Raw genomic sequence first — 115,343 nt, 5'->3', positions numbered from 1 at the left:
CCATGCTGATCCCGCTGGCGCTCGTGGTCGCCGAGGGCGTCAACAGGACGCCGCACCCGGTGGTGCCCGCGCCACCGGCGGGCTTCGGCCAGTTGCGCGGACCGATGCTGATCCTGCCGGACGACGGGATCGCTGACGAGCTGTACATGCTGTGGAGCACGTCGGGTTTCCCGACGATGGTCAACGGGGTCAGTGGGTACGCTCCACCGCGCCAGGCCGAGCTGCGCGCCGCGGGGGACCGGTTCCCGGACGCCGACAGCGTGGAGCAGCTCCGTGCCGCCGGCGTGCGCACCGTGGTGGTCCTCCGCACCCAGTCCGGCGCCCCGGCCCGGCTGGCCGCCGACACGGACGCGCTCGGTATCACCCGGGAGGACCGCGGCGACATGATCGTCTACACGCTCACCCCGTAGTCGCCGGTGCGCCCGGGAGCGTGCGCACGCTCCCGGGCGCGGCGTAGCCACTCGGCGTCCGGGGCACCGTCGAACGCCCCGCCGTCCGGGTCGTCGGGGTACGTGCGGCGCACGACGTCCTCCTGCGGTCGCAGGATGTCACGCACCACGAAGCCGATCAGCACGCCGACGGTGACCAGGCGCAGGGTGGAGGCCAGCACGAAGACCCACTCCGGGAAGACCCCGCGACCGGAGGCGTTCATCAGTTCACCGTAGAAGGCGACGAAGTACCCGACCTCGGCGATCTGCCAGGCGAGGAAGGCACCCCAGCGGGGGCGGGCGAGGATCGCCAGCGGCAGCAGCCACAGCACGTACTGCTGCGACCACACCTTGCCGGTGACGAGGAACGCGGCCACGATCAGGAACCCCAACTGGGCCAGGCGGGGCCGGCGCGGAGCGGCCAACGCGAGGGCGAGGATGCCGCCGCAGGCGAGCGCGAACAGCAGCAGGTACAGCATGTTCAGCGCGCCGTGGCCGACCTCGTGGTCGAGCGACTGGAACGGGGCCAGCCCGTACCGGCCGCCGCCGAGCGGGAAGTGCTCGCCGATGTACCAGAGGGTGCCCCAGTCGACGCCCCGGGTGCTGTTGAGCCGGAAGAACTCCCGCCACGAATCGGGGTAGAGCAACGCCACGGGCGCGTTCACCGCGACCCAGGTGACCATCGCCGTGCTGAGGGTGGTGAGGAACTCCCGCACCCGGCCGGTGCGGATGGCGAGCGCCAGCAGCGCGCCGGCCAGCAGCAGCGGGTAGAACTTCGCCGCGGTCGCGAGGCCGAGCATGAGCCCGGCCAGCGCCGGTCGCCGGCGGGCCCAGAAGTACAGGAAGAAGGCGGCCAGCGCGACGGCGAGCAGATCCCAGTTGACCGTGGCGGAGACGAACAGCGCCGGTGACAGGGCGAACATCGCCGCGTCCCAGGGCCGACGCCGGCGCAGCGCCAGGATCATGGCGACGGTGGCGATCCCGAGCGCGCCGAGTACGAGCGCGTTGAGGTCGTAGAAGCGCTGGGCCTGGTTGATCCCCGGGTTGTCGGCGGAGAGCGCGTGCACCGGCAGGCCGAGCACCCCCATGAAGGCGCCGGTGAGTACGGGGTACTCGACAGCATGGCCGGCGTAGGGGACCTTGCCGTCGGCCAGGCCCTCGGCGTAGTACAGCGCGAGCACGTCGGTGTAGCAGAAGTGCTTGTACTGCGGCAGGTCCGTGCCCCACGCCCCGTCCCGGCAGGGGGACTTCTGCACCCAGTGCAGCGACAGCATGAGGCAGGTGAGGGCCAGGACGATACGGACCGGCGTCCAGAAGCGGCTGCCGGTGGCCGACCGGGGTGGCCGGACGGCGTGCTCACCGAGCGGCCCGCCGATCGCCTCGGACAGTCCCCGGACGAGCGGGTCGGACCGGGCCGGCTCGTCGAAGGCCCGTTCCTCCCGCCCGCTGCCGTCGGGTCCGGTCCGGTCCTCGGCCGGGCGGGGGTCCGGCTGCGCCACCGTGTTCGCGCTCATGCTTGGCATCCTGCCCGATCCGGGCGCTCTTGTGGCAGGCCGCCACCGTACCCAACTGGCTGCCGGGCGGCAGAAGGGCCGAAAACAGCGCCGAAGAGGAGGCCGGACTCAGGCCGTGGGCGGCGGGCGGCCCGGAAAGAGCCCGGAAAGAGCACGGCCCCCGAACGGCGGATGCCGTCGGGGGCCGTGTCGTCTCGTGGGTCAGGGCCGCCTGGTGGGCAGGACCGCGGGCGAGTCCGCGACGGGAGACCCGCCGCCCTGGCCACCGTTGCCGTTGCCGTTTCCGTTGCCGCCGTTGCGACCACCCGCCTGGCCACCGGGCTGGGTCGGCTGCCCCGGCTGGTTGTTCTGGTTGTTCTGGTTGTTCTGGCCGCCGCCCGGGCAGAAGATCGGGATCGGGCAGTTCTGGTTGCCGGGCTGGCCGGCGTTGGGGTCGTTGTTCGCGGGCGCCGTCGGCGGCTGCGCGTTACCGAGGCTGTCGTCGCCGACGTCCTTGGCCGACGGGAAGGTGGTCTTCGGCATGCCGGCCGTCGCGGCGTCCATGTACGGCTTCCAGATCTTGCCGGGGCCGGTCGACCCGAACATCGGCGACTTGCCCTTGTTGAGCGTCACCGGACTGCTGTCGCCCTTGGTGGCGCCCATCCAGACCGCGGTCGCCAGTCCGTAGAACTTCTTGGAAAGGTCCGGGGCGATGTACCCCACCATCCACGCGTTCGAGTTCTGATCGCTCTTGGCCTGACCGGGAACCTCCGCCTGCCAGGTACCGGTCTTGGCGGCGGCCTGCCGGTTACCGGCGAGGGCGTTCCCCTTACCGGTACCGGTCTGGAGCACCTTGACCAGCGCGGACGTCGCCGCGTCGGCCATTTCCTTGGTGAAGCCCGGGATCTGGGTCGGCTTGAACGACTCCGAGTAGATGAGGTCGCCGGCCTTCTCGACCTTCGCCACGAAGTGCACCTGGGCGCGGGCGCCCCGGGCCGCCAGGGTGGCGACACCGTTGGCATGGTCGAGCACCGTGACGGGGTACTGGCCGATGCCGACCTCGGGGCTCAGGGACGGCTTCTTGACCGCCAGTTCGAAGCGCTGCTTGTCCGCCGGAAGCTCGGTGTTCCACATGTACCGGATCCCGGCGGCCTGCGCGAAGTCGACGACCTTCTCGGGCTTGATCTGGCTGGCCAGCGCGTAGAAGGGGACGTTGAGCGACTCGACGGTGGCCTCGGCCAGGGTGCAGTGCTTGTCGCCGCCGGCACACGCCGTGTTGCCCTCGGCGTTCACGACCGGCTTCTCACGGCCGGGGAACTTCGTGCCCGAGGTGCCGTCCCAGTACGTGTTGAGGGAGTAACCCTCCTTCAGCGCCGCCCCCAGCGTGTAGATCTTGAACGACGAGGCCGGCACGTGTCGGCCGAAGCCCTGGAGCCGGTCGCGGTCGCAGTTCGGCTCGTCCTTGGGGCAGGGCGGGGTGAGGACCGAGTCGCGCCAGACGCCGGCGAGGTCGGGCTGGCCCCCGCTCGGGCCGCCGTAGTAGGCCTTGACCCGCCCGCTGAACGGCTCCACCGAGACGATCGCCGCGCCGACCTTGTTCTCCTGGCCGTCGACGGGGGGTGCCTTCGCGGTGGCGAGCGGCGAGTCCTTGGCCTCGCCGCTACCGTACTGTTCGGCCGCCTTCTGCATGTTCGGGTCGATCGTCGTGACGATGCGGTAGCCACCGGTCCTGAGGTCGGAGAACAGGTTGTTCCCCTTCACGTCCTTGAGGTGGGTCAGCTCGTCGACGACGTTGTGCAGGACGTTGCCCGTCGGCTTGTCCAGCCCCCATTCCGGCGCGAGCGCCGGGTCGGTGGGGTCGTACGGCTTGATCTCCGGGTACTTCAGCGTCGCCGCCTGGTCCGCCGGCAGGAACTTCATCTTGACCATGTTCAGCTTGACGTAGTTGTTGAACCGGTCGTTCGCCGGACCGGGGCTGACCGACCCGTCGTAGAGGCTGAGCTGGCCGGGACCACCCGCCGGGTCCTTGATCATCGCGGCGAGGGCCATCCCCTCGGCGACGGTCAGTTCCTTGGCGTGCTTGCCGAAGTAGGACTGGGCCGCCGCCTCGATGCCGTACGTGTTGCGCCCGAACGGGACGGTGTTGAGGTAGGCGACGAGGATCTGGTCCTTGGAGTACTTCTTGTTGAGCTTCATGGCCAGCACGGCCTCCCGCAACTTCCGGGAGTACGTGATGCCCTTGAGGTCGGCGATCTGCCGGGCGTACTGCTGGGTGATCGTCGAGGCGCCCTGGCGCTGGCCACCGGTGAAGTTGTTCCAGGCGGCGCGCAGGATGCCGGTGTACGAGATGCCCTCGTCGGTGTAGAAGTCCTTGTTCTCCGTGGCGACCACGGCGTGCTTGACGTGATCGGGGATCTGTTCGCTCGTGACGATCGTGCGGTTCTCGTCGCCGAACTTGGCCATCTGGGTCTTGTTGTCGGCGTAGTAGACCGTCGTCGCCTGGGCCCGCTGCGGGAGGTCGCTCGGCAGGTCGACGTTGTCGTAGAAGTACGTACCCGCGACGACCGTGCCACCCGAGATCATGATCAGCAGAGCGAACGAGCCGAGGATCCAGTTGCGGCGGCGGGCCCGTTTCGCCCGCGCCGCGGCGGCGGAGGACGGGCCCTTGGGCGGCCGGCCACTGGAGCCACGATTCTCGATCACGTCGCCGCCCAACTGCCGGGCGGCGTCGTCGGGCGACGCGACGCCCATGCCGGCACGGCCGACGCTGGCCCGTCCGGCCGCACCTGTCTGGACGGGCACCCGGGCCCGCCCGGCGCCACCGTCGGCGCCCGGTGCGCCGGCACGGCCGACCGAGGCGCGACCGACCTTGGCGCTGCCGACCGAGGCGCTGCCGCTGGCGCCGCCGACCGACGCGCCGCCGACCGACGCGCTGCCGACCGAGGCGCTGCCGCTGGCGCCGCCGACCGACGCGCGCCCGCCGACCCGGGCGCGGCCGGCGGGCGTGCCGGTACCGCCCGTCGCGGGTGCGTCACCAGAGGAGATCCCGCCAGCGGAGGCACCGAAGTTTCCGGACGAGCCCGGAACTTGGGCCCGTCCCCGCTGGGGGCGACTCGGGTCACCGTCGTTCATGCGTCCCACCTTGCCGGTTGTGATGCTGAGACCACTGCCATCATCAGAATGCCGTGAGCTGCGACACCCATCGGTGAAGCGACACGCGCCCGTACGTACGGCGTTGCGCGCACGTATCGGGATCGGTCATCGCCGAAAGGGCCAAAAATAGATAAGGTGCGATTTATCGGACCTACGGTGCGGGCTTCGCCCCGACGCGGCCCATTGGGCCGACGATCGGCGTGGCGAGCTCGGATCACTCGCCGCTCCCCGGTCGGAGCCGGGTCCGCGGACCGGCGCCCGTACGCGCCGGTGGTCGCGCGGAGCCGGCCCCGCCGGCCGGCGCGTTGGCGCCCACCGCGTCGGCCGCCCCGGTCGATGCCTCGATCCCGTCCCTACCGAGCAGGTACTGCTCGACGAGGTGGTTCCACCCACAGCCGCGGCACACCTCCACCACGTACACCTGGAACTCACGGAACGTCATCGCCAGGACGGGAAGTTCCGCTTTGCGGCGGGCCTGCCCGGCGGACTGCTTGAGCTCGTCACCGTAGATGTAGTGGACGTGGGTGAGATTCTCGCGACGGCAGACGGGACAGCGGTCCTCGGTCGGCTCGCCATGGAACTTAGCTGCGCTTTTGAGGTAGGGAGAGGCGTCGCACACCTCGTTCGCACCGACCCGCCCGGAGTACACCTCACGCAGCAGGGACCGTCGCCGGAGCGAGTAGTCGACGACCTGGCGCTGCGTACGCATGCGCCCGAGGGTACGCGGTCACGCAAAGAACGGCGACCACGGTCACCGATAGTCACCAGTGAGCGACGCGACATTCAAGATCCCGCTCTCCGGGTTGCGATCGATGGGCACGGCGCCTAACGTGCGATGTATCGGCCCGATACATCGAGACGATGTCGGCACGGGGGACAGGTCGTGAGGGGAGGCGACGGTGCTCGAGTTCGCGATCCTCGGTCTCCTGCACGAGTCGCCCATGCACGGATACGAGCTGCGCAAGCAGCTCACCACCAAGCTCGGAACGTTCCGGGCGGCGATCAGCTACGGCTCGCTGTACCCGACCCTGCGTCGGTTACAGGCCGCCGGCTGGATCACCGAGGAGTCGGCGGCACCCGCCGCGGACGCACCGCTACTGACCAACCGGCGTAGCCGGGTGGTCTACAAGATCACAGCAGAGGGCAAGGAGCGCTTCCAGGAGCTGCTCGGCAACTCGGGTCCGGAGACCTTCGACGACCCAGGGTTCGGCGTGCACTTCGCGTTCTTCGCCCGCACCGACCAGGCGACCCGGCTACGGATCCTCGAAGGACGCCGCCGCCGGGTCGAGGAACGCCGCGAAGGTCTGCGAGATGTCCTCTCGCGTGCGGCGGAGCGCCTCGACGCGTACACCCTGGAGCTGCAACGGCACGGCCTCGACGCCTGCGAGCGTGAGGTCCGCTGGCTGGAGGAGCTCATCGCGCACGAACGGTCTGGTCGACCACCCCAGGTAACTATCCCTTCGAACCCGCCTCCGGACCTCCCGGAGCGATAGCCAGAAGTGAGGAGGCACTCGCGATGGGCTCCGTCCGCGTTGCCATCGTCGGTGTCGGTAACTGCGCCTCGTCCCTGGTCCAGGGCGTGGAGTACTACCGCCATGCCGACCCCGGAGATCGTGTCCCGGGTCTTATGCACGTCACGTTCGGCGACTACCACGTCTCCGACATCGAGTTCGTGGCCGCGTTCGACGTGGACGCGAAGAAGGTCGGGCGCGACCTGGCCGAGGCGATCGTCGCCAGCGAGAACAACACCATCAAGCTCTGCGACGTACCGCCCACGGGCGTGACGGTCCTGCGCGGACCGACCTACGACGGTATGGGGCAGTACTACCGGGAAATGATCGAGGAGTCCGACGAGTCGCCGGTCGACGTGGTCGCCGCGCTGCGCGAGGCCCGGGTCGACGTCGTCGTCAGCTACCTGCCGGTCGGCTCGGAAGAGGCGGACAAGTTCTACGCCCAGGCCGCGATCGACGCGGGCTGCGCGTTCGTCAACGCGCTGCCGGTGTTCATCGCCTCGGACCCGGTGTGGGCCAAGAAGTTCTCCGACGCCGGTCTGCCGATCGTCGGTGACGACATCAAGAGCCAGGTCGGCGCGACGATCGTGCACCGGGCCCTGGCCAAGCTGTTCGAGGACCGCGGGGTCGAGCTGCTGCGCACGTACCAGCTCAACTTCGGCGGCAACATGGACTTCATGAACATGCTCGAGCGCAACCGCCTGGTCTCGAAGAAGATCTCGAAGACCCAGTCGGTCACCTCGCAGATCCCGCACGAGATGGAGAAGGCCTCCGTCCACATCGGTCCGTCCGACCACGTGCCGTGGCTCGACGACCGCAAGTGGGCCTACATCCGCCTGGAGGGCAAGGCCTTCGGTGACGTGCCGCTGAACGCCGAGCTCAAGCTCGAGGTGTGGGACTCGCCCAACTCGGCCGGTGTCATCATCGACGCGGTGCGCGCCGCGAAGATCGCCAAGGACCGGGGTATCGGCGGTCCGGTGCTGTCGGCGTCGAGCTACTTCATGAAGTCGCCGCCGGTGCAGTACAGCGACCACGACGCGCACGAGTCCGTGGAGAAGTTCATCCGCGGCGAGGTCGAGCGCTGACCTTGGATTCACGTGAAACGGCGGCGGGTCGACCCGCCGCCGTTTCGCTGTTCCCGGGCGGTCAGGACAGGCAGAAGTCGCGCTCCACCCGTACCCGCGCCTCCAGCTCCAGCAGGATCCGCTTGCGGGACACACCCCCACCGAAGCCGACCAGCTTGCCGCCGGCACCCACCACCCGGTGACACGGGAGCAGGACCGGCAGGCGGTTGCGGTTGCAGGCGACCCCCACCGCACGCGCCGCCGCCGGGTCACCGACCGTGGCGGCGATCTGGCCGTAAGTACGCATCTCGCCGTACGGGATCTCGGCCAGCGCGGCCCACACCGCCCGCTCGAACTCGGAGCCGCCGACATCGGCCAGTGGCAGGTCGAACGCCGTCCGCCGGCCGGCGAAGTACTCCTCCAGCTGCGCCGCGGCCGTCACGAGCAGGGGGTCGTCGGTGGTCGGGCCGTCGTACCGCCCGAACCGCACCGCACAGACGGCCGCGCCGTCCGAGGCGACCGACAGATCACCCACCGGCGTCGACAGCACTCTCCAGCGCACCCGTTCAGTGTGCACGCGTGTACCGCCGGGCGGCACCCCGGTACCCGGTGGGCTGCCGGCCGCACGGTGTCCACCGACCGGGTACCTCGTCCACCACCCGGACACCTGTGGCGTCGGCGCAGTCCCCGCGGGACCGCCGCCACGTACGCTCGAATGGTGCCAGTCACCGCCAGCCGCGCGCTCGACACCGCGTCGAGCGCGCGGAACCTGCGTGCCGTCCTCTCTTCCCGCGGCTTCCGCCGGCTGCTGGGGGTACGGCTGATCAGTCAGGTCTCCGACGGCTGGTTCCAGGCCGGCCTGGCCGGCAGCGTGCTGTTCAACCCGGAGAAGCGCACCAGCCCGCTGGAGATCGCGATCGGGTTCGCGGTGCTGCTGCTGCCGTACTCGCTCATCGGCCCGTACGTCGGGGTCTTCCTCGACCGGTGGAGCCGGCGCTCGATCATCGTGGTCGCCAACCTTATCCGGGCGCTCCTGGTGGTGCCCTCGGTGGCGTTCATCTGGTACGGGACCGAGAACGCGGCGTTCGTCGGGCTCGCGCTGCTCATCATAGGGTTGAACCGGTTCTTCCTGGCCGGCCTGTCGGCGGCGGTTCCCCATGTCGTCGAGGACCGCCGCCTGGTCACCGCGAACGCACTGAGCGGCACGCTCGGCTCGATCTGCTTCTCGCTCGGCCTGGGCAGCTCGGTCGTCCTGGTGAAGACTGCCCTGTCGGCTACGCTGCACGGGTACGCGCTGCTGGCCGCACTGGCACCGCTCGGGTACGCAGCGTCGGCGCTGCTGGCCCGCTGGTCGTTCCGCTGCGACGAGCTGGGGCCGGACGCGCGGGCGCGCCGCCACGACACGCTCGGCGCCGCCGCGGTGTCCGTCGCCCGCGGCATGGTCGCCGGGCTACGCCACCTTGCCGGCCGACGGGGCGCCGCGTACGCGCTCCTCGCGCAGTCGGCGTTCCGGGCGCTGTACGGGGTGCTGGCGCTGGCGGTCCTGCTGCTGTACCGGGAGTACTTCCACCAGTCACGCGACCTGAGCGGGTCCATCACCGGACTGGGGTTGGTGTTCGTCGCCGGTGGGCTGGGCGTCCTGATCGCCGCCTTCCTGACGCCGCCGGTCACCCGGCGGATCGGTGGGTGGCGCTGGATCGCCTGGCTGCTCGCGGGCACCGCGGTGACGGTCGTGGCGTTCGGCCTGCCGTTCAACCCGAACCTTCTGGTCGCGGCGGTCCTGTTCACCAACATCGCGGCCCAGGGCATCAAGATCGTGGTTGACACCGCACTGCAGCACGAGTGCGACGACACCTACCGGGGCCGGGTCTTCAGCGTCAACGACACGGCGTTCAACCTCTGCTTCGTCGTCGGTCTGTTCGTCGCCGCGCTCACGCTCCCGCCGGACGGGCACTCCACCGCCGCCCTCGTGAGCGTCGGCGTGGGGTACGCGCTGGTCTCCGCCTGGTACGTGGTGGCCGGCGGGCGCTGGGCCCGCCGGGCCGGTGACGACATCGCCGACACGCGGGCGGTAACCGCCGGGAGCGGTGCCTGAACTCGGCCGTGCTCCGACCACCGGTACGCCATCGCCGATTCTTAAGACCGATAAGTCGGATTTGAGTACCCTTTGCTCCATGCAGCGCTCGTCACGGAACCGCCGTAGCTCGTCGCCCCGCACGTCCCGCTGGGTCGTCGCCTTCTTCGTCGCCGTCGTCGTCGGAGTCGGCGGGGCCGGCGCGGCCGTACTGGTCCGCCACCGGAGCCTCACCGCCCAGGCGGCCACACCCGACCAGGCGGCGAAGCCGAGCGCCCGCGCGACCACCGCCCCGGCATCCGGCGGCGACGGCACCAAGCCCGCCGCGAAGAGCAGCGCCACGGCGAGCCACCGCCCCTCCGCGACGCCCAGCCCGACCGGGCCCGCCCGGTGCCAGTACCTGGCGACCTCCGACGGGCCGGGTGGCCAGCGGCGCCCCGGCACCCCGGACCCCCGCCCGACCCTGTCCGGTCATCCCCACGTCACGCTGACCACCAACCAGGGCGCGATCGGGATCGACCTCGCCGCCGACGCCGCCCTCTGCACGGTCAACTCGTTCCTGTCGCTGGCCCGCGGCGGGTTCTTCGCCGGCACCGACTGCCACCGGCTGACCACCGACTCCCTGTACGTGCTCCAGTGCGGTGACCCGAGCGGCACCGGCCAGGGCGGCCCGGGCTACCGGTTCGGCGACGAGAACCTGCCCACCGGGAGCCGGCCGGCCTACCCGCGCGGCACGCTCGCCATGGCCAACGCTGGTCCGGCCACCAACGGCAGCCAGTTCTTCCTGGTGTACAAGGACAGCGAGATCGACCCGAACTACAGCGTCTTCGGTCGGGTCACGTCCGGGCTGGACGTCCTGGACCGGATCGCGGCGGCCGGTACCGACAACGCCAACGGGCCCGGCGACGGCCGCCCCCGCATGGAGGTGACGATCAGCCGGGTCGGCTGACGCCCTACCGGGCCGGCGGGGTGACGCTCCGCTCCGCCGCCCAGCGCAGCAACTCGGCCACGGCCTCGTCGTGGTCGAGCGGGCCCCGCTCCAGCCTCAACTCCTTGAGGTGGCGCCACGCCTGGCCGACCAGCGGACCGGGTGGAAGGCCGAGCAGTTCCATGATCGCGTTTCCGTCCAGGTCCGGGCGTACCTTCGCCAGGTCCTCCTCGGCCCGCAGCCGCTCGATGCGCTCCTCCAGCGCGTCGTAGTCGGCGGCCAGCGCCGCCGCCTTGCGCCGGTTGCGGGTCGTGCAGTCGCTGCGGGTCAGCTTGTGCAGCCGGGGCAGCAGGTCACCGGCGTCCGTGACGTAGCGGCGCACCGCCGAGTCGGTCCACTCGCCGCGCCCGTACCCGTAGAAGCGCAGGTGCAGCGCGATCAGTTCGGTGACGGCGGCCGTCACGTCCTTGGGGTAGCGCAGCGCCTTCATCCGCTGCCTGGTCAGCCGGGCGCCGACCACCTCGTGGTGGTGGAAGCTCACCCGCCCGTCCAGCCCCACCGACTTGGTGGCCGGCTTGCCCACGTCGTGCATGAGGGCGGCCATCCGCAGGACGAAGTCCGGGCCGCCCTCCTCCAGGCTCATGGCGTTGCTGACGACGGTCAGGGTGTGCTCGTACACGTCCTTGTGCTGGGCGTGTTCGTCGATCTCCAGCCGCAGCCCGGACAGCTCCGGCAGGAACTGGTCGGCGAGACCGGTCTCGACCAGCAGCCGCAGCCCGGTGATCGGGTCGGCGCCGCACAGCAGCTTGGTGAACTCGTCCCGGATCCGCTCGGCGGTGATCCGGGCGAGGTCCGGCGCCATCGTCGTCATCGCGGCCAACACGTCGGGCGCGACGGTGAACCGCAGCTGCGACGCGAACCGGGCGGCCCGCAGCATGCGCAACGGGTCGTCGGCGAAGGACTCCTGCGGGGTGCCGGGAGTGCGTAGCGTCTTCGCCGCGAGGTCGGCCAGCCCACCGTACGGGTCGGTGAACCGGTGGTCCGGCACCGACACCGCCATCGCGTTGACCGCGAAGTCCCGCCGCTTCAGATCGTCGAGCAGATCCGTGCCGTACCGCACGATCGGGTTGCGGCTGACCCGGTCGTACGCCTCGGCCCGGAACGTGGTGATCTCCAGCCGGAGTCCCCGCCGGGCCGCGCCGACCGTGCCGAACTCGATCCCGGTCGTCCAGACCGCCTCCGCCCAGCCCTGAAGCAGCCGCTGGGTCTCCTCGGGGTGGGCACTGGTGGCGAAGTCGAGGTCGTCACCGAGGCGGCCGAGCAGCGCGTCCCGTACCGAACCGCCGACGAGGTGCAGTTCGTGACCGGCGTCGGCGAAGCGCCGGCCCAGCTCGTCGGCGACGGGCGAGACGCGCATCAGCTCGGCGACGGCCCGGCGCTGGGCCTCGGTCAGTTCGCGGGTCGGCGAAGGGCCGCGATCGGCACCGGTCGTGGCGCCCGTACGGGCGGAGGACGTGTTCGACATGGGATGGCAAGCCTATCGGGCAGCGCGCCAACCGTATCGCGATATCCCAGGCCCACCGCGCCCCCACGGCGTCGTGGAGCCGCACCGACGGGCTGGCAGATCATGAGCCAGGGTGAGTTTCCGGTGGCCGGGCACTAGTCTTCTGAGGCATGACCGGCCGGGCCGACTATGGCAACGCACGATCGTTCGACTCCGACGCGACCGTGGCGCTGCCGGTCGTCGCCCCGGGCACGCAGCCGGATGGCTCCTACCCGGCCGGCTTCGAGTCGCAGCCGACCATGGTCCTGCCGCCGGTCGCCACGCCGGGCGCCCCCCGCCCCGGCGGCGTTCCGGAAGCCCGGGTGGCCACCGGCGCGCCCGAGGCCGCGGGGAACGGCGCCGGCTCGGTCGCCCGTAACAGCGCTGTGATGGCCGCGCTGAGCGTCGTCAGCCGGGTCACCGGATACCTGCGCACCGCCGTACTCGGCGCGGCGATCGGCTCCGCGGCGCTGGGTGATGACTACAACCTCGCCAACAACCTGCCCAACATGGTGTACGAACTGCTGCTCGGCGGGGTGCTGGCGAGCGTGGTCGTGCCGCTGCTGGTCCGGGCCCGCACCACCGACCCCGACCGGGGCGAGGCGTACACGCAGCGGCTGCTCACCCTCGCGACGGTGTTCCTGGCAATCGCCACGGTCGCGGCAGTCGTCGCCGCGCCCGCCCTCACCGCGTTGATGGCGAACGCGGAGACCCCCGGCGCCGATCGCGAACTGATCACCACGCTCGGCTATCTGCTGCTGCCGGAGATCTTCTTCTACGGCCTGGCAGCGCTGCTCGCAGCGGTCCTCAACACGCGCGGGCACTTCGCCGCCCCGATGTGGACGCCGATCCTCAACAACGTCGTGGTCATCGCCACGGCCGTGGTGTTCATGCTGCTCCCGTCGGCCGGGCTGGACACAGCGCAGATCTCCACGACACAGATCCTGGTCCTCGGCGTCGGGACCACCCTCGGCATCGTCGTCCAGGCCAGCGGGCTCATCCCGGCACTGCGCCGGGTGGGCTTCCGCTGGCGTTGGCGCTGGGACTTCCGCGAGCTGCACCTGGGCGAGCTGGCCCGGGTCGGCGGCTGGATGCTCGGGTACGTCCTGGCCAGCCAGGTCGGCGTGGTGGCGGCACTCAAGATCGCGAAGATCGCCGCCGACCGGGCCGGCGCACCGGGGCCGGCGATCTACCTCAACTCATACCTAATCTTCATGATGGCCCACGGCATCGTCGCCGTGTCGGTCCTGACCGCCCTGATGCCCCGCATGTCGGCGGCCGCCGCCGAGGGCCGGTACGCCGATCTGGCCGACCAGCTCTCGCTCGGTACCCGACTCTCCTCGGTGATCCTCGTGCCGGCGACCGCGGCCTACCTCGTGCTCGGCCGCCCGCTGGGCGTCACGCTGTTCGACCACGGCAGCTACGGCCACGAGAACGCCGTCAAGACCGGCTGGGTGATCGCGGTCGCCGGCCTGAGCCTGGTGCCGTTCGCCATCAGCCAACTTCAGCTCGGCGCGTTCTACGCGATGCCCGACACCCGGACGCCGGCGCTGATCAACCTGCCGGTGGTGGCGATGCGGATCGGGGCGCAGTGGCTTGGGCTGATCCTGCTGCCAGTGGCCGGGGTGGCGGCCGGACTGATGGGTGGCAACGCGATCTCGTTCGTCTTCGCCACGATCCTGGGGTACTGGCTGCTGCGCCGGCGCATCGGGCGGCTGGGGCTGCGGGCGGTCGGCGGAACGCTGGTCCGGCTCGTCGTGGCCGCCGCGCTCGCGGCGGTGCCGGCCGCGCTCGTCGTCTACGGGCTGCGCGCCGTCCTCGACGACGACTGGCTGGGCAACGTCGTCCAGTTGGTCGTCGGCGGCCTCGTGTTGATGGCCGGGTATGTGGCGGTCGCCGTGATGTTGCGGGTGCGCGAAGTCACCGAGTTGGGCGGAATGTTGCGCGCCCGGCTCGGCCGATGAATCCCACAAAAGTCACTCTTCGTACCTCTGGTGCCGGCGTTCGGATACCCAGCGCAACGGCCGGCATCACTGAGTGACAGAGCCGTTACAAGCCGCACGCGGACCGGCGACCGCACCCGTAACGGAACGACGACGGGATATCCGGAAGGTCGCAGGCGCCAGGTAAGGTCGGTCCCGACGGTCGCCGGTAACGCCTAGGCTTATGTGCGTACCGCCGGCGCGCCGCGCGTCGCGGGTCCGACCAGAGGGAGGACGGGTGACCCAGAACGGCGAAGGTCAGGAGGCACCCGGTGGAGCCCCTCAGGTGCTGACCTTCGGCGCCCCCAGCGTGGGAGAGGTGCTCGCCGAGCGGTACCAGCTCGAGGAGCACATCAACAACGATTCACTCGGCCGGCAGATGTGGCGCGGGGTGGACGTGATCCTGCGCCGCCCGGTCGCCGTCGTCCTGCGCTACCCCGGTGGCGACTCCGCCAGCGAGATGCTGTCCGCGGCGGTCGCCGCCAGCCGCATCGTCCACCCGCACCTGGTCGGCGTGTACGACGCGATCGACGAGGGTGACCGGGCGTACGTGGTCCGGGAGTGGGTCGACGGAGCATCCCTGCGCGAACTGGTCGCCGACGGCCCGCTCGACCCCGATCGCGCCGCCACCATCGCCTGCGCGGTCGCCGACGCGATCGCGGCGATCCACGGCACCGGCATGGCGCACGGCAACATCCACCCCGGCACCGTTCTCATCGCCGGTGACGGGCGGGTCGTGCTGACCGACGCCCGCGCCGACGAGGCGACGACGCCCGAGGCCGACGTACGGGCCATCGGTGCCGTGCTGTACTGCGCGCTGACCGGTCACTGGCCACACACCGAGGCCGGCGCCACCTCCGTACCGGACGCCATCCGCGACAGCGACGGCACCCTCACCGCGCCCCGGCAGGTACGTGGCGGGGTGCCGTCCTATCTGGACGAGCTGACCACGGACCTGCTCAACCCGGCGTTGACTCCACCGACGGCTGACGTTCTCGTGGGCGAGCTGAGCCGCTTCGAGCAGGAGGGCAACCACCCGCTCTTCGCGGCCGAGGAGTCCGGCTTCCACAGCTTCGACTCCGCCTCCGCGGCCCCCGCGCCGCCCCGGCCGACCAGCCGCAAGATCGTGGTGGGGATCGCCGGGTTGATCGTGATCGCGCTCGCCGGCGTGCTGGGCGCCGCCCGGGTGCTCTCCAACCACAACCAGCCCCCGCAGCCGGGCCCGGGACGGACCTCCTCGTCGGCCCCGGGCAACACCCGTACCGGTCCCACCACGGTGTTGAAGATCGGCCCCGACCAGGTACGCATCGTCGACGACGCCAAGGGCAGCCGGAACGAGAACGACACCAACGTCAGGAAGACCGTCGACGGCGACCCGACCACGGTCTGGCGCACCGACCAGTACGACGGCTCCGCGGACTTCGGCAAGATCAAGTCCGGCATGGGCGTTCTGCTCGACCTCGGTGCCGACAAGCACGTGGTCTCGGTGGAGGTCCAGCTGGCCACCGGAGGCGCGACGCTGGAACTGCGGGCCGGCTCGACCGCCCCGACCGCCAGCGGGATGTTCGCGGTGGCCAACACCGAGGGCGGTGCGTTCAAGGTCAACGGCGCCGACTTCGCCCTGATCGGTGAGGTGAAGCGGGACGCCGGCACCACGGTCGTCCTGCCTGGCCCGCCGGACTCCACGGTCCGGTACCTCGTTGTGTGGATCACCAAACTGCCGCAGCTCAGCTCCGGGAAATACCAGGTGGGTATCCAGGAGATCAAGGTTTCCGTGCAGTGACCCCGGGGCTGGTCTCCGATCGGTATGGTTCAGTCCGTGGTGGGCGGCGAGGGCGACGCACGCGACCCGCGCGATGACGCGGAGCTGCTGCGCGCCCACACCGGCGGAGACCGGCAGGCCTTCGCCGAGCTGATCCGCCGACACCGTGACCGGCTCTGGGCGGTCGCCCTGCGGACCGTCGGGGACCGTGAGGAGGCGGCGGACGCCCTACAGGACGCGCTGCTGTCGGCGTACCGGGCCGCCGACCGGTTCCGGGGCGACGCCGCCGTGACGACCTGGCTTCACCGCATCGTGGTCAACTCGTGCCTGGACCGGCTGCGCCGGCGGCAGGCCAGGCCGACCGTGCCCTTGCCTGAGGTGGACCGGACGGTCGCGCCGACAACCGACCGGGAGACGGCGCTGGTCGTGCACGACGCGCTCGCCCAACTGTCCCCTGACCAGCGGGCCGCGCTGGTCCTGGTGGACCTCCAGGGCTACCCGGTGGCGGACGCGGCCCGCGTCCTCGGGGTGGCCGAGGGCACCGTGAAGAGCCGGTGCGCCCGCGGCCGGGCCCGCCTGGCGGTCCTGCTGGGCCATCTGCGCGACCCGGATGCGTCCGCGGAACGGAACCGGGCGCTCCCCGCCGACGTCCCATCACGGACCGGCAACGGGTCCGGGATCACCCGCGTGGGGAAGGAGGGTGGCACGTGACCGGCGACGTCGACCTCGACCGTCTCGCCGACTACCTCGGTGGAGCGCTGGAGGGCACACCGGACGAAACCGCCGTCGCACACCTTGTCGCCACCGACCCGGCGTGGACCCGGGCGCACGCCGCTCTCGTGGCCGCTGATGCGGCCGTACGCGCGGATCTGGCCCGGCTGGCCGCGGAGTCCGAGCCGGTTCCCACGGACGTCCTGGCGCGCCTGGACGCCGCCCTGGCCACCGAGCCCATCCCGACGTGGCCGGCCCCCGCCGGCGATGGCGCCGGCTCCCGCCACCTGTCGGTACTGGCGGGGGGGCGGTCCGGTGCCCGACAGCCGTCCCGACACCGGCGGTGGCGGACCGCCGTCGGTGTCGCCGCCGGTATCGTCGCGGTCGGCCTGGCCGGCACGGCGCTCGTCCCTCAGCTGGGCCGCCACGACCCGCGTACGTCCGGGATCGCGGGGTCCGACGCGGCGGGGTCGGCGTCGACGCCGCTGGAACAGCCCCCGGACCCGGCCTCCGGTGAGACCGCCGTTAGCGTCACCGCGTCCGGTACGGACTACACCCCGCAGACGCTCGCCACCCTCGGTGGCCCCGTCACCGCCTCGCACGACGGTGACCCGCCGAAGAGCCAGGCCGGACCGAACGTGCTCCAGGCACCGTCCGAGTCCACGCCGCACCAGCCCCCGCAGGAGGTGCCCGCGGCGTTGCGGCCACTCACCGATCCGGAGATCAGGGCCGCCTGTCTCAAGGCCCTCGCCGCACAGTACGGCGGCACCGCGACCTCCCTCGACTACGCGCGCTACCAGGGCACCCCGGCGCTGGTCGTGCTGCTCGACGGGACGCGGGGATTGGTCGACCACCGGCGGGTCGTCGTGGTGGGGCCGAACTGCGGAACGGGCGGTCTGCTCGTCGACGAGCGGTACAGCGTCCCGGTCGGGTGACACGGGACACGTACGGCGCCGGGAATCTTCGGTTCGTACGATGACGTTCTGGCCAGCACAGGCTGGTGCAGCCTTCCATCCGCTAGGGAGTCCACGTGGACGACGTCCGCAATCTGATCGTCATCGGCTCGGGGCCGGCCGGATACACCGCCGCGGTCTACGCCGCACGTGCCAACCTCAAGCCGCTGGTGATCGAGGGCGCGACCTCCGGTGGCGCTCTGATGACCACGACCGAAGTGGAGAACTTCCCCGGCTTCCCGGACGGGGTTCTCGGGCCCGAGCTCATGGACAACATGCGCAAGCAGGCCGAACGGTTCGGCGCCGAGTTCATCACCGACGACGTCACCTCGGTTGAGCTGGGCGGCGACCTCAAGGTTGTCCGGATCGGCGACAGCGAGTACCGCGCCAAGGCCGTGATCCTGTCCACCGGCTCGGCCTGGCGCCCGCTCGGCGTGCCGGGGGAGCAGGAACTGCTGGGCCACGGCGTCTCGTCCTGCGCGACGTGTGACGGCTTCTTCTTCCGGGGCCAGCACATCGTCGTCGTGGGCGGTGGCGACTCGGCGATGGAGGAGGCGAACTTCCTCACCCGGTTCGCCGAGACCGTCACCATCATCCACCGACGGGACCAGTTCCGGGCCAGCAAGATCATGGCTGAACGCGCGCTTTCCAACCCGAAGATCCGGGTCCTGTGGGACAGCGCGGTGACGCGGATCCTCGACGGCGGCGGCAAGGTCGGCGGTATCGAAGTCCGCAACATCAAGACCGACGAGGTGAGCACGCTGGACGTGACCGGAGTGTTCGTCGCGATCGGGCACGACCCGCGCAGCGAGCTGTTCCGTGACCAGGTCGAGCTCGACGACTCCGGTTACGTGAAGGTGGCCGCGCCCAGCACTCGTACCAACGTCACCGGCGTGTTCGCCGCGGGTGACGTCGTCGACCACACGTACCGTCAGGCAATCACCGCATCCGGCACGGGTTGTGCGGCGGCGCTCGACGCCGAGCGGTACATCGCTTCATTGGAATCGTGAGCAACAACGAGTAGGGAGAACCGAGATGGGAGCCACCAAGTCGGTGACCGACGCCACCTTTGCCAGTGACGTCCTTCAGTCGGACAAGCCGGTACTGGTCGATTTCTGGGCCGAGTGGTGCGGGCCGTGCCGCAAGGTGGCGCCGGTACTCGAGGAGATCGCCACCGAGCTGGGGGAGAAGATCGAGGTCGTGAAGCTCGACATCGACGCCAACCCCTCGACCACCTCCACGTACCAGGTGATGTCGGTACCGACGCTGACGATTTTCAAGGGCGGTCAGCCGGTGCAGTCGATCGTCGGCGCCCACCCGAAGAGCGCGCTGCTGCGGATGATCGAAGCGGCGATCTGATCCGCCCGGTACCGCGCCGGAAAGCCGTACGCTGACAGCGTCCCGTGCCTGCGAAAGGCACGGGACGCTGTCTTTGTTTAGGTTTGTGCTCGTCCCATTGGTTTTGTTCCGGCCGGGATCCGCGATAGGTTCCCGGGGGCGTCTTGCGCCGCCCGGTCCACCCCACACCCGTCGGTAGCACGGGGTTACCGCCACGGGGTTACTGCCACGGGGTTACCGCCACGGGGCTACTGCCAAAAGGGCGCGATCGGACCCGGGACGGTACGCTCCGGTGGATTCGCCCGTAACGGCGGCGCCCCATACAGAGTACCGGCACGACAAGCGTTCCCCGTCACATTTCGGGAAGGCAGAGGGAGGTCGTCGATGCGTCCGATCCGACGCGGTGACCATGGTCCGGCAGTGGTGGAGATCAGGACGATCCTCAGCACTCTGGGGCTGTTGGGGGACGCCGACGGCGGCGGCGCTGAGTACGACGCCGAGACGGAGATGGCGGTCCGCGCTTTCCAGCAGAGCCGTGGGCTGTCCGTCGACGGCATGGTCGGCGACGAGACCTGGCGGGCGCTCGACGCCGCCCGCTGGCGACTGGGCCAGCGCGGGCTCTACCACGCGGTCAGCGAACCGCTCGTCGGCGACGACGTACGGCAGTTGCAGGAGCGACTGCTGGAGATGGGGTACAACCTGGGCCGAGCCGACGGGGTCTACGGGGCGGACACCGCCCACGCGGTGGCACAGTTCCAGCGCGAGGTGGGGCTGGCGTCCGACGGTTCCTGCGGGCCCGCCACCGTGAACGCGCTGCGCCGGCTGGGCCGCAAGGTCGTAGGTGGCCGCCCGCAGCTGCTGCGCGAGACGGCCGCCTTCCACGCCTCGGGTCCGGCGCTCGTGGGGAAGCAGATCGTGATCGACCCCGGCCACGGCGGCCCGGACGACCCCGGCGTGGTCGTCCCCGAGGGTCCGCTGCGCTGGACCGAATCGGACCTGGCCTTCGACATCGCCCTCCGGCTGGAGGGACGGCTGGCGGCCGCCGGAATGCGGGTACATCTCACCCGCGGCCCCAGCCCCGCCCGGCCGATGACCAACCAGGAACGGGCGAAGCTCGCCAACGACCTCGGCGCCGACCTTCTCATCTCGATCCACCTCGACGGGCACCGCAACCCGGCGGCCGAGGGCGTCGCGACCTACCACTACGGCACGACCAACGGCGTCACCTCCACCGTGGGCGAGCGGCTCGCCGGCCTGGTCCAGCGGGAGATCGTCGCACGGACCGGCATGCGCAACTGCCAGACCCACTCGAAGACGTGGGACCTGCTGCGGCTCACACGCATGCCCGCCGTCCGGGTGGAGGCGGGTTACCTGACCTCCCCGGTCGACCGCAGCCGCCTGGTCGACCCGCTGTTTCGTGACCGGATGGTCGAGGCGATCATGGCGGCTGTGCAGCGGATGTACTACCCGGTCGAGATCGACGTGCCGACCGGCTCCATCGACGTCAGCAAGCTGCGGGCGTCCGCGGCGGCCCAGGAAGCCCGGGCGGCGGCGCACTAGAGCGCGGCAGGTGGCACCGCCGGTCCGATCGCGGCAGGCGGCACCGCCGGAGACCCCGACTGGAGGCACAGCCTCCGGCGGCACGAGCGGCGCCGACACGGTACGCAGGGATCAGGGAGCACAGGGCCAGCTCACTTTATCGCGATGCCACTGCGCCAGCGGCGCCTGTACGGTCGCCGAGCAGGGCGCCACGGCGACCTCCCCAGGGCGCACACCGTGTCGGCCGACCGGCCGTCCATCAGGGTCGTACGGGATACCGAAAGCCGCATCCGCCAGATCCGGCCGCTCGCCGAGCGTGGTTGCCCGCACCCGGTGATGATCGCTCCGGAAGGTCCCTGTGGTCCCGTGGTCCGTGGTCCGTGGTCCGGGCCGCCCGCCGTTGTGCCCCTGCCGTCCCGTGATCCCGAGGACGTCATGCTGCCAGACGCCGCAATGCCGTCGGGATCGCCGGGTGCCGGATCTAAAACATGGAGCGGGTCGCCGGACGTACCGGTCGGAGCAGCGCTTCCGGGCTCATCGAGCCGAGCAGTTTCTCCAGGGCGTACTCGACATCCGACTTCCATGACAACGCCGTACGCAGTTCCAGACGCAACCGCGGGTAGCGCGGGTGCGGACGTACCGTCTTGAAGCCCACCGAGAGGAAGTAGTCCGCCGGAGCCAGGCAGCCTGCCGGCTGGTCGTCGCCGGCCTCGTCGCCGAACTTGGCGTCACCGAACGCCTCGATCGCCTTGATCCCGCGCTTGGTCAGGTCACGGGCGACTCCCTGGACGAGCATCCGGCCCAGGCCACCTCCGGCGAACGCGCCGACGACCCGTGCCGTGGTCAGCAGAACGGCGTCGGGCGAGACCGGTGAGGTCGGGAACGCCATGGACCGGGGCACGTACGCCGGTGGCGCGAACATGACGAACCCCGCTGGCATGCCGTCGACGTAGACGAGCTTGCCGCAGGAGCCCCACTCAAGCAGGGTCTGCGAGACCCAGGCCTCCTTCTCCAGTTCCGGGTCGCCGGAGGCGCATGCCCGCTCGGCCGACACCGGGTCAAGCTCCCAGAACACACACCTACGGCAGGAGCGTGGCAGATCCTCGAGCGTGTCGAGGGTCAGATTGACAAGGCGGCGTGACATCTGCCGTTCCTCACAGAACTGATGTGCAGTCCGGTACGTCGTCCAGTCACCCGCCCGCCTCCTAGCCCCGTGAAGGATCGTACGCGGCATTTGGTAGCTAGGGGAGGGTAACGGCGGGGAGAGGCGGCATCGGCCGTTCAGAGCCACCCAACGGGGGGCTCAGGACCAGCGAAGCCGGCCAGCCGGTGGGTCCGGCCCGGCGGGGCCCCGACCAACAGGCGACGACTGCGGCCCGGCGGGGCCCGAGTCAGAAGATACCGGTCCGGGAGGACCCGCAGGTCCGGGACCGCGGACGGCGGTTCCGCCTGGCACCGCCGGGTCAGTGGCCGCGTTCTCGCCCCGGGACCGACCGGCCCCACGGTCGGTGGGTCCGGTCAACTCCGTCGACAGCGGAAACGTAGGTCAGGTCTGTGTCCGGCTCGCGGATTCCTGGCTGTCGGCCGAGGAGTCCCGCTGGCCAGGTATGGGACCGGCGGGCTCCCGGCTGGTCCGACGGACCGTCCCGTCACCGATCGGCGGAAAGCCGGCCGGCCCAGGAATCACGAGTATCTCGTCGGCATCAACGGCCCGACCGGAGAGCGTAAGAGGGGTAACCGCCGTCGTGCCACCCGATCCGCCACTGTCGGTGGCGTCATCCGACGCGCCGGTCCTGGACTCGCTCACGCCGGCCCCGGTCACACCGGACGAATCAGCCGCCAACGTGCCGATGGCCGCCAGCGAGGCGGTACCGGCCGCCTTGTCTCCGTCACCACCGTCGGCGCGCGACGCCGCAGCGTCCCCGGTCGTGTTCGGGCCACCGTCGGTGTCGCTGTCCATGTCGAGCACGTCAGAACCGGCCATCAGCGCCCCCTCGGCGGGGGAGCCCGCCCCGTCGTCCCCGTCCGGCACCGGCAAGGAGTCGGAGGCCAGGGTCGCCGGTGCCTTCCAGTCGATGCGCGGCGGCTCCGCCAGGGGACGGCCACCGAACTCTGCGAGCCACGCGGCGACGAGCGCGAGGTTCTCCCGCCACTGGTGCTCCGGTATCGGCGGCAGGATCTCATCCCACAGCGACAGGAACGTCCCACGCAGCTGGAGATGCCCGTACGGCCTTGCCAGGAACCACAGGTGAAGATGGGCCGCGCCGTCGCCCCAGCGGTTGACGTGGACCCGCGCCACACCGTCCAGAGAACGCACCGCCCGTTCCAGGCGCACCGTCATCACTCCCAGCTCGGCAGCGAGCATGTTGGGGAGGTCCCCGAGGTCGAGATGCGATCGCGATTCGAGGATGAGGACCATGGGGAGGCCGGTGGGTCGGTCGAGGCTGCGCACCCGCCACCGCTCACTAACCCAGATGTACGCCTCGTCCGGAGCCTGGCAGGCACGGCACTCTGAGGGATCGTCGCCATGCCGGGCCGGCTCCACGGCGACCGGCTCGTCCAGTTGCTTGACCTGGATGTCACCCTCGAAGGGAAAGGTGGGCCAGGCGGCGAAGCCTGGTAGGGAGCGCGGTACCTCGGACACGAGCCGACCCTAGCAACCAGGCATTCTGATGTCTTCCCCCTGCTGGTTGCCGGTCTGCGAGGGTGGTTCCCTGTGCGCCGCGCGGTCACCGGGAGGGAGTTCACCGGTTGGACCGTGACACGGGCGGCCTTCCGGGTCGATTCGATCCGTCGCTCGAGCGCCGTAGGGCGGTCGCCCCAACGCCGTTTGACCGTCACTCAGCCCCCGCTCAGGCCGTCGCCTCACCTGCGATTCGGGCCGTCGGTTCAGATCCCACTGTGGGGCGTCAGCTCAGGCACTTCCGGGCGGGCCTCCTACCTTCACGTCCGAAGGACGGTCGCGTCACTCTCGGCCGCCACCGCGGCGCTGAGCACTCGCCGGGCGCCACCGCGGCACTGAGCACTCGCCGGGCACTCGCACCGGCACTGAGCACTCGCACGGCACTCACCGCGGCGTTCGCTCCCGATCATCCGTCGCCGCTCGATGCTGCCCAATGTGGCAGACAGTAACTGATCCACCGCACAGCGGCTGACTCCGCCCGTAGTTATCCACAGGCCCACACCCATGTCTGCGTGTGGTTTCACGTGAAACCGGCGCCGATTGTGGAAAAGGCTGTGGAAAACTCTTGGCCACCGAGGGTGGGTGGAAAGATCGAAGGGGCGGCCGGAAGCCCGACCACCCCTTCGACAGCTGAACCGTGCTCAGTCCTCAGCGGCCTGTCCGTCAATGCCGATGATGCCGACAATGCGCTCCAGGTCGTCCACGGTGGCGAACTCGATCGTGATCTTCCCCTTACGGCGTCCGATGTCGACCTTCACGCTGGTGTCGAATCGGTTGGAGAGCCGGTCCGCGAGGTCGGACAACGCCGGCGCGTGGGCCTTTGGCCGCCGCTGCGGTGCGGCCTTGCGCGGAGCACCCTCTGCCGCGGCGAGTGCCACGAGTTCCTCCGTCGCGCGGACGGACAGTCCCTCCGCGACAATCCGGTGCGCCAGCTTCTCCTGTTCCTCTTCGTTGTCGAGACTCAGCAGCGCCCGCGCGTGGCCGGCCGACAGCACACCCGCAGCCACCCGACGCTGAACGTTCGTCGGGAGGTTAAGCAGTCGGATCGTGTTGGAGATCTGCGGGCGGCTCCGGCCGATCCGCTTCGCGAGTTCGTCGTGGGTGGCGCCGAACTCCTCCAGGAGCTGCTGGTAGGCAGCCGCCTCTTCCAGAGGGTTCAGGTTGGCCCGGTGGATGTTCTCCAGGAGCGCGTCCCGCAGCATGTCGTCGTCGCGCGTGTCCCGGATAATCGCCGGAATGACATCACGGCCCAGCGCCTGTGCCGCCCGCCACCGGCGCTCACCCATGACCAGCTCGTAGCGCTCCGGCTCCAACTCCCGGACGACGATCGGCTGGAGGAAGCCTACTTGCTCGATCGAGACCTTGAGCTCGTCAAGCGCTTCTTCGTCGAAGACCTGTCGGGGCTGCTTGGGGTTGGGCACGATCGAGTCGACCGCGATCTCCGCGAAGCGCGCTCCCGGCACCGGAGCCAGTTGGGATTGCGAAGCCGCCGCCGATACGAAGGACTGCGCGGAATCCCCGGCGGGGGTAGTCCCGGTCGAGGCCGGTTGGGAAGACGCGGGGGAGTGGACGGGAGCCGGCCCCAACGTGGTCGCAGCACCCGGAGCGTCCACCGGGGCCGTGGGGATCAGGGCGCCGAGGCCCCGCCCCAGACCGCCGCGACGGGCGTTCTTCATTCCTGCTCTCCTGCGTCTTCTTCCGCTCCGCGCAGTGCGATCTCACGGGCGGCCTCGAAGTAGGCCACCGCACCACGCGAGCCGGGGTCGTACGTCATGACCGACTGGCTGTAGCTGGGAGCCTCGGAGACCCGGACGTTGCGGGGGATGACCACGTCCAGCACCTTCGGGCCGAAGTGGTTACGCACGTCCTGCTCGACAAGGTCGGCCAGGCGGGTACGCCGGTCGTACATCGTCAGGACGACGGTACTCACATCCAGGTTCGGATTGAGGTGTGACCGCACCAGGTCGATATTGCTCGTGAGCGCCTGAACACCTTCCAGTGCGTAGTACTCGCACTGGATCGGAATGAGTACCTCCTCGGACGCCACGAGAGCGTTGACCGTAAGCAGGCCCAGGGAGGGCGGGCAGTCGATCAGAATGTAGTCGTACTCCGAACGTGACGCGGCGATCGCTCGGCTGAGGCGTGACTCCCGGGCCACCACGGAGACCAGCTCGATCTCGGCGCCCGCGAGGTCGATCGTCGCGGGTACCGCCCAGAGGTTCGGGATACCTTCAACGGCCTGCGTGACGGCGTCGAGCGGCGCACCGTCGATCAGGCAGTCGTAGATGTCGGGCACACCGGCGTGGTGCGGCACGTTGAGGCCGGTGGAGGCGTTGCCCTGGGGGTCAAGGTCGATCACCAGTACCCGGTTGCCGTGGAGCGCCAAGGTGACGGCGATGTTCACCGCGGTGGTGGTCTTCCCGACGCCGCCCTTCTGGTTGGAAACGCTGATGATGCGTCGCCGGGCGGGGCGAGGCATCGTTGCCTCACCGGTGGGATTCAGGATGTGGACGGCCCGTTTAGCCTCGAGAGCCAAGGGTGGTTCCTCGGTTTCACGTGAAACGTATGCATCGGTCATGGTGACCTCGGTGTCGGCGCGTGGTTCGGAGTGGGAACGGGGCGGAGGCGGCGTAGGTCGAGTCGGAACCGATGGCCCAGGTCCGCCGGGGGGCGGAGTCTCGTCGACCGATACCGCACCGCGCCCGTACACGGTACCCGTCGGACTCTCGTTCGCAGGAGAAGATCCACCTAATTCCACTCCGCGTTGCGATGTCCCAACCAAACTTCCGGGCCGAATCACCTGAGCCGAGCCGGCCTTCATCCAACCGGACGGTCCCGATTCCGGAACCTCGGCTACTTCCCAGGGCTGGGATGCCGAACTCCCCAGACCCGTCGTTTCACGTGAAACATCGTGGCCGACTACCCACGGGGCGCCGCTGTCGTCGTACGTACCGTTCTCGTGCACAGTGTCAATCCCGTCCGTCCCGGATGGCTGCACATCACCGACGCCGGCGTCAGCGCCGAGGCCGGCACCGACCGCCCGGCGGCACTACGAGAAGAGGCGACCCGTAACCCTGGCCTCATCCAGTCGCAGACGCCGCGCGGTCAGCCTACGGGCCGAGATCGGTGGAATCCACGGTTCATCCACGACCGATACGCCATGAGCCAGTGACCGGCGCATGGGCGCTCCGTGGCCGTCCCCCGATGAGCCGGGGCCGTGAGTTACCCGCCAAATGCGTAGACCGCACGGTTTTGAGGTGGATGTGACGGCTCTACGGCGGGGAATGATCTGCCGATATCGGGTGATACAGGCGCGGCCAACGCGGGGAGTCACACCCATCGGCTACCCGACGGATCAGGGGAGGGTCTGGCAACGTGCCGACGGGAAGGGACACCACACCCGGCCGGCATCAGAAAGACGGCCACCCTGGCAACTGATCTGGTGGACAGGTCCGGCCGCAGACGCCAGAACCGGCGAGCCTGCCCGTCCCAATTCAACCCACCGTTGCCGCGCCCATGCAGGGACACGTCCCGGCGCGTGCAGGCCCATAGACCTGGTCCGGGGTAGGCGACCTCGTATACCTGACCCGGCGCATATATCCGACCCGGCCGGCGATCCCACAAACCCGACCCGGGGCGGCGATGGCGTCGCCCACCAGCACGCCGGACCGATCGGCCCGCGAAGCCCTGCGCTCCCGCCACGCAAGGTCGCACCGTCATTCGTGAGGTGGGCACCGGAGGTTCGTGTGCGCGAGCTGCGGTCCGCACAGCTGAAAGCCGATCGGCGGCGGCCGGATGGGAAGCAGGGCGAGCGATGGTCGCCGAATCGCGGGCCCTGCCCGCGCCGGTCATCGGGATCTCCTCGGCCCGGTCAGCCTGCCGGAGTACACCGAGACCAACTGGCCCAGACGGCTGGTACGGGACCCACACCTGGTTCAACGCGGAAATCCGGCACCCGGCGCCGGGGCCATGGAGTCCGACGACATTGGCGGCGTACTGGATACGCCCTCGCCTGGACGCCGCGTTCCCACACCGCGAAGGATGGACCGCACTGTACGGAAAGACATCGGGTTCACGGCTCACCCAGGCGTGGCTGGTCCCGCATCGCAGTTGGCGGGACTCAGACGGCGGCACCTGCCGCCGGTCCATCATTCGACGGCAGCGCTGGACACCCCGCCGGACACGGTCCGGAGGTCCTCGACTCGCGCAGCTTCGCGTTGCACAACAAGCGCCGCGTCCATCTGGCGTTCGACCTCATCCGCCGCAGTCTGCCTGCCGTTGACGTCGAATGCGGCTACCACAAGCGGCGACACGAGCACATCGGTGACACCTGCCGGGGTACTACCGAGGCGGCTCGACGGAGGGTACCGTCGCCGGGCCGCGAACCGAGGGCGGCACCGTGCGATGGCCTCACTCCGTCGGCGAGTGAGCCCAGTTGAGCCCCGAACGCGCGCATCGAACGCCACTCACCTCCCCGGGTCACCCGAACTCCGCTCACGTGCCCCGGGTCAAGCCGAACGGTGACAGGGTGGGGGCATCAGCACCTACTGACAAGCAGGTACCACTCGTCCCGAAGGGGACCTCCCCACAGGCACGGATCTCCCAGCCGGGTCACGGTTGCCTCGCGCCTCCATCGAAGTACCAGTTCAGTTGCCTGATCCGCGGGCAGACCGCCGCCAGTCCACCAGCGGCCCTCCACGAGTACCAGTCGACCGTCGGGCTTCAACAACTCCACCCAGCGTCCCAACGCGCCGCCAAGGGTCGGGCAGCGTCCAGAGCACGTGCCTGACCAGTACGACGTCGAAGGTCGCCGCCGGCCACGGCGGTGCGGACGCGTCACCCACGTCGAACGATGCCGGCACTCTCGCCGCTGCGGCCTTCGCCCGCGCCATCTCGACCATGCGGGGCGCGAGGTCCACTCCGCACACGCGGTGCCCGGCCTCCGCGAGCAGGACTGCCAGGCTGCCGGTGCCACTGCCGACATCGGCGACCCGGGCATGGGCGGTCGGCGTCAACGGTACGAGCAGCCGAGTCCACGCGTCGCGGTCACGTCCCCCGCGGACGACGGGATCAGTCAGCCCATGGTCCGGTTCGGCGTCGAACGTCGCCGCCTGGGCGTCCCAGTACGCCGCGACATCTGCGCTCACACCGGCCATCATGCCGTGGGTACGCCTCCAGCTGGTACCGCCGGGCAAATAGCCGGTAGGGCCGGAACGGGGGCGACCGGGCACCCCTCGCACAGACATCACAGCGGAGGGGTTCGAGGGAACGGCGACCTACGGGCCGTCGAAGATCACCGGTCAGGCGGACGAGCAGGCAGCCGACAAGCCCCTTGATCAGCCCCGTACGGCACGAACACGGCCGCCTGGTAGTTGCCCCATGCCCGGAGGTTGCCCAACGCCCCTGAGGGGCGCAGAAGCCGCCGATGGGCGGGTATGACAAACCGACCGGCCACCCGCCGGGCGCCGTCAGGGCCACGATCAGAGCCGCGCCGGGCGCAGCGGCGTGGGTACGCACGCCCCGGGTTACGGACGCGGCAGGATCCGGCGGGTGTAGTGCCCACGCGGACGATAGACGCCGCGGGGACAACCGATCACCGCTTACCCGGCCGCCGCCCGGACCGTGATGCCGGCCGCGCCCGGCCTGCCCCGCCTGCGCGCCCTACCCCGTCCGTCCCCGTCGAGCCACCAGCACCACCGGAGCCACCCGAACGGGCCGAACCGCCGGAGCCACCCGAACGGGCCGAACCACGGGAGCCACCAGAGCCACCCGAGCGGGCCGAACCGGGCGTACGGCTCCGCGACGGGGCCGGCGTGACCGCGCGCTCCCGTACCACCTCGACAACGGTGGTCGGGGCGGCCAGGACCTCGACCCCGCACGAGCGGATCTCTGGGGTACCGCCGCCGAGCCGGGTCACCGCGTCCCCGTATGCCTCGATCTCCTCGGCCGCCGTCGCGCCCTTGAGCGCGAGCAGGCGGCCGCCCACCCTGGCCAGCGGCAGGCACCAGGCGGCCAGGCGGTCCAGGGGCGCGACCGCCCGGGCCGTCACGACGTCAGCGGGGGAGACGGTCGCGACCGCGTCCTCGGCGCGCGCACGTTCGACGACCACGTGACCGAGACCGAGGTCGGAGACCACCTCGGACAGGAAGGCGGTACGCCGGGCAAGCGGCTCCACCAGGACCACGGTCAGGTCCGGTCGGGCGATCGCCAGCACCAGGCCGGGCAGCCCAGCCCCAGAACCGACATCAGTGACCAAAGACCCTGAAGGCACCAATTCGCCAACTACGGCGCAGTTCAGGAGGTGCCTGTCCCAGATCCGCTCCGTCTCCCGCGGACCGATCAGGCCACGGACCACGCCGTCCGTCGCCAGACGCCGGGCGTACGCCGTGGCGAGCGGCAACCGCTCGCCGAAGACCGTCCGGGCCGCGTCGGCGAGGTCGGGGGGTGGCTCGAAGGTCGGGCCGATCACGATGACCTCCAGATGATGTCGTGAATGTCGAGGGGCGGGACTCCGTACCGGGCCACTCCTCCCGCCCGCCGGTGGCGGTGAAACGACGGCGCCGCGCACGAGGGTGCGCGGCGCCGTGGGTGGTACCGGTTGTCGTCAGCTTGCGGGGCGAACCACGATCCGCCGGGACGGCTCGGCGCCCTCGGACTCGCTCTCGACCCCGGAAAGCGCGTTGATCACGTCGTGCACGCACTTGCGCTCGAAGGCGCTCATGGGCTCCAGTTTGACCGGCTCGCCGTACTCCTTGACCTTCTCCGCGGCGTTCTTGGCCACGGCGGCCAACTCCTTGCGGCGATTGGCACGGTACCCGCCGACGTCGAGCAGCAGACGGCTCGGCGTACCGGTCTGGCGGAACACGGCGAGTCGGGTCAGTTCCTGCAGCGCCTCGAGGGTGGCGCCCCGCTGCCCGACAAGCGCTTGGAGCCGGCCGCCGACGACTTCGACCACCGGACGCCCGCTCTGGATCAGCTCGTCGATGTCGCCGTCATAGTCGAGGATGTCGAGCAGGCCCTCGACGTAGTCCGCAGCGATCTCACTCTCACGGAACAGGTCCTTGCTGTCCGCGGCCGAACGTTCCGCGGTACCCGCACCGGTGGCTTCGCCCGTGGTGCTGGGCTCGGCGTCGGCGGCCACGGTTGACTCGGGCACGGAAGGGGTACTCGTATCGGTCACAGGGTCATCTCCGGATGATCAGGGCGCACAGGGGCGCCGTCACATGACGTCTGTCGGTGGCACGACGGCCGCAGGGGGAGCGCCGCGGTTCGGGTCACGCGCCGCACCACGGTGCCGCGCGGGCCGACCCGAACCGGTCGCATCGACCCACCTACCGCTTGGCCGCGCCGCCCTTCTTCGGGTTGACCGGCTTCGCACCGACCTTGGGAGCCAGCGCCTTGGGGTCCACCGCCTTGACGGCGCCGTTCTTGTCGCCGCTCTTGGCGGCGGCCGTCGCCGCCGGCTTCGCCCCGGTGCCGCTCTGGGTCGCCGGCGGGTACTTGCGCAGCACCCACATCTGCTGACCGAGCGAGATGATGTTCTGCATGACCCAGTAGATGACCACACCGATCGGGAACATGTACCCGGAGATCAGCAGGGAGAACGGGACGCCGTACAGCATCAGACGCTGCACCATCCGCTGCTGCGGGTCCTCCGCCCACCCGGTCTTGAGGATCATCTGGCGGCTGGTCAGGAACGTCGTGCAGATCATGACCGCGATCAGGATGCCGGCGACCACCTTGACGGTGGTGCCGCTGGCGCCAAGCAGTTCCAGTTCGTGCCCGGACGAACGGAAGCTCGCCGCGATCGGAGCGCCGAACAGCTTGGCGTGCGAGGCGCTGTCGAACTGGCCTGCGGTCCAGCCGTACAGCGTCCTGAGGTGTTCGGGCATGGTCGGCCTGAGGTGGCGCAGGACGTGGAACAGTCCCAGGAAGACCGGTACCTGCAGGAACATCGGCAGGCAGCCCATCAGCGGGTTGGCCTTCTCCTCCCGGTAGAGCTTCATGAGCTCCTGCTGGAGGGTCTCCCGATCGCCCTTGTGCTTCTCCTGGAGCGCCTTGACCTTGGGCTGGAGTGCCTGCATCGCGCGCTGCGACTTGATCTGCTTGACGAAGATCGGGAACAGGATCGCCCGGACGGTGATGACCAGGAAGATGATGCCGAGCACCCATGACCAGTTGGTGGCCAGTGCGTTGGCGTCGCCCACCACCCTGTGCCAGGCGGCATGCCAGAACAGCAGGATCGCGGAGATGGCCTCGTAGATCACTGCCATGAGTGGGCTGAAGAGCGAACTCACTGCACGGCTCCAGTCACTTCGTCGAGATTCTTTCGGGGGTGCTTGCGGGAGGGTGGCGGCACCGGGTCATATCCACCGGGGTGGAAGGGGTGACACCGCAGCAGTCGCCAGACGGTCAGGCCGATGCCGCGCAGGGCACCGTGGGTCGTGACCGCCTCCAGCGCGTACGCGCTACAGGACGGGTAGAACCGGCACCGCGCCGGCATCGCCGGGCTTATCCAACGACGGTACGCGATAATGGGCAGCGCAACGAGCCGGCCCGACTTCATGTGCCCTCCCCACGGGGGCGGCGCGGCCGGCGGTTACGTGCCGCACCGAGGGCGGCGTCGAGGTCGGCGGCCAACTCGGGGAATGCCCGGTCGGCAGCCCCGGGCAGCGCCCGCACCACAACGGTAGCGCCCGGCGGCAACCCGGCCAGCCGCTCGCGGACCAGGTGCCGCAGCCGCCGCCGGACGAGATTGCGTACCACCGCCTTGCCCACGGTCTTGGGTACGACAAAACCGGCGCGCACCGGGAGATCGGCTCTCCCGGCGGGCGCCGGTGTGCTGTCACTGCCACCCGTAGTGGCACCGGAGGCGTCGGCCGGCACGTCGAGGTGCACCACGACCGCTCCCCGGCCGGCTCTGCGGCCCGCGCGGATGGCGGCGGCGAACTCCTCCCGCCGCCTCAGTCGCTGTGCGGCTGCCAGCACGGCTCGCCCCAGGCCTGCGGCCTGACGCTCAGGCAGCCAGGCGGGCGCGGCCCTTGCCACGGCGCGCCGAGATGATCGCGCGACCCGCGCGGGTGCGCATGCGCAGGCGGAAACCGTGGGTCTTCGCGCGCCGGCGGTTGTTCGGCTGGAAGGTGCGCTTGCTCACGTCAGGCTCCGTCTTCGTATGCTTCGGGGGCGGCGTACGCCCGGAGATCAGGTGTCGACGGCCATCCCCACACCTGGGCAGGGTGAGGCGGACGCGCCGTCAGGACAGCGTACCAGTGGTAGCTGCACAGCCGCTCCAGGGTACGCCTGATCACCCCGAAGGCCAACGCCGACACGGACGGCACGCCATATGCGAACCGTCCGATCGATGCGGGGTCATGTGGACAGCGGTTGAGAGGTTGTGGATAACGCTGTTAGCGTGCCCCGTTGCGGTGCACGCCGGGCAGGACCCGACCGTGCCCGCCCCGGGGGAACAACACAGCAACCGACGAGGCGCTCGTTCGTTGGGGCAGGTGTAGCAGCACCGGTGCCACTTGCGGAGCACGGCGTCCGTCTCGGGACGGACCGTCGACGGCACGTCACCCGTAGATACACAGGCTGTGGACAACCTGTGGACAATGGGGCGGTCGCCGAGGTCGGCGGGGGACGCGGCGTGAACCGCAACGAACGATAGGGGTGGCGACGGTGATGGACCCGGGCGATCTGGGCACAGTGTGGGCTGCGGCGACCGAAGACCTCGCCGACGAGATCGTGTCCCCGCAGCAACGCGCCTACCTGCGACTGACCCGCCTGCGGGCGATCGTCGAGGACACCGCGCTGCTCGCCGTACCGGACACCTTCACCCGGGACGTGATCGAGTCGCGGCTGCGGCCGTCCATCACCGAGGCGCTGTCGCGGCGGCTCGGCCGCCCGATCCAGGTCGCCGTCACGGTGCGGCCCCCGGAGGACACCACGCCGCCGCCCGCACCGCCCATAGCGCCCGCACCGCTGCCGTCGTCCCAGCCGACCCTGCCGTTACCGCCGACCCAGCTGACGTCGTTCCAGCCCTCCCCACCGGCGCAACCACCGTCGTTCCAGCCGGTCCTGCCGCCCCAGCCGACCCTGCCGATGCAGACGCCGTCGTTCCAGTCGTCCCAGCCGACCCTGCCGCTGCCACCGTCGCAGCCGCCGGTCAGCCGCGACGACGCGGGTGTCGCCGGAGCCGTCCGACCGGTCAGCCCCGCCGGGCCGGTCCGGACCGACCCCAGCGGCCGGCTCTTCGACAGTCCGGCGCCGGCAGCGCCCCTCCCCGACCTGGGCCGGACCATGCCGACCGGGGCCGCCTCGGCGAACGCGGCGGTCCGCCACGGCGACGGGACGGCCGCCGGGGCGCGCCCGGTCGAGCCGCGCGACGAACCACCGCGCAGCTCACGGCCGGGTACCGGCCGCGGCGACCGGGGCCTGCCCGGCGCCGCCGGTTCGGACAACCCCGGTAACCGGCTCAACCCGAAGTACATGTTCGAGACGTTCGTCATCGGCTCGTCCAACCGGTTCGCGCACGCGGCCGCCGTGGCGGTCGCCGAGTCACCGGCCAAGGCGTACAACCCGCTGTTCATCTACGGCCACTCCGGGCTCGGCAAGACACACCTGCTGCACGCGATCGGCCACTACGCCCAGACGCTCGGCAACGCCCGGTCGGTGCGGTACGTGTCGACCGAGGAGTTCACCAACGAGTTCATCAACTCGCTGCGGGACGACAAGACAAGCGCCTTCCAGCGCCGCTACCGCGACGTCGACATCCTCCTGATCGACGACATCCAGTTCCTGGAGAACCGCGAGCGCACCCAGGAGGAGTTCTTCCACACCTTCAACACGCTCCACAACACCAACAAACAGATCGTCATCACCTCGGACCGCTCGCCGCGCCAGCTGGCGACCCTGGAGGACCGGTTGCGGACCCGCTTCGAGTGGGGGTTGCTCGCCGACATCCAGCCGCCGGACCTGGAGACGCGGATCGCGATCCTGCAGAAGAAGGCGGCGCAGGAGCGGCTGTTCGCCCCGCCTGAGGTACTGGAGTTCATCGCCTCCCGAATCGCGTCGTCGATCCGGGAACTCGAGGGTGCGCTGATCCGGGTTACCGCGTTCGCCAACCTGACCCGCTCACCGGTCGAGCTGTCGATCGCCGAGGAGGTGCTGCGCGACCTCATTCCGGACGGCTCCGGTCCGGAGATCACCGCCGACCAGATCATGGCGGGGTCGGCCGAGTACTTCGGCGTCAGCCTCGAGGACCTCCGCGGGCACTCCCGCTCCCGGGTACTCGTCAACGCCCGTCAGGTCGCCATGTACCTGTGCCGCGAGCTGACCGACCTCTCCCTGCCCCGCATCGGGCAGGCCTTCGGCGGCCGCGACCACACCACGGTCATGCACGCCGACCGCAAGATCCGGCAGCAGATGGCCGAGCGCCGGTCGCTGTACAACCAGATCGCCGAGCTGACCAACCGGATCAAGCAGATGTCGTAGAGTTCGTCCCTCTTTCGCGCGACGGCGGGTGCCCACAGGTGCCCGCCGTCGCGCTTTTCGCCCACCGATCATGTCCACATCCTGTGGAAAACCCTTGGGGACAACTGGGGACAACACTGTGGGTCCTGCCGCACCGTATCCGTCCCCCATACGCCGGGTGACGGCGGCGGCATCGGAGATGTCCCCAAGCCTGCGGATAACTGGCCCGAAACCAGTGGATAGCCGGTGGACAAGCGGTGGACAACTCGTGGGCGAACGGGGACAACGTCGCGACGGCGGCGGTCTGTGGATGTACACCCACCGGATACCCACAGGTTGTCAACCGGCTCGCAACCCCGGTGACCAGGGTAAAGTCCCGTTTTCCACAGGATCCACAGCACCTATGACGACGATGGTTTTTATCTCTTAAGAAGAAAAAACCAAATCATCGGGGGTGGGGAAAAACTTTCTCGGGTGGAAGGTCGGGGTCCGCGCACGAAGGTCAACATCTGCCATTAAGGTTCCGTAGGCACAACCAGGTCTGTCGACGCGGGAGGCACCGCGATGAAGTTTCGAGTCGAGCGCGACGCGCTGGCTGACGCTGTCGCCTGGACAGCCAAGAGCCTGCCCAGTCGTCCGTCCGTCCCCGTGCTCGCCGGCGTACTGCTGCGCGTGGGCGGTGGCACTTTGCAGGTCTCCGGCTTCGACTACGAGGTCTCCAGCCAGGTGACGCTGGATGTGCACGCCGACGCCGAGGGCGCCGCGCTGGTCTCCGGCCGCCTGCTCGCCGAGATCACCAAGGCCCTGCCGAGCAAGCCGGTCGAGGTCGCCGCGGTCGGTTCGCACGTGGAGATCACGTGCGGCAGCGCCCGGTTCACCCTGCCGACGATGCCCGTCGAGGACTACCCGAGCCTGCCCCAGATGCCCGAGAGTGCCGGCACGGTCGACGCCAAGGCGTTCGCCGAGGCGGTCTCCCAGGTCGCCATCGCCGCCGGGCGCGACGACACGCTGCCGATCCTGACCGGCGTGCGGATGGAGATCGAAGGCAACACGCTCGCGCTGCTGGCGACCGACCGGTACCGGCTGGCCGTCCGCGAGATCGAGTGGAACGCCGGCGACCCCGAGGTGAGCACCGCCGCGCTGGTACCGGCGAAGACGCTGGCCGACACGGCGAAGACGCTGGGCCCCCTCGGCGGTCAGGTGACCATCGCGCTGGCCCGCGGCGGTGCCGGTGAGGGGATCATCGGCTTCGCCGGCGGTGCCCGCCGCACCACCTCCCGACTGCTCGACGGCGACTTCCCCAAGGTGCGCTCGCTGCGGCCGGACACCCACAGCGCACAGGCCCGGGTACCCGTCGCCGCGCTCACCGAGGTGGTCAAGCGCGTCTCCCTGGTCGCCGAGCGCGCCACCCCGGTCCGGCTGCGCTTCAGCGAGGACGGGCTCGTCATCGAGGCCGGCGGCACCGAGGACGCACGGGCCAGCGAGGCGATGGACTGCGCCTTCACCGGGGAACCGCTGACGATTGCGTTCAACCACCAGTACCTGCTGGACGGGCTCAACGCCCTGGACGGGCCGTTCGCGGTCTTCTCGTTCACCGACCCGAAGAAGCCGGCCATCATTGCGCCTGCGGCGGAGGATGGCGAGATCTCCTCGGGGTACTGGTACCTCATCATGCCCGTGCGCATCGGCGGCTGACGCACTCGCAACCGGTCGCCACCCGCGTGCGGAACGGCGACGATCCACCTGGGAGTAGACATGCAACTCGGTCTGGTCGGTCTCGGCCGCATGGGCGGCAACATGCGCGAACGGCTGCGCCGTGCCGGGCACGAAGTGGTCGGCTACGACCACCACCGCGAGGTCTCGGACGTGGCGAGCCCGGCGGAGCTGATCGACAAGCTGTCCGCCCCGCGCGTGGTGTGGGTGATGGTGCCAGCCGGTGTCACCGAGGAGACCATCGACGAGCTGGCGTCCCTCATGTCGGAGGGCGACATCATCATCGACGGCGGCAACTCGAAGTTCATCAATGATCGGCCGCGCGCCGAGCGGCTGGGCAAGCGCGGGATCGGGTACGTCGACGCCGGAGTCTCCGGCGGGGTATGGGGCATCGAGTACGGGTACGGCCTGATGGTCGGCGGCGCGGACGAGCACGTCCAGCGCTGCATGCCGATCTTCGAGGCGCTCAAGCCGGAGGGCCCGTACGGATTCGTCCACGCCGGCGGCGTCGGTGCCGGGCACTACGCCAAGATGGTGCACAACGGCATCGAGTACGGCCTGATGCACGCGTACGCCGAGGGGTACGAGCTGCTACGCGCCTCCGAGTACGTCGACAACGTGCCCGCCGTGATCAAGGCCTGGCGTGAGGGCACCGTCGTCAAGTCGTGGCTGCTCGACCTGCTCGACCGGGCGCTGGACGAGGACCCGGAGCTGTCCGGTGTCCGCGGCTACGCCGAGGACACCGGCGAGGGTCGCTGGACCGTCGAGGAGGCCATCCGCCTCGCGGTGCCGATGAACGTGATCGCGGCGTCGCTGTTCGCCCGGTTCACGTCCCGGCAGGAGAACCCGCCGGCGATGAAGGCGATCGCCGCGCTGCGCTACCAGTTCGGCGGCCACGCGATCAAGAAGGACTAGGTGTACGTACGCCACCTCGAACTGGTCGACTTCCGCAGCTACCCGCGCGTCGCCGTCGACCTCGAGCCCGGCGCCTGTGTCCTCGTCGGCCGCAACGGCCAGGGCAAGACCAACCTGGTCGAGGCCCTCGGTTACGTGGCGACGCTGGGCAGCCACCGGGTCGCCACCGACGCCCCGCTGGTCCGGGTCGGCGCGCAGCGGGCGGTCGTGCGGACCGCCGTCGTCCACGACGGGCGCGAGCTGCTGGTCGAGCTGTCGATCGAACCGGGTAAGGCCAACCGGGCCCGCCTGGGGCGCTCGCCGGTGACCAAGGTGCGTGACGTGCTCGGCGCGCTGCGGATGGTGCTGTTCGCGCCGGAGGATCTCGCGCTCGTCCGCGGCGACCCGAGCGAGCGGCGCCGGTACCTCGACGAGCTGCTGACCCTCCGCCAGCCGCGGTACGCCGGGGTCCGCGCCGACTATGACCGGGCGCTCAAGCAGCGCAACGCGCTGCTACGTACCTCCTATCTGGCGCGCCGGGCCGGTGGCAGCCGCTCGGACCTCTCCACGCTCGACGTGTGGGACGTGCACGTGGCGCGGCACGGTGCCCAGTTGCTCGCCGGCCGCCTGGAGCTGTGCGCCGTGCTCGCGCCGCTGGTGGCCAAGGACTACGACGCGGTGAGCGCGGGGCGCGGATCGGCGCAGATCAGCTACTCCGCGTCGTGGACCGACGGTCCGGTCGCCCCTGGCCGGAGCGTGGACGAGCTGGAGGAGCACCTGCGCGAGGCGCTCCGGGCGGCCCGCGCCTCCGAAGTCGAGCGCGGGACCACCCTCGTCGGGCCGCACCGCGACGACGTGACGCTGATGCTCGGTGAGGTGCCCGCGAAGGGGTACGCCAGCCACGGCGAGTCGTGGTCCTACGCGCTGGCGTTGAGACTGGCGGCGTACGATCTCCTCCGCTCGGACGGCATCGAACCGGTACTCGCCCTCGACGACGTGTTCGCCGAGCTGGACGCCGGTCGCCGGGAACGGCTGGCGGAGCTGATCTCCGACGCCAGCCAGACACTGGTCACGTGCGCCGTCGAGGCGGATGTACCGGCCGCGCTGCGCGGTGCCCGGTACCAGGTCGGCAACGGGGAGGTTCGTCGTGCCGGGTGACCCTGAGCAGCCGCCACCCGGCGGCGACGGCCGACCCGAACCGGCCGGCGCCCCGGCGAGCGGCGGCGAGCCCACCGGCCCGCGGCTGGCACGGGCCGCCCTCGAGGCGGCGCAGGCCCGGCGGGAGGCGGCCCGCTCGGCGCGCCGTCGTGGTTCGGCGAGCGGGCAGGACGGCGGCCCCGGCAGCGGACGGCGCCTGCGCGGGTACTCCGGGCCGGGCCCCGACCCGCGTGATCCACAGACCCTGGCCTCGGTCCTCGAACGCCTGGTCAAGGCCCGGGGCTGGCAGCGCCCGACCGCCGAGGCGACCGTGTTCGGCGCGTGGGAGCGCGTGGTCGGACCCGACATCGCCGCGCACTGCCGCCCGGTGAAGCTGGAGGACGGCGAGTTGACCGTCGAGGCCGAGTCGACGGCCTGGGCCACCCAGCTGCGCCTGCTCGCGGGCAAGCTGCTCAGCAGGATCGCCGGCGAAGTCGGCAACGGCGTGGTGAAGAAACTTCACATCCACGGTCCGGCTGCACCGTCGTGGAGTCGCGGACCCAGGCGGGTCCGCGGGCGGGGGCCGCGGGACACGTACGGGTGACGCTCGGTGTCCTGCTCCCGCCGGCGACGGCGGTCCTGACCGGCGTCGCGCTGCGTGCCCGCGCGGACGTACCGGCGCCCCGGCGGCCGGTCAGTAGTCGGCGTAGACAGCGAAGCCGCGGTCGGCGCAGCGGCGGTAGAAGCCGGCCAGGATCTGCAGTTCGGTGCGGGTGAAGCTCCACTGCGGCGGCTCGCCGGAGGAGTCACGTAGCGCGTCGAGCCGGTTCTCCAGCCAGTTGAGCTGCTGTTCGGCCAGCCGCGCGCCCTGCAGCGCGGCCCGCAGGACGGCACTGACGCTGTCGAAGGTGATCTCCTCGCCCAGGTCGCGGTGGCCGTCCACGAAGCGTTCCAGGCCGCCGGCGATCCAGGCGCAGCCGTCGGGGTCGATCACCGGGTCCTCGTCCTCGGCCGCCGCGTCGGTGGCGAAGAGCACACCGTTGAGGCCGAGGAGGAGGTCGACCAGCTCGGTGTAGCCGGACGCGCGCACGGTGCCGGTCTTGGCGATGTGGTCGGCGAGCGCCGCGGCGGGGCCCGGCATGTCCGGCACCTTGTCGACGAGATCACCGAAGTCGACGAACTCGGCCGGCGCCACCGGGTCGTAGAAGCGGCCGGTGCGCGGCCACTGCACCGCGACGTTGTCCAGCCCCATCGCCCTCTCACCTCCGCACCGCGCGGCACGTGATGCCCGCGCGCCGGGAACATACGGCACGGCGAGGGGTTCGCGCGACCCTTCCGGAGCGGAATTTCTGCTACCTAATACGGCGTTTAGGTATAAGTAACCACGCAACGCGTCCGCCCGGCGGTGATCAGCCCCGTCGTCCACAGGCCGTGCCCGTGGCTCGCATGAGAGCGCGGCGGCCTCTTCCTTCCGTTCCGCATGGGGGGAGTTACGGGTAGCGTCGTTCGGGCCGCTACGGCGATTTGAGGCGCCGGGAAACGCGCCCGGAGGCCGAAAGTGTCGTTCCCGCCGGGTAGGATTGAGACCAAGACTCAGCCGACACAGCAATCCGCGCGCACGCCGCGGTGGTCGGCACGCCGCGATTCGCCGACACCGCTCCTGGCGTGTTGGCGCGGATCCTTGCGTGTCGACCGGGCGGCGTGCGCGCATGACCCCCGCCCACGCGGACGACCCCGGTCGCCGTGGGCGAGAAAGTGATCGAGGGTGGCAGCGCCGAACGAACAACAGGACAACTACACCGCGGCGTCACTGACCGCACTCGAGGGCCTCGAGGCCGTTCGCAAGCGGCCCGGCATGTACATCGGTTCGACCGGTGAGCGCGGCCTGCACCACCTCGTGTGGGAGGTCGTCGACAACTCCGTCGACGAGGCCCTTGCCGGTTACTGCGACACCATCGAGGTGACCCTGCTCGCCGACGGCGGCGTACGGGTCGTCGACAACGGCCGTGGCATCCCGGTCGACATCCACCCGAAGACCAAGAAGTCGGGTGTCGAGATGGCGCTGACCATGCTGCACGCGGGTGGCAAGTTCGACGGCAAGGCGTACGCGGTCTCCGGCGGCCTGCACGGTGTCGGTATCTCCGTGGTGAACGCCCTGTCCACCGGTGTGGACATCGAGGTGAAGAAGGCCGGCCACCTGTGGCGGCAGAACTTCCGCAACACCAAGCCCGTGAGCCCACTGGCGCAGGTGGAGCCGACCGAGGGCACCGGTACGACGGTCACGTTCTGGCCCGACCCGAGCATCTTCGAGACCACCGAGTTCAAGTTCGAGACGATCTACCGCCGCATCCAGGAGTACGCGTTCCTCAACCGCGGTCTGACGATCGTGCTGCGCGACGAGCGCCCGACCGAGGGCGGCGACGCGGCGCCGAAGGAGGTCACCTTCTGCTACAAGGAGGGCATCGCAGACTTCGTCCGGCACCTCAATCAGACCAAGACCCCCATCCACAAGACCGTGGTGCAGTTCGCCGCCGAGGGTGAAGGAATCTCGGTCGAGATCGCCATGCAGTGGAACGAGTCGTACGGCGAGAGCGTCTACACCTTCGCCAACACGATCAACACCCACGAGGGCGGCACCCACGAAGAGGGCTTCCGAGCCGCGTTGACCACCGTGGTCAACAAGTACGGCGCGGACAAGAAGCTGTTGAAGGGCAACGACGACAAGCTCTCCGGTGAGGACATCCGGGAAGGGCTCGCGGCGATCATCTCCGTGAAGCTGGCCAACCCGCAGTTCGAGGGCCAGACCAAGACCAAGCTGGGCAACACCGAGGCCAAGAGCTTCGTGCAGAAGGTCTGCAACGAGTGGCTGGTCGACTGGTTCGACCGCAACCCGGCCGAAGCGAAGATGATCATCACCAAGGCGTCCCAGGCGGCCCGGGCCCGGATCGCCGCGCAGCAGGCCCGCAAGCTGGCCCGGCGCAAGTCGCTGCTGGAGTCCGGCTCGATGCCGGGCAAGCTGGCCGACTGCCAGTCCACCGACCCGCGGGTGTCCGAGCTGTTCATCGTCGAGGGTGACTCGGCCGGCGGCTCCGCCAAGCAGGGGCGCGACCCGAAGGTGCAGGCGATCCTGCCGATCCGGGGCAAGATCCTCAACGTCGAGAAGGCCCGCATCGACCGGGTCCTCAAGAACAACGAGGTGCAGGCCCTGATCACGGCGCTCGGCACCGGCATCCACGAGGACTTCGACATCGAGAAGCTGCGGTACCACAAGATCATCTTGATGGCCGACGCCGACGTCGATGGCCAACACATCCAGACCCTGCTGCTGACGCTGCTGTTCCGCTTCATGCGTCCGCTGGTCGAGTTGGGCCACGTGTACCTGGCCGCCCCGCCGCTGTACAAGATCAAGTGGAACAAGCGGGGGGACGACGCGCAGTACGCCTACTCCGACCGGGAGCGCGACGGTCTCATCGCGCTGCGCCAGCAGACCAAGCCCAACGCGAAGCCGGACGACATCCAGCGGTTCAAGGGCCTGGGTGAGATGAACTACCCGGAACTCTGGGAGACCACGATGAACCCGGCCACCCGCACACTGCGCCAGGTCACCCTGGACGACGCGGCGACCGCCGACGAGCTGTTCAGCGTGCTCATGGGTGAGGACGTGGAGGCGCGGCGCAACTTCATCCAGCGCAACGCCAAGGACGTTCGCTTCCTCGACATCTGACCGGTCGCGCCGGCGGGCGGCGTCCACGCCGTCTGCCGGCGCTCCGGCCACAGACTTTTCCACAGGAAAAAGCCGGTTGTCCACAGCGGACGAACCGAGCGTTTCACGAAGTAAGGAATGACGCGTGACGCAGAGTACGGGTCCGGACGGCGAGGACCTCACCCCAGCGGCTGACCGCCCCGAGGGGGCTGTCGACGTGCGGGGCCGGATCGAACCGGTCGGCATCGAGGTCGAGATGCAGCGCTCGTACCTCGACTACGCGATGAGCGTGATCGTCAGTCGCGCCCTGCCCGATGTCCGGGACGGTCTCAAGCCAGTCCACCGCAAGATCCTGTACGCCATGTACGACTCGGGTTACCGGCCCGAGCGCGGGTACGTGAAGTGCTCGCGTGTGGTCGGCGACGTGATGGGCCAGTACCACCCGCACGGTGACTCGTCGATCTACGACGCGCTGGTCCGGATGGCGCAGCCGTGGTCGCTGCGGTACCCCCTGGTCGACGGCAACGGCAACTTCGGCTCGCCGGGTAACGACCCGCCGGCTGCCATGCGGTACACCGAGTCCAAGCTCGACCCGCTGGCCATGGAGATGCTGCGGGACATCGACGAGGACACCGTCGACTTCGTCCCCAACTACGACGGCCGGGCGCAGGAGCCGACGATCCTGCCCTCCCGCATCCCCAACCTGCTGGTCAACGGGGCCAGCGGTATCGCGGTCGGCATGGCGACCAGCATCCCGCCGCACAACCTGCGCGAGGTGGCGCAGGCGGTGCAGTGGTGCCTGGACCACCCGGACGTCGACGAGGCGACCACCCTCGACGAGCTGATCAAGATCGTCAAGGGGCCCGACTTCCCGACCCACGGCCTCATCGTCGGCCAGTCGGCGATCGAAGAGGCGTACCGGACCGGCCGCGGCTCGATCCGGATGCGCGCGGTGATCGACGTTGACGAGGACAGCAAGGGCCGCACGAGCCTGGTCGTCAGCGAGCTGCCGTACCAGGTCAACCCGGACAACCTGGCCGAGCGCATCGCCGAGCTGGTCAAGGAGGGCAAGCTCACCGGCATCGCGGACATCCGCGACGAGTCGAGCGGCCGTACCGGTCTGCGCCTGGTGATCGTGCTCAAGCGCGACGCGGTGGCCAAGGTCGTGCTGAACAACCTGTACAAGCACACGCAGTTGCAGGAGACGTTCGGCGCGAACATGCTCGCGCTGGTCGACGGCGTGCCGCGCACCCTCAACCTGGCGCAGTTCGTCCGCTACTACGTGGCGCACCAGATCGAGGTCATCGTCCGGCGCACCCGGTACCGGCTGCGCAAGGCCGAGGAGCGGGCGCACATCCTGCGCGGTCTGGCCAAGGCGCTCGACGCCCTCGACGAGGTCATCGCGCTGATCCGGCGTTCTCCCACGGTGGAGGAGGCCCGCAACGGCCTGATCGAGCTGCTCGAGATCGACGAGATCCAGGCGACCGCGATCCTCGACATGCAACTGCGCCGGCTCGCAGCTCTGGAACGCCAGAAGATCATTGACGAGTTGGCGAAGATCGAGATCGAGATCGCCGACCTCATGGACATTCTCGCGAAGCCCGAGCGGCAACGCCGGATCGTCTCCGAGGAACTGGCCGCGATCGTCGAGAAGTGGGGCGACGACCGGCGCACCAAGATCGTTCCCTTCGACGGTGAGGTCTCCATGGAGGACCTCATCGCCCGCGAGGAAATGGTCGTGACGATCACGAGGACCGGGTACGCCAAGCGGACCAAGACCGACCTGTACCGCTCGCAGAAGCGGGGCGGCAAGGGCGTCTCCGGTGCCGGCCTGCGCCAGGACGACATCGTCAGCCACTTCTTCGTCTGCTCGACGCACGACTGGATCCTGTTCTTCACCAACAAGGGCCGGGTGTACCGGGCCAAGGCGTACGAGCTTCCCGAGGCCAACCGCACCGCCCGGGGCCAGCACGTCGCCAACCTGCTGGCCTTCCAGCCGGAGGAGCGGATCACCCAGGTCATCGAGATCCAGAACTACCAGGTAGCCCCCTACCTGGTGCTCGCGACCAAGAACGGTCTGGTCAAGAAGACCCGGCTCGAGGAGTTCGACTCCAACCGCTCCGGCGGCATCATCGCCATCAACTTGCGCGAGGATGATGAACTGGTCAGTGCCGCCCTCGTCGCACCCGACGAGGATCTGCTCCTGGTCAGTCGCCAGGCGCAGGCCATCCGGTTCAACGCCAACGACGACGCGCTCCGCCCGATGGGCCGCGCGACCTCCGGCGTGATCGGGATGCGTTTTGCGGATGGCGACGAGTTGCTAGCTATGGAGGTCGTGCGGGAGGGTATGGACGTGCTCGTCGCCACGGACGGCGGCTACGCAAAGCGCACACCCATAGAGGAGTATCCGGTCCAGGGGCGCGGGGGGAAGGGCGTCCTTACAGCTAAAATCACGTCTCGCCGCGGGGGCCTGGTGGGTGCGGTCGTCATTAGTCCGGACGACGAGTTGTTCGCCATCACCTCTAACGGTGGGGTGATCCGAACTCCGGTGAAGCCTGTACGCCGGACGAGGGATCGGAACACAATGGGGGTCAAGCTGATGGACCTGCCGGATGGCGTGACCCTCGTCGCGATTGCTCGCAACGCTGACGAGCCGGACGAACAGGAATAATTAATGCCAGAGACCCAGGCGAAGTCGGGAACGGCTGAATCGGCCAGCAAGCCGGCCGACGCTGAGCCCGAGTCCCCTGATCAGGAGAGTACGGGCAACGACGAGGCGGGGGGTGTCGTGGTCGGTCGCGCCGCGGTGCCCGGCGAGAAGTCCGAGGAGGACTCGGGCTCCAAGGGGCCGGGCAAGAAGGCCGGCTCCGGCGCCGCCCCCGCACCTAAGTTCACCCGGGCGCCGGGCATGACTCCGCCGCCCGATGCGCTCCAGTCGTCCTCGGACGAGGACGACGACGTCGCGTCCGAGGAGGAGCCGGCCGAGCCGACCTTGGTCGCGGCCGGCGCCCCCGCCGTGGCCCGCGCCAGTGTCCGGGGAGCAGCCTCGGTCACCCGCGGTTCCGGGCTCGCGACGCAGCCGATCAAGGCCGGCGGTCGACCGGCGGGACCGACGCCGAGCGGTCCGGGCAGTCGGGTCGGCAACGCGATCCGCAGCGCCCGGACGACCGTCGCCGCAGCGGCCAGCCGGGGGCCTCGTCGTGCCCGGCTGTACCTGAAGCGGGTCGACCCGTGGTCGGTCATGAAGTTCTCGTTCGCGGTGTCGTTCGTGCTGTTCATCGTGGGCGTGGTCGCGACCGCGGTGCTCTACATGGCGCTCGACGCCATGGGCGTGATCGGCAGCGTCAACAAGGCACTCAGCGAGATGGTCGGCGCCACCGGCGGCGACACCAAGAGCACCTTCAAGATCACCGCGAAGGGCGTCATTGTCGGCTCGGGCCTGCTCGGCCTCGTCAACGTGGTGCTCTTCACGGCCCTCGCCACCCTCAGCGCGTTCATCTACAACGTCTGCTCGGACCTCGTCGGCGGTATCGAGCTGACGTTGGCCGAGAAGGAATGACACCCTGGGGTACGCCGCGCCACCTGCTCCATCGGGTGCGGCGTACCCGGTTTGGGATCTGCGGGTCGGGTACGGTAACCTGACTCGTCGCTACCACTGCGGGACACTGCGGTGGACAGTGAGGGGCTATAGCTCAGTCGGTTAGAGCGCAGAGCTGATAACTCTGAGGTCGCTGGTTCGATTCCAGCTAGCCCCACATGGTGAAGAAGCTGATCATCCTCGCTGGTGTTCTCGGCGCAGCCGCGATCATCGCGAAGAAGGTCCGGTCCGCCAACGAGGAGCGGGCCCTGTGGCACGAGGCCACCACCGCGCCCGACCTGCGGTAGAGCCAGCCATCCCCGGCTGCGGTCGGCTCGGCGGGACCTGACGATGGACCCGGTGCCGCGGGCGTACCCGGGGGCGTAGCTCAACTGGCAGAGCACCGCCTTTGCAAGGCGGGGGTTAGGGGTTCGAGTCCCCTCGTCTCCACCAACTTCAGCCCTGCCCAGGGTTCGATCCTCTTTTTCTGATGCGTCGTTCGACCGTCGAGCTTCTTCACCGGCGGCGAAGACGTAGCAGAATCACCAAGAGCATCCGCAACCCGGCCCGTTGGCGCTGGTGTTTACCGTGCTGACGAGATCACTGACGGGGAGATTGCCAAGCTCCTTGGCAGCGGGAGCTACCGGGCCGCGCTCTGGCTGACGCGGTTCACCATCATCCCGGCGGCGCGGGGATTGTGGCCGGCACTCACCAGGAACGCCGATCCTGCGCCTATCGGGTATTCCGTTTGTGCGCAGCGGCTTGTCCCGAACGACTCGGGACCGGCGCGTGGTGGGGAAGATCTACAAGGACCTCTTCTGGTTACGTCGACCGTGACCGGGTGACGGGTGTCAGGCCGGTGGTCGCCGCGCAACTGCGGCACAGGCGTCAGGCGAGGGTCGCGATCCGGTATCCGGCCGCATGCAATCCGGTTGATCAGTTCTCCTGCCTGTCTTCGACAACCGACAGTTACTCGGAGAGACCGTCACCCGATCACGCGGTCTCCGGTAACCGAGGAGCGTGAATGTCTGTGGTGGTGACCGGGCACGGGAATGATGTCCGGACCGCGCGGCGGGCCAGCGTGTGGGTGCGATGGCTGGTCGACCGCAAGCTCAACACCAAGATCGTGTTGGCGATCGGTGTGATGGCCCTCGTCGCGAGCGGTGTCGGCGTCCTGTCCGTTTCCCGGATGGCCAGCCTGAACGCCTCCAGCCACGACCTGTACACCGAGGGCATGCTGCCGGTCCAGCAGATCGACAAGGTGGCGCTGGACATGGCGGTGGCGCGGCGCACGGTGCTCAACCATGCGGTGTCGAGCACGGCGGAGTCGATGGCCAACAACGAGCGGATGCTCAAGGACAACCTCGCCTCGGTCGAGGCCAACCTCGCCGCGTACGAAAAGATGAGTGCCGACGCCCACCTGGTGCCGGAACTGCGCGCGACCTGGGCGCAGTACGAGAAGGCGGTCAACGAGCAGACGCTGCCGGCCAGTCGGAGCGGTGACAAAGTGGCCATCGAACGGATCCGTGACACCGTTACCGCGCCGCTCACCACGAAGGCGGAGGAGATCATCACGAAGCTCGTCGAAGCCGAGGTGTCGGCGGCCGAGCGGCAGTTGGCCGACAGTGACCACACCTACCGCTCCGCGCGTACCCTCGTGATCGCCCTGTTGGCGGCCGGGCTCGTGCTGGCGTTCGGCTTCGGTGTCCTCGTGGCGCGGATGGTGGTATCCGGGGTGAGGAGGGTGGCCTACGTGGTCGCCGGCCTGGCCATCGGCGACCTGACCCGATCGGCCGGGGTGGCCAGCCGCGACGAGGTCGGCCAGATGGCCGACGCACTCGATGCCGCGACCGCCACACTTCGCGACACGATGCAGAAGGTCGGGGACAGCAGCGAGGCGCTCGCCAGCGCCTCGGAGGAGCTGTCGGCGGCCAGTCAGCAGATCGCCGCCGGTGCGGAGGAGACCTCTGTGCAGGCCGGGACCGTGTCCGCGGCCGCCGAGCAGGTCTCGCGCAACGTGCAGACCGTCTCGGTTGCGTCAGAGGAGATGGGCTCCTCGATCCGCGAGATCGCCGGCAGCGCCGCCGAGGCCGCCCGGGTCGCCGAGAGCGCGGTGAGCGCGGCGCAGTCGGCGAACAGCATCGTGTCCCAGTTGGGGAGGTCCTCCGTCGAGATCGGGAACGTGGTCAAGGTCATCACCTCGATCGCCGAGCAGACGAACCTGTTGGCCCTCAACGCCACCATCGAGGCGGCGCGCGCGGGCGAGGCGGGCAAGGGGTTCGCGGTCGTGGCCAGCGAGGTCAAGGACCTCGCCCAGGAGACCGCGAAGGCCACTGAGGACATCTCGCGGCGCATCGATGCGATCCAGGACGACAGTGAGGCGGCGGTGCAGGCGATCGCGCAGATCGGTGACGTCATCGAGACGATCAACAACCACTCCACCACCATCGCTTCAGCGGTGGAGGAACAGACCGCCACCACCGGCGAAATCGGGCGTAACGTCACCGAGGCCGCGACCGGCTCGGCCGAGATCGCATCCAACATCACCGGGGTGGCCAACGCGGCTCAGACCACCACCGCCGCGGTGGCCGACTCCCGACGCTCGGCGGAAGAGCTGGCGCGCATGTCGGGTGAGCTGCAGCGGTTGGTCGGCCAGTTCCGCTACTGACCCCGAACCGGTGTCGATCGGGTGCCGACGCGGATCCGCGTCGGCACCCTACGTTCCGCGCCGGAAATCACGGGCGGACACCGGTGTCCGAGATCGTAAGGTGCTCGCCATGACGACGGAACGGGTACGGGCGAGAGTGTTCGGCGAGGTAGCCGATGAGTACGACCGGATTCGACCCGGTTATCCGGCCGTACTCATTGACGATGTGCTGAGCTATGCCCGGCTCGGCGAGGTGGCCGCGCTGGAGGTCGGCGCCGGCACCGGCAAGGCGACGCTGGCGTTCGCGGCGCGCGGTGTCGGTATCACGGCTGTCGAGCCCGACGCGGCGATGGCCGCTGTGCTCGCTCGCCGGGCGAGTGGACGGTCGGACGTCGTCGTGCGGGTCTGCGGGTTCGAGGAGTACGTCCCGGAGCAGCCGTTCGGTCTGCTGTTCAGCGCCCAGGCCTGGCATTGGACCGATCCGGCGGTGAGGTGGCAGAGAGCCGCTGCGGCACTGGTCCCGGGCGGGACGCTCGCGCTGTTCTGGAACGGCGACCGCCCGGCAGACCCGGCGGTGGTGGCCGAGATCGTCGCCGCACACCGGAAGTACGCCCCCGAAATCGTGCCGGACACCGGGCCGGTCGACGACGCCGGGCTCGTCACCTCGTGGCCGTACCCGGAACTGGAATCGTCGCCGCAGTTCGATGACCTGTCGCCGCGGCTCTACCGGTCACAGCGAACGCTGACTGCCTCCGACTACGTGGCGTACCTGTCCACCCAGTCGGCCTACCGGATGCTCGACGAGGCGGCACGCACCAGACTCTTCGAAACGATCGTCCGCCGGGTCGGTGACTGCGTCACCCTGGACGTGCAGACCGTGCTCTATCTGGCCCGACGGACGCCCTGACCACGATGCGGGCCCGAGATGGACACCGACCGGCGGGCGGCGGAAGCCGGGGTGGCCGTGGCTCGGCGGAAGGTCGGCGCTCAGCGGGTCAGACCGAACCGGCCTGTCGCGCGACGCGCTCCAACCGGTCCCGATAGCCCTCCCACCACGCCTGGTCGACCGGTGCCATGTTGTCGTTGCCGTCCCGGAGTCCGGCGGCCCCGTCGATGAGTTCCCGGACGATGTCGGCGTGACCGGCGTGCCGGTCGGTCTCGGCGATCATGTGTACGAGGATCCGGTGCAGCGTGACCTCGCGCCGGTCCTCCGGCCACCACGGCACATGGCCGACCCCGTCCAGCGTGAGCGCGTCGATCGTGGCGTCCGAGTGCGCCCACACCCGCCGGTACAGGCCGACGATCTGCTCCCGCGACTCCTCGGCGGTGGCCCACATGTCGGCGTTCGGCTCGGCGTCGTCGGCGAACCACGGCAGCGGCTCGGCGAACGGCCGGCCGAACGTTTCACCGAAGTACCCCGCCTCGACGCTGGCCACGTGCTTGACCAGGCCCAGCAGGTTGGTACCGGTGCGGACCAGCGGGCGACGGACGTCGTACTCAGACAGCCCCTCCAGCTTCCACAGCAGCGCCTCACGGGCGGCCTGCAGGTAGCGATGAAGATCCGCCTTCGCGTCTGATCCAGCCATGCCGGACAGCCTGGCATCAACGGCCGTCGAGGGCAACGCCGTCAGATGCCCGGGTCACCCGACAGTGGGGGTCGGGGTTCCGGTCGGCGGCCGGAGCGGGTGGTGGCGACAGTTAATGGATTGAGCGCGAAATCCAGCGCGTGGTACGACTGCCCATCGCAACTGATGATCACGGACCTGGCGAAGGGCTGGCCGACATGGTGCTCGGGGACCTGGTGAAACTACGGCCGATGGAGCCGTCGGATGCCGAGGCGCTGTGGCGGTGGAACCATGACCCTGAGGTGATGCGCTGGATGTCCGACGGCTACGCCCAGCCACTGGCCCAGGTCAGGAAGCGGCTGGAGGAGCGGCCGCGGAACGCGTACGACAGCCTCCTCTGCGGGGTCGAGGTCCGCGCCGACGGGAAGCTCATCGGTCTGGTCACCCTGCACGGCGCCGAGCCTGAGACCGGGTGCGCCGAGTTCGACATCTACCTCGGTGAGAAGGAGTACTGGGGACGCGGATACGGCACCGACGCGACGCGGACGATCTGCCGGTACGGCTTCGAGAAGATGCGCCTGCACAAGATCTCGCTCACCGTCGTGACCGAGAACCACTCCGCTCAGCACGTCTACCGGAAGGTCGGCTTCGTCGAGGAGGGCCGCCTGCGTCAGGTCTTCCGGCGCGACGGCCGCTGGTACGACATGTTCACCATGGGCCTGCTGGAAGGGGAACTCCGCTAGGCCGGCCAAGGGGACGTGCCGCGTGCACGGACGGCAACGGACGTCGCCGGACACTGTCGGACACTGTCGGACATCGTCGGATCATGGCGGACAACGAATGTCGGACGGATCGGCCTCAATCAGTACGAGTCCACATCGTCCGGACGATGCTCGGCTGGTCCATCCGGACAGTGTTTCCCGGCACATCACCGACAGGCAGACTTTCACCGCGAATCGGGCGATCATGGCAGTGGTGGGAGATGCCCGCGACTGATGCCGACCACAAATTGACCTGAAATCTTTCGCAACTGTGGCAGCCGTCACTGATGCTCTCGGGCCGGGCCGGCGAGGGTGGCGATCACCGCCCGCGACGACGCGGGCGGGTCGTGGATCACACCTGGAGACAGTCTCCGCACGGGAAGGGAGTGTCATGCCGGTCGGGCGACACCGCAAGCCTCGGTCCCGTTGGATGCTCGGCGCGTATCTGACCGTCGGCCTGGTCGCGGGTGGTGCCGCGGCAGCGCAGTTCCTGCCCGATGCGATGGCGATGTCCGGCCCACCACAGCAGGTCGGCCTGCCGAGCGCCACACCCGTCGCCACCGGTCTGGCCGGACTGGCCCCGGCGCCGGTGGACGCGCCGGTGGGCCTGGTGAACTCGCCGACGCCGAGTCCGGTGCCGACCAGCGCCACCAGCGTCCCGCAGGCGCAGCCGCAGGCCGTCGTACCACCACCGGCGAAGCCGGCCGCCCCGGCGGCGCCGCAGGCGAGGCGTACGACCACGCCGCCCGCGCCGCCCGTCGCGCCAAGGCCCACCGCCACCACCGCCGCGCCGACCCCCACGACTCCGGCGGCGCCCCCGAGCAGCCCGGCGCAGTCGGACCCGGCGCCCACTCCGAGCCGTCCGGCGCCGGTACCCTCCGACAGCCCGTCGCAGTCGAGCTGACGGGTGGAGTTCCGCTCAGCGAGCTGACGGTCCGAGTCCCGTCCGCCGATGTCGCTTCCGGTCGCGACCGTCAGTCCGCGGCCCGGGCGGCCCGGGCGGCCGCCGCGGCCGGCTCCGGCGTCGCCGGCACCACCGGCGCGTGCCGGGACCAGGCGAACGGCGCCAGTACCGGGATGACCACGAACGAACCGATCGCGAACGCCAGCTCCACCCGCAGCCGGACGTCACCCGGGCCGAGAGTGACCGCGACCAGCGCCACGGTGCCGACCAGCCAGCCGAGGGTCTGGGCGGCGTGCCGGCCCCGGGCCACCACGGCCGGGCCGATGACGCTCGCGACCATGTACGCCAGGGTGCCCGCGGTCAGCCAGGCGAAGCCGCCCCGGCCGAGCACGTCCGGCTGCCCGAACAGGAGCGGGACCAGATCGGGGCCGACCGCGATGGCGAACACCCCGCCGGCCACGCCGAGCAGGACGACCACCCCCACCGCGCGGACCAGTACCCGCCGGTACCCAGGAATGTCGCCACCCGCGAGCGCGCGGGTCAGCGCCGGTAGCAGGGACGCCTGCAGCGCGGCGAACACGAACAGCGGCATCCGCGCCAGCTGCAGCGCGTTCAGCAGCGAACCGGCGAACGCGGTGTCACCCGGTGACAGGATCTTGACGTTGATGACACCGATGTTGACGATGACCTGCATCAGTAGGTTCGAGGCGAGCAGCAGGCCGAGGCCCCGGCAGAGCGCGCGCAGTGTCACCGGCGCCCCGGTGCCCAGTCCGCGCAGCACGGCGGGCAGGGTCAGCACGACCGACGCCAGTGGCGCCACCGCGAGGATCAGCGCGTACGCCAGCGGTGAGCGGACGCCGGCCACGCCGAGCCCGACGGCGATCGCCATCCGCAGGCCGCCGTCGACCGCGAGCTGGGTGCCGTACCAGCCGAAGCGGCCGAGCCCGGACAGGATGCCGCGGGACGTGTGCTCACAGGCCAGCCCGGCCAGGGCGCCCCAGAGCACCGCCACCATCAGCCGGTCGCCCTCGAAGAGCAGTCGGGACAGCGGGCCCGCGGCCAGGCCGAGGACCACCACCAGCAGCGCCAGCAACCCACCGGCGAACACACCGGCCGTCCGCAGCACCGGCGCGACGCCCTCACCGGCGACCGCGCGGGCGGCGACCAACCGGGAGACCTCCTGCTCCACCGGCAGGAACAGGCCGATGCCGACCGAGAAGACCAGCGCCCACAGCACCGACACCGACGAGTAGTCGGCCGGGGCACCCTTCAGGGCGTGACCGGCCACCGCGAGGTGGACGTACGACGCCAGTCCGAGCACGGCCAGTCCGCCGCCGACCACGATGGTGCCGGCGGGTACGGCGCGGAGCAGCCGCTTCACTTGCGGACGAGGGCGAGCAGAAGGACGATCATCGAGCGGAGCAGGTACACCGTCGACTTGAGCGGGTTCGCGCTCGGGGTGCCGGCCATGCGGGGGCGCATCGCTACCGGTACCTGCCGCACGGCGTAGCCGTGACGGATGGCCCACACGGCGGTGTCGATGGTGTCGCCGAGGTACTCCACCGGGAGCCAGCGGGCATACCCCTCGATCAGCGGCCGACCGCAGACCCGGAATCCCGACGTGGTGTCGGTCAGCCTGGTGCGGGCCATCTTGCTGAGCACGAATGACAGCAGCGACATCGCCCACCAGCGTGGCCCCCGGGCGTGGTACTCGCCCTCCCCGGCGAACCGGGCACCGATCACGAGGTCGGCACCGTCCAGCGCGTCGATCAGTACCGGAACGTTGCGCGGGTCATGCTGGCCGTCGGCGTCGAGTTGGACCGCGACGTCGTAGTTGTGCCGGAGGGCGTACAGGTAGCCCAGCCGCCGCGCACCGCCGACCCCCAGGTTGTACGGGAGAATGGTGACGACCGCGCCCGCCGCGCGGGCGATGTCGGCGGTGTTGTCGCTGGAACCGTCGTCGACGACCAGCACATCGACGTACGGCAGTTCGGCGCGGACCTCGGCGATGACCTTGCCGATCGATTCGCCCTCGTTGTACGCCGGAATGATGATCAGGACGCGCTTATCGCTCGTCATGGCTGAGCTCCCTGGAATCCAGCTCGGCGAGGCGGGTGCGGATGAGGGCGACTTCCTCGGCGAGGGTGCGGGTCTCCTCTTCGAGGCGGCTGACTTCCCAGCTCAGATGCGTAGAGATCAGCAGCAGGAGGAGCAGACCGAGGAAGAGCACGAGGCTGGCGCCGGAGGCGATGCCGATCAGCCGGGCGAAGGAGTCGAGTCCGCGGGGGAACACGGCCAGCGGGACCACGCCGATACCGACGACGATCCACAGTACGGCGTACTTCTCGCGCAGCTGGCGTCGCCGCAGCAGTTCGAAGATGACGAACAGCAGGGCGAGACCGACGATGGCGGTGAGGACGTTGAGCTTCATGCGGATGCCTTCCGCGACGTGGGGGATCCCGGTCGAGCACGAGCATCGAGGAGGATCTCATCACATGGTGCCAGGCTCGGACAGTCGTCCCCCACCCGGCCGGCGTCGTACCCGCCGAGGCCGCCGGTCACGCCGGCGACCAGGGCGGTAACGCTCACAACCCCGCCTTCGCGCGGAGCGGCTCCCACCAGCTCCGGTTTTCGGTGTACCAGCGGACCGTCTCGGCCAGGCCGGTGTCGAACGGCACCCGGGGCTGGTAGCCCAGCTCGTTCGAGATCTTCGTGATGTCCACCGAGTACCGTCGGTCGTGGCCCTTGCGGTCGGCCACGTAGTCGACCCGCTCCCAGCCGACACCGCAGGACTCCAGCAGCAGGCCGGTCAGTTCCTTGTTGGTCAGCTCGGTGCCACCGCCGATGTTGTACACCTCGCCGGACCGGCCCCCGGTCAGTGCCAGTGCGATGCCGTGGCAGTGGTCGTCGACGTGCAGCCAGTCGCGCACGTTGCCGCCGTCGCCGTACAGCGGGACGTTGCGGCCGTCGATCAGGTTGGTGACGAACAGGGGGATGACCTTCTCGGGGAACTGGTACGGCCCGTAGTTGTTGGAGCAGCGGGTGACGACCACGTCGAGGGAGTGGGTGCGGTGGTACGCCAGCGCGAGCAGGTCCGAGGAGGCCTTGGAGGCCGAGTACGGCGAGTTGGGCGCGAGCGGCCAGTCCTCCGGCCAGGAGCCGGACTCGATGGAGCCGTACACCTCGTCGGTCGACACGTGCAGGAACCGGCCGGTGCCGTGCCGCAGCGCCGCGTCCAGCAGGGTCTGGGTGCCGAGGACGTTCGTGACGACGAACGGCGTCGCGCCACCGATGGAGCGGTCGACGTGCGACTCCGCGGCGAAGTGGACGATCGCGTCGTGGCCGGGCACCACGTCGTTGACGAGATCTGCGTCACAGATGTCGCCCTGGACGAAGGTGAGTCCGGGGTGGTCGGCGACCGGGTCCAGATTGGCCCGGTTGCCGGAGTAGGTGAGTTTGTCGAGAACGGTCACCGAGGCGTCGACAATTCCGACCCGCTCTCCGGCGAGAACGGTCCGCACGAAGTGGGATCCGATGAAGCCGGCGCCGCCGGTGACGAGGATTCTCATGAGTACCGGACTATAGCGCCCGACCTCTCCTATTCGGGCGTGCCTCCGACCGGGACCGACCATGCGGTGTGGCGCGGTGTCGGGCTCCGTCTAAGCTGTCGCGGTGCGTGGAATCGTTCTCGCTGGTGGCACGGGATCCCGGCTGTGGCCCATCACCAAGGCCGTGTCCAAGCAACTTATGCCTGTCTTCGACAAACCCATGATCTATTACCCGCTGTCCACGCTGATGATGGCGGGCGTTTCCGAAATATTGATCATCACGACCCCTGAGGACCAGCCGCAGTTCCAGCGCCTGCTCGGCGACGGTTCGCACGTCGGGCTGACCCTCGAGTACGCCGTCCAGGAGCGCCCCGAAGGCATCGCCCAGGCGTTCCTCATCGGGGCGGACTTCATCGGCGACGAGTCGGTGGCGCTCATTCTCGGGGACAACATCTTCTACGGCGTCGGTCTCGGCCGGCAGCTCGCGGCGAACAGGACCGTCACCGGGGGCCGGGTCTTCGCGTACGCCGTCTCCAACCCCGAGGAGTACGGGGTGGTCGAGTTCGACCAGGAGGGCCAGGTCCTCTCCCTGGAGGAGAAGCCCGAGAAGCCCCGGTCGTCGTACGCGGTGCCCGGCCTGTACTTCTACGACAACCGGGTGGTCGAGATCGCCCGCGGATTGAAGCCGAGCGCGCGTGGCGAGCTGGAGATCACCGCCGTCAACGAGGCGTACCTGCGCCGCGAGCAGTTGCGGGTGACGGTGCTCGACCGGGGTACCGCATGGCTGGACACCGGTACGTTCACCTCGCTCGTGCAGGCCGCCGAGTTCGTGCGGGTCATCGAGGAGCGGCAGAACCTCAAGGTCGGCTGCATCGAGGAAGTGGCCTGGCGGATGGGGCTCATCGACGACGCCCGGCTGCGGGAGCTCGCGGAGCCACTGGTCAAGAGTGGCTACGGCACCTACCTGCTCGGACTGCTCGACCGTGCGTACTAGGGAAGGCTGAGCATGAAGATCCTGCCCCTGTCGATCGACGGCGCCTACCAGGTCGTGCCGGTGCTGCACGGTGACGCGCGCGGCCTGTTCACCGAGTTCTACCGGTACGACAAGCTGGCCGACGTGGTCGGTCATCCGCTGCGGTTGGCGCAGGGCAACATGTCGGTGTCGAGCCGCGGCGTGGTCCGCGGCATCCACTTCGCCGACGTGCCCCCCAGCCAGGCCAAGTACGTCCAGTGCGTGCGCGGCGCGGTGCTTGACGTCATCGTGGACCTGCGCGTCGGCTCGCCGACGTTCGGCCGTTGGGAGGGCGTGCGCCTCGACGACGTCGACCGGCACGCCGTCTACATCGCCGAGGGCCTAGGGCACGGCTTCTGTGCGCTCACCGACGACGCCACGCTCGCCTACCTGTGCTCGGAGACCTATGCGCCGGGCCGCGAGCACGCGGTACACCCGCTCGACCCCGACCTGGCGATCGAGTGGCCGGCCGACGCGCCGCAACTGTCGGCGCGTGACGCCGCGGCGCCGAGGCTGGCGGAGGCCGTCGACAGCGGGCTGCTGCCCCGGTACAGCGACTGCGTCGACTTCTACGCCGCCCAACGGGCCACCGGTCGCTGACACCCCGCGTCAGGCGGAGACGGATCACTCGTTCCTAACCGGCAGAACGCGCTCGCAACGGACAGAAACAGACAGCCGCCCCAGGGAATCCCGTTCCCTGGGGCGGCTGTCTGTCGACTGTGGCTACGAGGCGTTGTTCGGTAGCGGCGTCCGGTCCTCGTCGTCCGGGGTGAGGTCGGTGTCGGCCATCATCGGCGTCCGTTCTGCCGGTGCGTCCTGCGGGGCGGCCTCCGCCTCCGGGTCGCCCAGCGCCGCAGCCAGACGGGGCCCCCGCCAGAACGCGGGCAACAGCAGCGCCAGGCCGAGGATCATCGCCACGACCGGAAGCAGGGAGCCGGTCGGCGGGTGCCAGTCACCGGCCAGTGGGTTCAGTCGCCCCAGCCCCGGCATGTGGTACGCGCCCCGCTGCCACCGCACCATCGCGTAGACCAGCAGCGCCAGGTGGGCGGGCACCATGAGCAGGCAGAACAGTTTGGTCAGGGTGTGCGACTGCTTGGCGTTCAGCAGTCGCCGCTCGACGATGAACGCACCCAGCAGCGGCATGCCGACGAGCAGCGGCAGCATGTACCGGCCGCCGATGATGAAGCCGGTGACGTTGGCCTCCTTGACCTGCAGGATGCCGGGAGCGACCACGCCACCGAGGAACAGGATGAAGAACCGCCACCGGTCCGCCCAGGTGCCGATGGTCAGCGCGAAGAGGACCAGCGCGGCCACCGGGCAGACCCACATCCAGTAGAAGGGCAGGGGCATGAAGATGTCGAACCAGCCGGCGACGCCGACCATACCCTGCAGGAAGGTTTCCCAGCTGTTGAAGTAGTGCAGTGCGGCCTGCCCGGTGCCGAAGTGGTACCGGTTGTCGGGGGGCGGCACGAGTTGGCCGGCACCCGAGGCGAGTACCCAGATGACCGCGAAGGCGAGCGACGCGAGGACCCCGTACGTCCACCGGCGCACCAGTCGGTGGCTCCACAGGGCGTGCAGGCGCGCCCGGCTCTGCGGGATGAGCAGCGCGCCCAGGGCGAACGCCAGCCACAGCGGGCCGAGGCTGCGCAGGGGCGCCAGCAGTACCGCGCCGGTGCCGGTGAGCCAGATCAGCGACGACTTCGAACTGCCGCCCGGTTTACCCAGCAGCAGCGGAATCCCGCCGCAGAAGAGCGCGATTCCGGCCGTGATCTCGAGGCCGTTCGGGTTCACCGCACCCGCCAGGTGGGCGAGCATCGGGGTCGCGGACGCCAGCAGGCCGGCGAGCATCAGGCCGTAGCGGGACCACCGCAGCAGCGTGACGAATGCCCAGGCCAGGATCGCCGCCGACAGTGCGGAGCTGATCAGTCGGGACAGCACGAGACCGCCCCAGCCCGGCCACAGCTTCAACGGCAGTCCGACCATCGCGTAGTAGATGGGGCTGTACCGGCCCGCACTGGACGGGGCGTCGATCAGCGGACCACCGGAGATCGGCTTCTGGCACGCGGCCGACTTCTCCGGCCAGAAGCCCCAGCATCGCGCCGGGTGGTAGAGCCCCTCGGGGACCTTCTGGTAGGCGCCGGCGCCGGAGTTGTTCTCGCCCCAGATGACCACTGTGGGCTTCGGCAGGATCTGGCCCGACAGCACACCGTAGGCCCGGATGCCGTGCTGTACCTCGTCCGGAGGAGCGTCGTACGGCGCCGCCAGCGACCACCCGGTGAAGACCAGGAAGAAACCGAGGAAGACGAGGATCCACTGCTTGCGACCTCCGGACCAGTTCAGCCTGGAAGTCAGCAACTCCTTACTCACAGTGATACCAGCCCCTGTCGATATGTGCTGACGCTCCTGCCAGCGCTGGGTGACCCCGGCAGATACTACGCTGAGGACACCAACGGCTATATTCATCCCCGTTCGGCGCCCGATCGGTCGGCAATGGCCGGAGTTGCCGTGACAACACCTGGAAACCGTCCCGTTATCGCCCCGAACGTCGCTGGCAGGGCTTCGAAATCCTGCTCGGTGGCACCGGGAGTTCCCGTTCGGTTACCTGTGGTAAGGCTGAGATGTCGATCCGCCGAACGTGCGTCATCGTCGCGGACGCGACGGCTCGCACGGCCGATATCCCGGTCAGACGTGGAGGCCGGCGGACGTCAGGCGCCGCGGTCTCCCCGGTGCGGACACCGGACTCGGGGGCGCTTGTGCCACGGCCGGCCCTCCGGTGGCCCGTGGGCCTCTCTCACTTGTGCTGGATCAGCGCAACCGTCATGCCGGACGGGTAGGTGACGTAGACCTGCTCGTAGTTTGTCGCGAGCAACGCCCGCTCGGGGTCGGCGAAGTCGCCGAAGGCGAGCTGCCGCTTGTACGGGAGAACAACCCAGATGCGGCGCTCGTTACCGAAGCACCGCGCCGGCACCGCGCACTCGGTGCCGTAGAGCTCGTTGTTCTCGGCCGCCGACTTGTCCAGGAAGACGGTGTGCAGCTTGACGTTCTTCGGCAGGTAGTAGTTGATGCCCTTGTCGTGCATGAACCACCAGACTCCAGGCAACTGCGGGTAGCCGATCGCGTCACCCGGCTGGTAGTTCCTGGCGATGATGGTGGCGGCCTCCCGGTAGGCCAGCGGCACCGAATCACGCGGGTCCGGGTAGGTCAGGTACGAGTGCGACAGCGCCCCGCGCATGGCGATCTGGCCGGGAACAGCCAGCACCGCCAGAACTCCGACGCCGGCCGCGGGGACCGCCACCCGCAGCAGTCCCGTCCGCCACCGCCACGCGGTCAGACCGGCGCCGGCCAACACCGCCCAGAGCGGCACGACGAAGAGAAGGTACTTGGAGAAGAAGTAGTTCAGGTTGCCGAGCGAGGCCAACCACACCACCAGTACCGGGACCAGCGCCGCTGCCACCGGGAAGACCGTCCGCCGGCGGTGCCCGATCACCGCCAGGACCACGAGCGCCGTCACCGCCCATGCCACCCAGGCGGAGGCGAAGGTCCGCGGCCACACCACCAGCACCGAGTGGGACTGCCCGTTGATCCAGTGGATCTGCTGGACGGCCTGATGATTACCCAGGTAGAGAACCGGAAGAGTGGGGACCGCGCCGCACGCCACCGCCAGCCCGAACGTCAGCAGTGTCCGCCCGGTCCTGCCGCGCCGGTCGTGGAGCAGGACCGCGACCAGGTGGCCCGCCACCACGGAGAGCGCGACCGCGTTGAGGCAGCCGATCGCGGTGACGCAGGCCGCGTAGCCGGCCCACGCCCAGACGGACGACCGCTCGAGGGCGACAAGGAGAACGAGCGTCGCCAGTGCGACGAACAGGACGACGCAGGCGTAGGACCTAGCCTCCTGGGCGAACCTGGTGACGGCCGGAATCATGGCGAACACCAGACCGCCGGCGATCCCGGCGGATCGGCCGAACAGTCGCTGACCGAGCAGGGCGACACAGGCCGCCGCACCGGCCATGGCCATCACGGACGGGGCCCGCATGGCCAGCGGCGAGTCGCCGAAAACGCGGACCCAGCCGTGCATGAGGAGGTAGTACGTGCCGTGCACGGCGTCGACGTGCCGCAGCAGTGCCAGGATCTGCCTGGTGGACCGGGCTGTCACGTCGATCGTGACCAGCTCGTCCTGCCACATCTCCGGCAGCCTGATGCGCCACAGGCCCATCCCGCCCATGACGATCATGGGCCAGAACCAACTGCTCCGTAGCACCCGCAGGACGATGCGCTCGGGCGCCGGATGCGAGTCACGGTCCACCGCGGACCCGACCGGGTCCGACACCACTGCGACAGCGTCGTCTGGCAATGCAGTCCGATCTACTCGATTCGCCGGCACGGAAGCGTGGGCTCGGCCGAGCCTAGGATAGTTCTGCCGGGGACACCACAGGCCGAAAGAGTGGGATGTCCGAAATCGAGCTATCGGGCGGTTTCTGCTGGCCGGTCGGGCGCAGGGCTTCCGCGATACGGTTCGCCGCCGACGGGGCGTCACTACGATCTGACACCGGATCCGGACGCGATGGGTCGGCGTTGCAGCGCCTCCGAGCGCCTTGCTAGGGTCGCCGGGATATCGTCTGCCTCTGCACGCTCATCAAACGGATAGGTTTCTGGCCGGTCATCATGACGTTCGACATCATGCTGCCGTACTACGGCGACGTCGCGCTGATGCAGGCGGCCGTCCGGAGCGTCATGGCGCAGTCCGACCCCGACTGGCGTCTCACCGTCGTCGACGACGGACGGGAGCCCGGGGTCCCCGGGTGGTTCGCGCAACTGGGTGACGATCGGGTGCGTTACCAGCGCAACGCCGAGAACCTCGGCGTGACCGGGAACTACCGGAAGTGCGTCGGCCTGGCCGAGCACGAGTACATGGTCATGATGGGCACCGACGACATCATGTTGCCCAACTACCTGGCCGCCCTGCGCTCGGTCCTGAAGGAGTACCCGGGCGTCGGCATGATCCAGCCCGGCGTGGAGGTCATCAACGGGGCCGGCGAGGTCACGAACACGCTGGCCGACGAGGTGAAGCGGCGGCTGTACGCGCCGAAGGTCCGGACCCGGCGCCTGATGGGCGGCGAGGAGTTGGCCACCAGCCTGCTGCGCGGCTGCTGGTTCTACTTCCCCTCCATCTGCTGGCGCACCGACGCCATCCGCAAGGTCAACTTCCGTGACGGCCTCACGGTCATCCAGGACCTCGCGCTGGTCATCGATCTCATCCAGGAGGGTGAGCAGATGGCCGTCGACTCCACCGTGTGCTTCCGGTACCGCCGTCACACGGTGAGCGTGTCCGCCGCCGGAGCGCTGGCGGGCACCCGGTTCACCGAGGCGCGCGACTACTTCCTCGAGGCGGCCGAGGCGATGGAGCGCCAGGGCTGGCCGCGGGCCGCCCGGGCCGCCCGCTGGCACGTGTCGTCGCGGCTGCACGCCGCGACCCTGCTGCCGGCCGCCGTGCGGGCGGGGAACAAGGAGGGGATCCGGAGGCTTTCTCAGCACGCCTTCGGCCCCAGCAGCCGGTCGAACTGAGGCGGGACAAGCATATGGACTCGGTGGACGCCGTCCCGGCCGGTCGACGGCCGCGGGTAGCCGTACTCGGTGGCACCGGCTTCGTCGGGCGTCCGCTGTGCCGGGCACTCGACCGCCTCGGGTACGAGGTCGTCGTGGTGGCGCGACGGGCGCCGGCGCACCACGACGGTCACCGGGTACGCGTGCTCGATCTGGCGTACGCCGACGTCGCCGACGTCGCCGACGTCTTCCGTGCCGAGGACGTCCGCGTCGTGGTCAACGCCGCCGGCGGGATGTGGGGCCTCACCGACGAGCAGATGGTCGCCGCCAACCTCACCCTGGTGGAGAAGGTGATCGAGGCGGCGGGGACCCTGTCCCGCCGGCCGCGCCTGGTGCAGCTGGGCAGCGTCCACGAGTACGGTCTGGTCCCCATCGGCACCTCGATGGACGAGGACACGCCGCCGAAGCCCGTCAACGCGTACGCCGAGTTGAAGCTCCGCTGCACGGAGGCGGTGGTCGACGCGACCGGCCATGGCGTCGTCGACGGCGTCAGCCTACGGATCGGGAACGTCGTCGGCGCCGGCCAGCCGCGGGTGAGCCTGCTCGGCGTCGTGGTGGAGCAGCTCTGGCAGGCGCACCGGGAGGGCCGGCCGGCCGTCCTCGAGACGGGACCGCTGGGATCGCTGCGTGACTTCGTCAACCTCTCCGACGTTGTACAGGCCATCACGACCGTGGTGTCCGTCCCGGAGCTGCCCGCCCGGATCTTCAACATCGGGACAGGTCAGGCGACCAGCGCGCGCGACATGGTGCGGCTGTTGATCGAGATCAGCGGGGTGCCGACCGAGCTGATCGAGGCGGAGTCCGCGGCCGCCGAGCCGACCTGGCAGCAGATGCGCATCGACAGGGCACGTGAACTGCTCGGATGGTCGCCGGCCGGCGACCTCAGGGATGGGGTCAAGGAACTGTGGGAGCACCAAGCCGAGAACGCCCGCGGCTGATGGGCGGCCTTTCGTTCACCAGATCACGGGGCAGCCTGGCCGAGCTGTACTCGGGGCGTGACAACGGCATCGGCTTCATCCGCCTGATGCTCGCCGTCGGCGTCGTGCTGTCCCATTCCAAGCCGCTCGGTTTCGGCGCTCACGACCTCGGCTACTACCTGTTCAACCGGCAGACCAACATCGGCACGATGGCCGTGTACGGCTTCTTCGTGCTGTCCGGCCTGCTGATCACCCGTAGCGCACGTCGTGCGTCCATCGGTCGGTACGCCTGGCACCGCGCGCTGCGGATCCTGCCCGCCCTGTGGGTCTGCCTCGCGGTCACCGCGCTGGTGGTCGCGCCGTTGGTCGCCCTACGCGAGCACGGCAACCTCAACGGCTTCTGGCACGGCCCGAACGGGCCGTTCAACTACATCACCGCCAACATGTGGACCGGCCTGCGACAGGTCGGCATCCACGACCTCCTTGCCGCGACGACGCCCTGGGGTCGGCACACCGGCGGCAGCGTCTTCGACGGCGCACTGTGGTCGCTGGCGTACGAGATGCTCTGCTACATCATCATCGGCCTGCTGGCGGTGACCGGTGTGCTGCAGAACGCGCGACGGTTCGTGCTCCTGCTCACCGTCGCCACCTACGGCGTGATCGTCATGGACTACTGGCAGTCGGCGAGCTGGACCGGGCCGGTGGCCGGCGTCTACACCACCAAGGTCGCGCCGCTGCTGGGCGGGCTGTCCTTCCAGTGGATCGTGTACCTGGGGTTCCTGTTCCTCCTCGGTGGCATCTTCGACCTGTACCGGGAGCGGATCCCGATCCACGACGGGCTGGGGGTCGCGTCCGCGATCGTCTTCGTCGGCACGCTGTTGACCGGCGGCTTCTTCGTTCTCGGCCTGCCGGCTTTCGCGTACCTGCTGATCTGGCTGTCGGTGCGGATGCCGCGACGGCTGCACTGGGTGGGCCGGAAGAACGACTACTCGTACGGCATCTACATCTACGGTTTCGTGGGTCAGCAGGTGTTCGCGAGCCTCGGGTACAGCCGGTGGGGCTATGTGCCCTTCGCCGCCATCTCCCTCGTCGCGGCCTTCGTGGCCGCTTACCTTTCCTGGCACCTGGTGGAGCGGCACGCGCTGGCGCTGAAGGGCTGGGCGCCGCGGATCGGTGGCAACAGGCCAACTCCACCCGAAACCGGCGAGGGGGGCTCGCCGGAGCGGGCCGGCGATCCGGCGCTGCTGCCGACCGGAACGAAGGTATGACGGTTCGCATCATCCTCCTAGACTCACGCAGGTGAATGTGGAAGTACTGGACGAGCAGTCCGAGGTGGACCGGGAAACGGCCGAGGCGGAGTCGACCGAGGACCAGGCGCCCTCGGGTCGGCCTTGGCGGCGGGCACTGCTGGCCGGCCTACTGATCTGGATCTCCAGCCGGGTCGGACTGGCCGGCGTGACAGCCATAAGCTGGATCAGTCAGGGGACTCCTCACCTCACGGTGCGGGCTGTGGCGTACAAGTGGGCCATGCAGTGGGACTCCACCTGGTTCCTTGCGATCGCGCAGCAGGGTTATGTAAGGGACCCCGACGAGTCCCAGGCGGCGTTCTTCCCGCTGTACCCGGCCCTCGTCCGACTGTTCGCGCCGGTGTTCTTCGGCAAGATCTGGGTTTCCGGGCTGTTCGTGGCGAACGTGGCACTGCTCGCCGCGCTCGTGCTGCTGTACCGCCTGACCGAGCACGAGTTCGGCCGTGCGCCGGCCGGACGTTCCATCTTCTACCTGGTCGCCTTTCCGACCGGCTTCTTCCTGACCGCCGCCTACAACGAGGGCCTGTTCATCGCGTTGATGGTCGCCGCGGTGTACGCGATGCGGCGCGGCCACTGGTGGTGGGCCGGTGTCGCCGGCGCGTTCGCGGCGAGCGCGCGGTCGGCCGGGATCCTGCTGGTGTTGGCGTTCGGGTTCGAGTACCTGCGCCAGCACGGTCGGCGGTTGCGCCTCGACGTGCTGGCGATCGGTCTCATGCCGCTCGGGCTCGTCGCCGTGATGATCGTCGACAAGCTCTCGTTCGGTAACCCGTTCGCCTTCTCCGACAGCCAGTCCGCGCACTGGGGACGGCATCTGAGCTGGCCGTGGACCGCCATCGTCGACAGTGCCTCGATGCTGGGCGCCGACGACATGTGGCGTGCGCCGTTCAGCGACATCTGGGCGCACAACGTCCTCGAACTGGGCACGACGCTGCTGGCGCTCGTCCTGGTCGGGTTGGCCTTCGTCGGTCCATGGCGGGTGAGGCGCGACCAGTTGGTGCTTCCGCTCCTCGGTCTGGGACTGATCCTCTTCATGGTGAGCTTCCCGTCGTCGTTCAAGGCCGACATCCCGTCCCCGCTGGTGTCCACCTCCAGGATCGGAATCGAGGTGTTCCCCGCGTTCATGATGATGGGTCGTCTCGGTCGGAACCCGTGGATCGACCGGACGCTCCTGGCGCTCTTCCTGCCGATGCAGGGCATCCTGGCCGCGCACTTCCTGCACTCCGGTTGGGTCGCTTGAGCCGTGCGGGACGGCCGCGTCCTGTTGCGATGATCCACTGGTGGCGCCCCGTTCTGTTGCGGTGACCCACCGTCGGCGTCCCGCCCGCCGGGGAGCGGCGGTCAGCCCTTCCTCGATGGGACCGCATGGCGGTCGAGAGGCGATCGGGGCGCCGGTCGGCGCCCCGATCTCGCGTCAGGCGTGGTGCGGGGCGGTGGTGTCCCGCTCACAGCCCCGTTCGCGCTCCGCCGTGGCCGCCGGTCGGCTGCCCGAGCGAGAGGGACGTGGCGCCGTTGGGCATGTCGCCGGAGCCGACGGAAGCTCCGTTCGAGCCGGAGGGCCCGTCACTCCGGGCGACGGTGATCCGCGGTGTGGCGGTGCCGACCTGTTCGATGCCGCGTACGAGCATGCGCTTCATCCGGGGCGCCAGGGGCCGTTCGATGAGGCGGTGTGCCAGCCACGCCAGTAGCAGCATCGCCGTCACGGTGCCGACCAGCAGCGGCCACTTCGGCACCGAGCCGTGCAGGCCACGGATGATGGTCAGTCCGATGTTCTGGTGCATCAGATACACCGGGTACGTGAGGACGCCGGCGACCGTGAGCCAGCGCCAGCGGGCCCAGGACAGCCAGCCGAGCGCGACCGCGGCGATCGCCACGAAGAACGCGGTGATCAGAAGAGCCGAGTAACGCCACTCCATTGACGTCTTCAACATGCCGTTCATGTACGTCGTGGCGCCGTACGCGTCGCGCTGGGCCTGCAGCCAGCACAGCCCCACGATTCCCCACAGCAGCGGCGTCTGGCCGAACCGGTGGATGAGGTAGAGGGCGATCCCGGCGATGAAGTACCACGAGTACACCGGCATGACGACGTTGTTGAGCACGCTGATGTTGGATGACGAGGCGACCAGCGATGCGACGCCCCACAGCGCGCAGAACAGCACGACCCGTCGGTAGGTCAGGCCCCGCCAGACGACGATCGCGAACAGGAGGTAGAAGCGCAGCTCGACCCAGAGCGTCCAGTAGACGGAGTCGACGTGGGGAATGCCGGCGGCCTCCTGGAGCATCGTCAGGTTGGAGAGCACGTCCGACAGGGAGTGCGGCGGCTTGATCGCCGAGATCTGGGAGGCGATCGGGTGCATCACCGTGACGACGAGGGCGGTGAACAGGACCGCGAACCAGTACACCGGGTAGAGCCGCACGGTCCGGGAGACGAAGAAGTCCCCGAGCTTGCGGTCCCAGCTGCTCATGCAGATGACGAAGCCGCTGATGATGAAGAAGAACTGGACGCCGAGGTAGCCGTAGGTGCTGACCGGGTAGAGCCACGGAAAGATCTCGTGGTTCTTCGCCCCCCAGATGTTGGTGAACTCCGTGCCGACGTAGTGGAACATGACGACGAGCAACGCGGCGACCAACCGCAGGCCGTCGAGCGCTGCCAGGCGGCTGCGGGTTTGTGCGGAACCGCGGCCGCCGGAACTTCCATTGGCTGGCGTAAAACTGTTCGTCCTTTGGGGCGATTGGTCAGAGAGCACGCCGCACGGTACCTCGACGTACGTCGTGATGTCGATTACCGGGTACGGGTCGTCGTTCGTGCCGGTTGAGGACGGTATCCGGATGGTGGTAGCGCCACCGCGGTGTAGGTGCGGAACTCGACCGTCCAGCCCGGGGGCACGAACGAGGCGCAGTCCAGCGGCTGCTCCGGGATCAGGCAGACGACGGCGTCGACGGTGGTGGGCGACGGCGCCGGGTGACCTGGGACGGTCGACTTCAGGCTGACCACGTCACGGTCCTTGAACAGCAGCCACAGCGGGTACTCGTACCCGTCAAGGTCTGCCATGCCGATCCGGTGCGCACCGGCCGCCTTCACCGTAGAGGCCGCCCAGAGATAGTCGGACTCGGCGCGCGGGGAGCGGGCGAAACGGGTCTCCAGCGGGTCCGTCGTAAGGACGGACTGCGGTCCGTACAGCGGACGCGGGGTACCGAACAGGAGCGTGTGGGCACCGCCGATCCCGGCGACGACCACGGCGAGGATCAGCCCGGCGGTCGCCACGACACGGGGGAGCGCCGCACGGGCGTGCCGGGCCAGCGCGTCGACGGCGACCCCGACCAGCGGCGCGGCGGTGGCCAGGCCGGGCAGGACCAGCCGATTGATGTACAACTGCCACTTGAGCGTCGCGACGAACCCGATTGCCACGGCGACGCAGGTCAGTGCGTATCCGAGGATGCGTGGGTCGCGCCAGCGCCGTACCAGGCAGTAGACCAGCCCAGCGGTCAGGGCGACCACCTGTACGGGGAACGGTGCGCTGTCTTCGTCCTCTCCGGCGTAGTACGCGGGGAACGACGGGCCAAGCGTGATGGTCTGGTCTCCCACGTCGACGTGGAGCGCTCGGGCGAAGCGCGTGACAGCCCGCGCCGTCAGGTCGTCAACCTTGAGGTTCGGCACCATTGTCGCCGTCTGTGCCATGCGGGCCGCGTTGACCACCAGCGCCACCGGGTCGTGGCGCTGCATGGCGTGGTGTCGCACGACCTCCGGCCCGAGCGGGTGTCCGTAGGTCACCGTCATCCGGGTCAGGAACGGTGCATTGATCGCGAATGCGATGGCCGCGACCGCGACCGCCACGCCGGCGAGCTTCGCCGCGGACCGCGTCGACCGTACCCGCCATGCGCGGGCCACGAACCACAGCGCCACAGCGAGACCGCCGGCCACCATGCCGGTCGACTTCGTCAGTATCGCCAGGCCGAGAGCGCCTCCGAGTAGCGGCACGTCCCAGGCGCTCATGCGGTTCCAGGCCGCGTCGACAGCAAGGGTGGCGGCACAGGCGGCCCATGCCGCAGCGACGAGGTCCGTCTGGGTGCTGGTGGCCTGAAGCAAGGTCATCGGCGTGGACACGATGAGGAACGCCGACGCCAGTTGCCCCATGCGGCCGGCTCCGAGTTGGGCGGCGACCCGGGACACCGCCAACGCGCAGAGCAGGGCCCCGCCCCACTGGATCAGGTTGTACAGGCCGTCCCCGCCCGTCAACAGCCGAAGGTGCAGCAGCAGGTATTCGGCGCCCGGCGCCAGCGCGGCCTGCTGGAAGACGTTCGTCGGGTACATGCCGACCGACCCGTTGCGCACCCACTGCTCTACCTTGGGCAGGTGGTACGCCTGGGAGTCCACGTTGTTCGGCTCGGCCACCAGCGCGATCAGGAGGGTCCCGGCGGCGAACAGGGTGAGCCCGGCGATGACGAGCCATTCGACCAGCCCGAGGCCTGACCACGTCAGCCGGTCCCGGGCCGGAGCTCCCCGCCGGTACCGGATCATCGCGCCGGCCGCCGCGGCGACGAGACCCACCAGCCACACGATGCTGGCGCCGGTCCGGTTGAGCATTCCGATCGCGGACAGCAACTCGTTGCTCAGGATGGCGTACGCACCGACAACCACCGCGGCGCGGATCACGGCGAGCCGCTCTCGCCCCACCACCTGGTCGGTAGGGCGCAACGCGTACGTCGTCGCCGCAACCGTGGCAACGGGCAGCGTAGCGAGCGCGAGAGCGAGCGGACGCATGCGACCACAACTCCTAGGGACGAACCGTTACCTGGGGACAGAACGGGCAATTTGGATGCAGGAGTCCTAGACCACCCCGCCGATGGTGATCTCGGAAGCAAGAACGATATTCCATCGGGCACCGCCGCGGAGACCGCCACGGTCGGGGACGACACGTCGCCGTGGCGCAGGGGCGCCGGTGACGCACCGCTCACAGCGCTCCTACCGCATCTGCGGACCGCTCGTATCATGCACGGAGTACGCCCCGACCATCATTTGAGGTTCGCTTGTCGACCACGACCCGCCACAGTCCGATCATGACGGAGCCTCCCGCCGGGTCTTCGATGGCGACCCGCTTGCCGCGCTGGGCCGTCGCGTTCACCGTCTCGTGGCTGCTCCCCGTCTGCGCGCACCTGCTGCGGGCGGACTGGTTGCTGCCGCCGCTGCTGCTGGTCGGGGTGATGTCGATCCAGCGCGCCGGCCGTACCCTCACGGACCGCCTCGTGCTCGCGGTGGTGCAGCTGTTCGGCGCGCTCTGCGTGGCGGGTCTGGTCATGTCGGTCTGGCCCTGGCACCTGCACCCGGTACCCGTCGCCGGGTGCGCGTTCACCGCGCTCGTCGGGCTGGCGGCGGTCACTGGCCGCCGGCCCCGGCTGCCGACCCGGTCCCCGGCCGGCGACGTGGTCACCTGGCTGGCCACGCTCGCCGTCGCGGTGGCGGCGCTCGTGCCGTTCGCGCTGCGCGACCTCGGCGGGCGGATCGGACTGGTGGCGCCCGGGGAGGACTTCGCCCGCCACTTCATGCTGTACGACCTGATCGGCCGGCTCGGCGGGTACGCGTTCCTGCACCGCGGCGCGGCCGTCGCCGCCACGCCGGACGGGTACGGTATCGGGTACCCGCAGGGCACGCACCTGCTGTACGCGGTGCTGGACCGGTTCGTGCGGTCGTCCGCGGTCAACGCGGACCCGCTCACCGCGATGGACGTCCTGCTGTGGTGCCACCTGGGCACGTACGTCTTCCTCGCCCTGGCCCTCCTGTGGAGCGTCCGCCGGGTCGCCGGCCCGGGACCGGCCGCCGTGGCGCTGCTGCCGGTGCTGGCCGTCGTCTCCGGGGTGCTCTACTTCGGTGACCTGCTCGCGGCGTTCCTGCGCGGCTTTCCGAACGAACTGCTCGGCCTGGCCTTGGTCGCGGTGCTGACGGCGGTCGCGGCGCGCCCGCTGCCACGCCTGGGCGAGCAGGTCGCCACCGTCGCGGCGCTACTGGTCGGCATCTCGTTCGCCTACCACCTCTACCTGCCGTACGCGCTGGCCGTCACCGCGCTGTGGGCGTTCAGCCGACGCCGGACGCTGCCGCGCCGGCTCGGGTTCGTCGCGGTGCCGCTGCTGCCGCTGGTGGCGATCACGCCGTTGGAGAACCGGCCGTCCGGCGCGGGCAACCTGCTGCTCACGCCCGGCACCGCGCTGCCGGTGGACCGGCCGGTCCTGGTCGCGGTCGTGGTCGTGGCGGTGGTCGGGCTGGTGGCGCGCGGCGGGTGGCGCGCGCCGGCGCGCCGGCTGGTCGCCGTCGCACTCGCGGTCGCGCTCGGCATGGTCGCGGTGCTGTTCACGTACCAGTACGCGATGGTCGGGCACTCGGTGTACTACTTCGAGAAGCTGTTGCACATGCTGCTGGTGGTGGCGCTGGTCGGGCTCGGCTCGACCGCGCGGCTGGTGTCCACCCCGGATGCCGCCGGCCCGGCCCGGGCGCGGTACGCGGCCGTCCTGGCCGGGCTGGTCGCCGTCGTGGCGGGGCTCGCCGCGGCCGGCGGCCAGTGGCACAGCACGCCGCTGGCCAGCTCCGGTCTGCGGTACGGCCTGGGGGTGGAGAAGGGCTCTCCGGCCGGCGGCCGACAGGCCGTCGACCTGGTACGTCGTTACCCCGACGCCGACGGCCGCGTCGACGTGGTTCTCACCGGGACGCCGTACGCGAACTTCTACGGCACCCTGTTCACCGCGGCGATGCAGCGCAACTACCGGCAGGGTGAGTCCTGGTACGTCTTCCTGTCGCCGATGCGCCGGCACACGCTCGCCGACCTGGAGGCGAAGGTGCGCACCAGCCCGGTGCCGGTGCGGTTCGTCGTCGGGGATCCACGGGCCAGCTTCCTCTCGGCCGATCCGGACCACTCGTGGCAGCCGGAGCCGTCGCCGGGTGGGGAACCGACCTCGGCCGGCGATCCGCGCGTGCCGACGAACCTCCAGGCCGCCCGGTACCTCGCGGCCCGCTACCCGGACAAGGTCGAGGTGCTCGTCCTGCGGCCGTGACCGTCACCGGCGGGGTGCCGGCGCCGGTCGCCGGCGCTCACCAGGTCCGGCGGTCGCCCCTGCGGTCGTCGCCGTCCTCGCCGTCCGCGGGCGCCGGGAAGCGCCGGGCGAACCCGTCCACCACGGCCCGGCCGGTCTCGGAGTCGGCGCCGACGGTCTCCTCGGCGATCTCCGCCACGCGGGCGGCCAGCGATCCCTGTGCCCGCCGCATCACCGCCATGACCTGAGTGGCGATCTCGTCGGCGGACCACCGCAGCACCCGGTCGTCGAGCGTGAGATCGGTCATCACGCCGGAGCCGGCGACCGTGACCCGGACCGCCCCGTCGCGGCCGGACGCCGACACCGACAGCCTCGACACCCGTTCGGACAGCTCCTGCGCGGCCTGGGCGCGAGCCGACACGCTCGCCGCCCACGAATCGACCCAGGCATCCGCGTCTTCCCCGGCAGCGCTGAATGGCATCGCCATCGCCACCATCACCCCCCCCAGTTCAGGCTTCTTCGGCCCGTCACGGTAACCGAAAGCACCGACGATCAGGGGGGAGGAGCGATCAGGGCTGCGGTGGTGCGACGGTCTGCTCGGAGGTGCGGTGCTCTACGAACGAGTCCGGTGCGGCGTCGAGGTCGGACTCGCGGATGTCGGAGTCGCGCAGGATCTCGGCCGCCTGGGCGTGGGGGTCGTCACTGCCCGCCACCCGCTCCTCGGGAAGGAGGTCGGCCGCCCGGCTGTCGACCCGGTCGAACGGCTCGTCACTCAGTCCGGGGTCGCTGATCGGTTCCACCATGGTGTGGTCGTACCCGCGGCGCGCCCGCGGCACACCCGCCGCGCCGGTTTTGACCGGCGCTGCCGGTTGCTGCCAGGATGGGCTGGTGATGGGATCGCTGAAGACCGAACCCGCCCGGGAACGCCCGGACCTGCTCGCTCCGTCCGTCCTGGCCGCGCTCGGCGACTGGCCCGAGCCGGACGTGCTGGTCGCGTCGATCGACCCGGCACTCGCGGACACGGCGGCCTTCTGTGAGGCGTACGGGGTGGCGCTGGACGCCTCGGCCAACTGCGTGGTGGTGGCCGGCAAGCGGGAGGGGGAGACCCGGTACGCCGCCTGCGTGGTCCTCGCGACCACCCGCGCGGACGTCAACGGGGTTGCCCGCCGGCGCCTGGACGTGCGCAAGGCGAGCTTCGCGCCGATGGACGTGGCCGTCGCCGAGACCGGGATGGAGTACGGCGGGATCACCCCGATCGGGCTGCCACCGGCCTGGCCGGTCCTGGTCGACGCGCGGGTCACCGCGGTGCCGTACGTGATCGTCGGCAGCGGGGCGCGGCACAGCAAGATCCTGCTTCCCGGCGCGGCCCTCGGGCGCCTGCCCGGCGCCGAGGTGATCGAGAACCTCGGCAAGTAGATCGACTAACGGCTATACCGTTGCACGTGAAACCATGCGTTACAGCTGCTCACGCACCTGGCGCTGGAGGCGTCCGAGGATCGCGGTGCCGCCACGTACCCGCAGCGGGCTGATCGCCGCGGCCAGTCCCATCCGCTGGTAAAGGTCGCCCGGCACCGCGAGCACCTCGTCGGCGCTGGCGTCGGCCAGCCCCTCGGCCAGGATGCCGGCGAAGGCCCGGGTCGTCGGTGCCTCCGGTGGGCAGTCGAACCACATCTGGACGCGACGGTCCGGCTGCACCTCGGCGCGCAGGAAGAACTGGGTCTGGCACTCCGGTACCTGCTCCATGCCGTCGTGACCGGCCATGCCCGGCGGCAGCGGGGGCAGGGCGTCGACGTACTCGAGCAGCATCTCCAGCACCACGTCGCGGGGTGCCGTGGAGAACTCGTCAACGATCTCGGAGAGGCGGGTAGGCATGTTCATCGGTTCCAGCTTATCCGCGCTACCGTCGGGCGCCGAGGCGCCGGCGGCGCCGACCAGGACCGGAAGTGAGGTCACGCGCGGTGCGCCGGACGCCGGCGCGCCGCCGCCGTACGGGCCGGGCGCCGGCGCGCCGGCCACCGCCCGACCCGGGATCGGCGTAGAGAAGACCACCGGATCAGTGTGGAGAAGACCGCCGATCAGTGTGGAGAAGATCGCCGGATGGGCGCGGAGAAGATCGGTTGTCGGCTCGCCGGTGAGATCAGTTGTTGGGCTCGGCCCGGCTGATACCACCGAGCACGGACTCGGGGTCGATCTCCTCCGCCAGGTCACCGATGGAGACAATGCCCACGAGGGCGCGGTCGCCCTCGCAGACCAGTACCCGCCGGACCGCGTTGTCGCGCATCAGCAGCGCGGCCGACTGCACGGTGTCATCGGGCCGTACGGTCACCAGGTCCGGCGTGAGGATCTCGCCGAGTGTCGTGCTCGCGGGATCGCGCCCCTCCGCGACCGCGCGGATGACGATGTCGCGGTCGGTCACCAGGCCGGCCGGTCCATTGCCGTCGGCCACCACGATGTCGCCGATGTCCTGCTCGCGCATGAGGCGGGCGGCATGGGCCAGGGTCGTCTCCGGGGGCAGGGTGACGACGTCGGCCGTCATCACGTCCCGGACAGTCTGCATCGGCATGTTGCCTCCGAACCGTCGTTGGCGTTGTGCCGGGATTTACCCACCGTGGTATCCGCTAATCAGACCGGTGACCTCAGCGACGGGTACGTCCGAGCGGGTGCCGTCGATGCGGGAACGGACCTCGACGTACCCGTCGGCCAGGCGACGGCCGACCACGACGACGACCGGCATGCCCAGCAGTTCCGCGTCGGCGAACCGTACCCCGGCCGACAGTCCGGGCCGGTCGTCGAGCAGCACGTCGATGCCGCGCGCCACCAGCTCCGCCGCCAGCCGCTCCGCCGTCTCCGCCTGCTCGCCCCTGCCCGTCGCCACCACGTGGACCTGGGCCGGCGCCACCGAGCGCGGCCAGATCAGGCCGCGCTCGTCGTGGTGCTGCTCGGCGACGGCGGCGACCGCGCGGGAGATGCCGATGCCGTACGAGCCCATCGTCACCCGTACCGGCTGGCCTCCGGGGCCGAGCGCGTCGAGACCGAACGCGTCGGCGAACCGGCGCCCCAGCTGGAAGATGTGGCCGATCTCGATGCCCCGGCGCAGCGCGAGCGAGCCGGTGCCGCACCTCGGGCACGGGTCGCCGGCCCGTACGTCGGCCGCCTCGATCGTTCCGTCGGGTACGAAGTCGCGCCCGCACACCACGTTCATCGCGTGCCGATCGGGTTCGTTGGCTCCGGTCAGCCAGGTGGTGCCGGCCGCCACCCGTGGGTCGACGAGGTACCGGATGCCGAGCGTGCCCAGCACCTGCGGGCCGATGTACCCGCGGACCAGTTCCGGATGGGCGGCGAAGTCGTCGAACAGCTCGACCGCCGCCGGGTGCAGGGCGGCGGCGACCCGTTTGAGGTCGACCTCCCGGTCGCCGGGGACGCCGACGACCAGGATCGAACCGTCGACGCGCAGCACCACGTTCTTCAGCGTGTCCGCCGCGGTCCAGTCCGACCGGCCGCCCGCCGTCACCGCGTTGGCGTGGCGGACCAGCGACTCGATGGTGGGCGTGTTTGGCGTGTCGAGCACCGTCGCCGGGGGATGGTCGACGTCCCCGGCGACGACCGGGGCGCGGGTCGTCACCGCCTCGGTGTTGGCGGCGTAGCCGCACGATCCGCACGCCACGAACGTGTCCTCGCCGACCGCCGCCGGTGCCAGGAACTCCTCCGACACCGACCCGCCCATCGCGCCGGACATCGCGGCCACGACGACGTGGTCCAGCCCGAGCCGTTCGAAGATCCGGATGTACGCGGCCCGCTGCGCCGCGTACGACCGGCGCAGGCCGTCGTCGTCGAGGTCGAACGAGTACGCGTCCTTCATGAGGAACTCCCGGCCGCGCAGCAGACCGCCGCGCGGCCGCGCCTCGTCGCGGAACTTCGTGCCGACCTGGTAGAGCGTCACCGGATAGTCGCGGTAGGACGGGTACAGGTCCTTCACCAGCAGCGTGAACAGCTCCTCGTGGGTCGGGCCGAGTACGTACCCGGCGCCGCGCCGGTCGCGGACCCGGAACACGTCGTCGCCGAACGCGCCGAGCCGACCGCTGGTCTCGTAGAGCTCCTGCGGTAGCAGCGACGGCAGCGACACCTCCTGCGCGCCGATCGCCGTCATCTCCTCGCGGACCACCGCCGTGATCCGGTCGAGCACCAGTTTGCCCAGCGGCAGCCACGCGTACCCGCCCGGCGCGACCCGGCGCGCGTAGCCGGCGCGTACCAGCAGTCGGTGGCTGGGTACCTCGGCCTCGGCCGGGTCCGCGCGGAGGGTACGGACGAACAGCGTCGACAGGCGCAGCAGCATGGCCGCAGCGTACGTCCGCCGGATCGGCGGTCGCGCGCGGATTTGTCGGCCGAGTGACAGATCCACCGGCAACCATGTGCGGTCAGGATGGCGTCTCGGATGGCGTAACCAGACCGGCCCTCGGCGCACCGCTGCCGTGTCGTACGTCGCACCCGGGCCGAAGTCACTCCCGCCGATGCTTAGCCTTTGCCAAGATTCCTCCCCGGAAAGGGGTGCGGCATGGCGTGGCACAGGTACGTCGCTATGGGCGACAGCTTCACCGAGGGCATGGACGACCGGGACCCGGGCGGCGACGGGTACCGCGGCTGGGCCGACCTGGTCGCCGCCCACCTGGCGACCGAGGCGGTGGCGCGCGGCGAGGAGTTCCACTACGCCAACCTGGCCATCCGCGGCCGGCTGTTCGACGGCGTGGTCAGCGAGCAACTGCCGCCGACCCTGGCCATGCGCCCCGACCTGGTCAGCTTCGCCGCCGGCGGCAACGACGCGCTGCGCCCCAACTTCGACGGCCCGGCGCTGGTCGCCCGGTTCGAGGAGGTCATCGCGCAGCTACGCGGTACCGGCGCCGATGTGATCGTGTTCCGCTTCGCCGACATGTCGCGCCGGCTGCCGGGCAAGCGGATCATCCTGCCCCGGACGTCGTTGCTCAACGACGCGGTCGTCGAGGTCGCCGCCCGGCAGGGCGCCTACCTGGTCGACCTGTGGTCGGACGAGGAACTGTCGGTGAACACCGCGATGTGGAGCGTGGACCGGCTGCACCTGTCGACGGCGGGACATCGCCGGGTGGCCGGTCACGTGCTCACCGCGCTCGGGCTGGTACCCGACCCGACCTGGATGGACCCGCAGCCCGCGCCGAGCCCGCAGGCCTGGCCGGTGGCCCGGGCCGCCGACGCCCGGTGGGCGGCCCGGTACCTCGCGCCGTGGATCAAGCGCCGGCTGCAGGGCCGCTCGTCCGGCGACTCCATCGTGGCGAAGCGCCCGGAGCTGGCGCCGGTGCTGCCGGCCGACCGGGAGCGCTAGTGGCGGCACCGGCCCCGGCCGGCGTCGGTAGGCTCACACCATGGCCGTAGCGAATGATCCCGCCCCGGAGTTGCAGGCGTACGCGCACCCGGAGCGACTGGTTTCCACATCCTGGCTGGCGCACCACCTCGACGACGAGGGTCTGGTCGTCGTGGAGAGCGACGAGGACGTGCTGCTCTACGACACCGGCCACATCCCCGGCGCGGTCAAGGTCGACTGGCACACCGAACTCAACGACCCGGTGACCCGCGACTACCTCGACGCCGAGGGGTTCGCGCGGTTGTGCCGGGCCAAGGGCATCAAGCGCGACGACACGATCGTGTTCTACGGCGACAACTTCAACTGGTGGGCGACCTACGCGCTGTGGGTGTTCTCCCTGTTCGGCCACGCCGACGTGCGCATCCTCGACGGGGGCCGGCAGAAGTGGGTGGCCGAGGGCCGGCAGTTGGTCAAGGACGTCCCGCAGCGGACGCCGACCGACTACCCGGTGGTGACGCGCGACGACGCGCCGATCCGGGCGTACCGCGAGGAGGTGCTCGCGCACGTGACGGCCGGCCGGCCGCTGGTGGACGTGCGCTCGCCCGGCGAGTACACCGGTGAACTGCTGCACATGCCCGACTACCCGCAGGAGGGCGCGCTGCGCGGCGGCCACATCCCGGGGGCGGTCAGCAAGCCGTGGAAGCAGGCCGCGAACGACGACGGTTCGTTCAAGCCGGCCGACGCGCTGCGCCGGATCTACGCCGACGAACTCGGCCTGGGCCGCGACGACGACATCGTCGCGTACTGCCGGATCGGCGAGCGCTCCTCGCACACCTGGTTCGTGCTCACCTACCTGCTCGGGTACCCGCGGGTGCGCAACTACGACGGCTCCTGGACGGAGTGGGGCAACCTGGTCCGGGCGCCCATCGCCAAGGGCGCCGAACCGGGCAAGCTCGGCGCCTGACCGGTACGTGACCGGCGCTTGATCGACACACGTTTGATCGACACAACTTCCGGGAAATTGTGGTTTCAGCACGAGGCGGAGGCCACGACTTCCCGGAAGTTGTGACGATCGGGGCGGCGGCCGGCCGGCTAGGTCAGGTCGATCCAGTAGTCGAGTTCGACGCCGTCCGCCGGGATGACGATGTCGGCGGCCACCTCGACGACCTTCTCGCCCGCGTACGTCCGGCGGGTGATCGCGATGACCGGCACGCCTGCCGCGAGCCGGAGCGCGGCTGACTCCTCCGGAGTCGGCATCCGGGCGCGGACCCGCTCGCGGATCCCGGTGACGGTGACACCGAGCGAGTGCAACTGGGCGGTGTTGCCGCCGGGCCACGGCTCGTTCTCCGGGTCGGCGACGGGCGTACCCGCGACGAGGTCGAGCGGGTAGCACGAGGTGGATAGTTGCTGCGGTACGCCGTGCGCGCGGAACAGGAAGCGGCGCTCCAGGATCATCGTCCCGGCCGGCAGGTCGAACAGCGCCGCGACGGAGGCCGACGCCGGCACCTCACGGAACTCCTTGTCGAGCTGGTATTTCTCCCAGTCGATCCCCTGGTCGTGGGTGAATGAGGTCTGTGGCGGGTGCTCGCCGGTCAGCTGCTGAACCTCACGGCGGTAGCGGTCCGAGGCGAGGCGCCGTACCGGTCGCGCCGGGCGGGCGTACGTGCCGCGTCCGTGCTCGGTGACCACCAGGCCCTCGGCGCGCAGGAGCGCGAGCGCCTCACGCAGCGTGCCCCGCGAGACACCGAACTCGTTGATGAGTACCGGCTCGCTGGGCAGCAGTTGGCCGGCTGGAATTGCGCCGGCGAGGATACGGCGGCGCAGTTCTTCGGCGACCTGCCGATAGCGCGGTCGTTCGCGGTGCGGGGTTGGCACATCGGCCACGGTACCGCCGTTCGATCTCCCGTCGTCCAGGTGATCACTCAATACCGTTCGGGCCTGCCACTCATCTAGACGACTCATCTAGATGACAATATTCTCGGCCTCGCGACCGGCACGGAGTGCGGCCAAGGGGTTGGCACGGCGCCTGTGCCGGTCGCCAGACTCCGTCCGCCAACGCCAAGGAGGCGTCGTGCGCTGGTTCGGGTTCATGAGGTCGAGACGGGTACGACGGTCACGTGAGCGGCTGGCGCGGCTGGACAGCGCCATTACCACCGGCTCCGGCGAGTACCAACTCTGTGACGGTGACACCGTTCCGTTTCCCGGCTATCCCCGCTGGGCGGAGCTGTTGACACGAGAGCTACCCGAGCTGGCCCCGCCCTCCGAGAGCGGTTCACTGGTCCGGCCGTACGTCGCTCGTCTGCGCCCGCACCAGCGCACCGGGCCGCACCGCCTTCGAGACCAGCATGGTTACTGATCAGCAGCCGCGGCAGGACGATCGATGGAGGTGCCGAATGGCCGAACGGGTCGATGTGGCTACGGCCCGCGGCAGGCGCGAGACGTACGATCCGGGCCGGCTGCTGGGCGACGTGATGCGACTGCTTGCCGACCGGGGACTGTCCCCGGTCATCTCGACCCGCGACCTCCGCGCCGCCGTACGTTCGTGCGGAAGCCTGCTGCTGTGTCTCGGAGTCGTACCGACCAGCCGCCCCGACCTGATCATGTTGCCCGATTCCGCCGACCCCGGCGGTACTGCGGACTGATGGCTTGATCCCGAGCAGCCCCACCGGCTTGGATTGGTGGGGCTGCTCCGTCTCCCCGGGCAGTCCGTCAGCCACCGCCCAGCCCGGACCCGACTGCGCGGCAGGACCGTCCAGCGTCAACGGCAGTTACCGGACCGCGACGATGGTCCGGGACGGGTACGGTGGGCGCCTCGGCATAGTGATCAGGAGCGCAGCAGACGTGGACCGGACGTTCCAGGTCGACCTTCGCGGCGTGGTCGACCTGCTCAGCCATCACCTGTACGCCAGTCCCCGGGTGTACCTGCGGGAGCTGCTGCAGAACGCGGCCGACGCCATCACGGCCCGGCGCGCGGTGGAGCCCGGCGCGCCGGGCCGGGTCCTCGTCGAGCCGCCCGAGGTCACCGGCGACGGCACCCTGCGGGTGAGCGACACCGGTGTCGGGCTGACCGAGGAGCAGGTCCACGACCTGCTCGCCACGATCGGCCGCAGCTCCAAGCGCGACGATCTCGGCTTCGCCCGCCACGAGTTCCTCGGCCAGTTCGGCATCGGGCTGTTGTCCTGCTTCCTGGTCGCCGACGAGATCCGGGTGGAGACCCGCGCGGCCGGCCGGCCCGCCGTGCGCTGGACCGGCTACTCCGACGGGCGGTACGCCGTGGAGCCCGGTTCCGACCGCACGCCGACCGGCACCACGGTCACCCTGCTGCCGCGCCGGGGCGCCGAGCACTGGCTCGCGGCCGCCACCGCGGTGGAGCTGGCCCGGCTCTACGGTTCGCTGCTGCCGTTCGAGGTCACGGTCGCCACGCCGGACGGGCCGGTGCGGACCACCGAGCAGCGGCTGCCCTGGTCCGCGCCGACCGGTACCGATCCGGAGAGCCGCGCCGACGCCGCCCAGGAGCGCCGGGCGGAGCTCTTCGCGTACGCGTACCGCGTCTTCGGCTTCACCCCGTTCGACGTGATCGACCTCGAGGTGCCGGAGGCCGGCCTCACCGGGGTCGCGTTCGTGCTGCCCCGGCCGGCCAACCCGGCCGCTCGGGCCGGCCACCGGGTCTACCTGAAGCGGATGCTGCTGGCCGAGGGTGTGGAGGGCCTGTTGCCGGACTGGGCGTTCTTCGCCCGCTGCGTGGTCGACGCCAGCGAGCTGCGGCCGACCGCGAGCCGCGAGGCGCTCTACTCCGACAGCCTGCTGGAGGCCACCCGGGAGGCGCTGGGCGAGCGGCTGCGGGGATGGCTGGTCGGTCTGGCCGCCGGCCACCCGGGCCGGCTCGCCGAGTTCCTGGACATCCACCACGTCGGGGTCAAGGCCCTCGCGCTGCACGACGACGAGATGCTGCACCTGGTCGACTCGTGGTGGCCGATGGAGACCAACGTCGGCCGGATGACGCTCGCGGAGTTCCGCCAGCGCTACGGGCTGGTCCGGTACACGGTGAAGGTCGACGAGTTCCGCCAGCTCGCCTCGGTGGCCGCCGCTCAGGACCTGCCCCTGGTCAACGGCGGGTACGCGTACGAAACCGAGCTCATCGAACGGTTGCCCGCGGTGGACCGTACGACGCTGATCGAACGGCTCGAACCCGGCGACCTGACCACCCGCTTCGACGTCCTCGACCCGGCGGTGGAGCTGGCGCTGCGGCCGATGCTCACCGAGGCACAGCGCGCGGTCGAGCGGCTGGGCTGCGAGGTGGTGCTGAGGGCGTACGAGCCGGCCGCCCTCCCGGCGCTGTACCTGGTCAACCGGGCCGCCGCCTTCAACGAGCAGCTGCGCAGCACCCGGGAACAGGTCGACGAGGTGTGGGCCGGGGTGCTCGACGCGCTGGCGCAGACGACCACCGACGAGCGCCCGCAGCTCGTGCTCAACTACCGCAACCCGCTGGTGCGCCGGGTCACCGCCCTCCACGACGCGACGCTGGTCCGGCTCGCCACCGAGGCGCTGTACGGGCAGGCGCTGCTGCTCGGGTACCAGCCGCTCCGCCCGGCCGACGCCGCGCTGCTGAACACCTCGCTGCTGGGCCTGCTCAACCACGCCGTCCCGGACAGCGAGTAGGAGCGAAAGCCCGTGACCTACACCGAGGCCGACCTGTGGCGCCTGCTCGCCGAGGGGCGCGGCATGCCGTACGGCGCGGCGCAGATCGCCCTGGCCGAACAGGTGATCCGGCACGCCGACGCGGCCGGCCTGGACCGGCTGCGCTTCGCCGGCCGCATGTTCGCCACCCACGCCTACACCTACGGTGGGGAGCCGGCGAAGGCGTTCGTGACGTTCTCCTGGTGCCTGGGCGAGTACGACCGCGACCCGGCCGGGCGCAGCCGGGAGGACGAGAGCCTGCTGCTGTGGCACTTCAAGTACGTGGTCAACGCGCTCACCATGTTTCCCGAGGTACCGCTCGCGCGGGCGTACGCGGTCGTCGACGACATGCAGCGCCGGTACGCCGCCGGCGGGTACAGCCTGCACGCGGTGTACCGGCAGCGCTGGGGTGTCGCGTACCACATCGGCGACGGGGCGGCCGCCGAGGAGTGGTACACGCGCTGGAGCGCCGCCCCGCGCGACGACAACTCCGACTGTGCCGGCTGCGACCCGGGCGCCAAGGTCGTCCACCTGGCCGACCGCGGCCGTGACTCCGACGCCGTCGCGCTGGCCGCCCCGGTCCTCGCCGGCCACCTGACCTGCTCGGAGCAGCCGCAGAACATCCTGACCGCCCTGCTGCTGCCCTACCTGCGTACCGGCCGGCTGGCCGAGGCCGCCGACGCGCACCGCCGGGGGTACCGGCTGATGCGGGGCAACCTGTCCGACCTCGGGGACCTCGCCGAGCACCTGATGTTCTGCGCGTGGACCGGCAACGAGGCGCGGGGGCTGGAGATCGTGCAGCGGCACCTGGGCTGGCTGGACCGGTCCCCCTCGCCCTGGGCGACGATGCGGTTCGCCGCCGCGGCCGCCCGCGTCCTCGACGGCCTCGTCCGGGCCGGCCACGACGGGCTGACCGTGCACCGGCCGGCCGCCGGCGGGCGGGAGGCCGCCGACGTGCCCGCGCCGGACCTGGCCGCGCGGCTCGCGGCGCAGGCGCGGGACCTGGCGGCCCGGTTCGACGAGCGCAACGGTACGACCGCCCAGGGTGACCGGGTGGCGCGGATGCTGGCTGCCGAGCCGCTGGTGGGGTACCTGCCGCTGTCCGCCGTGGACGGTCGCCGCCGGGGGATGGCCGGTGCGCGGGCCGCCGGGTCTACCGGGTCGGCCGCCGGACCCGCCGGGGCGGGCGCACCGGCCGGTTACCCGGACGACCCGGACCAGCTGCTCGACCTCGCCGAGCGCCGGTTCCGGGAGCACGACACCCGCTGGGCCGAGGCGGCGTGGCGGCACTTCGACGACCGATACCCGGCCGACACACTGTCGCCGTTGCTGGCGGCGCGCCGGGTCGACGGGCGGGGGATGCTGGCCTCCGGTGACGACCGGCCCGCCGAGGCCGAGCGCGCCTGGCGGGAGGCCGCCGACGGGTACGCCGCGGCCGGCGACGAGGTCCGCCGGCAGGTGGCCCTGGGCCGGCTGGGCACCCTGCTGTGCGGCGGCGACCGGTACGACGAGGGCCTGGCGATGGTGCGGGAGGCCAGCCGGGTGCTGATCGAGCGGGGGGACGCCGAGCGGCGGGTCGGTGCCGAGTTGCGCCTGGCGTACGTGCTCGGCCTGGGCCACCAGCCGGCGCAGGCGCTGGAGGCGGTGGAGCGGGCGGCCGGGTACGCGGCGGAGGCCACCGGAGATCCGCTGCTCGCCGCGGAGGTGGCGACCCGTCGTGCCCAGTTCCTGCTCGCCCTCGGCCGCCCGGGGGAGGCGGCCGAGTCGGCGACCGCCGCCCGGGAACACTTCGCCGCCGCCGGTGACCCGCCCGTCGCGGCGTTCGCCTGGCTGCTGTACGCGCACGCGCTGGCCGACCTCGCCGACTACCCCGGCGCGGCGGACGCGTTCGGGGCGGCGCTGGAGCGGTCGACCGACGCCGACGTGACGCTGTCCGGCCAGCACGGCCGGGGCCGGGCGCTGCTGGCCGCGGCGCAGCCGGCGGCCGCGGTCGAGTCGCTGGTCGAGGCGGTGGCCGGGTTCGCCGCGATCGGTGACGACACCGCGGCGACGTTCGCCCGGCTCGACCTGGCCACCGCGTACCACGGCTGCGGCCAGGAACTGGACGCCGCGGAGGCCGCCGAGGCGGCGCTGCCGGCGCTGGAACGGCTCGGCGCGCAGGACGCCGCGGACCGGTGCCGGTACCTGCTGTCCCTGGTGTACCGGGAACTCGACCAGCCGGACGAGGCGCTGGTCCTGCTCGACCAGTTGGTGGCCAACCTGGACGGGTTCGACAACCTGGCCGGTCGGGCGCGGCTGCACGAGGAGGCCGGGCACCTGCTGTACCGCCAGGACCGCGACGCCGCCGCAGCCCTCCGGTTCGGGGCGGCGGCCGAGGCGTACCGTGCGGCGGGCCTGGCGTTGGACGAGGTCCGCGCCCACCGGTGGGCGGCGCTCGCGCTGCGCTGGGCCGGTGAGATCGACGACGCGATCGTGGCGCTGGACACCGCCGAGGAGCGGGCCGCCGGTCTCCCGGCCGACGATCCCGCCGCGACCTGGGAGCGGGCCATGCTCGCCTTCGACGGTGCGCGGGTGTTCATCGGTGCCGAGCGGTTCGGCGGGGCGCTGGCGCGGGCCACGGCCTCCGGTGACGGATTCCGGTCGATCGGGGCGTTCGGTGAGGCTCTCCAGGCCGATCTTCTCTGTGCTGAGCTGCTTCTTCGTCTCGACCGGCCGGCCGAGGCCGAGCCGGTGCTGCGGGCCGTGCTCGGCGCCGCGCCCCGCGACACGCCACACCGGGAGAACGCGGCCTGGCTGCTGGCCGGGGTGCTGGAGGCGCTGGGCCGCGACGACGAGGCGGCGCGGTTGCGCCGGGAGTACGGCCTGGACGATGCCTAACGATCGTTCAGGTATGGCTTGACAAGAGGTTAGGCTTCACGGATGACCGCCGATCAGCAGGTAGTCCCCGCAGCGCCGGCACGGCGCCGCTCCCGCCGGGAGGAGATCCTGGAGATCGCCGTCGGGCTGTTCGCCACCCGCGGCTACCACGGCGTCTCGATGGACGACATCGGTGCCGCCGCCGGGGTCACCGGGCCCGCGCTGTACCACCACTTCGCCGGCAAGGAAGCGATGCTCGTCGCCGCCCTGATCCCGGTGAGTGAGCAGTTGCTGGCCGGCGGCCGCCAGCGCATCGCCGAGTACGACGGCCGGCCCAGCGCCGCCCTCGCCGCCCTGGTCGACTTCCACGTCGACTTCGCGCTGGCCAACCCCGCCGTCATCGCGCTGCACCTGCACGAGCTCGACCGGCTGCCCGAGGAGCCGCGCCGGCAGATCCGGCGCCTGCAACGACTCTACGTCGAGGAGTGGGTGACCACCCTGACCGCGCTGCGCCCCGAGCTGTCCGCCGCCGAGGCGCGGGTACTCGCGCACGCCGCCTTCGGCCTGATGAACTCGACGCCGTTCCTCGGCGGCGAGGTCGACCGGCACCGCCGGGCGGACCTGCTGCGCGCGTCGGCGCTGGCCGCACTGCAGGGCTGACACCCGCGCGTCGGGGCCCGCCGCCCGGGTCGACTCCGGCACCGGACGGCGGTCGACCCCGGCGGCGGTCCGCGCGTTCGGCTGCTGACACCGGCGCCCGCGCCGCGTTCGGCGGGTGGAATCGCGCCGGACCTGGTACGACTCATATCAGTGAGCTGAGAAGGCACTTTTCCACAGGTCCGTCCGACTGGATCCACAGGTTTGTCCACAAGGACTACGGGTGGTCAGCGGGACGGCCGGACATCACATTCAGGAGGCCGTAGTGATCGGGTCGCTTCTCGTCGCGAACCGCGGAGAGATCGCGCGTCGTGTCATCCGTACCGCCAAGCGGCTCGGCATCCGGACGATCGCCGTGTACTCCGAGGCGGACGCGGCGTTGCCGTTCGTCCTCGAAGCCGACGAGGCGGTGCTGCTCGGCCCGGCCAACCCGGCGCAGTCCTACCGCAACGTCGAGGCCATCCTCGCCGCGGCCAAGGCGACCGGTGCCGAGGCGGTCCACCCCGGCTACGGCTTCCTGTCGGAGAACGCGGACTTCGCCCGTACCGTCGAGGCCAACGGGCTGATCTGGGTCGGACCCGGCGCCGACGCGATCGCCGCGATGGGCGACAAGATCAATGCCCGGAACCTGATGGCGGCGGCCGGCGTGCCGGTCGCGCCGGGCACCACCGACCCGGCCGCGACCGTGGAGGAGGCGGTCGCGGCGGCGGCCGGTATCGGGTACCCGATCATGGTCAAGGCCGCCGCCGGCGGCGGTGGCATGGGGATGGGCGTCGCAGCCGACGAGGCAGCCCTACGCGCCGAGTACGAGAAGGTGCGCGCCTTCGCCGAGCGGATGTTCGGCGACGGTTCGGTGCTGCTGGAGCGGTACTTTCCCCGGGTACGCCACGTCGAGGTGCAGATCCTCGGCCTGGCCGACGGCCGGGTGGTCGCGCTCGGCGAGCGGGAGTGCTCGGTGCAGCGGCGCAACCAGAAGGTCGCCGAGGAGTCGCCGTCGCCGGCCGTCTCGCCCGAGCTGCGCGAACGCCTGCTCGCCGCGGCCGTACGCGCCGGTGAGGCGGTCGGGTACCGCAACGCCGGCACCGTCGAGTGCCTCTTGGTCCCGCGCGAGCGGGGTGCCGATGGGTCCGGCCCCGGCGACGCTGAATTTTTCTTCCTGGAGATGAACACCCGCCTGCAGGTGGAGCACCCGATCACCGAGCTCGTCTACGGCGTCGACCTGGTCGCCGAGCAGTTGCGCGTCGCGTCCGGCCTGCCGCCGGCCTTCGGGGAGTTGGCGCCCCACGGGCACGCGATCGAGCTGCGGGTCAACGCCGAGGACCCGAAGCGGTTCCTGCCCGGGCCGGGCGCGATCACCACGTGGACCGAGCCGACCGGCGAGGGGGTGCGGGTCGACAGCGGGTACGCCGCCGGTACGACGGTCACGCCGTTCTACGACTCGCTGATGGCGAAGCTGGTCGTCTGGGGGCCGGACCGGGCGACCGCGATCGAGCGGGCGAAGAGTGCGGTCGCCGGATTCGAGATCGCCGGCCCCAAGAGCAACCTGCCGTTCTTCACCGAGCTGCTGGACAACCCGGAGTTCGTCGGCGGCGACTACGACACCGGCATCGTCGGCCGGATGCGGTCCTGACCGCCCGATGACCGCCGCAACTTCCCGGAAGGTGTGGCCTGGGGTACCTGGTACGACCACAACGTCCCGGACGTTGTGTGGATCTAGGAGGGGCGACGATGCCTGAGATGCCGAGTAGCGTGTCGATCCGCGAGGTCGGCCCGCGGGACGGGCTGCAGAACGAGGACCCGGTACCGACCGGGGCGAAGGTACGGCTGATCGAGGCGCTCTCGTCCACCGGGGTCGGGCGCATCGAAGCGGTCAGCTTCGTGCACCCGAAGGCGATCCCGCAGATGGCCGACGCTGACGAGGTCTGGACGGCCGTGTCGAAGAGCCCGGACGTGCGCTACTCGGCGCTCATCCCCAACAGCCGGGGCGCGCGGCGGGCCCTCGATGCCGGCTTCACCGAGATCGAGGTCGTGGTGTCCGCGTCCGACACCCACAACCGGCGCAACCTCAACCGGTCCACGGACGAGTCCCTCGACGACATCGCCGCGCTCATCGGCACCCTGCACGACGCCGGCGCGCGGGTCGAGGTCATCGTCGCCACCAGCTTCGGCTGTCCCTACGAGGGTGACGTGGACCCGGACCGGGTAGCCGGGATCGTCGACCGGGTGGTCGCCGACGGCGCCGACCGGGTGGCCTTCGGCGACACCACCGGCATGGCCACGCCACCCCGGGTGGTCGCGGTCGTCTCCCGGGTCCGGGAACGCCACCCCGACCTGCCCGTGCTGTTGCACTTCCACAACACCCGGGGGACCGCCCTGGCCAACGTCTACGCGGCGCTGCAGCTCGGGGTGACCGAGTTCGACGCCAGCGTCGGCGGGCTCGGCGGCTGCCCGTACGCCCCGGGGGCCAGTGGCAACGTCGCCACCGAGGAGGTCGTGCACATGCTGCACGACATGGGGATCGAGACCGGTGTGGACCTCGATGCGCTGCTCGACGCGGCCCGGCTGGCGCAGGAGATCGTGGGTCGGGAGCTGCCGTCGGGCGTCCTGCGGGCCGGCCCGCGGCTGCCGTCCGGGCACTGAGCAGCGGTCCGTGCCGCCCGCTCGCGGTTAGGGCGCCCCGCCACCCCGTCGCGGGGTGGCGGGGCGCCCTCGTCGGTAGCGGTCACCGTGTCGCGCGCCAGCCCGTCGATGCGCTAACCTAACGATCGTTCAGGCAACGGGTCGGGAGGTTTCCGGTGACGCTCGACGGTGAGGCACTGGAGCAGCTGCGCAAGCGGGTACGTGCCGGTGGCGCCGAGCGCTACCACGCGGCCAACGCGGCCAAGGGCAAGCTCTTCGCCCGCGAGCGGGTGGCGCTGCTGGTCGACGAGGGCTCCTTCGTCGAGGACGGGATGTACGCCAACGTCCTAGCCGACGGGCTGCCCGCCGATGGCGTGGTGACCGGGACGGCCACCGTCGACGGGCGGCCGATCTGCCTGATGGCCAACGACTCCACGGTGAAGGCGGGCTCGTGGGGCGCGCGGACCGTCGAGAAGATCATCCGGATCATCGAGCGGGCGTACACGACCGGCGTGCCCATGGTCTACCTGGTCGACTCGGCCGGTGCCCGGATCACCGACCAGGTCGAACTGTTCCCCGGCCGCCGCGGCGCCGGCAAGATCTTCTACAACCAGGTCCGCGCCTCCGGCAGCATCCCGCAGGCGTGCGCGCTGTTCGGGCCGAGCGCGGCCGGCGGGGCGTACATCCCGGCGTTCTGCGACGTCGTCGCGATGGTCGACGGCAACGCCAGCATGTACCTGGGCTCCGACCGCATGGTCGAGATGGTCACCGGCGAGAAGACCACCCTCGAGGCGATGGGCGGGGCCAAGGTGCACTGCACCGAGTCGGGGGTCGGGCACTTCCTGTGCAAGACCGAGGCCGAGGCGATCGACACGGTCAGGCGGTACCTGTCCTACCTGCCGTCCAACTGGACGCAGTCACCGCCGCCGGCCGAGTCGGTCGACGCGCCGGCGAAGATCGACCTCGCCGCGTTGGTCCCGGCCAGTGAGCGGCAGGCGTTCGACATGCGCAGGTACGTCAAGGGCCTGCTCGACTCCGACAGCTTCTTCGAGATCCAGGCGCTGTGGGCCAAGGAGATCACGGTCGGTTTCGGCCGGCTGAACGGCCAGGTGGTCGGCGTCGTCGCGAACAACTCGATGTTCAAGGGCGGGGTGCTCTTCGTCGACTCGGCCGACAAGGCGACCCGTTTCGTGCAGCTGTGCGACGCGTTCAACGTGCCGCTGCTGTTCCTGTCCGACGTTCCCGGCTTCATGGTCGGCTCGGCGGTGGAGAAGCAGGGGATCATCCGGCACGGCGCGAAGATGATCACGGCGATCTCGGAGGCGACCGTACCGAAGATCTGCGTCGTCGTGCGCAAGGCCTACGGCGCCGGGCTGTACGCGATGGCCGGCCCCGGTTTCGAACCGGACGCCACGATCGCGCTGCCCACCGCGAAGATTGCGGTGATGGGCGCGGAGGCCGCGGTCAACGCGGTGTACGCGAACAAGATCGCCGCGATCTCCGACGAGGCGGAGCGCGCGGCGTTCGTCGCCGCGAAGCGCGCCGACTACGAGCGCGACATCGACATCGTCCGGCTGGCCAGCGAGCTGGTCGTCGACACGATCGTGGAGCCGCACGAACTGCGGGACGAACTGGTCCGCCGGTTCGCCGCGGCGGCGGGCAAGGACCGCCACTTCTCCCGGCGCCGCCACGGCGTCACCCCCGTCTAGCGGTTCCAAGGAGTTTCCGATGCCCGACTTCAGGCTCAGCGAGGAGCACGAGGCGCTGCGGCAGACCATACGGGAGTTCGCGCGGGACGTGATCGCGCCGGTGATCGGCGACTTCTACGAGCGGCACGCGTTCCCGTACGAGATCGTCCGCCAGATGGGCAAGATGGGCCTGTTCGGCCTGCCCTTCCCGGCCGAGTACGGCGGGATGGACGGCGACTACTTCGCGCTCTGCCTCGCCCTGGAGGAGCTGGCGCGGGTGGACTCCAGTGTCGCGATCACGCTCGAAGCGGCGATCTCGCTGGGTGCCATGCCGATCTACCGGTTCGGCACCGACGAGCAGAAGCGGGAGTGGCTGCCCCGGCTGCTCAGCGGGCAGAACCTCGCGGCGTTCGGGCTGACCGAGCCCGGCTGCGGCTCCGACGCCGGCGGTACCGCGACCCGGGCGCGGCTGGACGAGGCGACCAACGAGTGGGTCATCAACGGTTCGAAGGCGTTCATCACCAACTCCGGTACCGACATCACCGCGCTGGTCACGGTCACGGCGGTGACGGGACAGACCCCGGACGGGCGCAAGGAGATCTCGGCCATCATGGTGCCGTCCGGTACGCCGGGCTTTCACGTGCAACCGGGGTACTCGAAGGTCGGCTGGTGCGCCTCGGACACCCACGAGCTGATCTTCGATGACGTACGGGTGCCGGCCGGCAACCTGCTCGGCCAGCGCGGCCGCGGTTTCGCGCAGTTCCTGCAGACCCTCGACGAGGGGCGGATCGCGATCGCCGCGCTGTCGGTCGGCCTGGCGCAGGGCTGCGTGGACGAGTCGGTGACGTACGCGAAGGAGCGCCGGGCCTTCGGTCAGCCGATCGGCGACTTCCAGGCGATCCAGTTCAAGATCGCCGACATGGAGCTGCGGGCGCACACCGCCCGGCTGGCGTACTACGACGCCGCCTCCCGGCTGGTGGCGGGCGAGAACGTCAAGCGGGTGGCCGCGGTCACCAAGCTGCACGCCAGCGAGGCGGCGATGGCCAACGCCCGGGAGGCGACCCAGGTCCACGGCGGGTACGGGTTCATGAACGAGTTCCCGGTCGGTCGCTTCTACCGCGACGCGAAGATCCTGGAGATCGGCGAGGGTACGTCCGAGGTCCAGCGGATGATCATCGCCCGTGAACTCGGCCTCTGACCATTCGTCGCCTGCCTCGGGCAGCATCACGAGCGTCCCCGGCACAAGCATGGCCCGGCAATTGCCCAAGACGGCAAAGTGTCGTCTTTTTGCCGCCCGGCCGTCATAACGGGGACGAAGTGGTTCGCATCGATGAGGTGGCTGCGTAGCCTTCCTCAGCGTGAGCGCTGAAGGTCCGACGCCCGGGGTCGGATTCGGCGCTGTCCTGCGGGCCCACCGCCGCGCGGCCGGGCTGACCCAGCAGGAGTTGGCCGCCCGCGCGAGGGTCGGCGTCCGGACCGTACGCGAACTCGAGCGGGGCCGGTCGACGCGGCCGCAGCGCGGCACGGTCGACCTGCTCGCCGACGCGCTCGGGCTGACCGGCGCGGCCCGTACCCGGTTCGTTGCCACCGCCCGGGGACGGACCGGTGAGGCCGGGGCGCGGGAACCGGACAGCGGCCAGGCGGGTCCGCCGCACCGCACGATCGCCCTGCCGCCGCCGCTGCCGCTGGTCGGCCGCGACGACGACCTCCGCGACGTGGCCGGCCTGCTCGCCGCGTACGACGTGGTCCTGCTGATCGGCCTCGCCGGGGTGGGTAAGAGCTGCCTCGCCCTCGCCGTCGTGCACCACGTCGCCGACCGGTTCCCCGGTGGGGTCGCGGGACTGTCCATCTCCGACGTTTCGTCGGTCGACGACATCCTCGCCGGTACCGCCTCCGTGTTCGGGGTCGCCCGCGCCGCGGACCTCTCCGAGCGCTGTGCCGGGGAGCCCACGCTGCTGATGGTCGACGGGGCGGACCGGGCACCCGCGGCGTGCGCCGCCGCGCTGGCCTGGCTGCGCGCGCACGCGCCACGGATGCGGATACTGATGACCAGCCGCCGGCCGGTCGACCTGCCGGGCGTCGTCGCCTGGCCGGTCGCGCCGCTTGAGGTGCCGCCGCGCGGCGCGACCGCCAGCCTGGCGGAGCTCACCACGTACCCGGCGGTCGCGCTGTTTCTGGAACGGCTGCGGCAGGTGCGCCGCCACCCGGTCGAGCCGGCCGAGGTACCGGTGCTCAGGGACCTGGTGCGCCGGTTGGGTGGGCTCCCGCTCGCCATCGAACTGGCCGCCGCGCGCGGCCGGGTGCTCGAACTGTCCGAGATCCTCGACCGGTACGGCCACCGCGTGCTCGACCTCGGCGACCGCCGGCCCGAGGGGCAGACCCTGCGCGACGCGGTCGCGGCGAGCTACCGGCTGCTCGACCACACCGAGCAGTTGGCACTGGAGCGGCTCGCGGCCTTCGCCGGGCGCTGGTCGCTGGAGCTGGCCGAGGAGCTGCTGGGCGGTATCGTCGGTGACGTCGAAGCGGTACTGGACCGGCTCGTCGGGCTCGGCCTGGTCAGTGTCCGGGCCTCCGGCCCACTGCGGTTCCGGCTGCTCGACGTCGTGCACGACTTCGCTCTGGAGCGCTGCGCCGAGAACGGGCACCTGGACGAGGTCCGTACCCGGCATGCCCGGATGTTCGCCGAACGTGCCGCCAGAACAGCCACCGATCTGGTCGGACCCACCATGCCGGCGGCGGTCTCGCTGCTCGACCACCTGCTGAGTGACCTGAACGCGGCGCTGCACCACGCGGCGGACGCCGAGCCGGTGACCGCCCTGCGGCTGGCCGGGTCGCTGACCCTGTGGTGGCGGTTCCGGGGGCGGGACCGGGAAGGCCGGGAGTGCCTGAACCGGCTGCTCGCCGACCCGCGGAGCGTGACCGCCGACCCGGCCGTGGTGGCGTCGGCGCGGCTCGGCGCCGCGGCGCTGGCCATGGAGCACGGTGAGGGCGTGGTTGAACTGGCCGGGGCCCGCCAGGCACTGGAGACGTTCCAGCGGCTGGGCCACGTCGGCGGCGAACTCGCCGGGCATGCGCTGCTGGGCCGGCTGTGGCTGGCGGCCGGTGGGCACGCCGAGGCCCGTCGGCACGCCGACGCGCTCCTGGAGCTGGCCACCCGAACCGGTCGGACCCGCGAGGTGGCCGTCGCCCACAACCTCCTGGTCCGGCACGACATCCGGGTCGGTGACCTGGCCGGGGCGCAGCGCCGGTTGGCGCGGGTGATCAGGCTCGCGGGCGAGGCCGACGACGTCCGGCTGAAGGCGGTCGCGCTGGCGAACCTGGCGGAGGTGGCGCGGCTGGACCGGCGGTACGCCAGCGCGGTCGAGACCGGACAGCGGGCACTCGCGCTGCTGGCCGAGGTCGGCGACCCGGGCCACCGGGTACGGGTACAGGGGACCGTGGCCCTGGCACTGGCCGAGTCGGGTGCGGTGGCCGAGGCGGAGGCGGTCCGGTCGACGCTCGCCGACGCCGGCCCGGGCGCCGACGGTACCCGCACACTGGTCGGCGGTTACCTGGCGCTGGCCCGTGGCGAGCGGACGCACGCGGTCAAGTTGTTCGAGTCAGCCGCCGCCCTGCTCGGACACCATGACGCTCGCGACGTGGTGGAGGCGCTGGTCGGGGCGGTGGCGGGTACGGACGACGCGGATGACCGGAGCGCGGTGCGCGCGCGGCTGACGGAGTTGTGCGAGCGGGGCGCCGTGGTTCTCCTGCCCCGGGACCGGGCGCTGCTCGGCGTCGAGTGAGCGAGGTGGGCGCAGACACCGGACCGTGGGTACCGGATGGCGGGCTGTGAATGGCGGGCCCGGAATGGCGACTCGAACGGCGGAGGGGATCGTGAGCGCCGGACCGCGCCGGGTTGTGGTCTCCGGTAGGGCGAGACCACAACCCGGATGGGGACCGTGACGGGCATGGGTGGCACGGACGAAGGCCCCCAAATGGCCCCACCTCTTCGTCCGTGCCGGATCCCGTTGGTGCCTCCCCGGGAGCGAAGAGTACCCAGCCAGGGCGGGGAAAATGGGTAGATATCGGAGTGTTGAACCGTTTCTCGGATCAAGTTCTGCCGGTACTTCTGCCGGTCGGGCGACGGTCCGGCGGAGTCGGTTTCCGGTATCGCGCGGCCGGACCGGCTCTGTTTACCCGTCGGGCGGCGGGGCCGGCTCCCGTGCCTACCGTGCGACCGAGCTGGACCCTTGCTGCCGGGCGGCCGAGCCGTTGCCGTTCGCGCGGGTCGCACCGGAGGTCGCCTCGGGGCGAACGGCGTCGCGCACGACGCGCAGCGAGTCGAGCACCTGCGCCAACTGGTCCGGCGTGAGCCGGCTGGTGAACCAGTGCTCGATCAGTGCGACGTGCCCGGGAAGCACCCCCTGCAGCCGGGCCTGACCGGCGTCGGTGATCACCGCGAACGAACTGCGCCGGTCGGTGGGGCAGGCTGCCCGGCACACCAGCCCGCTGCGCTCCAGCCGGTCGACCACCCGGGTGACGCCGCTCGTGGTGAGCTGCGTCTGGGCCGCGAGGTCGGTCATCCGCAGTTGGCTCTCGGGGGAGCGGGCCAGCCGGATGAGCACCTCGAACTCGACGATCGACACTCCGTGGGTGGACAACTGCTCGGAGATGCGGGTGGTCAGCCCCGTGAACGCCTCCGTCAGGAGGCCCATCGCCGTGATCCTCGGGTCGTCGAACAGGTGCTCGGTCACCTAACCACCTTAGCAGTTATTAATTGATGAGTTGAATGTTGTAAAGGTTGTATTTGAGGCAGCAATAAAATCGGAAGGACCGGGGAGTGGGATCGTGAGCCGGGTGTATCCGCGTGTGGGAGTGGCTGTTCGCGCGCGTCGGCCCAGGTCGTTCCCGCCGACGCCACTCATTCCGGTTCCGCGCTCCGGCACCCCATGGTGAGAGCTCCGGCACCCCATGGTGAGAAAGGTACGCGTGTCGTTCCAGTGGGCGACGTCGAGATCACGGGAGGTCGACGATGGGGTGACAGGGCGAGCGGGTACGCCCCGGGCGGAGCGGAGCATCGCCGACTGTCCGCACTTTGCCGCTCACCGTGCGCTGAACCGGGTCCGGTTTGCCCCTAGCGGTACGGGCGGACGCGCTCCTACGGTTGAGGTCCGAGGACACGGGCAGGGGTGGATTCGTCGATGGGCAAGGACGTTTCGCAGGCTTCCTTCAGCCGCGAAGATCGAGTGCGCTATCGGCGTAAGGTCCGCAGGTGCCTGGACGTCTTCGCGCTGATGCTCCACGATTTCCGGTTCGACGCCGACCGCCCGACGACCGGGCTGGAGATCGAGCTCAACCTCATCGACGACGACGCGCAGCCGGCGATGCGCAACGCCGAGGTCATCGCCGAGCTCGCCGACCCCTCCTTTCAGACCGAACTCGGGCAGTTCAACCTGGAGATAAACGTCCGGCCCCGGCTGATCTCCGGACACGGGTTCGACGAGTACGAGCGCGACGTGTCGGCCAGTCTCGCGCACGCCGACGAGCGGGCCCACAAGCACAACGCCAAGCTCGTCCTCATCGGCATCCTGCCGACCCTCACCCAGGCGCACACCGTGCTCGACAACATCTCGGCCAACCCGCGGTACCGGGTGCTCAACGAGCAGATCATCACCGCCCGGGGCGAGGACATGGAGCTCGACATCCGGGGTACCGAACGGCTACAGGCCTCCACCGACTCGATCGTGCCCGAGGCCGCGTGCACCAGCGTGCAGTTCCACCTCCAGGTCGCTCCGGATGACTTCGCCTGTCACTGGAACGCCTCGCAGGCCATCGCCGGTATCCAGGTCGCGATCGGGGCCAACTCCCCGTACCTGTTCGGCCACCAGTTATGGTCCGAGACCCGGATCGCCCTGTTCGAGCAGGCCACCGACACCCGGCCCGACGAGCTGAAAGCCCAGGGGGTACGCCCACGGGTGTGGTTCGGGGAGCGGTGGATCACGTCGATCTTCGACCTGTTCGAGGAGAACGTCCGCTACTTTCCACCACTGCTGCCGATCACCGAGGACGAGGACCCGGTCGAGGTGCTGCACAACGGCGGCGTGCCGCGCCTGGGTGAGCTGCGGCTGCACAACGGCACCGTCTACCGGTGGAACCGCCCGGTGTACGACGTGATGAACGGCCGGCCGCACCTGCGGGTGGAGAACAGGGTGCTGCCCTCGGGGCCGACCGTGGTCGACATGCTCGCCAACGCCGCGTTCTATTTCGGACTGGTCCGTGAGCTGGCCGAAGCCGACCGGCCGATCTGGACGCAGCTCACGTTCTCGGCCGCCGAGCAGAACTTCCACACCGCCGCCCGCGACGGCATCGCGTCGACCGTCTGGTGGCCGCGCCTCGGCCAGGTACGCGTGACCGACCTCGTCCTCGAAAAGCTGCTGCCCAAGGCGTACGACGGTCTCGACCGGTTCGGCGTCGACCCGGTCACCCGCGACCGCCTGCTCGGCATCATCGAGGCGCGTTGCGTGAGCCGGCGAAACGGGGCGGTCTGGCAGACCGAGACGGTGCGTGCGCTGGAGCACGACCGCAACCTCGACCGACTGTCGGCGCTGCGCGAGATGCTGCGCCGCTACAGCGGTTACCTGGCCGACAACGAGCCGGTGCACACCTGGCCGATCGGCTGACCGGGCGTCACCGGGAGGCGCGACCGCCGGCGCCGCGCGGCTTGCGGGACTTCGACGCCGGCTCGGCCGGCTGCGCCGTGGCCGACTGCGCCGCCGGCTCTGCCGATGCCGGTGCCGGTGCCGTCTGGGTGACCGTCGCGCGGCCGGCCGCGTGCGGCGCCGCAGCGCCGGCGCCGGTGGCCACCGGCTGCGGGGCGGCGGCCGGTGCGAGCGGCCGCGGGCCGGCGGGCTGCCCAGCGACCGGCACCGCAGGGCCGGCCTGCGGGCCGGCGGGCGCCGGCGCCGGCTCCGGGTCGACCGAGAGCGTGCGCGTCCACTCGGTCAGTTCCGGCTCGTCGACCCGATCCGCCGAGGAACCCGCGAGCGCCGGGCCGGCCGTCGGGGTGCGGGGCCGCTCACGGCGGGGGCGGAGCGGACCCAGCACCGCGACGAGGGCGGAGCCGGCCAGCCCCGCGATCACCGCGTAGGGCGCGAGCAGGTACGACGACAGCTGCTCCGCGCGTACCGTCAGGTTCGGCGCGGTCAGGAAGTAGGCCGCCGCCACCAGTAGCGGCCCGAACGTACCGGAGACGGCGATGCCGACGCGGTTGTCGAGGCGCCGGTCGGCGGGCAGGGCGGCGAACACGCCGATGAGCAGGGCACCGCCGAGCATCAGGAGGGCACCGGGCAGGTACAGCGTGTCCCGGAACCAGCCCCGGTCGGTGAACTGCCACGTCACGAGCTGGGCGGTGCCGACCGTCCGGCCGACGCGCACCGTGTCGACCACGGACACGGCGGCGATGAGCCCCGCCCACGCCGTCGAGGCGATGACGTTGGCGGCGATCACCCGCACGTTGACCGCCAGGATCGCGACGATCAGGCCGACGATGACGCCGACCACCGCGTACGCGCCGGCGGTGACCTGCGGCTGGAACGTGTCGGCCCGGTGTGCGGCCCGGGCCGGGAGCATCACCAGCGGCACGGTCACCAGGGCACCGATCGCCGCGGCGAGCGCGATCGCGATCCGCCAGACCAGATCGACCGCACGGGTACGCGGGCGCGCGCCGCCGCGCTCCGCCGCGGCCGGTTCGGTGCCGCCGGGTGCCGTCGCGTCGATGACCGGTGCCTTCCCGGTGGCGTCCGCCTTCCCGGCGGCGTCCGCTCTCCCGGCGGCGTCGGCCCGGGCGGCCCGGATGCCGACCCCACTCGCGTAGACCGCTCCGAGCACGGTCGAGGTGGCGGCGATCCACAGGGCCCAGGTGAGACTGGCCAGCCAGAGGCTCTCGCCGGCCGCGTCGCGTACCGGTTGCCAGACGACGACGCCCAGCCCGTACGCCAGCCCCAGTTGCGCCGCACCGGCGCCGGCCGCGACACCGATCGCGGTCACCGTCGAGTTAGCCCATCCACGCGCCGCCATGCCGCGCAGAGTACGCCCAGTGGCCGTCGGGGGCGAGCCCTGACACCGCACGCCACGAACGGCCGCTTCGGCATCGGCGGCCGGGTTTCTGATGAGATGGACCTATGGCCGATGAGCGCGACCCAGTGGATGAGGATGCTCGCGACGACGGGCGGGTGCCGTCGTCGCGGGACGCTCAGGGCGGTGAGGCGACCCGGCCGATGCCGGGCGGCGAGCCGACGTCGACGTTCGACCCGTTCGCCGACGACCACGCGGAGAACGAGGCGACCCGTCGCCTGCCGGACGACCCCGGGACCACGCGACCGATGCCGACCGGCGACGAGGCGACCCGGCGGCTGCCGGCGGACGAGGCGACCCGGCGGGTGACGCCGCAGATCTGGGCCGCTCGCGTTCCGGCGCCGGTGGAGGACGTGCCGGTACGCGATCAGGTGCCACAGGAGTGGGAGCAGGAGTCCGGGCCGCCGGAGCGCGACCGCGCCTGGGTCCGCCCGGTGGTGATCACGGTGGTCGTGGCGATCCTGCTGGCCATGCTCGGCACCGGGCTGTGGCTGATCTTCACCGCTTTCGGGCGGCCGTCGACCCCGGTGCCCGGTTTCAGCGTGACGCCGTCCGGTACGCCGGTGCCGTCCGTGACCGCCCCGGCGACCGAGGCCCCGACGTCCGCGCCGCCAACGGCGGCGACGGCGACGGCGACGGCGCCGGCTCAGGTGGGCGTACCCGACCTCGCCGGTCAGAGCGAGGCGTCGGCCAAGGAGCGGTTGACCGGGATGGGGCTGACGTACACCGTGATCAGGCGCTTCACGGCGGGGGTGGCGCCGGGAACGGTGACCGCTACCCAGCCGGGCGCCGGCACGATGGTCGGACCGGGTACCCGGGTGACCCTGATCGTGGCCGCGCCTCCGGCGGCCACGCCCACACCGACCCGGACGGCGACACCGGCGCCGACTGCGTCCTCGCCGCCGACGGCGGGGCCGTCGCATACGGCGGGCCCGGCCTGACCGCCGCCCGTCGCATACGGCGGGTCAGTGGGGTCCGGAGCCCGTCATCGGGCCCGGCCGGGAGATGCCACCCTCAGGCCACGTTCGCCCGCGACCGCAGGCCGCCGCCCATGGGGGCCAGGGTGCCGGGCTGGAGTCCCTTGAGCTGTACGAAGATCGACCTGCGCTCCACGGCGTCGCCCGCGGCGTTCAGCTGGTATCCGTCCAGCCAGGCCCAGCCGTCGTAGGTCGGCCAGTCGTGCACGCGGATCACCCGGAAGAGCATCGGCTCGAGGAACTGCACGCTCGCCGCCCTAGTCACGCGCAGTACGTCACCAGCTCTGGGTAGCACACCGACTCCTCTTCTCTGCGTCGTTCGTCCGGCCGGTGACGGTGGAGCCCCGTCACCGCGTCTGGCGCTCCGTCGTGGCGGGCAGACGCGTCCGGCGAACACGTCCGTGCAGTCCGGAAGCCACCGAACACCCGGGGATGTCGGCTGCGGGTGGCCGCCGATTTGTTGTACCCCGGCATGGGCGCCATCACACCCGACCAAAACTTGACGGTCCGTATGCGACACGCCCTTTTGTCCGAGTCCATGATGAACAGTGAGTAACCCGAGCCGTACCCACAGGTTGCACCACAACCTGGATCAACGCAAGTTCCAGATCTTGTCGCCCATCTTGAGCGGCCATCATCGTCCGTTAGGTGCCTCCGGCGGTCCGATTGAGTAATAGAGTCGGGTCGAGCGGTGTGGGTGGTCGGGCTTCACGTCGCGCGCGAGTCGGACCGCGGACCGATCCGGGGTCGGCATCGCGGGCACTCTGCCTGCGGAGGTGGCCGTGAGTAGTCCTCGGAGCGGTCCGACGGTGCGTCGCCGGCAGGTGGGCATGCATCTGCGACACCTGCGGGAGGCCGTCGGGGTCACCGTCGAGCAGGCGGCCGGGCGGCTCGGCTGGTCGGCCGCCCGGCTCGCGCGGATCGAGGCCGGTCAGACCGGGGTCTCTCCCCGCGACGTGCGGGACCTGACCGCGGTGTACGACGTGCCGGCTGAGGAGGTCGACCTCCTGCTGCGCTGCACGCGCGAGGCGCGGCAGAAGGGCTGGTGGCAGCTTCACGGCACGGTCCTGACCGGGGCGTACGTCGGGCTCGAGGCCGCGGCCCACGCGATCCGCGGGTACGAGGCGCTGACCGTACCGGGTCTGCTTCAGACCGAGGGGTACGCGCGGGCGTTGGTCCGTCACGGCTGGCCCGACCTGGATGCCGACGAGGCCGACAAGAGGGTTCATCTCCGCATGAACCGTCAGGCACTGCTCACTCAGGACAATCCGCCAGCGGTCTGGATCGTCGTCGACGAAGCGGTGCTGCACCGGCCGGTCGGCGGGCGTCGGGTGATGCGCGAGCAGCTCGACCATCTGCTGCGGACGGCGGACCTGCCGACCGTCACGGTGCAGGTCCTGCCGTTCGCGGCGGGCGCACACTCCGGCATGGACGGAGCGTTCACGATGCTGCTGTACGAGGGGTCGACCAGCCAGAATGTGGTTTTCGTCTCGAACGCCGCCGGTGGTCTCTTCCTGGAGAAGGAGGAGGAGCTTCAGCGGTACGCGTTCGTCTTCGACCACCTACGGGCGAACGCACTTCCCCCGGACCACGCGATCGCGATGATCGCCGGATTGGTGAAGGAGCTGTAGTGGAGATAGTGGCCAAGGGCCTGCGGGTCGACCTCGACGGTGCCCGGTGGCGCAGGAGCAACCGGAGCGGGGCGTCCTCCGACAACTGCGTCGAGGTGGCTTTCGTCGACGGTGCCATCGCCGTACGGGACTCCAGGCATCCCGACGGTCCGGTACTGCTGTTCACCCAGAGCGAGTGGGACGCCTTCGTGGGAGGCGCCAAAGACGGCGAATTCGACCTGTGAAGGATCGCGCCGTCGACCTGTGACGGATCGCGCGCCCGCCACCGGGAATGCGGAGCGCCCGCCACCGGGAAAGCGGAACGGTGACGGGCGTCGCTCCCCGCGCTGATCTTCGTTGTACCGGGCGGTGTGGCACGGCCGTGCCAGGTGCCGTGCGGTCGACCCGCCCGGGCGACCGAGGCAGATCCGAGGACAGATTAGGCGGGACACGATGACGACAGGCTCCGACAACTACGGCAGCAACGGGGCGGCGAGCGCCGACGACCGGTTCGGCGCACAGCTCGGCGGGCACAACGGTGCCACCCCGACGGTCCACCGGATCAACGGCTCGCTCGACATGTCCAACCCGATCGCGTCGTCGCTGCGGACGCCCCACCTCGTGGAGACCGAGCTCGACGACCCCGGTTACTCCGCTGACCGGTGGTTCGACGCCGCCGCCGAGCCGCTGGCCGATCATCCGCTGCTGCGCGGGCTGCTGCTGGAGCTGCCGCCCAAGGGCAGCATGCCGACCCAGGAGTGGCTGGACCGCTGGTTCGAGGCGGCCCGCTCCATCCTGGAGTTGCTGTACGCCCAGAGCACCGCCCGCCGCTGACCCGGCCCGACCGGGCCCCATACCCTCGACGGCACCCTTGCCGATGGTCGGGTACGGCCGATCGTCCCTTTCGACGATGCCCGCGTCGGTCACCCACCGTGGCGTTGTTCGTACGTAACGCCGGAACCGCCCCGTCACGGTGGTCACGGCGCGTGTGCGCGTACCGGATTTCCTGGTCGGTACGGTGATCGCACTATTCAATATCTATATCTAGGCGGGTAACCGCTCGTCCCAATACCCTCTCTCCAACCGGACCATCCGCGCTGCCTGAACGGCGCCACTGCACGGCGGACCGGCCAACCAGAGGGAGGAGTGGGAGATGATGCTCCCAGAGAACGGGAGGTCCGGACCGCGCGCACCCGGTGTGGGGCACCGGCTCGCGCTGTTCGGACTCGCCACGGTCGCCGCGACGGCCACGGCGCTCTCGGCGAGTGGTGCGGCCTCGGCTGCCACACCGGCCGAGGCCGCCGTCCGCGACGCGGGAACCACCAACGTCGCGCCCGACAGCTACATCGTCGTCCTCAAGGACACGGCCACGCAGGCCCAGGGGGTCGACGCGTGGGCGCGCGACCTGTCCAGGTCGTCCGGCGGATCGCTGCGCCACACGTACCGCAACGCCCTGCGCGGCTTCGCGGTGAAGGGCATCAGCGAGACGCAGGCGCGCCGGCTGGCGGCCAACCCGGCCGTCTCGTACGTCCAGAAGGACGGGATCGTCACGGTCGCGGACACCCAGGCCGGCGCGACCTGGGGGCTGGACCGGATCGACCAGCGCAACCTGCCGCTCGACGGCAGCTACACGTACCCGACGACCGCGTCGAACGTGCGCGCGTACATCATCGACACCGGCATCCGGGTCAGCCACAGCGAGTTCGGTGGCCGGGCCACTCCCGGCTTCGACGCCGTCACCAGCGGTGGTAACGCCAACGACTGCAACGGCCACGGCACGCACGTCGCTGGCACGGTGGGCGGCTCCACGTACGGCGTCGCGAAGGGCGTCCAACTGGTCGCCGTCCGCGTCCTCGACTGCCAGGGCAGCGGCACCACCTCGGGCGTCGTGGCCGGTATCGACTGGGTGACCACCCACGCCGTCAAGCCTGCCGTGGCCAACATGAGCCTCGGCGGTGGCGTGGACGCGACCCTGGACGCCGCGGTCCAGCGTTCGATCGCCGCGGGCGTGACCTACGGCATCGCCGCCGGCAACGGCAACGCCCTGGGCATCGCGCAGAACGCGTGCAACACCTCGCCCGCGCGGGTGCCCGAGGCGATCACCGTCGGCGCGACCGACAACACCGACAAGAAGGCGTCGTTCTCCAACTACGGCACCTGCCTGGACATCTTCGCGCCCGGCGTGAACATCACCTCGTCGTGGAACACGAATGACACCGCGACGAACACGATCAGCGGTACGTCGATGGCGACCCCCCATGTCGTCGGCGCGTCCGCGCTGGTGCTGGCGGCCAACCCCGGTTACACGCCGCAGCAGGTTCGCGACACCCTCGTGAACAACGCCACCTCGAACGTCGTCGGCAGCCCGGGGACCGGTTCGCCGAACAAGCTGCTGTACGTGGGCAACGGCGGGACCCCTCCGCCGCCTCCCCCGCCACCCACCGGCTGCACCGGCACCAACGGGACCGCCGTGGCGATCCCCGACGGCGGGGCGGCGGTGACCAGCCCGATCACCATCTCGGGCTGTGGCCGTAGCGCCTCGGCGTCGTCGAAGGTGGAGGTGCACATCAGTCACCCCTACCGCGGCGACCTGCGCATCGACCTGGTGGCGCCGGACGGCAGCTCGTACCGGCTGAAGACGGAGGGCTACGACAGTGCCGCCAACGTCGACACCACCTACACCGTCAACCTGTCCAGCAAGGCCGCGGACGGCACCTGGCAGCTGAAGGTGCAGGACAGGTACCTCATCGACAGTGGAACCCTCAACACCTGGACCCTCACGGTCTGACCGGGGTCGCGGGAGCACCGGCCGATCAGGGAGAGTTTGGGTCGTGACGACGAGAACTCTCCCTGATCCGGTACGGTCCCCGAAGATCGAGCTGCACGTCCATCTCGAAGGCGCGATCCGGCCGGCGACCCTGCTCGACATCGCGCGCCGCAACGACCTGCCGTTGCCCGTCGGTACCGTCGAGGAGCTGACCGCCCTCTACGAGTTCACCGACTTCGCGCACTTCGTCGACGTGTGGGTGCTCACCACCAACTGCCTGCGCACCGCCGACGACTTCCGGCAGATCGTGGTCGACTACGCCGCCGAGGCCGCGTCGTTCGGCGCGGTGTACCTGGAGGCGATCTTCTCGCCGTCCGAGCGGGTCCAGCGCGGCCTGGCCTGGGACGAGATCTTCACCGGGTACACCGAGGGCGCCGTCGAGGCGCGCGAGCGGTACGGGGTGACGGTGCTGTTCACCCCGGACCTCTACCGGGGGCTCGATCCGGCCGTCGCCGAGGAGTGCGCGCGGACCGCCGTGCGCTACCGCGACCGGGGCGTCGTCGGCCTCGGGCTGGGTGGGATGGAGACCGCCGCGCCGGCCGTGACGTACCGCGGCGCCTTCGACATCGCCCGCGACGGCGGTCTCGCGCTGGTGCCGCACGCCGGCGAGGGTGCCGGGCCGGAGTCGGTGCGGGAGGTCGTGGAGCTGGGTGCGGCGCGCATCCGGCACGGCATCCGTGCGGCAGAGGACCCGGTACTGCTCAAGGAGATCGCCGACCGGGGGCTGGTACTGGACGTGTGCCCGACGTCGAACCTGCGGACCCGGGTCGTGCCGAGCCTGGCGGAGCACCCGTTGCCGCTGCTGCGCGAGGCGGGGGTCCGCTGCACCGTCAACACCGACGACCCGGCGATGTTCGGCACCGATCTCGGCCGTGAGTACGAGGTGGCCGCCCAGCTGGGCGTATCCGCCGCCGAGGCGTACGCGGCGGGGGTCGCCGGGGCGCTCTGCGACGAGGAGACCCGTACCCGTCTACGTGGATTGGGCGGTCTGTCCATCGGCTGAGTGGTTGACCGTACTTCGACATAAGTTGGTGGCCGATCACCGATTTGTGCAGCTAGTCTCGGCTCCGTTTGGTCGGACGACGAAGGCGGCTTCATGGATATGACGACGGCTTATGCGGTGTTGGGCGGTGTGGGGATGCTGGCGTTCAGCATCGGCGCGTTCGGGGTTCTCGACGCGTTCCACAAGCGACACCCGCACCTCGCCCGCGTCGACTGGCTGATCCGCCTGTACGCCGCCGGCGTACTGCTCACCGTGGTCGGCTTCGTCCTCCTCGGACGCTGGTGGATGGCGGCGCCGTTCGCGCTCATGCTGTTGCCGGCCGACCGGGCCATGCGCATGCGGGCCGAGTTCCGCCAGCGCCGTGTCCACCTGAAGGCGCTCAAGGGCCCCGAGGGCCAGTAGTCCCTCCACGGTCGTCACAACGTCCCGGACGTCATTGTCATACCCGGGTGTCGTTGTCATACCCAGGTACTGAGACCACAACATCCGGGACGTTGTGACGATCTTCGTCAGGTAGCGGTGACGATTTCGTTCAGACCGCGAAGGTGGCCGGCCGCTCGGTCGCCGGTGCCGGTGGCTCGGCCCGCCACAGCTTCAGCTTCTGCGCCGCCAGCCGTGCCAGGTACGCGGGGTTGAGCAACAGGTACCGCTTCCACAGCCGGCCCGGCTCCAGGCCGAGCCGCCACAGCCACTCCAGGCCGTACCGCTGCATCCACGGCGGGGGCTTGCGCAACTGCCCGGCGTGGTAGTCGAACGCCGCTCCGACGGCGAGCAGCGGCGCGTCGATCAGCGGGCGCATCGCGTACGCGAAGACCTCCTGGCGGGGGCAGCCCAGCCCGACGAGGACGACCCGGGCACCGGACGCCTTGATCCGCTCGGCGATGTCGCGGTCCTCGCCCGGAAGAAGGTCACGGAACTTCGACGGCTCCACGCCCGCGATCTTCAGTGCCGGGAACATCTCGGCCAGCTTCGGCACCAGTCGGCCGAGGGTGTCCTCCGTCGAGCCGTAGAGGTACACCGGCAGGCCCTCGGCGGCGCAGCCGCGCAGCACCTCGAGGGTGAGTTTCGGCCCGTACACCCGGTCGGCCAGTCCGGCGCCGTGCAGCAGGTTCAGCGCCCAGCGGACCGGCTGCCCGTCCGGGGTGACGACGTCGAACGAGTTGAGCCGGGCGTTGTGCGCCCGGTCCTGCACGCCGGTCATCACGCCGTGCACCGCGAGCGCGGTCAGCGCGAAGGGGCGGTGCTCCCGCGCGGCGGCCAGTACCTTCGCGGCCGCCGCCTCGTAGTCGACGGCGTCGACGAGCACGCCGAGAACGCTGCGCTTGCCCTTGTCGATCATGCTGCGCCTCCCGCGTCCGCGCAGCTCACTTGGCCGGCAGCCACTTGTCGACGTTGGCCTCGTAGATCTCCTGGAGGATCATCGGCACGTCGTACACCTGCTTCCACTCCGGGTAGTCGGCCTGGAAGGCGGCGTTGGAGCCGATCCACCACTTGTGGTCGCCGATCCGGTTCGCCTCGTGGTACTCGGTGATCATTTCGTTGCCGGTGATCTTCTCGGCGAGGGCGAACGCCTCCAGGTGCGAGGTGTTCGAGTGCCGGCCGCCGCCCAGGTTGTAGACGGCCGCGCTGCGCGGGTTGCGGAAGAACGCCTCGAACGCGGAGACCACGTCGTGGCTGTGGATGGCGTCGCGCACCATCTTCCCCTGGTACCCGAAGATCTTGTACGTGCGGCGTTCCATGTTGCAGCGCATCACGTACGCGAGGAAGCCGTGCAGTTCGGTGGCCGAGTGCGCCGGGCCGGTCAGGGTGCCGCCCCGGAAGCAGGCGGTCTTCATGTCGAAGTACCGCCCGTACTCCTGCACCATCACGTCCGCGGCGACCTTGGACGCACCGAACACCGAGTGCAGGCACGCGTCGATCGACATGTCCTCGGTGATGCCGCCGTAGTAGGGGTGCGCCGGGTCGAGCTCCCAGCGCGTCTCCAGTTCCGTGTACGGCAGCGAGTTGGGGCGGTCGCCGTAGACCTTGTTGGTGGAGCAGTGGATGACCGGCGCCTCGATGCAGTGCTCGCGCACGTTCTGCAGCACGTTGAGGGTGCCGCCGGCGTTGACGTCGAAGTCGGTGTACGGGTCGCGCACCGCCCAGTCGTGGCTGGGCTGTGCGGCCGTGTGGATCACGACGGCGATGTCGCGCCCGTACCGGGCGAAGAGTTTCGCCAGCGCGTCCCGGTCGCGGATGTCGATGTCGTGGTGGGTGTAGCGCTCACCCAGCTCGCTGGTCAGGCGCAGCACGTTCCAGGCGGTGGACGCCTCGGCACCGAAGAACTGCTTGCGCATGTCGTTGTCGATACCGACCACGTCGAGTCCGAGCGAGGCGAAGTGCCGCACCGCCTCGGAGCCGATCAGGCCGGCCGATCCGGTCACGAGGGCGACGCTCACGAGCAGCTCCAGGGATGTGGGGGTGTCGTACCGGCAGAAGTCTAACGACGCCCGGGGAGGGGCTCGCCGCGGCGGCGTCGGCCGGACTCCTCGGTCTGCCGGGCTCGTCGGTCTGCCGGCGACTGGACCGCCAACCCGGGCCGGAGCCGGTGCACATCGCGTTCGGGGCCGGAGCGGGATGGCCGGCGAACAGTGACGGTGCACACCGGGGCGGGATGGCCGGCGAACAGTGACGGTGCACACCGTGGGGAGCCGGCGCCGGAAACAGAACAGGCGGCCGGTGGCCGCCTGTTCGTTGGTGGGGAAGGAGGGAGTTGAACCCTCACGCCCTTTCGGGCACACGGACCTGAACCGTGCGCGTCTGCCATTCCGCCACTTCCCCAAGTGACGAGCCCCGAGCAATACCGCTTCGCTCAAGGCACCGGGAACGATATCACGTGCCCCGGACTGCCACGCCGGAGGAGTAGATCTGCGAAAATCTGGCTCCTCAGTCCGATAGCCTAGTCCAACCGCGCGCTTCGCACGCGTAAGGGCTAGGCTGCCGTAGGCGCCCCGGAAGAGTAGCACGAGCTGGGCCGGTTGGTGCGGGTGCAACAGAGCGCGCGCCAGATACCATCATGACCTCGGAACCCGAGGAGGAGCCGGTGAGTGTGCTGCAGCGCTTCGAGAAGCGCTTGGAGGGCCTTGTCGAAGGGGCATTTGCCAAGGTCTTCAAGGGTGTGGTCCACCCTGTGGAGATCCTCAACGCCATGCAACGGGAGGCGGAGGCCCACAAGGCGATCTTGGCTGGCGGTCGGACTCTCGTTCCGAACCGCTACGTGATCGATCTCTCACCCTACGACCACAGTCGGCTCGCGCCGTACGCCGCGGCGCTGGCGCAGGAGCTCGCCCAGTCGCAGGCCGAGTTCATCGGTGAGCAGGGCTGGACGGTCTACGGCGACGTCATCGTCGAGATCGAGCGGGGCGACGGGCTCGACACCGGGATGTTCCGGGTCACCGCCGAGGTCTACACCGGCGGCGACGTGGCGCCCGTGCCCTCGTACGACGCGCCGCCCGGCTACCCGCCGTACGAGCCGAACCCGTACGACCAGAACCCGTACGACCAGAACCCCTACGCGCCGCACAGCGCGCCACCCGCGCACGTGGGCGGCCCGGCCCGCAGCGCGCGCCTGGTCTCCGCCGACGGCCGGGGCTACCCGCTGTCCATCGGCTCGACCGTGATCGGGCGGGGTGACCAGGCCAACCTGCGCCTGCCCGACGTCGGCATCTCGCGCCGGCACGCCCGGATCGATTTCGACGGCGCCCAGGTGGTCCTCACCGACCTCGGCTCCACCAACGGCACAATGGTCAATGGTCAGCGCGTCTCGGCGGTCGCGCTCAACCCGGGTGACATGATCCAACTCGGTACGACCACACTGACCTTCCGTGCCGACGGTTAGGAGCCGTGCGCGACGTGACCCACCCCCCAGGTCCGGATAGCGAGCTGCATGCCTGAGATCGTCCTTACCGTCGCCCGGTACGGATTCCTCGTGCTGCTGTGGATCTTCGTGTTCACGGTGGTCGGTGTGATCCGGCGGGACCTCTTCGCCGGCGCGCGCTCCAGCCGTCTGGTCGCCGCCCCCAGGGGGATCGGCACCGCGACCGGTGGCGCCCGCCCGGCCAAGGTCAAGAGGGGGCGCGCCGCGCGTCAGCTGGTGGTGACCGCGGGCGCCCTCGCCGGTACCCGGATCACCCTCGGCGAGGCGCCGATCACCGTGGGCCGCGCCGAGGACTGCACCCTGGTGATCACCGACGACTACGCCTCCTCGCGGCACGCCCGGCTCATGCCGCGCGACGGCCAGTGGTACCTGGAGGACATGGGCTCGACTAACGGGACCTACCTCGACCGCGCTAAGGTCAGCGCACCCACCCCCGTCCCCATCGGTGTGCCGATCCGCATCGGCCGCACGTCATTCGAGTTACGGCCATGACCCTCACCCTGCGCTACGCGGCCCGAAGCGACCGCGGTCTGATCCGAGGCGGAAACCAGGACTCCGTCTACGCTGGACCGCGCCTGCTCGCGGTCGCCGATGGCATGGGCGGCATGGCCGCCGGTGACGTCGCCAGCAACATCGTCATCGCCGCCATGGCGCCACTGGACGAGGACGTGCCGGGCAACGCGATGATCGACGCGTTGCGCGGTGCCGTCGACCACGCCAACCAGCAGATCCGGGACACCGTCGAGGCGAACCCGGCGATGGAGGGCATGGGCACCACCCTCACCGCGATGCTGTTCGGCGGCAACAAGTTCGGCATGGTCCACATCGGCGACTCCCGCGCATACCTGCTGCGCGGTGACGAGTTCGGCCAGGTCACCAAGGACGACACCTACGTGCAGATGCTGGTCGACGAGGGCCGCATCAGCCTGGAGGAGGCCGACACCCACCCGCAGCGGCACCTGCTGTTCCGTGCCCTCGACGGGCGGGACGCCGAGCCGGAGTACTCGATCCGCCAGGCCATCGCCGGCGACCGGTACCTGCTGTGCAGCGACGGGTTGTCCAGCGTGGTGAGCGCGGAGACGATCGAGGCGACGCTGCGCGAGTACCGCAACCCCGACCAGTGCGCCGAACGGCTGGTCCAGCTCGCGCTGCGCGGTGGCGGCCCGGACAACATCACGGTGATCGTGGCCGACGTCACCGACCAGGACATCGTCGAGGAGGCCCCGATCGTCGGCGGCGCGGCGGCCCGGGACCGCGGCAACGCCACGTCGGCCGACAGTTCCACCCCGGCCGCCCGGGCGTCCGCCCTGACCAACCCGCGCCCCGCCGCGCCCGAGGCGTCGTCGGACGACGACGAGGACGAGCGCCCGCGCCGCCATCCGGTACGCACGACGTTGCTGCTGCTGGTCCTGCTCGGGCTGCTCGGCGGCGGCGTCTGGGGCGGCTGGCGGTACACCCAGTCGCAGTACTATGTCGGAGCCACCGACGACGGCGTTGTCGCGGTTTTCCGTGGAGTGCCGGGTCAGGTGGCCGGGCTTCGGCTGTCGTCCGAGCGGCAGCGCAGCACCACCCGGCTCGACGAGCTGACCAAGGGCGCTCAGGACGCGGTCAAGCAGGGCATCCACGCCGACAACGCGGTCGACGCCCAGCGCAAGCTGGAGCAACTCACCAGCGACGACCCGAACAACAGCAACAGGCTGCCGCTCTGCCAGTCGAGCCCGTCGGCGGATCCGTCGAGCGGTTCGCAGGGGCCGGGCACGGCGCCCAGCCTCAGCCCGACGGCCTCTGCCACTAGCGCCGCCACGGACAACACCCAGACCCCGCTGCCGACGATCAGCTGCCGTACCCGCTGATCCCGACCCCCCGAGGACTAACCACCGTCGTGACCGCCCCTGCCCTTCCGGCTCCGCCGCCCACCAACCAGGGCGACGGGGCGAACGCTGCCCGGCCGTCACGGTCGGGCAGCCGCCGCAACACGGAACTCGGCCTGCTGGTGTTCGCGATCGCCGTGGTCGGCCTGTACTCGGCCGCGGCCGAGGCCGGACTGGTCGGCCGGGTGACCCTCAACTTCCTCGGCCCGGTGATCGCCCTGGGCGCGATCTTCGTCGTCGCCCACCTGGCGATCCGCTGGTTGGCCCCGTACGCCGACCCGGTGCTGCTACCGGCCGTCGCCCTGATCAACGGCTTCGGCGTGATGTTCCTGCGCCGGCTCGACATCGCCGACCTCAAGAACAGCGGCAGCACCGCCATCCCGGTGTTCGGCGGGCAGGGCGGCCGCCAGTTGATGTGGAGCCTGCTGGCGGTCGGCGGCGCGATCGTGGTGCTGGCCATCGTGCGGGACCACCGTTCGCTGTCGCGCTACGCGTACACCCTCGGGCTCACCGGTATCGTGCTGGTCATGATCCCGGCGTTCCTGCCGGCCAGTCTGTCGAGCGTCAACGGCGCACCGGCGAAGCTGTGGATCAATTTCGGGTTCTTCGCCATCCAGCCCGGCGAGTTCGCCAAGGTGCTGCTGCTGGTGTTCTTCGCGTACTACCTGGTCCGCAAGCGCGAGGTGCTGTCGCTGGCAAGTAAGCGGTTCCTCGGCATCGACTTCCCCCGCGGGCGCGACCTCGGACCGGTTCTCACGGTCTGGCTGCTCAGCCTGATGGTCCTCGTGCTGGAGAAGGACCTCGGCACCTCGCTCATGTACTTCGGCATGTTCGTGGTGACGCTCTACATCGCCACCGAGCGGGTCAGCTGGTTGATCATCGGTCTGCTGCTGTTCAGCGGCGGTGCGTTCAGCGCGTACATCCTGGGCGGCATCATCGGCGGCCCGTTCGCCAACTTCCACCAGCGGGTGGGCATCTGGCTCGACCCGTTCGCCGACGCGCAAGGTGACGGGTACCAGTTGGTGCAGTCGCTGCTCGGCCTGGGCACCGGCGGCCTGTTCGGCGCCGGCCCCGGTGTGGGCCACCCGGAGATCGTGCCGCTGGTGGAGAGCGACTTCATCTTCGCCGGCATGGGTGAGGAGATCGGGCTGTTCGGCCTGGCCGCGCTGCTGGTGGTGTACCTGTTCATCGCGGTGCGCGGGCTGCGCGCCGCGATCGGCGTGCGGGACTCGTTCGGCAAGCTGTTCGCCGGGGGCCTGGCCTTCACGCTGGCCTTGCAGGTGTTCGTCATCGTGGGCGGGGTGAGCAAGCTGATCCCGCTGACCGGGCAGACCACGCCGTTCCTGTCCGCCGGCGGCTCGTCACTGGTCGCCAACTGGGCGCTGATCGCGCTGCTGCTGCGCGTCTCGGACGCGGCGCGGCGGCCGGCCGACGGGTCCGGTGCCGGCCGGGGCAACACCCCAGGCGCCGGCGGCCCGGTGAAGTTGCAGGAACTGCCCACGGAGATGATCAAATGACGGTCAGCCGCGCGGGGGGCGTCGCATGAACGCCCCGCTACGCCGGGTCGGTGTGGTCGTCCTGGTCCTGTTCGGCCTGCTGTTCGCCAACCTCAACTGGGTGCAGGCGTACCGGGCCGACGACTACCGCAACAGTGACTACAACACCACGCGGGTGCGGATCTCGGAGTACCAGCGCCAGCGCGGCTCGATCGAGGCCGCGGGCGGGATCGTGCTCGCCCAGAGCAAGTCGACTGACGACGACCTGACGTACCAGCGGGTCTACCCGCTGGGCCCGCAGTACGCCCACATCATCGGGGTCAAGCCGGTCAACAACGCCAGCACCGACCTGGAGAAGTTGGAGAACGACTACCTCCAGGGCAACGCCGACTCGCAGGTGGCCGAGCGGTGGCTCGCGATGCTCACCGGCAAGCGCACCTCCGGCGGCAGCGTGCTGCTCACGCTGTCCCCGTCGGCGCAGCAGACCGCCTACGACGACCTCCAGAACAAGGGCAAGGTGCGCAAGGGCGCCGTCGTGGCGCTCGACCCGAACACCGGTGCGCTGCTGGCGGCCGTCTCTTCGCCGTCGTTCGACCCCAACCCACTGGTCAGCCACGACACCAAGGCGGCGGCGGCCGCGGCCACCGCGCTGGACAAGGACAGCAATCTGCCGCTGCACAACCGGGCGTTCTCGGAGCTGTACCCGCCGGGGTCGACCTTCAAGGTCATCGACGCGGCGGCGGCGCTGAACAACGGGGTGCAGCCGGAGACCGTGCTGCCGGGGGGCACCGGCTACACCGCCCCCGGCACCACGCACGTGATCAGGAACGCGCCCGGTGTCGACTGCCCGGACCAGATCACGCTCAAGCAGGCGCTGACGGTGTCCTGCAACACCGCCTTCTCCCGGCTGGCCGCCGAGCAGCTCGGCGCCGACCCGATCAAGAAGATGGCGCAGGCCTTCGGGTTTGAGAGCACGACCCGCTTCGACCAGGACCCGAAGAACGTTATGGGGGTCGCGACCAGCCGAACCGGGACGATGCTCGACCCCAGCGGCCAGGTCGACCGGCCGACGGTGGCGCAGTCGGCGATCGGCCAGAGCGAAGTGAAGATGACGCCGCTGCAGGGCGCGTTGATCGCGGCGACCGTCGCCAACCGTGGCTCGCAGATGCGTCCGTACCTCATCGACAAGGAACTCGCGGCCGACCGTACGCCGACGTACGTGGCGAAGCCGCAGGAGGCGCGCCAGCCGATCAACGCCCAGACCGCCGACACGCTGCGTGACATGATGGTCAACGTCGTGGAGAACGGCACCGGTACCAGCGCGAAGATCGCCGGCGTCCAGGTCGGTGGCAAGACCGGTACCGCGCAGAACGGCGACAACCCCGACCACGGTTGGTTCATCGGTTTCGCCATCAAGAACGGCAAGCCGGTCGCCGCGGTGGCGGTCTTCCTCGAGCAGGCCGGTTCGGGCGGTAGTCACGACGCGGCACAGATCGCCGGCCACGTGATGCGCGCGATCATCCAGGAACGGGGCTAGGAGTGAGGTGCCTACCATGGTGAGCCCCGGCACGATGCTGGGCGGCCGGTACCGGCTCGACGAGCGGATCGCCGGTGGCGGCATGGGCGAGGTCTGGCGTGCCACCGACGAGGTGCTCGGGCGGACCGTCGCCGTCAAGGTGCTGCTGCCGGCCCTGGTGGAGGAGCCGGGCTTCGCCGAGCGCTTCCGCGGCGAGGCCCGCACCATGGCCACCCTCAACCACCCCGGTGTGGTCGACGTCTACGACTACGGCAGCGAGGACGGCACCGCGTTCCTGGTCATGGAGTACGTGGAGGGTGACGCGCTCTCCGCCACGCTGGCCCGGGTCCACCGGCTGACCCCCGCGCGCACGATGGCCCTCATCGCCCAGGCCGCCGACGCCCTGCACGCCGCGCACGCCAACGGGATCGTGCACCGCGACGTCAAGCCGGGCAACCTGCTCGTGCGCCCCAACGGCACGCTGGTACTCACCGACTTCGGCATCGCCCGCGCGGCCGGCGGTGCGCAGCTCACCCAGGCCGGATCGGTACTCGGTACCGCGTCCTACCTCGCGCCGGAGCAGGCCGCCGGCAGGACCGCGACGCCGCTGTCCGACGTGTACGCCCTGGGCGTGGTCGCGTACCAGTGCCTGGCCGGCCGGCGCCCGTTCGAGGGCGACAACCCGATCGAGATCGCGATGCGGCACGTGCGCGACGTGCCGCCGCCGCTGCCCGGCGACATCCCGCCGGTGGTCCGGCAGGTCGTCGAGCGTGCGATGGCGAAGGATCCCGGGGCCAGGTTCCCGTCCGCCGCGGCCATGGCGCAGGTGGCACGCCACGCGGCGCAGTTGGCCGCCACCGGGGGTGCCGCCGGTGTGATGCCGACCTCGGGCGGCCCGGCCGGCCCGACCCGACCGGTCTCCGCCGCGCCGGTGTCCCCGCCGCTGGCCGGCGCCACCGCACGGGTGATGAGCGGGCCACCGGCTCCCGGCGGCACCCGCGTCATGCCGGGCGCGGCCTACCCGGCGCCCGGAGCCCAGCCGGCGACCGGCGGGATGAACGCGCCGGCCCAGCGTCCCGGTCAGTACGTCCGGGGCGCCGCCGCGGTGCCGCCGCCGGCGCCGGCACCGGCGACCGACTACACGCGCGCGGCGTCGGCCCCCTCGGCCGCGCCCGGTGGTGCGGGTGTGCCCGCCAGCGGGGGCGGCGTGGCACGCTGGATCGTGCTCGCCCTCGTCATCGTGCTGCTGTTCTGCGCCGGCGGGTGGCTACTGTTGCGCAAGGACAACGCCGGCAGCGACGTGGCCGGCGGTCCGTCGTCGACGCCGGCGACCACCACCACGACCCAGGCGGCCACACCGACGCCGAAGGCGACCAGGCCGAAGCCGACGACGGAGGCTCCGCAGGCCCAGATTCCGCAGACGCCGAAGTCGCACATCATCGACTGCGCGAAGTTCAAGAACAAGGACGCCGACGACGTCCGCAAGTCGCTCGACGACGACAACTTTACGGTAAAGGTCGCCGAAGACACGCCCAACGGGCGCAAGGGCAGGGTGGCTGAGGTGGCACCCTGTGGTGAGCAGCCCGAGGAGACCGAGGTGACCGTGCACGTGTTCACCGGCGAAGTCGCGAAGACGCCCGGCTCGGGCGGCGGGTGCAACCCGACCGACCCGGGCACCTTCGCCAGTTGCCCGCCACAGCAGCGGTGAGGTCGCTGACGATGAACCGACCAGACGAAGGACGACAGACGAGATGACCGCGCAGGCCCGCACCCTCGGGGGGAGGTACCAGGTCGGCGAGCTCCTCGGCTACGGAGGCATGGCCGAGGTGCACCGCGGCCGGGACCTCCGGCTCGGCCGTGACGTCGCGATCAAGACGCTGCGCTCCGACCTGGCCCGGGACGCCATCTTCCAGTTGCGCTTCCGTCGCGAGGCGCAGAACGCCGCAGCCCTCAACCATCCCGCGATCGTCGCCGTGTACGACACCGGCGAGGAACACGGGCCGAGCGGCGAAGAGCTGCCGTACATCGTCATGGAGTTCGTCAACGGCCGCACGCTGAAGGAGGTGCTGGCGGCCGAGGGGCGCCTGATGCCCCGCCGGGCACTGGAGATCGTCGCTGACATCTGCTCGGCTCTCGAGTTCAGCCACCGGCACGGGATCATCCACCGGGACATCAAGCCGGGCAACGTCATGCTCACCCAGACCGGCCAGGTCAAGGTGATGGACTTCGGGATCGCCCGGGCGCTGGCCAGCGGTGCCAGTACGATGACCCAGACGTCGGCGGTGATCGGCACCGCTCAGTACCTGTCGCCGGAGCAGGCCCGCGGTGAGTCCGTGGACGCGCGCAGCGACGTCTACGCGACCGGTTGCGTGATCTACGAGCTGCTCTGTGGGCACCCGCCGTTCGTCGGCGACAACCCGGTGAGCGTGGCCTACCAGCACGTACGGGAGGATCCGCGCCCGCCGAGCGAGAGCAACCGGGACGTCACGCCGGCCATCGACGCGATCGTGCTGAAGGCGCTGGCGAAGAACCCGGCCAACCGGTACCAGAGCGCCGGTGAGATGCGCGCCGACCTGCTCCGCGCCGCCGCCGGCCGTCCGGTGCTGGCCACCCCGGTGATGCGCGACGACGAGCGCACCGCGATGATCTCCGCGCCGCCCGCGACCCACCAGGGTCCAGCGACCCGTCCGGTAGCCCGGGTCGCCCCGCCGGCGCGCCGCAACAACACCTGGGTCGCGGTCGCGCTCACCCTTCTCGGTGTCCTGGCCGTCGGCGCGCTCGCGGTCGGCCTCTACGTCGCCAACAAGACGGACCTGGTAGCGGTACCGGACCTCAAGGGTCGCAGCTCGGAGGAGGCCAGCAGGCTGCTCGCGGCCAACAAGCTGAGCCCGAGCCCGAGCCCGTTCCGCGACCTCAACTGCGCCCAGAACACGGTCGACAGCCAGTCCCCGGCCGCCAACTCCCAGGTCGAGCCCGGCACCGTCGTGCTGTACCGGGTGTGCGCCGGCCCGGGTCAGGTGCCGGTGCCGCCGCTGGTCGGCCTGACCAAGGCCCAGGCGCAGCAGGCGCTCGAGAACGCGCACCTGCGGCCGAGGTTCGTGGCCGTCAGCAGCGACAAGCCGGCCGACCAGGTCATCGAGTCGACGCCGAAGGAGACCACGCTCGTCGACGGCAACTCCGAGGTCGAGGTGAAGGTCTCCAAGGGCGACCTGAAGCCGGTTCCGGACGTGGAGGGCCGGACCGAGTCCGAGG

Annotated in this window: 96 protein-coding genes and 3 tRNA genes (2 of these 99 cut by a window edge); 61 read left to right on the top strand and 38 right to left on the bottom strand. The window is 70.4% G+C overall.

Annotated elements, in window-relative coordinates; all coding sequences use genetic code 11:
- Window positions 1-410, top strand: the 3' portion of a protein-coding gene (locus ACNTMW_RS10825; protein WP_426633303.1) for a hypothetical protein. Its footprint begins 1,468 nt before the window's first position; the window shows 410 of its 1,878 coding nt (coding positions 1,469-1,878); its start codon lies off the left edge, out of view; it ends in the stop codon at window positions 408-410.
- On the opposite strand, the gene ACNTMW_RS10820 is transcribed toward ACNTMW_RS10825, so the two are convergent.
- The 3 genes from ACNTMW_RS10820 to ACNTMW_RS10810 all read right to left on the bottom strand — a co-directional run bounded on the left by ACNTMW_RS10820 (window position 392) and on the right by ACNTMW_RS10810 (window position 5,783).
- Window positions 392-1,942, bottom strand: coding sequence for a glycosyltransferase family 87 protein (locus ACNTMW_RS10820; RefSeq protein ID WP_426633302.1), 1,551 nt, complete (start codon window positions 1,940-1,942; stop codon window positions 392-394). The two genes, ACNTMW_RS10825 and ACNTMW_RS10820, sit on opposite strands and share 19 nt — an antisense overlap.
- 201 nt (window positions 1,943-2,143) lie before the next feature.
- Complete coding sequence (locus ACNTMW_RS10815) at window positions 2,144-5,053, bottom strand: transglycosylase domain-containing protein (protein WP_426633301.1); 2,910 nt, start codon at window positions 5,051-5,053, stop codon at window positions 2,144-2,146.
- Window positions 5,054-5,288: 235 nt separating this feature from the next.
- Complete coding sequence (locus ACNTMW_RS10810; protein WP_426633300.1) at window positions 5,289-5,783, bottom strand: DUF5318 domain-containing protein; 495 nt, start codon at window positions 5,781-5,783, stop codon at window positions 5,289-5,291.
- A gap of 190 nt (window positions 5,784-5,973) precedes the next feature.
- Here ACNTMW_RS10810 and ACNTMW_RS10805 point away from each other — a divergent pair, with 190 nt between their 5' ends.
- Both ACNTMW_RS10805 and ACNTMW_RS10800 read left to right on the top strand, forming a co-directional pair.
- Window positions 5,974-6,567, top strand: coding sequence for a PadR family transcriptional regulator (locus tag ACNTMW_RS10805; protein ID WP_426633299.1), 594 nt, complete (start codon window positions 5,974-5,976; stop codon window positions 6,565-6,567).
- A gap of 23 nt (window positions 6,568-6,590) precedes the next feature.
- Window positions 6,591-7,670, top strand: coding sequence for an inositol-3-phosphate synthase (locus tag ACNTMW_RS10800; protein ID WP_426633298.1), 1,080 nt, complete (start codon window positions 6,591-6,593; stop codon window positions 7,668-7,670).
- Window positions 7,671-7,731: 61 nt separating this feature from the next.
- Here ACNTMW_RS10800 and ACNTMW_RS10795 read toward each other — a convergent pair whose 3' ends face one another.
- Window positions 7,732-8,211, bottom strand: coding sequence for a methylated-DNA--[protein]-cysteine S-methyltransferase (locus ACNTMW_RS10795; protein ID WP_426633297.1), 480 nt, complete (start codon window positions 8,209-8,211; stop codon window positions 7,732-7,734).
- A gap of 153 nt (window positions 8,212-8,364) precedes the next feature.
- On the opposite strand from ACNTMW_RS10795, the gene ACNTMW_RS10790 reads away from it, so the two are divergent.
- Entirely contained in the window at window positions 8,365-9,744 is a 1,380-nt protein-coding gene (locus ACNTMW_RS10790; RefSeq protein ID WP_426633296.1) for an MFS transporter, read from the top strand.
- Window positions 9,745-9,823: 79 nt separating this feature from the next.
- Window positions 9,824-10,672, top strand: coding sequence for a peptidylprolyl isomerase (locus ACNTMW_RS10785; RefSeq protein ID WP_426633294.1), 849 nt, complete (start codon window positions 9,824-9,826; stop codon window positions 10,670-10,672).
- A gap of 4 nt (window positions 10,673-10,676) precedes the next feature.
- Here ACNTMW_RS10785 and ACNTMW_RS10780 read toward each other — a convergent pair whose 3' ends face one another.
- Window positions 10,677-12,176 (bottom strand): CCA tRNA nucleotidyltransferase, encoded by a 1,500-nt coding sequence (locus ACNTMW_RS10780; RefSeq protein WP_426633293.1) that lies wholly within the window; start codon window positions 12,174-12,176, stop codon window positions 10,677-10,679.
- Window positions 12,177-12,325: 149 nt separating this feature from the next.
- Between ACNTMW_RS10780 and murJ the strand changes: the two genes are divergently transcribed.
- From murJ to ACNTMW_RS10745, 7 genes are all read left to right on the top strand, one after another.
- A complete protein-coding gene (gene murJ, locus ACNTMW_RS10775; RefSeq protein ID WP_426633292.1) occupies window positions 12,326-14,158 on the top strand; it encodes a murein biosynthesis integral membrane protein MurJ in 1,833 nt (610 codons plus the stop codon).
- Window positions 14,159-14,360: 202 nt separating this feature from the next.
- On the top strand, window positions 14,361-15,959 hold the full coding sequence (locus tag ACNTMW_RS10770; protein WP_426633291.1) for a protein kinase family protein: 1,599 nt from the start codon (window positions 14,361-14,363) through the stop codon (window positions 15,957-15,959).
- A gap of 24 nt (window positions 15,960-15,983) precedes the next feature.
- Window positions 15,984-16,649 carry an RNA polymerase sigma factor SigM gene (gene sigM / locus ACNTMW_RS10765; protein ID WP_426633290.1) on the top strand — a complete coding sequence of 222 codons (666 nt, stop codon included), beginning with the start codon at window positions 15,984-15,986 and terminating at the stop codon, window positions 16,647-16,649.
- Entirely contained in the window at window positions 16,646-17,584 is a 939-nt protein-coding gene (locus ACNTMW_RS10760; RefSeq protein ID WP_426633289.1) for a hypothetical protein, read from the top strand. The genes sigM and ACNTMW_RS10760 overlap by 4 nt, the downstream gene beginning before the upstream one ends.
- Before the next feature lie 95 nt (window positions 17,585-17,679).
- Complete coding sequence (trxB, locus tag ACNTMW_RS10755; protein ID WP_426633288.1) at window positions 17,680-18,612, top strand: thioredoxin-disulfide reductase; 933 nt, start codon at window positions 17,680-17,682, stop codon at window positions 18,610-18,612.
- A 25-nt stretch (window positions 18,613-18,637) separates the two neighbouring features.
- Window positions 18,638-18,961 carry a thioredoxin gene (gene trxA, locus ACNTMW_RS10750; RefSeq protein WP_426633287.1) on the top strand — a complete coding sequence of 108 codons (324 nt, stop codon included), beginning with the start codon at window positions 18,638-18,640 and terminating at the stop codon, window positions 18,959-18,961.
- A gap of 363 nt (window positions 18,962-19,324) precedes the next feature.
- Window positions 19,325-20,500 (top strand): N-acetylmuramoyl-L-alanine amidase, encoded by a 1,176-nt coding sequence (locus tag ACNTMW_RS10745; RefSeq protein ID WP_426633286.1) that lies wholly within the window; start codon window positions 19,325-19,327, stop codon window positions 20,498-20,500.
- 460 nt (window positions 20,501-20,960) lie between these two features.
- Here the strand turns inward: ACNTMW_RS10745 and ACNTMW_RS10740 are convergent, their stop codons facing one another.
- The 11 genes from ACNTMW_RS10740 to rpmH form a co-directional block, all read right to left on the bottom strand.
- Window positions 20,961-21,623 (bottom strand): GNAT family N-acetyltransferase, encoded by a 663-nt coding sequence (locus ACNTMW_RS10740; protein ID WP_426633285.1) that lies wholly within the window; start codon window positions 21,621-21,623, stop codon window positions 20,961-20,963.
- A gap of 402 nt (window positions 21,624-22,025) precedes the next feature.
- Entirely contained in the window at window positions 22,026-22,898 is an 873-nt protein-coding gene (locus ACNTMW_RS10735) for a hypothetical protein (RefSeq protein ID WP_426633447.1), read from the bottom strand.
- Between the two features lie 905 nt (window positions 22,899-23,803).
- The gene (locus ACNTMW_RS10730; RefSeq protein ID WP_426633284.1) at window positions 23,804-24,838 is read right to left on the bottom strand and encodes a ParB/RepB/Spo0J family partition protein; all 1,035 of its coding nucleotides are present in this window, start codon (window positions 24,836-24,838) and stop codon (window positions 23,804-23,806) included.
- Window positions 24,835-26,127, bottom strand: a complete 1,293-nt coding sequence (locus ACNTMW_RS10725) for a ParA family protein (RefSeq protein ID WP_426633283.1) — start codon at window positions 26,125-26,127, stop codon at window positions 24,835-24,837. The genes ACNTMW_RS10730 and ACNTMW_RS10725 overlap by 4 nt, the downstream gene beginning before the upstream one ends.
- A gap of 1,681 nt (window positions 26,128-27,808) precedes the next feature.
- Window positions 27,809-28,309 (bottom strand): class I SAM-dependent methyltransferase, encoded by a 501-nt coding sequence (locus tag ACNTMW_RS10720; RefSeq protein ID WP_426633282.1) that lies wholly within the window; start codon window positions 28,307-28,309, stop codon window positions 27,809-27,811.
- A 446-nt stretch (window positions 28,310-28,755) separates the two neighbouring features.
- On the bottom strand, window positions 28,756-29,631 hold the full coding sequence (rsmG, locus tag ACNTMW_RS10715; RefSeq protein WP_426633281.1) for a 16S rRNA (guanine(527)-N(7))-methyltransferase RsmG: 876 nt from the start codon (window positions 29,629-29,631) through the stop codon (window positions 28,756-28,758).
- 135 nt (window positions 29,632-29,766) lie between these two features.
- Window positions 29,767-30,342 carry a Jag family protein gene (locus tag ACNTMW_RS10710; RefSeq protein ID WP_426633280.1) on the bottom strand — a complete coding sequence of 192 codons (576 nt, stop codon included), beginning with the start codon at window positions 30,340-30,342 and terminating at the stop codon, window positions 29,767-29,769.
- A 151-nt stretch (window positions 30,343-30,493) separates the two neighbouring features.
- A complete protein-coding gene (gene yidC, locus ACNTMW_RS10705) occupies window positions 30,494-31,435 on the bottom strand; it encodes a membrane protein insertase YidC (protein ID WP_426633446.1) in 942 nt (313 codons plus the stop codon).
- A 20-nt stretch (window positions 31,436-31,455) separates the two neighbouring features.
- The gene (gene yidD / locus ACNTMW_RS10700) at window positions 31,456-31,728 is read right to left on the bottom strand and encodes a membrane protein insertion efficiency factor YidD (protein ID WP_426633279.1); all 273 of its coding nucleotides are present in this window, start codon (window positions 31,726-31,728) and stop codon (window positions 31,456-31,458) included.
- Window positions 31,725-32,150 (bottom strand): ribonuclease P protein component, encoded by a 426-nt coding sequence (gene rnpA, locus ACNTMW_RS10695; RefSeq protein WP_426633278.1) that lies wholly within the window; start codon window positions 32,148-32,150, stop codon window positions 31,725-31,727. Before rnpA ends, yidD begins: the two co-directional genes overlap by 4 nt.
- A 28-nt stretch (window positions 32,151-32,178) precedes the next feature.
- Window positions 32,179-32,316, bottom strand: a complete 138-nt coding sequence (rpmH, locus tag ACNTMW_RS10690; protein ID WP_167923716.1) for a 50S ribosomal protein L34 — start codon at window positions 32,314-32,316, stop codon at window positions 32,179-32,181.
- Window positions 32,317-32,843: 527 nt separating this feature from the next.
- On the opposite strand from rpmH, the gene dnaA reads away from it, so the two are divergent.
- The 5 genes from dnaA (at window position 32,844) to ACNTMW_RS10665 (ending at window position 38,982) form a co-directional block, all read left to right on the top strand.
- Window positions 32,844-34,655, top strand: coding sequence for a chromosomal replication initiator protein DnaA (gene dnaA, locus ACNTMW_RS10685; RefSeq protein WP_426633445.1), 1,812 nt, complete (start codon window positions 32,844-32,846; stop codon window positions 34,653-34,655).
- 543 nt (window positions 34,656-35,198) lie between these two features.
- On the top strand, window positions 35,199-36,329 hold the full coding sequence (gene dnaN, locus ACNTMW_RS10680; protein ID WP_426633277.1) for a DNA polymerase III subunit beta: 1,131 nt from the start codon (window positions 35,199-35,201) through the stop codon (window positions 36,327-36,329).
- Window positions 36,330-36,389: 60 nt separating this feature from the next.
- A complete protein-coding gene (gene gnd, locus ACNTMW_RS10675) occupies window positions 36,390-37,262 on the top strand; it encodes a phosphogluconate dehydrogenase (NAD(+)-dependent, decarboxylating) (RefSeq protein WP_426633276.1) in 873 nt (290 codons plus the stop codon).
- Window positions 37,263-38,399, top strand: a complete 1,137-nt coding sequence (gene recF / locus ACNTMW_RS10670; RefSeq protein ID WP_426633275.1) for a DNA replication/repair protein RecF — start codon at window positions 37,263-37,265, stop codon at window positions 38,397-38,399.
- Complete coding sequence (locus ACNTMW_RS10665) at window positions 38,389-38,982, top strand: DciA family protein (protein WP_426633274.1); 594 nt, start codon at window positions 38,389-38,391, stop codon at window positions 38,980-38,982. The genes recF and ACNTMW_RS10665 overlap by 11 nt, the downstream gene beginning before the upstream one ends.
- Window positions 38,983-39,072: 90 nt before the next feature.
- Here ACNTMW_RS10665 and ACNTMW_RS10660 read toward each other — a convergent pair whose 3' ends face one another.
- Window positions 39,073-39,630: a hypothetical protein gene (locus tag ACNTMW_RS10660; protein ID WP_426633273.1), complete on the bottom strand. Its 558-nt coding sequence runs from the start codon at window positions 39,628-39,630 to the stop codon at window positions 39,073-39,075.
- Between the two features lie 513 nt (window positions 39,631-40,143).
- Here ACNTMW_RS10660 and gyrB point away from each other — a divergent pair.
- From gyrB to ACNTMW_RS10620, 8 genes are all read left to right on the top strand, one after another.
- Window positions 40,144-42,102 (top strand): DNA topoisomerase (ATP-hydrolyzing) subunit B, encoded by a 1,959-nt coding sequence (gene gyrB / locus ACNTMW_RS10655; protein ID WP_426633272.1) that lies wholly within the window; start codon window positions 40,144-40,146, stop codon window positions 42,100-42,102.
- A gap of 196 nt (window positions 42,103-42,298) precedes the next feature.
- The gene (gene gyrA, locus ACNTMW_RS10650) at window positions 42,299-44,752 is read left to right on the top strand and encodes a DNA gyrase subunit A (RefSeq protein WP_426633444.1); all 2,454 of its coding nucleotides are present in this window, start codon (window positions 42,299-42,301) and stop codon (window positions 44,750-44,752) included.
- A gap of 3 nt (window positions 44,753-44,755) precedes the next feature.
- On the top strand, window positions 44,756-45,640 hold the full coding sequence (locus tag ACNTMW_RS10645) for a DUF3566 domain-containing protein (RefSeq protein ID WP_426633271.1): 885 nt from the start codon (window positions 44,756-44,758) through the stop codon (window positions 45,638-45,640).
- Between the two features lie 122 nt (window positions 45,641-45,762).
- Window positions 45,763-45,836, top strand: a tRNA-Ile gene (locus tag ACNTMW_RS10640).
- Window position 45,837: 1 nt separating this feature from the next.
- Window positions 45,838-45,966 carry a DLW-39 family protein gene (locus tag ACNTMW_RS10635; RefSeq protein WP_426633270.1) on the top strand — a complete coding sequence of 43 codons (129 nt, stop codon included), beginning with the start codon at window positions 45,838-45,840 and terminating at the stop codon, window positions 45,964-45,966.
- 69 nt (window positions 45,967-46,035) lie between these two features.
- Window positions 46,036-46,111, top strand: a tRNA-Ala gene (locus tag ACNTMW_RS10630).
- A gap of 571 nt (window positions 46,112-46,682) precedes the next feature.
- Window positions 46,683-48,326 carry a methyl-accepting chemotaxis protein gene (locus ACNTMW_RS10625; protein ID WP_426633269.1) on the top strand — a complete coding sequence of 548 codons (1,644 nt, stop codon included), beginning with the start codon at window positions 46,683-46,685 and terminating at the stop codon, window positions 48,324-48,326.
- Window positions 48,327-48,435: 109 nt separating this feature from the next.
- The gene (locus ACNTMW_RS10620; protein ID WP_426633268.1) at window positions 48,436-49,212 is read left to right on the top strand and encodes a class I SAM-dependent methyltransferase; all 777 of its coding nucleotides are present in this window, start codon (window positions 48,436-48,438) and stop codon (window positions 49,210-49,212) included.
- A gap of 88 nt (window positions 49,213-49,300) precedes the next feature.
- On the opposite strand, the gene ACNTMW_RS10615 is transcribed toward ACNTMW_RS10620, so the two are convergent.
- Window positions 49,301-49,891 carry a DinB family protein gene (locus tag ACNTMW_RS10615; RefSeq protein WP_426633267.1) on the bottom strand — a complete coding sequence of 197 codons (591 nt, stop codon included), beginning with the start codon at window positions 49,889-49,891 and terminating at the stop codon, window positions 49,301-49,303.
- A 230-nt stretch (window positions 49,892-50,121) separates the two neighbouring features.
- On the opposite strand from ACNTMW_RS10615, the gene ACNTMW_RS10610 reads away from it, so the two are divergent.
- Together ACNTMW_RS10610 and ACNTMW_RS10605 are read left to right on the top strand one after the other, a co-directional pair.
- Complete coding sequence (locus tag ACNTMW_RS10610) at window positions 50,122-50,613, top strand: GNAT family N-acetyltransferase (protein WP_426633266.1); 492 nt, start codon at window positions 50,122-50,124, stop codon at window positions 50,611-50,613.
- A gap of 409 nt (window positions 50,614-51,022) precedes the next feature.
- The gene (locus tag ACNTMW_RS10605) at window positions 51,023-51,535 is read left to right on the top strand and encodes a hypothetical protein (RefSeq protein WP_426633265.1); all 513 of its coding nucleotides are present in this window, start codon (window positions 51,023-51,025) and stop codon (window positions 51,533-51,535) included.
- Window positions 51,536-51,605: 70 nt separating this feature from the next.
- On the opposite strand, the gene ACNTMW_RS10600 is transcribed toward ACNTMW_RS10605, so the two are convergent.
- The 4 genes from ACNTMW_RS10600 to rfbB all read right to left on the bottom strand — a co-directional run bounded on the left by ACNTMW_RS10600 (window position 51,606) and on the right by rfbB (window position 55,104).
- Window positions 51,606-52,916, bottom strand: a complete 1,311-nt coding sequence (locus ACNTMW_RS10600; protein WP_426633264.1) for a polysaccharide biosynthesis protein — start codon at window positions 52,914-52,916, stop codon at window positions 51,606-51,608.
- On the bottom strand, window positions 52,913-53,614 hold the full coding sequence (locus tag ACNTMW_RS10595; RefSeq protein WP_426633263.1) for a glycosyltransferase family 2 protein: 702 nt from the start codon (window positions 53,612-53,614) through the stop codon (window positions 52,913-52,915). The genes ACNTMW_RS10600 and ACNTMW_RS10595 overlap by 4 nt, the downstream gene beginning before the upstream one ends.
- Complete coding sequence (locus tag ACNTMW_RS10590; protein WP_426633262.1) at window positions 53,601-53,966, bottom strand: DUF2304 domain-containing protein; 366 nt, start codon at window positions 53,964-53,966, stop codon at window positions 53,601-53,603. The genes ACNTMW_RS10595 and ACNTMW_RS10590 overlap by 14 nt, the downstream gene beginning before the upstream one ends.
- 154 nt (window positions 53,967-54,120) lie before the next feature.
- Complete coding sequence (gene rfbB, locus ACNTMW_RS10585; protein ID WP_426633261.1) at window positions 54,121-55,104, bottom strand: dTDP-glucose 4,6-dehydratase; 984 nt, start codon at window positions 55,102-55,104, stop codon at window positions 54,121-54,123.
- Between the two features lie 103 nt (window positions 55,105-55,207).
- Here rfbB and rfbA point away from each other — a divergent pair, with 103 nt between their 5' ends.
- Both rfbA and ACNTMW_RS10575 read left to right on the top strand, forming a co-directional pair.
- Window positions 55,208-56,077, top strand: coding sequence for a glucose-1-phosphate thymidylyltransferase RfbA (rfbA, locus tag ACNTMW_RS10580; RefSeq protein WP_426633260.1), 870 nt, complete (start codon window positions 55,208-55,210; stop codon window positions 56,075-56,077).
- 12 nt (window positions 56,078-56,089) lie between these two features.
- A complete protein-coding gene (locus ACNTMW_RS10575; RefSeq protein ID WP_426633259.1) occupies window positions 56,090-56,695 on the top strand; it encodes a dTDP-4-dehydrorhamnose 3,5-epimerase family protein in 606 nt (201 codons plus the stop codon).
- A 123-nt stretch (window positions 56,696-56,818) separates the two neighbouring features.
- On the opposite strand, the gene ACNTMW_RS10570 is transcribed toward ACNTMW_RS10575, so the two are convergent.
- Both ACNTMW_RS10570 and ACNTMW_RS10565 read right to left on the bottom strand, forming a co-directional pair.
- On the bottom strand, window positions 56,819-58,462 hold the full coding sequence (locus ACNTMW_RS10570; RefSeq protein WP_426633258.1) for a DUF2142 domain-containing protein: 1,644 nt from the start codon (window positions 58,460-58,462) through the stop codon (window positions 56,819-56,821).
- A 424-nt stretch (window positions 58,463-58,886) separates the two neighbouring features.
- The gene (locus ACNTMW_RS10565; RefSeq protein ID WP_426633257.1) at window positions 58,887-60,425 is read right to left on the bottom strand and encodes a glycosyltransferase family 39 protein; all 1,539 of its coding nucleotides are present in this window, start codon (window positions 60,423-60,425) and stop codon (window positions 58,887-58,889) included.
- Between the two features lie 332 nt (window positions 60,426-60,757).
- Between ACNTMW_RS10565 and ACNTMW_RS10560 the strand changes: the two genes are divergently transcribed.
- Genes ACNTMW_RS10560 through ACNTMW_RS10545 form a run of 4 tightly spaced genes read left to right on the top strand, consistent with a single transcriptional unit; the run spans window position 60,758 to window position 65,157 of the window.
- Complete coding sequence (locus ACNTMW_RS10560; protein ID WP_426633256.1) at window positions 60,758-61,657, top strand: glycosyltransferase family 2 protein; 900 nt, start codon at window positions 60,758-60,760, stop codon at window positions 61,655-61,657.
- Between the two features lie 14 nt (window positions 61,658-61,671).
- Window positions 61,672-62,634: an NAD-dependent epimerase/dehydratase family protein gene (locus ACNTMW_RS10555; RefSeq protein WP_426633255.1), complete on the top strand. Its 963-nt coding sequence runs from the start codon at window positions 61,672-61,674 to the stop codon at window positions 62,632-62,634.
- Window positions 62,634-63,881, top strand: a complete 1,248-nt coding sequence (locus tag ACNTMW_RS10550; RefSeq protein ID WP_426633254.1) for an acyltransferase family protein — start codon at window positions 62,634-62,636, stop codon at window positions 63,879-63,881. Before ACNTMW_RS10555 ends, ACNTMW_RS10550 begins: the two co-directional genes overlap by 1 nt.
- A 31-nt stretch (window positions 63,882-63,912) precedes the next feature.
- On the top strand, window positions 63,913-65,157 hold the full coding sequence (locus ACNTMW_RS10545; RefSeq protein ID WP_426633253.1) for a mannosyltransferase family protein: 1,245 nt from the start codon (window positions 63,913-63,915) through the stop codon (window positions 65,155-65,157).
- 205 nt (window positions 65,158-65,362) lie between these two features.
- Here the strand turns inward: ACNTMW_RS10545 and ACNTMW_RS10540 are convergent, their stop codons facing one another.
- Window positions 65,363-66,664, bottom strand: a complete 1,302-nt coding sequence (locus tag ACNTMW_RS10540) for an acyltransferase family protein (protein ID WP_426633252.1) — start codon at window positions 66,662-66,664, stop codon at window positions 65,363-65,365.
- 35 nt (window positions 66,665-66,699) lie between these two features.
- Entirely contained in the window at window positions 66,700-68,679 is a 1,980-nt protein-coding gene (locus tag ACNTMW_RS10535; protein WP_426633251.1) for a hypothetical protein, read from the bottom strand.
- Window positions 68,680-68,975: 296 nt separating this feature from the next.
- On the opposite strand from ACNTMW_RS10535, the gene ACNTMW_RS10530 reads away from it, so the two are divergent.
- Complete coding sequence (locus tag ACNTMW_RS10530; RefSeq protein ID WP_426633250.1) at window positions 68,976-70,958, top strand: hypothetical protein; 1,983 nt, start codon at window positions 68,976-68,978, stop codon at window positions 70,956-70,958.
- A gap of 37 nt (window positions 70,959-70,995) precedes the next feature.
- On the opposite strand, the gene ACNTMW_RS10525 is transcribed toward ACNTMW_RS10530, so the two are convergent.
- Both ACNTMW_RS10525 and ACNTMW_RS10520 read right to left on the bottom strand, forming a co-directional pair.
- On the bottom strand, window positions 70,996-71,418 hold the full coding sequence (locus ACNTMW_RS10525; RefSeq protein WP_426633249.1) for a YbaB/EbfC family nucleoid-associated protein: 423 nt from the start codon (window positions 71,416-71,418) through the stop codon (window positions 70,996-70,998).
- An 88-nt stretch (window positions 71,419-71,506) separates the two neighbouring features.
- Window positions 71,507-71,740 (bottom strand): hypothetical protein, encoded by a 234-nt coding sequence (locus ACNTMW_RS10520; protein ID WP_426633248.1) that lies wholly within the window; start codon window positions 71,738-71,740, stop codon window positions 71,507-71,509.
- Between the two features lie 88 nt (window positions 71,741-71,828).
- On the opposite strand from ACNTMW_RS10520, the gene ACNTMW_RS10515 reads away from it, so the two are divergent.
- Window positions 71,829-72,353 carry a YbaK/EbsC family protein gene (locus ACNTMW_RS10515; protein ID WP_426633443.1) on the top strand — a complete coding sequence of 175 codons (525 nt, stop codon included), beginning with the start codon at window positions 71,829-71,831 and terminating at the stop codon, window positions 72,351-72,353.
- 39 nt (window positions 72,354-72,392) lie between these two features.
- Here ACNTMW_RS10515 and ACNTMW_RS10510 read toward each other — a convergent pair whose 3' ends face one another.
- The 3 genes from ACNTMW_RS10510 to ACNTMW_RS10500 all read right to left on the bottom strand — a co-directional run bounded on the left by ACNTMW_RS10510 (window position 72,393) and on the right by ACNTMW_RS10500 (window position 75,270).
- Window positions 72,393-72,809, bottom strand: coding sequence for a SufE family protein (locus ACNTMW_RS10510; RefSeq protein ID WP_426633442.1), 417 nt, complete (start codon window positions 72,807-72,809; stop codon window positions 72,393-72,395).
- Window positions 72,810-73,074: 265 nt separating this feature from the next.
- Window positions 73,075-73,494, bottom strand: a complete 420-nt coding sequence (locus ACNTMW_RS10505) for a CBS domain-containing protein (RefSeq protein ID WP_426633441.1) — start codon at window positions 73,492-73,494, stop codon at window positions 73,075-73,077.
- Between the two features lie 42 nt (window positions 73,495-73,536).
- On the bottom strand, window positions 73,537-75,270 hold the full coding sequence (locus ACNTMW_RS10500) for a proline--tRNA ligase (RefSeq protein ID WP_426633247.1): 1,734 nt from the start codon (window positions 75,268-75,270) through the stop codon (window positions 73,537-73,539).
- 219 nt (window positions 75,271-75,489) lie between these two features.
- Here ACNTMW_RS10500 and ACNTMW_RS10495 point away from each other — a divergent pair, with 219 nt between their 5' ends.
- On the top strand, window positions 75,490-76,287 hold the full coding sequence (locus tag ACNTMW_RS10495; protein ID WP_426633246.1) for an SGNH/GDSL hydrolase family protein: 798 nt from the start codon (window positions 75,490-75,492) through the stop codon (window positions 76,285-76,287).
- Window positions 76,288-76,327: 40 nt separating this feature from the next.
- Window positions 76,328-77,230, top strand: coding sequence for a sulfurtransferase (locus ACNTMW_RS10490; protein WP_426633245.1), 903 nt, complete (start codon window positions 76,328-76,330; stop codon window positions 77,228-77,230).
- 128 nt (window positions 77,231-77,358) lie between these two features.
- On the opposite strand, the gene ACNTMW_RS10485 is transcribed toward ACNTMW_RS10490, so the two are convergent.
- Window positions 77,359-78,141 (bottom strand): GntR family transcriptional regulator, encoded by a 783-nt coding sequence (locus ACNTMW_RS10485; RefSeq protein WP_426633244.1) that lies wholly within the window; start codon window positions 78,139-78,141, stop codon window positions 77,359-77,361.
- A 518-nt stretch (window positions 78,142-78,659) separates the two neighbouring features.
- Here ACNTMW_RS10485 and ACNTMW_RS10480 point away from each other — a divergent pair.
- From ACNTMW_RS10480 to ACNTMW_RS10440, 9 genes are all read left to right on the top strand, one after another.
- On the top strand, window positions 78,660-78,908 hold the full coding sequence (locus ACNTMW_RS10480) for a hypothetical protein (protein ID WP_426633243.1): 249 nt from the start codon (window positions 78,660-78,662) through the stop codon (window positions 78,906-78,908).
- 199 nt (window positions 78,909-79,107) lie between these two features.
- Window positions 79,108-80,925, top strand: coding sequence for an HSP90 family protein (locus ACNTMW_RS10475; RefSeq protein ID WP_426633242.1), 1,818 nt, complete (start codon window positions 79,108-79,110; stop codon window positions 80,923-80,925).
- Between the two features lie 12 nt (window positions 80,926-80,937).
- A complete protein-coding gene (locus ACNTMW_RS10470; protein ID WP_426633241.1) occupies window positions 80,938-83,820 on the top strand; it encodes a hypothetical protein in 2,883 nt (960 codons plus the stop codon).
- Window positions 83,821-83,862: 42 nt separating this feature from the next.
- Window positions 83,863-84,459, top strand: a complete 597-nt coding sequence (locus ACNTMW_RS10465) for a TetR/AcrR family transcriptional regulator (protein ID WP_426633240.1) — start codon at window positions 83,863-83,865, stop codon at window positions 84,457-84,459.
- A 262-nt stretch (window positions 84,460-84,721) separates the two neighbouring features.
- Complete coding sequence (locus tag ACNTMW_RS10460; protein ID WP_426633239.1) at window positions 84,722-86,086, top strand: acetyl-CoA carboxylase biotin carboxylase subunit; 1,365 nt, start codon at window positions 84,722-84,724, stop codon at window positions 86,084-86,086.
- 107 nt (window positions 86,087-86,193) lie between these two features.
- The gene (locus ACNTMW_RS10455) at window positions 86,194-87,096 is read left to right on the top strand and encodes a hydroxymethylglutaryl-CoA lyase (RefSeq protein WP_426633238.1); all 903 of its coding nucleotides are present in this window, start codon (window positions 86,194-86,196) and stop codon (window positions 87,094-87,096) included.
- A 155-nt stretch (window positions 87,097-87,251) separates the two neighbouring features.
- Window positions 87,252-88,784, top strand: a complete 1,533-nt coding sequence (locus ACNTMW_RS10450) for an acyl-CoA carboxylase subunit beta (RefSeq protein ID WP_426633237.1) — start codon at window positions 87,252-87,254, stop codon at window positions 88,782-88,784.
- A gap of 19 nt (window positions 88,785-88,803) precedes the next feature.
- Window positions 88,804-89,961 carry an acyl-CoA dehydrogenase family protein gene (locus ACNTMW_RS10445; protein ID WP_426633236.1) on the top strand — a complete coding sequence of 386 codons (1,158 nt, stop codon included), beginning with the start codon at window positions 88,804-88,806 and terminating at the stop codon, window positions 89,959-89,961.
- A gap of 160 nt (window positions 89,962-90,121) precedes the next feature.
- Entirely contained in the window at window positions 90,122-92,545 is a 2,424-nt protein-coding gene (locus ACNTMW_RS10440) for an ATP-binding protein (RefSeq protein WP_426633235.1), read from the top strand.
- Window positions 92,546-92,968: 423 nt separating this feature from the next.
- Here the strand turns inward: ACNTMW_RS10440 and ACNTMW_RS10435 are convergent, their stop codons facing one another.
- Window positions 92,969-93,457 carry a MarR family winged helix-turn-helix transcriptional regulator gene (locus ACNTMW_RS10435; RefSeq protein WP_426633440.1) on the bottom strand — a complete coding sequence of 163 codons (489 nt, stop codon included), beginning with the start codon at window positions 93,455-93,457 and terminating at the stop codon, window positions 92,969-92,971.
- Between the two features lie 486 nt (window positions 93,458-93,943).
- On the opposite strand from ACNTMW_RS10435, the gene ACNTMW_RS10430 reads away from it, so the two are divergent.
- Window positions 93,944-95,422 (top strand): glutamate-cysteine ligase family protein, encoded by a 1,479-nt coding sequence (locus ACNTMW_RS10430; RefSeq protein WP_426633234.1) that lies wholly within the window; start codon window positions 93,944-93,946, stop codon window positions 95,420-95,422.
- Window positions 95,423-95,429: 7 nt separating this feature from the next.
- On the opposite strand, the gene ACNTMW_RS10425 is transcribed toward ACNTMW_RS10430, so the two are convergent.
- Window positions 95,430-96,818 (bottom strand): hypothetical protein, encoded by a 1,389-nt coding sequence (locus tag ACNTMW_RS10425; RefSeq protein WP_426633233.1) that lies wholly within the window; start codon window positions 96,816-96,818, stop codon window positions 95,430-95,432.
- A gap of 125 nt (window positions 96,819-96,943) precedes the next feature.
- Between ACNTMW_RS10425 and ACNTMW_RS10420 the strand changes: the two genes are divergently transcribed.
- Window positions 96,944-97,816: a PASTA domain-containing protein gene (locus ACNTMW_RS10420; RefSeq protein ID WP_426633232.1), complete on the top strand. Its 873-nt coding sequence runs from the start codon at window positions 96,944-96,946 to the stop codon at window positions 97,814-97,816.
- Between the two features lie 73 nt (window positions 97,817-97,889).
- On the opposite strand, the gene ACNTMW_RS10415 is transcribed toward ACNTMW_RS10420, so the two are convergent.
- Window positions 97,890-98,147 (bottom strand): hypothetical protein, encoded by a 258-nt coding sequence (locus ACNTMW_RS10415; protein WP_426633231.1) that lies wholly within the window; start codon window positions 98,145-98,147, stop codon window positions 97,890-97,892.
- A gap of 535 nt (window positions 98,148-98,682) precedes the next feature.
- On the opposite strand from ACNTMW_RS10415, the gene ACNTMW_RS10410 reads away from it, so the two are divergent.
- From ACNTMW_RS10410 to ACNTMW_RS10385, 6 genes are all read left to right on the top strand, one after another.
- A complete protein-coding gene (locus tag ACNTMW_RS10410; RefSeq protein WP_426633230.1) occupies window positions 98,683-99,483 on the top strand; it encodes a helix-turn-helix domain-containing protein in 801 nt (266 codons plus the stop codon).
- Complete coding sequence (locus tag ACNTMW_RS10405; protein ID WP_426633229.1) at window positions 99,483-99,707, top strand: DUF397 domain-containing protein; 225 nt, start codon at window positions 99,483-99,485, stop codon at window positions 99,705-99,707. Before ACNTMW_RS10410 ends, ACNTMW_RS10405 begins: the two co-directional genes overlap by 1 nt.
- Before the next feature lie 208 nt (window positions 99,708-99,915).
- Window positions 99,916-100,296, top strand: coding sequence for a hypothetical protein (locus ACNTMW_RS10400; RefSeq protein ID WP_426633228.1), 381 nt, complete (start codon window positions 99,916-99,918; stop codon window positions 100,294-100,296).
- Window positions 100,297-100,618: 322 nt separating this feature from the next.
- Window positions 100,619-102,250 (top strand): S8 family peptidase, encoded by a 1,632-nt coding sequence (locus ACNTMW_RS10395; RefSeq protein ID WP_426633439.1) that lies wholly within the window; start codon window positions 100,619-100,621, stop codon window positions 102,248-102,250.
- Window positions 102,251-102,293: 43 nt separating this feature from the next.
- On the top strand, window positions 102,294-103,292 hold the full coding sequence (add, locus tag ACNTMW_RS10390; protein ID WP_426633227.1) for an adenosine deaminase: 999 nt from the start codon (window positions 102,294-102,296) through the stop codon (window positions 103,290-103,292).
- A gap of 93 nt (window positions 103,293-103,385) precedes the next feature.
- Window positions 103,386-103,694: a hypothetical protein gene (locus ACNTMW_RS10385; protein WP_426633226.1), complete on the top strand. Its 309-nt coding sequence runs from the start codon at window positions 103,386-103,388 to the stop codon at window positions 103,692-103,694.
- Between the two features lie 130 nt (window positions 103,695-103,824).
- Here the strand turns inward: ACNTMW_RS10385 and ACNTMW_RS10380 are convergent, their stop codons facing one another.
- The 3 genes from ACNTMW_RS10380 to ACNTMW_RS10370 form a co-directional block, all read right to left on the bottom strand.
- Entirely contained in the window at window positions 103,825-104,631 is an 807-nt protein-coding gene (locus ACNTMW_RS10380; protein WP_426633225.1) for a WecB/TagA/CpsF family glycosyltransferase, read from the bottom strand.
- A 25-nt stretch (window positions 104,632-104,656) separates the two neighbouring features.
- Window positions 104,657-105,730, bottom strand: a complete 1,074-nt coding sequence (locus tag ACNTMW_RS10375) for an NAD-dependent epimerase/dehydratase family protein (protein ID WP_426633224.1) — start codon at window positions 105,728-105,730, stop codon at window positions 104,657-104,659.
- 296 nt (window positions 105,731-106,026) lie between these two features.
- Window positions 106,027-106,112 (bottom strand) — tRNA-Leu (locus tag ACNTMW_RS10370).
- Between the two features lie 235 nt (window positions 106,113-106,347).
- Between ACNTMW_RS10370 and ACNTMW_RS10365 the strand changes: the two genes are divergently transcribed.
- The 7 genes in view from ACNTMW_RS10365 to pknB are tightly spaced (at most 48 nt apart) and all read left to right on the top strand, a layout consistent with a single transcriptional unit that may run on beyond the window.
- On the top strand, window positions 106,348-107,169 hold the full coding sequence (locus ACNTMW_RS10365; protein WP_426633223.1) for an FHA domain-containing protein: 822 nt from the start codon (window positions 106,348-106,350) through the stop codon (window positions 107,167-107,169).
- A gap of 48 nt (window positions 107,170-107,217) precedes the next feature.
- Complete coding sequence (locus ACNTMW_RS10360) at window positions 107,218-107,700, top strand: FHA domain-containing protein FhaB/FipA (protein WP_426633222.1); 483 nt, start codon at window positions 107,218-107,220, stop codon at window positions 107,698-107,700.
- Window positions 107,697-109,061, top strand: coding sequence for a PP2C family protein-serine/threonine phosphatase (locus tag ACNTMW_RS10355; protein WP_426633221.1), 1,365 nt, complete (start codon window positions 107,697-107,699; stop codon window positions 109,059-109,061). The genes ACNTMW_RS10360 and ACNTMW_RS10355 overlap by 4 nt, the downstream gene beginning before the upstream one ends.
- Before the next feature lie 29 nt (window positions 109,062-109,090).
- Window positions 109,091-110,596: an FtsW/RodA/SpoVE family cell cycle protein gene (locus ACNTMW_RS10350; RefSeq protein WP_426633220.1), complete on the top strand. Its 1,506-nt coding sequence runs from the start codon at window positions 109,091-109,093 to the stop codon at window positions 110,594-110,596.
- 25 nt (window positions 110,597-110,621) lie between these two features.
- Complete coding sequence (locus ACNTMW_RS10345; RefSeq protein ID WP_426633219.1) at window positions 110,622-112,112, top strand: peptidoglycan D,D-transpeptidase FtsI family protein; 1,491 nt, start codon at window positions 110,622-110,624, stop codon at window positions 112,110-112,112.
- A gap of 16 nt (window positions 112,113-112,128) precedes the next feature.
- Complete coding sequence (locus tag ACNTMW_RS10340) at window positions 112,129-113,799, top strand: serine/threonine-protein kinase (RefSeq protein ID WP_426633218.1); 1,671 nt, start codon at window positions 112,129-112,131, stop codon at window positions 113,797-113,799.
- A gap of 43 nt (window positions 113,800-113,842) precedes the next feature.
- On the top strand, window positions 113,843-115,343 hold the 5' portion of the coding sequence (pknB, locus tag ACNTMW_RS10335; RefSeq protein WP_426633217.1) for a Stk1 family PASTA domain-containing Ser/Thr kinase. 329 nt of this gene lie beyond the right edge of the window; the window shows 1,501 of its 1,830 coding nt (coding positions 1-1,501); it begins with the start codon at window positions 113,843-113,845; its stop codon lies off the right edge, out of view.

Origin of the sequence: Planosporangium spinosum (genome assembly GCF_049999945.1) — a bacterium.
Lineage (GTDB): Bacteria > Actinomycetota > Actinomycetes > Mycobacteriales > Micromonosporaceae > Planosporangium > Planosporangium spinosum.
This window is presented reverse-complemented; position numbering and strand designations above follow the sequence as displayed.

What these genes read in the sequence shown, in the direction of transcription:
- ACNTMW_RS10660 (WP_426633273.1), bottom strand. Translation starts at nt 39,630, where the DNA reads ATGGGGCTGGACAACGTCGCGGTGCAGTGGCCGCGCACCGGCCGCTTC.
- ACNTMW_RS10780 (WP_426633293.1), bottom strand. Translation starts at nt 12,176, where the DNA reads ATGTCGAACACGTCCTCCGCCCGTACGGGCGCCACGACCGGTGCCGAT.
- ACNTMW_RS10515 (WP_426633443.1), top strand. Translation starts at nt 71,829, where the DNA reads ATGGGATCGCTGAAGACCGAACCCGCCCGGGAACGCCCGGACCTGCTC.
- ACNTMW_RS10740 (WP_426633285.1), bottom strand. Translation starts at nt 21,623, where the DNA reads ATGTCACGCCGCCTTGTCAATCTGACCCTCGACACGCTCGAGGATCTG.
- ACNTMW_RS10425 (WP_426633233.1), bottom strand. Translation starts at nt 96,818, where the DNA reads ATGGCGGCGCGTGGATGGGCTAACTCGACGGTGACCGCGATCGGTGTC.
- ACNTMW_RS10730 (WP_426633284.1), bottom strand. Translation starts at nt 24,838, where the DNA reads ATGAAGAACGCCCGTCGCGGCGGTCTGGGGCGGGGCCTCGGCGCCCTG.
- ACNTMW_RS10365 (WP_426633223.1), top strand. Translation starts at nt 106,348, where the DNA reads ATGACCTCGGAACCCGAGGAGGAGCCGGTGAGTGTGCTGCAGCGCTTC.
- ACNTMW_RS10340 (WP_426633218.1), top strand. Translation starts at nt 112,129, where the DNA reads ATGGTGAGCCCCGGCACGATGCTGGGCGGCCGGTACCGGCTCGACGAG.
- murJ (WP_426633292.1), top strand. Translation starts at nt 12,326, where the DNA reads ATGACCGGCCGGGCCGACTATGGCAACGCACGATCGTTCGACTCCGAC.
- ACNTMW_RS10495 (WP_426633246.1), top strand. Translation starts at nt 75,490, where the DNA reads ATGGCGTGGCACAGGTACGTCGCTATGGGCGACAGCTTCACCGAGGGC.
- ACNTMW_RS10810 (WP_426633300.1), bottom strand. Translation starts at nt 5,783, where the DNA reads ATGCGTACGCAGCGCCAGGTCGTCGACTACTCGCTCCGGCGACGGTCC.
- ACNTMW_RS10520 (WP_426633248.1), bottom strand. Translation starts at nt 71,740, where the DNA reads ATGGTGGAACCGATCAGCGACCCCGGACTGAGTGACGAGCCGTTCGAC.
- ACNTMW_RS10815 (WP_426633301.1), bottom strand. Translation starts at nt 5,053, where the DNA reads ATGAACGACGGTGACCCGAGTCGCCCCCAGCGGGGACGGGCCCAAGTT.
- ACNTMW_RS10385 (WP_426633226.1), top strand. Translation starts at nt 103,386, where the DNA reads ATGGATATGACGACGGCTTATGCGGTGTTGGGCGGTGTGGGGATGCTG.
- ACNTMW_RS10635 (WP_426633270.1), top strand. Translation starts at nt 45,838, where the DNA reads ATGGTGAAGAAGCTGATCATCCTCGCTGGTGTTCTCGGCGCAGCCGCG.
- ACNTMW_RS10380 (WP_426633225.1), bottom strand. Translation starts at nt 104,631, where the DNA reads ATGATCGACAAGGGCAAGCGCAGCGTTCTCGGCGTGCTCGTCGACGCC.
- ACNTMW_RS10535 (WP_426633251.1), bottom strand. Translation starts at nt 68,679, where the DNA reads ATGCGTCCGCTCGCTCTCGCGCTCGCTACGCTGCCCGTTGCCACGGTT.
- dnaN (WP_426633277.1), top strand. Translation starts at nt 35,199, where the DNA reads ATGAAGTTTCGAGTCGAGCGCGACGCGCTGGCTGACGCTGTCGCCTGG.
- ACNTMW_RS10820 (WP_426633302.1), bottom strand. Translation starts at nt 1,942, where the DNA reads ATGAGCGCGAACACGGTGGCGCAGCCGGACCCCCGCCCGGCCGAGGAC.
- ACNTMW_RS10500 (WP_426633247.1), bottom strand. Translation starts at nt 75,270, where the DNA reads ATGCTGCTGCGCCTGTCGACGCTGTTCGTCCGTACCCTCCGCGCGGAC.
- ACNTMW_RS10595 (WP_426633263.1), bottom strand. Translation starts at nt 53,614, where the DNA reads ATGACGAGCGATAAGCGCGTCCTGATCATCATTCCGGCGTACAACGAG.
- ACNTMW_RS10455 (WP_426633238.1), top strand. Translation starts at nt 86,194, where the DNA reads ATGCCGAGTAGCGTGTCGATCCGCGAGGTCGGCCCGCGGGACGGGCTG.
- ACNTMW_RS10645 (WP_426633271.1), top strand. Translation starts at nt 44,756, where the DNA reads ATGCCAGAGACCCAGGCGAAGTCGGGAACGGCTGAATCGGCCAGCAAG.
- ACNTMW_RS10510 (WP_426633442.1), bottom strand. Translation starts at nt 72,809, where the DNA reads ATGCCTACCCGCCTCTCCGAGATCGTTGACGAGTTCTCCACGGCACCC.
- ACNTMW_RS10360 (WP_426633222.1), top strand. Translation starts at nt 107,218, where the DNA reads ATGCCTGAGATCGTCCTTACCGTCGCCCGGTACGGATTCCTCGTGCTG.
- ACNTMW_RS10610 (WP_426633266.1), top strand. Translation starts at nt 50,122, where the DNA reads ATGGAGCCGTCGGATGCCGAGGCGCTGTGGCGGTGGAACCATGACCCT.
- sigM (WP_426633290.1), top strand. Translation starts at nt 15,984, where the DNA reads ATGGTTCAGTCCGTGGTGGGCGGCGAGGGCGACGCACGCGACCCGCGC.
- ACNTMW_RS10785 (WP_426633294.1), top strand. Translation starts at nt 9,824, where the DNA reads ATGCAGCGCTCGTCACGGAACCGCCGTAGCTCGTCGCCCCGCACGTCC.
- ACNTMW_RS10355 (WP_426633221.1), top strand. Translation starts at nt 107,697, where the DNA reads ATGACCCTCACCCTGCGCTACGCGGCCCGAAGCGACCGCGGTCTGATC.
- ACNTMW_RS10490 (WP_426633245.1), top strand. Translation starts at nt 76,328, where the DNA reads ATGGCCGTAGCGAATGATCCCGCCCCGGAGTTGCAGGCGTACGCGCAC.
- ACNTMW_RS10620 (WP_426633268.1), top strand. Translation starts at nt 48,436, where the DNA reads ATGACGACGGAACGGGTACGGGCGAGAGTGTTCGGCGAGGTAGCCGAT.
- ACNTMW_RS10550 (WP_426633254.1), top strand. Translation starts at nt 62,634, where the DNA reads ATGGGCGGCCTTTCGTTCACCAGATCACGGGGCAGCCTGGCCGAGCTG.
- ACNTMW_RS10800 (WP_426633298.1), top strand. Translation starts at nt 6,591, where the DNA reads ATGGGCTCCGTCCGCGTTGCCATCGTCGGTGTCGGTAACTGCGCCTCG.
- ACNTMW_RS10345 (WP_426633219.1), top strand. Translation starts at nt 110,622, where the DNA reads ATGAACGCCCCGCTACGCCGGGTCGGTGTGGTCGTCCTGGTCCTGTTC.
- ACNTMW_RS10575 (WP_426633259.1), top strand. Translation starts at nt 56,090, where the DNA reads ATGAAGATCCTGCCCCTGTCGATCGACGGCGCCTACCAGGTCGTGCCG.
- ACNTMW_RS10465 (WP_426633240.1), top strand. Translation starts at nt 83,863, where the DNA reads ATGACCGCCGATCAGCAGGTAGTCCCCGCAGCGCCGGCACGGCGCCGC.
- ACNTMW_RS10625 (WP_426633269.1), top strand. Translation starts at nt 46,683, where the DNA reads ATGTCTGTGGTGGTGACCGGGCACGGGAATGATGTCCGGACCGCGCGG.
- yidC (WP_426633446.1), bottom strand. Translation starts at nt 31,435, where the DNA reads ATGGCAGTGATCTACGAGGCCATCTCCGCGATCCTGCTGTTCTGGCAT.
- ACNTMW_RS10560 (WP_426633256.1), top strand. Translation starts at nt 60,758, where the DNA reads ATGACGTTCGACATCATGCTGCCGTACTACGGCGACGTCGCGCTGATG.
- dnaA (WP_426633445.1), top strand. Translation starts at nt 32,844, where the DNA reads ATGGACCCGGGCGATCTGGGCACAGTGTGGGCTGCGGCGACCGAAGAC.
- ACNTMW_RS10445 (WP_426633236.1), top strand. Translation starts at nt 88,804, where the DNA reads ATGCCCGACTTCAGGCTCAGCGAGGAGCACGAGGCGCTGCGGCAGACC.
- gnd (WP_426633276.1), top strand. Translation starts at nt 36,390, where the DNA reads ATGCAACTCGGTCTGGTCGGTCTCGGCCGCATGGGCGGCAACATGCGC.
- ACNTMW_RS10435 (WP_426633440.1), bottom strand. Translation starts at nt 93,457, where the DNA reads ATGGGCCTCCTGACGGAGGCGTTCACGGGGCTGACCACCCGCATCTCC.
- ACNTMW_RS10400 (WP_426633228.1), top strand. Translation starts at nt 99,916, where the DNA reads ATGACGACAGGCTCCGACAACTACGGCAGCAACGGGGCGGCGAGCGCC.
- ACNTMW_RS10770 (WP_426633291.1), top strand. Translation starts at nt 14,361, where the DNA reads ATGTGCGTACCGCCGGCGCGCCGCGCGTCGCGGGTCCGACCAGAGGGA.
- ACNTMW_RS10505 (WP_426633441.1), bottom strand. Translation starts at nt 73,494, where the DNA reads ATGCAGACTGTCCGGGACGTGATGACGGCCGACGTCGTCACCCTGCCC.
- ACNTMW_RS10430 (WP_426633234.1), top strand. Translation starts at nt 93,944, where the DNA reads ATGGGCAAGGACGTTTCGCAGGCTTCCTTCAGCCGCGAAGATCGAGTG.
- ACNTMW_RS10480 (WP_426633243.1), top strand. Translation starts at nt 78,660, where the DNA reads ATGGCCGAACGGGTCGATGTGGCTACGGCCCGCGGCAGGCGCGAGACG.
- ACNTMW_RS10410 (WP_426633230.1), top strand. Translation starts at nt 98,683, where the DNA reads ATGCATCTGCGACACCTGCGGGAGGCCGTCGGGGTCACCGTCGAGCAG.
- ACNTMW_RS10590 (WP_426633262.1), bottom strand. Translation starts at nt 53,966, where the DNA reads ATGAAGCTCAACGTCCTCACCGCCATCGTCGGTCTCGCCCTGCTGTTC.
- ACNTMW_RS10745 (WP_426633286.1), top strand. Translation starts at nt 19,325, where the DNA reads ATGCGTCCGATCCGACGCGGTGACCATGGTCCGGCAGTGGTGGAGATC.
- ACNTMW_RS10605 (WP_426633265.1), top strand. Translation starts at nt 51,023, where the DNA reads ATGCCGGTCGGGCGACACCGCAAGCCTCGGTCCCGTTGGATGCTCGGC.
- ACNTMW_RS10530 (WP_426633250.1), top strand. Translation starts at nt 68,976, where the DNA reads ATGACGGAGCCTCCCGCCGGGTCTTCGATGGCGACCCGCTTGCCGCGC.
- ACNTMW_RS10525 (WP_426633249.1), bottom strand. Translation starts at nt 71,418, where the DNA reads ATGCCATTCAGCGCTGCCGGGGAAGACGCGGATGCCTGGGTCGATTCG.
- yidD (WP_426633279.1), bottom strand. Translation starts at nt 31,728, where the DNA reads ATGAAGTCGGGCCGGCTCGTTGCGCTGCCCATTATCGCGTACCGTCGT.
- trxA (WP_426633287.1), top strand. Translation starts at nt 18,638, where the DNA reads ATGGGAGCCACCAAGTCGGTGACCGACGCCACCTTTGCCAGTGACGTC.
- ACNTMW_RS10555 (WP_426633255.1), top strand. Translation starts at nt 61,672, where the DNA reads ATGGACTCGGTGGACGCCGTCCCGGCCGGTCGACGGCCGCGGGTAGCC.
- ACNTMW_RS10735 (WP_426633447.1), bottom strand. Translation starts at nt 22,898, where the DNA reads ATGGTCCTCATCCTCGAATCGCGATCGCATCTCGACCTCGGGGACCTC.
- ACNTMW_RS10395 (WP_426633439.1), top strand. Translation starts at nt 100,619, where the DNA reads ATGCTCCCAGAGAACGGGAGGTCCGGACCGCGCGCACCCGGTGTGGGG.
- rfbB (WP_426633261.1), bottom strand. Translation starts at nt 55,104, where the DNA reads ATGAGAATCCTCGTCACCGGCGGCGCCGGCTTCATCGGATCCCACTTC.
- ACNTMW_RS10615 (WP_426633267.1), bottom strand. Translation starts at nt 49,891, where the DNA reads ATGGCTGGATCAGACGCGAAGGCGGATCTTCATCGCTACCTGCAGGCC.
- ACNTMW_RS10790 (WP_426633296.1), top strand. Translation starts at nt 8,365, where the DNA reads ATGGTGCCAGTCACCGCCAGCCGCGCGCTCGACACCGCGTCGAGCGCG.